The 115,343-nt window shown below is 39.9% G+C and carries 93 protein-coding genes, 10 tRNA genes, 3 rRNA genes and 8 pseudogenes (2 of these 114 cut by a window edge); 80 read left to right on the forward strand and 34 right to left on the reverse strand.

Annotated elements, in window-relative coordinates:
• The 13 genes from N1I87_RS00910 to N1I87_RS00970 all read left to right on the forward strand — a co-directional run.
• Positions 1-844, forward strand: a 16S ribosomal RNA gene (locus N1I87_RS00910) (it extends 711 nt beyond the left edge of the window).
• Positions 845-1,103: 259 nt separating this feature from the next.
• Positions 1,104-4,036 (forward strand): 23S ribosomal RNA (locus N1I87_RS00915).
• A 124-nt stretch (positions 4,037-4,160) separates the two neighbouring features.
• Positions 4,161-4,276 (forward strand): 5S ribosomal RNA (gene rrf, locus N1I87_RS00920).
• Together the 16S, 23S and 5S rRNA genes with 10 tRNA genes alongside form the textbook arrangement of a ribosomal RNA operon.
• Positions 4,277-4,284: 8 nt before the next feature.
• Positions 4,285-4,359: transfer RNA gene (locus N1I87_RS00925), tRNA-Asn, on the forward strand.
• A gap of 1 nt (position 4,360) precedes the next feature.
• Positions 4,361-4,433, forward strand: a tRNA-Thr gene (locus N1I87_RS00930).
• Between the two features lie 16 nt (positions 4,434-4,449).
• Positions 4,450-4,521, forward strand: a tRNA-Glu gene (locus tag N1I87_RS00935).
• A gap of 8 nt (positions 4,522-4,529) precedes the next feature.
• Positions 4,530-4,605: transfer RNA gene (locus tag N1I87_RS00940), tRNA-Val, on the forward strand.
• Between the two features lie 11 nt (positions 4,606-4,616).
• Positions 4,617-4,692 (forward strand) — tRNA-Thr (locus N1I87_RS00945).
• A 5-nt stretch (positions 4,693-4,697) separates the two neighbouring features.
• Positions 4,698-4,782: transfer RNA gene (locus tag N1I87_RS00950), tRNA-Tyr, on the forward strand.
• Positions 4,783-4,838: 56 nt separating this feature from the next.
• Positions 4,839-4,913 (forward strand) — tRNA-Gln (locus tag N1I87_RS00955).
• 43 nt (positions 4,914-4,956) lie between these two features.
• Positions 4,957-5,029, forward strand: a tRNA-Lys gene (locus N1I87_RS00960).
• Positions 5,030-5,042: 13 nt separating this feature from the next.
• Positions 5,043-5,114, forward strand: a tRNA-Gly gene (locus tag N1I87_RS00965).
• 18 nt (positions 5,115-5,132) lie between these two features.
• A tRNA-Ala gene (locus tag N1I87_RS00970) sits at positions 5,133-5,205 on the forward strand.
• A gap of 378 nt (positions 5,206-5,583) precedes the next feature.
• On the opposite strand, the gene N1I87_RS17960 is transcribed toward N1I87_RS00970, so the two are convergent.
• On the reverse strand, positions 5,584-5,745 hold the full coding sequence (locus tag N1I87_RS17960; RefSeq protein WP_445285674.1) for a Spo0E family sporulation regulatory protein-aspartic acid phosphatase: 162 nt from the start codon (positions 5,743-5,745) through the stop codon (positions 5,584-5,586).
• Positions 5,746-5,910: 165 nt separating this feature from the next.
• Between N1I87_RS17960 and sigW the strand changes: the two genes are divergently transcribed.
• From sigW to helD, 7 genes are all read left to right on the forward strand, one after another.
• The gene (sigW, locus tag N1I87_RS00980; protein WP_270584141.1) at positions 5,911-6,474 is read left to right on the forward strand and encodes an RNA polymerase sigma factor SigW; all 564 of its coding nucleotides are present in this window, start codon (positions 5,911-5,913) and stop codon (positions 6,472-6,474) included.
• A 19-nt stretch (positions 6,475-6,493) separates the two neighbouring features.
• The gene (locus N1I87_RS00985; protein ID WP_003355049.1) at positions 6,494-7,096 is read left to right on the forward strand and encodes an anti-sigma factor family protein; all 603 of its coding nucleotides are present in this window, start codon (positions 6,494-6,496) and stop codon (positions 7,094-7,096) included.
• 141 nt (positions 7,097-7,237) lie between these two features.
• Positions 7,238-8,080, forward strand: coding sequence for a diadenylate cyclase CdaA (cdaA, locus tag N1I87_RS00990; protein ID WP_048622394.1), 843 nt, complete (start codon positions 7,238-7,240; stop codon positions 8,078-8,080).
• Complete coding sequence (locus tag N1I87_RS00995) at positions 8,073-9,392, forward strand: CdaR family protein (RefSeq protein ID WP_341100229.1); 1,320 nt, start codon at positions 8,073-8,075, stop codon at positions 9,390-9,392. Before cdaA ends, N1I87_RS00995 begins: the two co-directional genes overlap by 8 nt.
• Positions 9,393-9,432: 40 nt before the next feature.
• Complete coding sequence (glmM, locus tag N1I87_RS01000; RefSeq protein WP_270584138.1) at positions 9,433-10,779, forward strand: phosphoglucosamine mutase; 1,347 nt, start codon at positions 9,433-9,435, stop codon at positions 10,777-10,779.
• A 475-nt stretch (positions 10,780-11,254) separates the two neighbouring features.
• A complete protein-coding gene (glmS, locus tag N1I87_RS01005) occupies positions 11,255-13,057 on the forward strand; it encodes a glutamine--fructose-6-phosphate transaminase (isomerizing) (RefSeq protein WP_341100231.1) in 1,803 nt (600 codons plus the stop codon).
• A gap of 916 nt (positions 13,058-13,973) precedes the next feature.
• Positions 13,974-16,316 (forward strand): RNA polymerase recycling motor HelD, encoded by a 2,343-nt coding sequence (gene helD, locus N1I87_RS01010; protein ID WP_341100233.1) that lies wholly within the window; start codon positions 13,974-13,976, stop codon positions 16,314-16,316.
• A 566-nt stretch (positions 16,317-16,882) separates the two neighbouring features.
• Here helD and N1I87_RS01015 read toward each other — a convergent pair.
• Entirely contained in the window at positions 16,883-18,085 is a 1,203-nt protein-coding gene (locus N1I87_RS01015) for a transposase (RefSeq protein WP_027725900.1), read from the reverse strand.
• Positions 18,086-18,492: 407 nt separating this feature from the next.
• Here N1I87_RS01015 and N1I87_RS01020 point away from each other — a divergent pair, with 407 nt between their 5' ends.
• From N1I87_RS01020 to N1I87_RS01055, 8 genes are all read left to right on the forward strand, one after another.
• On the forward strand, positions 18,493-18,882 hold the full coding sequence (locus tag N1I87_RS01020) for a VOC family protein (protein ID WP_270584681.1): 390 nt from the start codon (positions 18,493-18,495) through the stop codon (positions 18,880-18,882).
• A 416-nt stretch (positions 18,883-19,298) separates the two neighbouring features.
• Positions 19,299-20,048, forward strand: coding sequence for an SDR family NAD(P)-dependent oxidoreductase (locus N1I87_RS01025; RefSeq protein WP_341100236.1), 750 nt, complete (start codon positions 19,299-19,301; stop codon positions 20,046-20,048).
• Between the two features lie 287 nt (positions 20,049-20,335).
• Positions 20,336-22,018 carry a hypothetical protein gene (locus N1I87_RS01030; protein WP_341100238.1) on the forward strand — a complete coding sequence of 561 codons (1,683 nt, stop codon included), beginning with the start codon at positions 20,336-20,338 and terminating at the stop codon, positions 22,016-22,018.
• A gap of 421 nt (positions 22,019-22,439) precedes the next feature.
• Positions 22,440-22,766 (forward strand): DUF3870 domain-containing protein, encoded by a 327-nt coding sequence (locus N1I87_RS01035; protein WP_341100240.1) that lies wholly within the window; start codon positions 22,440-22,442, stop codon positions 22,764-22,766.
• A gap of 66 nt (positions 22,767-22,832) precedes the next feature.
• Positions 22,833-23,999 carry a DUF819 family protein gene (locus tag N1I87_RS01040; RefSeq protein ID WP_341100241.1) on the forward strand — a complete coding sequence of 389 codons (1,167 nt, stop codon included), beginning with the start codon at positions 22,833-22,835 and terminating at the stop codon, positions 23,997-23,999.
• 36 nt (positions 24,000-24,035) lie between these two features.
• Positions 24,036-25,094 carry a dipeptide epimerase gene (locus N1I87_RS01045; RefSeq protein WP_341100243.1) on the forward strand — a complete coding sequence of 353 codons (1,059 nt, stop codon included), beginning with the start codon at positions 24,036-24,038 and terminating at the stop codon, positions 25,092-25,094.
• A 19-nt stretch (positions 25,095-25,113) separates the two neighbouring features.
• Entirely contained in the window at positions 25,114-26,133 is a 1,020-nt protein-coding gene (locus N1I87_RS01050) for a C40 family peptidase (protein WP_341100245.1), read from the forward strand.
• A 236-nt stretch (positions 26,134-26,369) separates the two neighbouring features.
• On the forward strand, positions 26,370-27,122 hold the full coding sequence (locus N1I87_RS01055; RefSeq protein ID WP_341100246.1) for a MerR family transcriptional regulator: 753 nt from the start codon (positions 26,370-26,372) through the stop codon (positions 27,120-27,122).
• A gap of 395 nt (positions 27,123-27,517) precedes the next feature.
• Here N1I87_RS01055 and N1I87_RS01060 read toward each other — a convergent pair whose 3' ends face one another.
• The 3 genes from N1I87_RS01060 to N1I87_RS01070 are packed head-to-tail and all read right to left on the reverse strand — an operon-like array spanning position 27,518 to position 28,700.
• On the reverse strand, positions 27,518-28,198 hold the full coding sequence (locus tag N1I87_RS01060) for a nitrilase-related carbon-nitrogen hydrolase (RefSeq protein WP_341100248.1): 681 nt from the start codon (positions 28,196-28,198) through the stop codon (positions 27,518-27,520).
• A 20-nt stretch (positions 28,199-28,218) separates the two neighbouring features.
• The gene (locus N1I87_RS01065; protein ID WP_341100250.1) at positions 28,219-28,539 is read right to left on the reverse strand and encodes a nitrilase-related carbon-nitrogen hydrolase; all 321 of its coding nucleotides are present in this window, start codon (positions 28,537-28,539) and stop codon (positions 28,219-28,221) included.
• Positions 28,539-28,700, reverse strand: coding sequence for a hypothetical protein (locus N1I87_RS01070; protein ID WP_341100251.1), 162 nt, complete (start codon positions 28,698-28,700; stop codon positions 28,539-28,541). The genes N1I87_RS01065 and N1I87_RS01070 overlap by 1 nt, the downstream gene beginning before the upstream one ends.
• A 404-nt stretch (positions 28,701-29,104) precedes the next feature.
• On the opposite strand from N1I87_RS01070, the gene N1I87_RS01075 reads away from it, so the two are divergent.
• Positions 29,105-29,611 (forward strand): HEAT repeat domain-containing protein, encoded by a 507-nt coding sequence (locus tag N1I87_RS01075; RefSeq protein WP_327825004.1) that lies wholly within the window; start codon positions 29,105-29,107, stop codon positions 29,609-29,611.
• Between the two features lie 280 nt (positions 29,612-29,891).
• On the opposite strand, the gene N1I87_RS01080 is transcribed toward N1I87_RS01075, so the two are convergent.
• Positions 29,892-30,374: a (2Fe-2S)-binding protein gene (locus N1I87_RS01080; RefSeq protein WP_341100254.1), complete on the reverse strand. Its 483-nt coding sequence runs from the start codon at positions 30,372-30,374 to the stop codon at positions 29,892-29,894.
• 148 nt (positions 30,375-30,522) lie between these two features.
• Here N1I87_RS01080 and N1I87_RS01085 point away from each other — a divergent pair.
• Positions 30,523-30,654 (forward strand): annotated as a pseudogene (locus N1I87_RS01085) (zinc ribbon domain-containing protein); the annotation flags it as partial.
• A gap of 59 nt (positions 30,655-30,713) precedes the next feature.
• On the opposite strand, the gene N1I87_RS01090 reads toward N1I87_RS01085, so the two are convergent.
• Complete coding sequence (locus N1I87_RS01090; RefSeq protein ID WP_341100255.1) at positions 30,714-31,448, reverse strand: FAD binding domain-containing protein; 735 nt, start codon at positions 31,446-31,448, stop codon at positions 30,714-30,716.
• Positions 31,435-33,772: pseudogene (locus tag N1I87_RS01095) on the reverse strand (xanthine dehydrogenase family protein molybdopterin-binding subunit). The gene N1I87_RS01090 and the pseudogene N1I87_RS01095 overlap by 14 nt, the downstream one beginning before the upstream one ends.
• A 556-nt stretch (positions 33,773-34,328) precedes the next feature.
• Here N1I87_RS01095 and N1I87_RS01100 point away from each other — a divergent pair.
• Positions 34,329-34,589 (forward strand): hypothetical protein, encoded by a 261-nt coding sequence (locus N1I87_RS01100; RefSeq protein ID WP_341100257.1) that lies wholly within the window; start codon positions 34,329-34,331, stop codon positions 34,587-34,589.
• A 78-nt stretch (positions 34,590-34,667) separates the two neighbouring features.
• On the opposite strand, the gene N1I87_RS01105 is transcribed toward N1I87_RS01100, so the two are convergent.
• Positions 34,668-35,006, reverse strand: coding sequence for a helix-turn-helix domain-containing protein (locus tag N1I87_RS01105; RefSeq protein ID WP_340396810.1), 339 nt, complete (start codon positions 35,004-35,006; stop codon positions 34,668-34,670).
• A 722-nt stretch (positions 35,007-35,728) separates the two neighbouring features.
• Here N1I87_RS01105 and N1I87_RS01110 point away from each other — a divergent pair.
• The 9 genes from N1I87_RS01110 (at position 35,729) to N1I87_RS01150 (ending at position 48,018) form a co-directional block, all read left to right on the forward strand.
• On the forward strand, positions 35,729-36,550 hold the full coding sequence (locus N1I87_RS01110) for a GGDEF domain-containing protein (RefSeq protein WP_270584485.1): 822 nt from the start codon (positions 35,729-35,731) through the stop codon (positions 36,548-36,550).
• A 680-nt stretch (positions 36,551-37,230) separates the two neighbouring features.
• Positions 37,231-39,159 carry a sigma-54-dependent Fis family transcriptional regulator gene (locus N1I87_RS01115; protein ID WP_341100258.1) on the forward strand — a complete coding sequence of 643 codons (1,929 nt, stop codon included), beginning with the start codon at positions 37,231-37,233 and terminating at the stop codon, positions 39,157-39,159.
• A 268-nt stretch (positions 39,160-39,427) separates the two neighbouring features.
• Complete coding sequence (locus N1I87_RS01120; protein WP_040037972.1) at positions 39,428-40,609, forward strand: IS701 family transposase; 1,182 nt, start codon at positions 39,428-39,430, stop codon at positions 40,607-40,609.
• A 136-nt stretch (positions 40,610-40,745) separates the two neighbouring features.
• Positions 40,746-41,790, forward strand: a protein-coding gene (locus N1I87_RS01125) for an IS630-like element ISBs2 family transposase (protein ID WP_341100260.1) whose coding sequence is annotated in 2 segments (ribosomal slippage) — positions 40,746-41,249 and positions 41,251-41,790 — 1,044 coding nt in all. Because the reading frame shifts where the segments join, the coding sequence is not laid out codon by codon here.
• Positions 41,791-41,923: 133 nt separating this feature from the next.
• On the forward strand, positions 41,924-42,910 hold the full coding sequence (locus N1I87_RS01130) for a thiamine pyrophosphate-dependent dehydrogenase E1 component subunit alpha (RefSeq protein WP_048622434.1): 987 nt from the start codon (positions 41,924-41,926) through the stop codon (positions 42,908-42,910).
• Between the two features lie 26 nt (positions 42,911-42,936).
• Positions 42,937-43,956 carry an alpha-ketoacid dehydrogenase subunit beta gene (locus tag N1I87_RS01135; protein WP_327796749.1) on the forward strand — a complete coding sequence of 340 codons (1,020 nt, stop codon included), beginning with the start codon at positions 42,937-42,939 and terminating at the stop codon, positions 43,954-43,956.
• A gap of 27 nt (positions 43,957-43,983) precedes the next feature.
• Positions 43,984-45,339, forward strand: a complete 1,356-nt coding sequence (locus N1I87_RS01140) for a dihydrolipoamide acetyltransferase family protein (RefSeq protein WP_341100266.1) — start codon at positions 43,984-43,986, stop codon at positions 45,337-45,339.
• Positions 45,340-45,550: 211 nt separating this feature from the next.
• The gene (locus N1I87_RS01145; RefSeq protein ID WP_341100267.1) at positions 45,551-46,606 is read left to right on the forward strand and encodes an alpha/beta fold hydrolase; all 1,056 of its coding nucleotides are present in this window, start codon (positions 45,551-45,553) and stop codon (positions 46,604-46,606) included.
• 638 nt (positions 46,607-47,244) lie between these two features.
• Positions 47,245-48,018, forward strand: coding sequence for a polysaccharide deacetylase family protein (locus tag N1I87_RS01150; protein ID WP_341100269.1), 774 nt, complete (start codon positions 47,245-47,247; stop codon positions 48,016-48,018).
• 169 nt (positions 48,019-48,187) lie between these two features.
• Here N1I87_RS01150 and N1I87_RS01155 read toward each other — a convergent pair whose 3' ends face one another.
• Positions 48,188-48,649, reverse strand: a complete 462-nt coding sequence (locus tag N1I87_RS01155; RefSeq protein WP_270584067.1) for a CBO0543 family protein — start codon at positions 48,647-48,649, stop codon at positions 48,188-48,190.
• The gene (locus N1I87_RS01160; RefSeq protein ID WP_412677254.1) at positions 48,582-49,739 is read right to left on the reverse strand and encodes a DUF2515 domain-containing protein; all 1,158 of its coding nucleotides are present in this window, start codon (positions 49,737-49,739) and stop codon (positions 48,582-48,584) included. The genes N1I87_RS01155 and N1I87_RS01160 overlap by 68 nt, the downstream gene beginning before the upstream one ends.
• A 594-nt stretch (positions 49,740-50,333) precedes the next feature.
• On the opposite strand from N1I87_RS01160, the gene N1I87_RS01165 reads away from it, so the two are divergent.
• Positions 50,334-50,423, forward strand: a complete 90-nt coding sequence (locus N1I87_RS01165) for a putative holin-like toxin (protein ID WP_244878026.1) — start codon at positions 50,334-50,336, stop codon at positions 50,421-50,423.
• Positions 50,424-50,933: 510 nt separating this feature from the next.
• Here N1I87_RS01165 and N1I87_RS01170 read toward each other — a convergent pair.
• Entirely contained in the window at positions 50,934-51,812 is an 879-nt protein-coding gene (locus tag N1I87_RS01170) for an IS982 family transposase (RefSeq protein WP_011230510.1), read from the reverse strand.
• A 126-nt stretch (positions 51,813-51,938) separates the two neighbouring features.
• Here N1I87_RS01170 and N1I87_RS01175 point away from each other — a divergent pair, with 126 nt between their 5' ends.
• From N1I87_RS01175 to N1I87_RS01195, 5 genes are all read left to right on the forward strand, one after another.
• Positions 51,939-52,685: an ABC transporter permease gene (locus tag N1I87_RS01175; protein ID WP_341100274.1), complete on the forward strand. Its 747-nt coding sequence runs from the start codon at positions 51,939-51,941 to the stop codon at positions 52,683-52,685.
• 3 nt (positions 52,686-52,688) lie between these two features.
• A complete protein-coding gene (locus tag N1I87_RS01180) occupies positions 52,689-53,768 on the forward strand; it encodes a taurine ABC transporter substrate-binding protein (protein WP_445285675.1) in 1,080 nt (359 codons plus the stop codon).
• A gap of 21 nt (positions 53,769-53,789) precedes the next feature.
• The gene (locus N1I87_RS01185; protein WP_341100279.1) at positions 53,790-54,629 is read left to right on the forward strand and encodes an ABC transporter ATP-binding protein; all 840 of its coding nucleotides are present in this window, start codon (positions 53,790-53,792) and stop codon (positions 54,627-54,629) included.
• Between the two features lie 72 nt (positions 54,630-54,701).
• Positions 54,702-55,634, forward strand: coding sequence for a TauD/TfdA dioxygenase family protein (locus N1I87_RS01190; RefSeq protein ID WP_341100282.1), 933 nt, complete (start codon positions 54,702-54,704; stop codon positions 55,632-55,634).
• A 264-nt stretch (positions 55,635-55,898) separates the two neighbouring features.
• On the forward strand, positions 55,899-56,267 hold the full coding sequence (locus N1I87_RS01195; RefSeq protein ID WP_270584776.1) for a DMT family transporter: 369 nt from the start codon (positions 55,899-55,901) through the stop codon (positions 56,265-56,267).
• Between the two features lie 47 nt (positions 56,268-56,314).
• Here N1I87_RS01195 and N1I87_RS01200 read toward each other — a convergent pair whose 3' ends face one another.
• From N1I87_RS01200 to N1I87_RS01230, 7 genes and pseudogenes are all read right to left on the reverse strand, one after another.
• Positions 56,315-57,190: a fructosamine kinase family protein gene (locus tag N1I87_RS01200; protein WP_341100284.1), complete on the reverse strand. Its 876-nt coding sequence runs from the start codon at positions 57,188-57,190 to the stop codon at positions 56,315-56,317.
• Positions 57,191-57,668: 478 nt separating this feature from the next.
• Entirely contained in the window at positions 57,669-58,787 is a 1,119-nt protein-coding gene (locus N1I87_RS01205; protein ID WP_003353042.1) for an RNA-guided endonuclease InsQ/TnpB family protein, read from the reverse strand.
• 105 nt (positions 58,788-58,892) lie between these two features.
• A pseudogene (locus N1I87_RS01210) lies at positions 58,893-59,078 on the reverse strand (ATP-binding protein); the annotation flags it as partial.
• A gap of 284 nt (positions 59,079-59,362) precedes the next feature.
• Positions 59,363-60,895 (reverse strand): MDR family MFS transporter, encoded by a 1,533-nt coding sequence (locus N1I87_RS01215; protein ID WP_341100288.1) that lies wholly within the window; start codon positions 60,893-60,895, stop codon positions 59,363-59,365.
• Between the two features lie 36 nt (positions 60,896-60,931).
• Positions 60,932-61,663, reverse strand: a complete 732-nt coding sequence (locus tag N1I87_RS01220; RefSeq protein ID WP_341100292.1) for a polymer-forming cytoskeletal protein — start codon at positions 61,661-61,663, stop codon at positions 60,932-60,934.
• Positions 61,664-61,679: 16 nt separating this feature from the next.
• Positions 61,680-62,384: a polymer-forming cytoskeletal protein gene (locus tag N1I87_RS01225; protein WP_341100294.1), complete on the reverse strand. Its 705-nt coding sequence runs from the start codon at positions 62,382-62,384 to the stop codon at positions 61,680-61,682.
• Between the two features lie 3 nt (positions 62,385-62,387).
• A complete protein-coding gene (locus N1I87_RS01230) occupies positions 62,388-63,017 on the reverse strand; it encodes a YhbD family protein (protein ID WP_341100295.1) in 630 nt (209 codons plus the stop codon).
• A gap of 341 nt (positions 63,018-63,358) precedes the next feature.
• On the opposite strand from N1I87_RS01230, the gene N1I87_RS01235 reads away from it, so the two are divergent.
• On the forward strand, positions 63,359-63,964 hold the full coding sequence (locus N1I87_RS01235; RefSeq protein ID WP_341100297.1) for a HipA domain-containing protein: 606 nt from the start codon (positions 63,359-63,361) through the stop codon (positions 63,962-63,964).
• 196 nt (positions 63,965-64,160) lie between these two features.
• The gene (locus N1I87_RS01240; RefSeq protein ID WP_341100300.1) at positions 64,161-64,910 is read left to right on the forward strand and encodes an HIRAN domain-containing protein; all 750 of its coding nucleotides are present in this window, start codon (positions 64,161-64,163) and stop codon (positions 64,908-64,910) included.
• Positions 64,911-65,385: 475 nt separating this feature from the next.
• Here N1I87_RS01240 and N1I87_RS01245 read toward each other — a convergent pair whose 3' ends face one another.
• Positions 65,386-65,712: a thioredoxin family protein gene (locus tag N1I87_RS01245; protein ID WP_341103240.1), complete on the reverse strand. Its 327-nt coding sequence runs from the start codon at positions 65,710-65,712 to the stop codon at positions 65,386-65,388.
• Between the two features lie 632 nt (positions 65,713-66,344).
• Between N1I87_RS01245 and N1I87_RS01250 the strand changes: the two genes are divergently transcribed.
• The 7 genes from N1I87_RS01250 to N1I87_RS01280 all read left to right on the forward strand — a co-directional run bounded on the left by N1I87_RS01250 (position 66,345) and on the right by N1I87_RS01280 (position 76,563).
• Positions 66,345-66,494: a hypothetical protein gene (locus N1I87_RS01250; RefSeq protein WP_341100301.1), complete on the forward strand. Its 150-nt coding sequence runs from the start codon at positions 66,345-66,347 to the stop codon at positions 66,492-66,494.
• Between the two features lie 218 nt (positions 66,495-66,712).
• Positions 66,713-67,990, forward strand: a complete 1,278-nt coding sequence (locus N1I87_RS01255) for a DEAD/DEAH box helicase (protein ID WP_341100303.1) — start codon at positions 66,713-66,715, stop codon at positions 67,988-67,990.
• A 99-nt stretch (positions 67,991-68,089) separates the two neighbouring features.
• Positions 68,090-69,133, forward strand: a complete 1,044-nt coding sequence (locus N1I87_RS01260; protein ID WP_048622401.1) for an IS30 family transposase — start codon at positions 68,090-68,092, stop codon at positions 69,131-69,133.
• A 251-nt stretch (positions 69,134-69,384) separates the two neighbouring features.
• The gene (locus tag N1I87_RS01265) at positions 69,385-70,968 is read left to right on the forward strand and encodes a C-terminal helicase domain-containing protein (RefSeq protein WP_341100306.1); all 1,584 of its coding nucleotides are present in this window, start codon (positions 69,385-69,387) and stop codon (positions 70,966-70,968) included.
• Positions 70,969-70,973: 5 nt separating this feature from the next.
• Positions 70,974-71,747, forward strand: a complete 774-nt coding sequence (locus N1I87_RS01270; protein WP_341100308.1) for a DUF4391 domain-containing protein — start codon at positions 70,974-70,976, stop codon at positions 71,745-71,747.
• 13 nt (positions 71,748-71,760) lie between these two features.
• Positions 71,761-73,599, forward strand: a complete 1,839-nt coding sequence (locus tag N1I87_RS01275; protein WP_341100310.1) for a site-specific DNA-methyltransferase — start codon at positions 71,761-71,763, stop codon at positions 73,597-73,599.
• A 3-nt stretch (positions 73,600-73,602) separates the two neighbouring features.
• Positions 73,603-76,563 (forward strand): type III restriction-modification system endonuclease, encoded by a 2,961-nt coding sequence (locus tag N1I87_RS01280; RefSeq protein WP_341100312.1) that lies wholly within the window; start codon positions 73,603-73,605, stop codon positions 76,561-76,563.
• Between the two features lie 214 nt (positions 76,564-76,777).
• Here the strand turns inward: N1I87_RS01280 and N1I87_RS01285 are convergent, their stop codons facing one another.
• The gene (locus N1I87_RS01285; RefSeq protein WP_445285676.1) at positions 76,778-77,113 is read right to left on the reverse strand and encodes a thioredoxin family protein; all 336 of its coding nucleotides are present in this window, start codon (positions 77,111-77,113) and stop codon (positions 76,778-76,780) included.
• Positions 77,114-77,302: 189 nt separating this feature from the next.
• Between N1I87_RS01285 and N1I87_RS01290 the strand changes: the two genes are divergently transcribed.
• Positions 77,303-77,668 carry a nucleotide pyrophosphohydrolase gene (locus N1I87_RS01290; RefSeq protein ID WP_445285677.1) on the forward strand — a complete coding sequence of 122 codons (366 nt, stop codon included), beginning with the start codon at positions 77,303-77,305 and terminating at the stop codon, positions 77,666-77,668.
• 289 nt (positions 77,669-77,957) lie between these two features.
• Here N1I87_RS01290 and N1I87_RS01295 read toward each other — a convergent pair whose 3' ends face one another.
• Positions 77,958-78,938, reverse strand: coding sequence for a DMT family transporter (locus N1I87_RS01295; protein WP_341100313.1), 981 nt, complete (start codon positions 78,936-78,938; stop codon positions 77,958-77,960).
• A gap of 381 nt (positions 78,939-79,319) precedes the next feature.
• Between N1I87_RS01295 and N1I87_RS01300 the strand changes: the two genes are divergently transcribed.
• The 6 genes and pseudogenes from N1I87_RS01300 (at position 79,320) to N1I87_RS01325 (ending at position 84,424) form a co-directional block, all read left to right on the forward strand.
• On the forward strand, positions 79,320-80,501 hold the full coding sequence (locus tag N1I87_RS01300; protein ID WP_341100314.1) for an IS701 family transposase: 1,182 nt from the start codon (positions 79,320-79,322) through the stop codon (positions 80,499-80,501).
• A 243-nt stretch (positions 80,502-80,744) separates the two neighbouring features.
• On the forward strand, positions 80,745-81,347 hold the full coding sequence (locus N1I87_RS01305) for a lysophospholipid acyltransferase family protein (protein ID WP_341100316.1): 603 nt from the start codon (positions 80,745-80,747) through the stop codon (positions 81,345-81,347).
• 268 nt (positions 81,348-81,615) lie between these two features.
• A complete protein-coding gene (locus N1I87_RS01310; RefSeq protein ID WP_341100318.1) occupies positions 81,616-81,804 on the forward strand; it encodes a hypothetical protein in 189 nt (62 codons plus the stop codon).
• Positions 81,805-82,016: 212 nt separating this feature from the next.
• Positions 82,017-82,469, forward strand: a complete 453-nt coding sequence (locus N1I87_RS01315; RefSeq protein ID WP_341103246.1) for a MerR family transcriptional regulator — start codon at positions 82,017-82,019, stop codon at positions 82,467-82,469.
• Between the two features lie 364 nt (positions 82,470-82,833).
• Positions 82,834-83,416, forward strand: a pseudogene (locus N1I87_RS01320) (DUF421 domain-containing protein).
• A gap of 363 nt (positions 83,417-83,779) precedes the next feature.
• Entirely contained in the window at positions 83,780-84,424 is a 645-nt protein-coding gene (locus N1I87_RS01325; RefSeq protein WP_341100320.1) for an SDR family oxidoreductase, read from the forward strand.
• Between the two features lie 73 nt (positions 84,425-84,497).
• On the opposite strand, the gene N1I87_RS01330 is transcribed toward N1I87_RS01325, so the two are convergent.
• The 3 genes from N1I87_RS01330 to N1I87_RS01340 all read right to left on the reverse strand — a co-directional run bounded on the left by N1I87_RS01330 (position 84,498) and on the right by N1I87_RS01340 (position 87,980).
• Complete coding sequence (locus N1I87_RS01330; protein ID WP_341100322.1) at positions 84,498-84,839, reverse strand: VOC family protein; 342 nt, start codon at positions 84,837-84,839, stop codon at positions 84,498-84,500.
• 463 nt (positions 84,840-85,302) lie between these two features.
• The gene (locus N1I87_RS01335) at positions 85,303-86,586 is read right to left on the reverse strand and encodes an IS110 family transposase (RefSeq protein WP_270584767.1); all 1,284 of its coding nucleotides are present in this window, start codon (positions 86,584-86,586) and stop codon (positions 85,303-85,305) included.
• A 308-nt stretch (positions 86,587-86,894) separates the two neighbouring features.
• Entirely contained in the window at positions 86,895-87,980 is a 1,086-nt protein-coding gene (locus tag N1I87_RS01340) for an S-layer homology domain-containing protein (protein ID WP_341100325.1), read from the reverse strand.
• Positions 87,981-88,553: 573 nt separating this feature from the next.
• Between N1I87_RS01340 and N1I87_RS01345 the strand changes: the two genes are divergently transcribed.
• Positions 88,554-90,221 (forward strand): S8 family peptidase, encoded by a 1,668-nt coding sequence (locus tag N1I87_RS01345; RefSeq protein WP_341100327.1) that lies wholly within the window; start codon positions 88,554-88,556, stop codon positions 90,219-90,221.
• Positions 90,222-90,437: 216 nt separating this feature from the next.
• On the opposite strand, the pseudogene N1I87_RS01350 reads toward N1I87_RS01345, so the two are convergent.
• A pseudogene (locus N1I87_RS01350) lies at positions 90,438-90,667 on the reverse strand (transposase); the annotation flags it as partial.
• Between N1I87_RS01350 and tnpA the strand changes: the two are divergent.
• A pseudogene (gene tnpA / locus N1I87_RS01355) lies at positions 90,648-90,836 on the forward strand (IS200/IS605 family transposase); the annotation flags it as partial. The pseudogenes N1I87_RS01350 and tnpA overlap by 20 nt on opposite strands.
• 17 nt (positions 90,837-90,853) lie before the next feature.
• Positions 90,854-91,969: pseudogene (locus N1I87_RS01360) on the forward strand (RNA-guided endonuclease TnpB family protein); the annotation flags it as partial.
• Positions 91,970-92,071: 102 nt separating this feature from the next.
• Here N1I87_RS01360 and N1I87_RS01365 read toward each other — a convergent pair.
• Positions 92,072-92,233: a hypothetical protein gene (locus N1I87_RS01365; RefSeq protein WP_341100328.1), complete on the reverse strand. Its 162-nt coding sequence runs from the start codon at positions 92,231-92,233 to the stop codon at positions 92,072-92,074.
• A gap of 90 nt (positions 92,234-92,323) precedes the next feature.
• Positions 92,324-92,785: a MarR family winged helix-turn-helix transcriptional regulator gene (locus N1I87_RS01370; protein WP_341100329.1), complete on the reverse strand. Its 462-nt coding sequence runs from the start codon at positions 92,783-92,785 to the stop codon at positions 92,324-92,326.
• Between the two features lie 228 nt (positions 92,786-93,013).
• Here N1I87_RS01370 and N1I87_RS17965 point away from each other — a divergent pair, with 228 nt between their 5' ends.
• Positions 93,014-93,181, forward strand: a complete 168-nt coding sequence (locus tag N1I87_RS17965) for an Ig-like domain-containing protein (protein ID WP_445285678.1) — start codon at positions 93,014-93,016, stop codon at positions 93,179-93,181.
• Between the two features lie 218 nt (positions 93,182-93,399).
• Positions 93,400-94,565: pseudogene (locus N1I87_RS01375) on the forward strand (IS256 family transposase).
• Between the two features lie 312 nt (positions 94,566-94,877).
• Here the strand turns inward: N1I87_RS01375 and N1I87_RS01380 are convergent.
• Positions 94,878-95,762, reverse strand: a complete 885-nt coding sequence (locus N1I87_RS01380) for a LysR family transcriptional regulator (protein WP_341100330.1) — start codon at positions 95,760-95,762, stop codon at positions 94,878-94,880.
• Positions 95,763-95,886: 124 nt separating this feature from the next.
• On the opposite strand from N1I87_RS01380, the gene N1I87_RS01385 reads away from it, so the two are divergent.
• Entirely contained in the window at positions 95,887-97,161 is a 1,275-nt protein-coding gene (locus tag N1I87_RS01385; protein WP_341100331.1) for a hypothetical protein, read from the forward strand.
• Positions 97,162-97,175: 14 nt separating this feature from the next.
• Positions 97,176-98,138, forward strand: a complete 963-nt coding sequence (locus N1I87_RS01390; RefSeq protein WP_340397626.1) for an AEC family transporter — start codon at positions 97,176-97,178, stop codon at positions 98,136-98,138.
• A gap of 360 nt (positions 98,139-98,498) precedes the next feature.
• Here N1I87_RS01390 and N1I87_RS01395 read toward each other — a convergent pair whose 3' ends face one another.
• Positions 98,499-99,665 (reverse strand): IS256 family transposase, encoded by a 1,167-nt coding sequence (locus tag N1I87_RS01395; protein WP_341100333.1) that lies wholly within the window; start codon positions 99,663-99,665, stop codon positions 98,499-98,501.
• Positions 99,666-99,959: 294 nt separating this feature from the next.
• Here N1I87_RS01395 and N1I87_RS01400 point away from each other — a divergent pair, with 294 nt between their 5' ends.
• The 6 genes from N1I87_RS01400 (at position 99,960) to N1I87_RS01425 (ending at position 107,553) form a co-directional block, all read left to right on the forward strand.
• On the forward strand, positions 99,960-100,592 hold the full coding sequence (locus tag N1I87_RS01400) for a thermonuclease family protein (protein WP_341100335.1): 633 nt from the start codon (positions 99,960-99,962) through the stop codon (positions 100,590-100,592).
• Positions 100,593-100,687: 95 nt separating this feature from the next.
• Entirely contained in the window at positions 100,688-100,921 is a 234-nt protein-coding gene (locus N1I87_RS01405; protein ID WP_341100336.1) for a zinc-finger domain-containing protein, read from the forward strand.
• 599 nt (positions 100,922-101,520) lie between these two features.
• Entirely contained in the window at positions 101,521-102,678 is a 1,158-nt protein-coding gene (locus tag N1I87_RS01410; RefSeq protein WP_270584523.1) for a cation:proton antiporter, read from the forward strand.
• A gap of 271 nt (positions 102,679-102,949) precedes the next feature.
• Entirely contained in the window at positions 102,950-104,311 is a 1,362-nt protein-coding gene (locus tag N1I87_RS01415) for an aspartate kinase (protein WP_341100338.1), read from the forward strand.
• A 614-nt stretch (positions 104,312-104,925) separates the two neighbouring features.
• Positions 104,926-106,137, forward strand: coding sequence for an IS256 family transposase (locus tag N1I87_RS01420; RefSeq protein WP_341100339.1), 1,212 nt, complete (start codon positions 104,926-104,928; stop codon positions 106,135-106,137).
• Positions 106,138-106,179: 42 nt separating this feature from the next.
• A complete protein-coding gene (locus tag N1I87_RS01425; protein WP_044899598.1) occupies positions 106,180-107,553 on the forward strand; it encodes an IS1380-like element ISGsp2 family transposase in 1,374 nt (457 codons plus the stop codon).
• 355 nt (positions 107,554-107,908) lie between these two features.
• Here N1I87_RS01425 and N1I87_RS17970 read toward each other — a convergent pair whose 3' ends face one another.
• Both N1I87_RS17970 and N1I87_RS01430 read right to left on the reverse strand, forming a co-directional pair.
• Positions 107,909-108,088, reverse strand: coding sequence for a hypothetical protein (locus tag N1I87_RS17970; RefSeq protein WP_445285704.1), 180 nt, complete (start codon positions 108,086-108,088; stop codon positions 107,909-107,911).
• Between the two features lie 54 nt (positions 108,089-108,142).
• Entirely contained in the window at positions 108,143-108,277 is a 135-nt protein-coding gene (locus N1I87_RS01430) for a hypothetical protein (RefSeq protein WP_341100340.1), read from the reverse strand.
• Between the two features lie 517 nt (positions 108,278-108,794).
• Here N1I87_RS01430 and N1I87_RS01435 point away from each other — a divergent pair.
• The 3 genes from N1I87_RS01435 to N1I87_RS01445 all read left to right on the forward strand — a co-directional run bounded on the left by N1I87_RS01435 (position 108,795) and on the right by N1I87_RS01445 (position 111,229).
• Entirely contained in the window at positions 108,795-109,844 is a 1,050-nt protein-coding gene (locus tag N1I87_RS01435; RefSeq protein ID WP_341100341.1) for an amidohydrolase family protein, read from the forward strand.
• Positions 109,845-109,880: 36 nt separating this feature from the next.
• Positions 109,881-110,588, forward strand: coding sequence for a metal-sulfur cluster assembly factor (locus N1I87_RS01440; RefSeq protein ID WP_341100343.1), 708 nt, complete (start codon positions 109,881-109,883; stop codon positions 110,586-110,588).
• Positions 110,589-110,656: 68 nt separating this feature from the next.
• Complete coding sequence (locus tag N1I87_RS01445; RefSeq protein ID WP_341100345.1) at positions 110,657-111,229, forward strand: DJ-1/PfpI family protein; 573 nt, start codon at positions 110,657-110,659, stop codon at positions 111,227-111,229.
• Between the two features lie 116 nt (positions 111,230-111,345).
• Here the strand turns inward: N1I87_RS01445 and N1I87_RS01450 are convergent, their stop codons facing one another.
• Entirely contained in the window at positions 111,346-111,753 is a 408-nt protein-coding gene (locus N1I87_RS01450) for a PucR family transcriptional regulator (protein WP_341100347.1), read from the reverse strand.
• 55 nt (positions 111,754-111,808) lie between these two features.
• Positions 111,809-112,507 carry a CdaR family transcriptional regulator gene (locus tag N1I87_RS01455; RefSeq protein ID WP_341100349.1) on the reverse strand — a complete coding sequence of 233 codons (699 nt, stop codon included), beginning with the start codon at positions 112,505-112,507 and terminating at the stop codon, positions 111,809-111,811.
• A gap of 139 nt (positions 112,508-112,646) precedes the next feature.
• On the opposite strand from N1I87_RS01455, the gene glcD reads away from it, so the two are divergent.
• Both glcD and N1I87_RS01465 read left to right on the forward strand, forming a co-directional pair.
• Entirely contained in the window at positions 112,647-114,059 is a 1,413-nt protein-coding gene (gene glcD / locus N1I87_RS01460) for a glycolate oxidase subunit GlcD (RefSeq protein ID WP_341100350.1), read from the forward strand.
• A protein-coding gene (locus tag N1I87_RS01465) for a (Fe-S)-binding protein (protein ID WP_445285679.1) crosses the window boundary here: on the forward strand, positions 114,056-115,343 show its 5' portion. The gene runs 35 nt beyond the window's last position; only the first 1,288 of its 1,323 coding nucleotides appear in the window; the start codon lies at positions 114,056-114,058; the stop codon falls past the right edge of the window. The genes glcD and N1I87_RS01465 overlap by 4 nt, the downstream gene beginning before the upstream one ends.

The following is a 115,343-nucleotide window of genomic DNA, read 5'->3' on the forward strand; positions in this document are numbered from 1 at the left end:
GAGATGTGGAGGAACACCAGTGGCGAAGGCGGCTCTCTGGTCTGTAACTGACGCTGAGGCGCGAAAGCGTGGGGAGCGAACAGGATTAGATACCCTGGTAGTCCACGCCGTAAACGATGAGTGCTAAGTGTTAGAGGGCTTCCACCCTTTAGTGCTGCAGCTAACGCATTAAGCACTCCGCCTGGGGAGTACGGCCGCAAGGCTGAAACTCAAAGGAATTGACGGGGGCCCGCACAAGCGGTGGAGCATGTGGTTTAATTCGAAGCAACGCGAAGAACCTTACCAGGTCTTGACATCCTTCGCTACCTCTAGAGATAGAGGGTTCCCCTTCGGGGGACGGAGTGACAGGTGGTGCATGGTTGTCGTCAGCTCGTGTCGTGAGATGTTGGGTTAAGTCCCGCAACGAGCGCAACCCTTGACCTTAGTTGCCAGCATTCAGTTGGGCACTCTAAGGTGACTGCCGGTGACAAACCGGAGGAAGGTGGGGATGACGTCAAATCATCATGCCCCTTATGACCTGGGCTACACACGTGCTACAATGGATGGTACAAAGGGTCGCGAAACCGCGAGGTGGAGCCAATCCCAAAAAACCATTCTCAGTTCGGATTGCAGGCTGCAACTCGCCTGCATGAAGCCGGAATCGCTAGTAATCGCGGATCAGCATGCCGCGGTGAATACGTTCCCGGGCCTTGTACACACCGCCCGTCACACCACGAGAGTTTGCAACACCCGAAGTCGGTGAGGTAACCCTTACGGGAGCCAGCCGCCGAAGGTGGGGCAGATGATTGGGGTGAAGTCGTAACAAGGTAGCCGTATCGGAAGGTGCGGCTGGATCACCTCCTTTCTAAGGAAGAAGAAAAGCAGAGGCGACTGTTCAGGTGCGACAAGCACAAGACAGCTTGCGAGGAGGTAGTATTTCAACCACCGCAGCAAGATGGATTGTGACCTCGAGCACCTAGGAGCCGGAGCTGGACAGATATGAATGAGCGCTTTCGTTTTGTTCAGTTTTGAAGGATTTCATCCTTCCAAGTTGTTCCTTGAAAACTAGATAGAAGAAAGAAGCAGCATAAACCGAGTATCGCCATCTAGGATAAAACCAACATGGTTAAGTTAGAAAGGGCGCACGGTGGATGCCTTGGCACTAGGAGCCGATGAAGGACGGGACTAACTCCGAAAAGCTCCGGGGAGCTGTACGTAAGCGTTGATCCGGAGATTTCCGAATGGGGAAACCCGCTGCCCGTAATGGGGCAGCATCCTTGCCTGAATCCATAGGGTAAGGAAGGCAACCCGGGGAACTGAAACATCTAAGTACCCGGAGGAAGAGAAAGCAACAGCGATTCCCTGAGTAGCGGCGAGCGAAACGGGAACAGCCCAAACCAGAAGGCTTGCCTTCTGGGGTTGTAGGACACCAATTGTGGAGTCACAAAGGAACGAGGTAGACGAAGAGGTCTGGAAAGGCCCGTCAGAGAAGGTAACAACCCTGTAGTCGAAACTTCGTTCCCTCCCTGGTGGATCCTGAGTACGGCGGGACACGAGGAATCCCGTCGGAAGCTGGGAGGACCATCTCCCAAGGCTAAATACTCCCTAGTGACCGATAGTGAACCAGTACCGTGAGGGAAAGGTGAAAAGCACCCCGGGAGGGGAGTGAAAGAGAACCTGAAACCGTGTGCCTACAAGTAGTCAGAGCCCGTTTACGGGTGATGGCGTGCCTTTTGTAGAATGAACCGGCGAGTTGCGATCTCATGCGAGGTTAAGTCGAAAAGACGGAGCCGCAGCGAAAGCGAGTCTGAACAGGGCGCATGAGTATGGGGTCGCAGACCCGAAACCAGGTGATCTACCCATGTCCAGGGTGAAGGTGAGGTAACACTTACTGGAGGCCCGAACCCACGCACGTTGAAAAGTGCGGGGATGAGGTGTGGGTAGGGGTGAAATTCCAATCGAACTTGGAGATAGCTGGTTCTCTCCGAAATAGCTTTAGGGCTAGCCTCAAGGGAAGAGTCTTGGAGGTAGAGCACTGTTTGGACTAGGGGCCCTCATCGGGTTACCGAATTCAGACAAACTCCGAATGCCAGTGACTTATCCTTGGGAGTCAGACTGCGAGTGATAAGATCCGTGGTCAAAAGGGAAACAGCCCAGACCGCCAGCTAAGGTCCCAAAGTATACGTTAAGTGGAAAAGGATGTGGAATTGCTTAGACAACCAGGATGTTGGCTTAGAAGCAGCCACCATTTAAAGAGTGCGTAATAGCTCACTGGTCGAGTGATTCTGCGCCGAAAATGTACCGGGGCTAAACGTATCACCGAAGCTGCGGGTGGACACCTTCGGGTGTCCGCGGTAGGAGAGCGTTCTAAGGGCAGAGAAGCCAGACCGGAAGGACTGGTGGAGCGCTTAGAAGTGAGAATGCCGGTATGAGTAGCGAAAGAAGGGTGAGAATCCCTTCCACCGAATGCCTAAGGTTTCCTGAGGAAGGCTCGTCCTCTCAGGGTTAGTCGGGACCTAAGCCGAGGCCGACAGGCGTAGGCGATGGACAACAGGTTGATATTCCTGTACCACCTCTTTTCCGTTTGAGCGATGGGGGGACGCAGGAGGATAGGGTAAGCGCACGGTTGGATGTGCGTCCAAGCAGTGAGAGGGGTAGCGAGGCAAATCCCGTTGCCACTAACCTCAAGCTGTGACGGCGAGGGAAATATAGTACCGAAGTTCCTGATTCCACACTGCCAAGAAAAGCCTCTAGCGAGGAAAAAGGTGCCCGTACCGCAAACCGACACAGGTAGGCGAGGAGAGAATCCTAAGGTGTGCGAGAGAACTCTCGTTAAGGAACTCGGCAAAATGACCCCGTAACTTCGGGAGAAGGGGTGCTTTTTGGGGTGCATAGCCCCGAGAAGCCGCAGTGAATAGGCCCAGGCGACTGTTTAGCAAAAACACAGGTCTCTGCGAAGCCGTAAGGCGAAGTATAGGGGCTGACGCCTGCCCGGTGCTGGAAGGTTAAGGGGAGCGCTTAAAGCTTTGCTTGAAGGTGCGAACCGAAGCCCCAGTAAACGGCGGCCGTAACTATAACGGTCCTAAGGTAGCGAAATTCCTTGTCAGGTAAGTTCTGACCCGCACGAAAGGCGTAACGATCTGGGCACTGTCTCAACGAGAGACTCGGTGAAATTATAGTACCTGTGAAGATGCAGGTTACCCGCGACAGGACGGAAAGACCCCGTGGAGCTTTACTGCAGCCTGATATTGAATTTTGGTACAGCTTGTACAGGATAGGTAGGAGCCTGAGAGACATGAGCGCCAGCTTGTGTGGAGGCGCCGGTGGGATACTACCCTGGCTGTACTGAAATTCTAACCCGCACCCCTGATCGGGGTGGGAGACAGTGTCAGGTGGGCAGTTTGACTGGGGCGGTCGCCTCCTAAAAGGTAACGGAGGCGCCCAAAGGTTCCCTCAGAATGGTTGGAAATCATTCGCAGAGTGCAAAGGCAGAAGGGAGCTTGACTGCGAGACCTACAAGTCGAGCAGGGACGAAAGTCGGGCTTAGTGATCCGGTGGTTCCGTATGGAAGGGCCATCGCTCAACGGATAAAAGCTACCCCGGGGATAACAGGCTTATCTCCCCCAAGAGTCCACATCGACGGGGAGGTTTGGCACCTCGATGTCGGCTCATCGCATCCTGGGGCTGTAGTCGGTCCCAAGGGTTGGGCTGTTCGCCCATTAAAGCGGTACGCGAGCTGGGTTCAGAACGTCGTGAGACAGTTCGGTCCCTATCCGTCGCGGGCGCAGGAAATTTGAGAGGAGCTGTCCTTAGTACGAGAGGACCGGGATGGACGCACCGCTGGTGTACCAGTTGTCTCGCCAGAGGCATCGCTGGGTAGCTATGTGCGGAAGGGATAAGTGCTGAAAGCATCTAAGCATGAAGCCCCCCTCAAGATGAGATTTCCCATTTCTTCGGAAAGTAAGATCCCTGAAAGATGATCAGGTAGATAGGTCCGAGGTGGAAGCGTGGTGACACGTGGAGCTGACGGATACTAATCGATCGAGGACTTAACCAAATGAAAGGGCGAGATCGGTGAAACTGCTTCTTCTATCTAGTTTTGAAGGAATAATTTTTTCCTAAATATCCATTTTTTATTGCAATCTGCATAATTTATGTTATAATATTACCTGTCTTGATCGTCTGGTGACAATGGCGAAGAGGTCACACCCGTTCCCATACCGAACACGGAAGTTAAGCTCTTCAGCGCCGATGGTAGTGAGGGGATTCCCCTTGCGAGAGTAGGACGTTGCCAGGCGATATCGTTCCGCAGTAGCTCAGTGGTAGAGCAATCGGCTGTTAACCGATCGGTCGTAGGTTCGAATCCTACCTGCGGAGCCATGCTTCCATAGCTCAGCAGGTAGAGCACTTCCATGGTAAGGAAGAGGTCACCGGTTCGAGCCCGGTTGGAAGCTTTTCTGTGATTTTTTTGGCCCGTTGGTCAAGTGGTTAAGACACCGCCCTTTCACGGCGGTAACACGGGTTCGAATCCCGTACGGGTCATCCTCAATGGAGGTTTAGCTCAGCTGGGAGAGCACTTGCCTTACAAGCAAGGGGTCGGCGGTTCGATCCCGTCAACCTCCACCATACTTAAACAAGCCGGCTTAGCTCAATTGGTAGAGCAACTGACTTGTAATCAGTAGGTTGTGGGTTCAAGTCCTACAGCCGGCACCAGTAGCGGAGGGGTAGCGAAGTGGCTAAACGCGGCGGACTGTAAATCCGCTCCCTCAGGGTTCGGCGGTTCGAATCCGTCCCCCTCCACCATTTAATTTTGAATAGTTTTTGTATCGTTGGATATCCTAATAATGTTCATTCATCATTGGGCTATAGCCAAGCGGTAAGGCAACGGACTTTGACTCCGTCATGCGCTGGTTCGAATCCAGCTAGCCCAGCCATTATTGTTGATCCTTTTGAAGGATTTTTTTATTGTTTTTTGATGAGCCATTAGCTCAGTAGGTAGAGCATCTGACTTTTAATCAGAGGGTCGGAGGTTCGAATCCTCCATGGCTCATTTTTTTGTATTTGCGGAAGTAGTTTAGTGGTAGAACACCACCTTCCCAAGGTGGGGGTCGCGGGTTCGAGTCCCGTCTTCCGCTCTATTTGCCGGAAGATATGGGGCCTTAGCTCAGCTGGGAGAGTGCCTGCATCGCACGCAGGAGGTCAGCGGTTCGATCCCGCTAGGCTCCATTTTCAGTTCAGATAGGAAGCTTACGTTTTTTGCCTTAAACCGTTAGGTTTGAGGCTTTTTCTATTTGGATTAGCTCTAGATACATTATCATTTGATTCTTAATTTAAGTAGGAAGAAAATGTTTCTAATTTTAAGACAAAATAATGATATTCTCGATTTTAATCTAATAGACTTTCGTTTGGACGAACTTTCGCATTGCGGATGTTGTTTACAAACAAAATTGTTCGAAGAGTGGGAAAGATTCTGCTGTACTTGAAATTCAAAAAATCTCTTCCAAATATAAAGCGGCCATAGCAGCGGTTGCATTTATGTCCATTTCATAGGGGCGAATATTTATACATTAGGACAGCAACCTCCTGCATACGAGGTTGCTGCGTTTATTTTGGACATTGAGATTCATACAGATTCAAAAGCTGATCCAGCTTTACACTTAATGCAAGCACTTCATCATTTGCAAAAGAAGTTTTCATTGCCTGGGAAATCATTTCAACTCGGCAGTTTTCAATTTGAAGAAGCAAGTCATGTTCTGTTTTTGACATTGTCTATCACCGCTTTTGCTGATTTTTATTATTATCATATCCGTTTTCAAAAATGTGCAAACTTGATTAGGTCAATATTTGTTATGATGGAAGAGAAGATTTTTGAAACTTTCTTTTTCGTTGATTCGTATTTATATATTGCCGCTGGAGCGGGGGTACAAGTGAATGGATGTTTTTATTAGAAAAAAAATAAGGCAAGTGCTTAAGGGCGATCAGAACGCATTTGGAGAGATTGTGGAAATTTATAAAGATAAAGTGTATCAGCTTTGTTATCGGATGCTGGGAAATCGGCATGAGGCAGAAGATGTAGCACAAGAAGCGTTTTTACGTGCTTATCTCAACATTCGACGGTATGATGAAAATCGAAAATTTTCAACCTGGCTGTATCGAATTACGACCAATCTTTGCATTGATCGAATAAGAAAGAAAAAACCGGACTACCATTTAGATGCAGATATAGAAGGATCTGAAAATTTAACGCTGTATTCGCAAATTGCTTCATCCAGCCACCTGCCGGAGCAAGAAGTAGAACATATGGAATTACAAGAGTCGATTCAGCAAGCGATTTTAAAGCTTCCTGAAAAATACAGAGCGGTCATAATATTAAAATACATGGAAGAATTATCTGTCGAAGAAATCGCAGGAATATTAGATATGCCGGTTGGGACGGTAAAAACAAGATTACATAGGGGCCGAGAAGCTCTTCGAAAACATTTGCGCAAATTATAGCGAGGGGATGAGCTACAAGATGAACGCAGACTGCCAAAAAGAAATAACGCGCTATATGCATGAGTATTTAGATGGTGAACTGCCAAAAGAACAAGTTGTCAAACTAAGGGAACATTTGGAGCAATGCCAAGATTGTCATCAGCATTTTCAAGAATTGAAACAGTCTATTATGTTTGTGAGGGGTCTTTCCAATAGCGTGAAAGCTCCTGAGCATTTTACCGAAAATGTTTTATCTCTGTTGCCAAAAGAAAAAAGAACGATAAAACTGCAGAGATGGTTCCATCTCCATCCATTTTTGACTGCTTGCGCTATATTTTTTGTGTTTATGATGGGGTCGTTTGTCGCTTTATGGGAGCAAGATCAACAGTTTTCATTTACGAAGCAGCCCAATCTTGTTGTGAAAGGAAATACGGTCATTGTTCCAAAAGGGAAAACAGTGAAGGGAGATCTTGTTGTTCGGAACGGAGACATCCGAATTGAGGGAGAAGTGGATGGGGATGTTACGGTCATTAATGGTGAAAAATATATGGCGTCTGCCGGAAAAGTGACCGGGAATATACAAGAGATTCATCAGATGTTTGAATGGCTTTGGTTTCATATGAAAGAATTGGTAGCGCAGTGAAAGGCATCTTAAGCTCTTAAAATAATTCCAATCTTGTCCCATTGTTTGATTTAAGTTCGATGTCTGAAGTATGATATAATAAATTCATTGGAAAGAGGCCCCTATACGGCTATTTTTCATTACATTATTGGAGGATGTAATATGCCGTTTTTAAGGAATTTTGATAATTTTTCAATACTGGATTATTTATCCAATATTATAGATATTTTGCTTGTTTGGTTTGTCATTTACAAAATCCTGACCCTTATACGTGGAACAAAAGCTGTTCAGCTGCTGAAAGGAATTTTCGTCATCATCATTGTTCGAGGTTTCAGCGGCGTCCTTGGTTTTCATACTTTAAGTTGGATGATGGAACAGGCTTTGACATGGGGTTTTTTAGCCGTCATCATCATTTTTCAACCGGAACTCAGGCGAGCGCTGGAACAGCTGGGGCGGGGAAGATTCTTTTCGCGCCGCAGTTTAGCACAAGAAGATGAAGAGCAAATGCATCTCATTGAATCCATGGCCAAAGCGGTGAACTATATGGCTAAGCGTAGAATTGGCGCGCTCATTTCCATAGAAAGGGAAACGGGGATGACCGATTATATTGAAACGGGGATCCCTTTAAATTCTAAAGTATCCTCCGAATTATTGATTAACATTTTTATCCCTAATACACCACTACATGACGGGGCGGTCATTATCCAAAAAAATCAAATTGCAGCTGCTGCTTGTTACCTGCCGTTGTCTGAAAGTCCCTTTATCTCTAAAGAGTTAGGAACTAGACACAGGGCTGCCCTCGGTATCAGCGAAGTGACCGATAGTTTAACCATCGTGGTATCAGAGGAGACAGGCTCCGTTTCAGTCACGAAAAATGGAGAGCTGCATCGAGATCTATCTGCAGAAGACTTCCAACAACTTTTGGAAAAAGAACTGCTCCTGGGAAAATCGAAACATGGATCCTCGACTCTGTGGAGCTGGAGGGGAAAACGAAAAAATGGATAGATGGATTGAAAGCCCTTGGGTATTGAGAATTTTAGCGCTGTTTTTGGCAATATTATTATATATGTCTGTTAACGTGGAAGAAGTGGATTTGAAGAAAAAAACGGAAAATGTTCCTAACGATAATGTTGCGACGATAGAAGATGTGCCGGTGGATGTATATTACGATTCGGATAATCTTGTGGTATCCGGAGTCCCACAAACAGTAAGCGTAACGATCGAGGGTCCAAAAAGCATTGTACAGTCCACAAAAGCGCTGAAAGATTTTAAAGTGTATGTGGATCTATCCAATCTAGGGGTAGGGACTCATGATGTTCCCATAAAATATGACAATATATCGAATCAATTAAAAGTGAAAATTGAACCTGCTTATGCAGAGGTTTCCATTCAGGAAAAAGTGACAAAAGAATTTAAAGTGGGAGCGGAAATCAGCGATGGCATGCTGGGGAACGGCTACCAAGTGGATAGTTTGTCCGTCAGTCCTAAAACAGTGGAAATCACCGGGGCTAAAGACGTAATTAATCAAATTGCGTATGTGAAAGCAACCCTTGACAGCGATGAGCTGATCGATGGTGAATTTACAGGAAAAGCAAGGGTGCGTGTACTGGACAACGAGTTGAATAAATTGGATGTAGCTGTCGATCCCGAGACGGTGGAAGTAACAGTAAAAGTCAAAAATCCAAATAAAAAAGTGCCTGTGTCTGTAAAAGAAATAGGGAATCCTCCGGAAGGCGTGAGCATTAAGGATATTGACATAGATCCAAAAGAAGTAACCGTCTACGGCAAAGAATCGGCATTGGATAAATTAAATAATGTGGAAATCAATATAGATTTAAGTAAAATAAAAAGGGATACGGTAAAAGAGGTTCCAATTCATTTGAAAGAAGGCTTGAATTATGTTTCGCCTCAAAAAGTAAAAGTTGTCGTTTCAGTGGATAAAAGAACCAAGCCAAAAGAGGACGAGAACGGAACTGCTGAGATTACGCCTGATGACAATCAAACTCAAACAAACGACACAAATTCACCGAATTCCGTCATAACGAAAACGATTGCTGATATCCCGATCGAAACTCGAGGGTTAAGCGATGATTACGTTCTTGATTCGATGTCTCCCTCAACTGTAAATGCGGAGGTGACCGGGGAAGAGAGCGTCGTCGACAAATTGAGCAAAGACGATTTTTCCCTGTACATAGATCTTTCCGGTTTGACAGAGGGGGAACATCAGCTAAAGATTGAAGGAGACGGACCCAACAATACAGATTGGAAACTATCGGATGATCAAGTAAACGTTCAATTATCGGTAAAAAAACGTTAGTATACCTGGATGGATAGTTTATAAAGGAGCGATGAAGATAATGGGAAAATACTTCGGTACGGATGGAGTTAGAGGGGTGGCTAATTCGGAGTTGACGCCTGAGTTAGCTTTCAAATTAGGGCGTTTTGGCGGCTATGTGCTCACGAAAAACGCGAAACGACCTAAAGTATTAATTGGGCGAGACACTCGTATTTCCGGCCACATGCTGGAAGGAGCGCTCGTAGCAGGTCTGTTATCGATTGGAGCGGAAGTGATGCGTTTAGGTGTTATCTCCACTCCGGGTGTTGCTTTCTTGACAAAAGTAATGGGAGCTCAAGCGGGTGTCATGATTTCCGCTTCTCATAATCCGGTGGCTGATAATGGCATCAAATTTTTTGGTCCGGACGGATTTAAACTTTCTGATGAAGAGGAATTGGAAATTGAAAAGCTTTTAGATGCGAATGAAGACAATCTTCCTCGCCCGATTGGAAAAGAACTTGGACAAGTAACGGATTATTTTGAAGGCGTGCAAAAATATATTCAGTATTTAAAACAGACTGTGGATGAAGATTTTGAAGGAATACATATTGCGTTGGATTGTGCTCACGGCGCAACCTCCTCGCTGGCCACTCATTTGTTTGCGGATCTTGAAGCCGATCTGTCGACAATGGGTGCGTCTCCAAACGGATTAAATATCAATGACGGAGTAGGGTCTACTCATCCGGAAGCGCTGGCGCAATTCGTAAAAGAAAAAGGCGCGGATGTAGGTTTGGCCTTTGACGGTGACGGCGATCGTCTTATTGCAGTGGATGAGAACGGCCAAATCGTCGATGGCGATCAAATCATGTACATCTGTGCAAAGTATTTACAACAAGAAGGCCGTTTAAAGCAGTCGACCGTTGTGTCAACCGTTATGAGCAACCTTGGGTTCCATAAAGGACTGGAAGAGTTAGGAATCAAGAGTGTGCAGACGGCTGTCGGCGACCGCTACGTTGTGGAAGAAATGAAGAAAAACAACTACAACCTAGGGGGCGAACAGTCGGGACATATCATTTTCCTTGATTATAATACAACGGGCGATGGCCTTTTGACCGGGCTGCAGCTGGTGAACATTATGAAATTAACCAAAAAACCGTTATCCGAGTTAGCTGCAGAAATGAAAAAATTTCCTCAAAAACTTGTAAACGTCCGTGTTACCGATAAACATAAAGTGTTGGAAAATGAAAAGGTGAAAAAAGCGATTCAAGAAGCGGAAGAAGAAATGAAAGGAAATGGCCGTATCCTTGTCCGGCCGTCGGGAACGGAACCTCTTGTCAGAGTGATGGCGGAAGCTCCTACAGAAGAAGAATGTAATCGCTATGTTGAAAAGATCGTCAATGTGGTAAAAGAAGAAATGGGGTTAGATTAATTTAATATATAGATATATGATATGCATAAGGAAACATTTTGATTCCTTATGCATATTTTTTATAAAGAATGTGTATTTCTTCGTAATCTTTGATGTTTTTAGTTGACGAAATCCAAAAAAATAGTGTATGATTAACGTGTTTTGAATAAGTTTCCAAAAAGGAAAGGGGGATCAAGGTTTAGCACGTTGATTTGATAATAATAGCGCCCGAACTAAGCCCAGAGCGGAGAAAACAGGCTTAGTTGACGAGGAGGAGGTTTATCGAGTTTTCGGCGGATGCCTCCCGGTTGAACGCACAGCCGTGAATTCTCTTCTTAAAACATCAGGGCGACCTGGTGGACAAAGGAAGGGAAATGCGATTTCAAGATAGCAGTCGGATGTACTGACGAATGTTGATAAAATTGAAAACGGAGATAAGGGGGCAGAAACGCCCCCGCGATTTCTTGCCCCCTTGTCTAAAGGGAGGAAGAACACCATGTGCGGAATTGTTGGTTATATTGGTAATCAAGATGCGAAAGAAATTTTGTTAAAAGGTCTAGAAAAACTTGAATATAGAGGCTATGATTCTGCTGGAATTGCTGTGAATAATGGCGAAGGCGTTCATGTGTTCAAAGAAAAAGGCCGTATTGCCGATCTGCGCAACAGTGTGGATAATAGTGTGAAAGCGAATATCGGAATTGGGCACACTCGCTGGGCTACACACGGAGTGCCAAGCAAAAGGAACGCCCATCCACATCAAAGTGCTTCAGGCCGTTTTACGATCGTTCATAACGGTGTAATCGAAAATTATGAAGAATTGAAACAACAATATTTGCAAGATGTTCCTTTGCAAAGCGATACGGATACGGAAGTCGTTGTTCAATTAATTGAACTGTTCGTCAACGAAGGAATGGAAGTCGAAGAAGCCATTAGAAAAACATTGAAACAAATTAAAGGTTCCTATGCAATTGCAGTGTTGGATGAACAAAATGGGGATACGATTTTTGTGGCGAAAAATAAAAGCCCGCTTCTTGTCGGCATCGGCGAATCCTTTAATGTAGTCGCTTCTGATGCGATGGCAATGCTTCAAGTAACGAATCAATTTAAAGAATTGATGGACCAAGAAATGGTCATTGTAACAAAAGATCGTGCAGTGATCAAAAATCTTGATGGAGAAATAATCGAACGCGCTCCATTTACAGCTGAACTTGATGCAAGCGACATTGAAAAAGGTACTTACCCTCATTATATGTTGAAAGAAATTGACGAACAGCCGCTAGTTATCCGCAAATTGATTCAAGCTTACCAAAACGAAAACGGAGAATTAGAAATTGATCCTAAAATCGTAGAAGCCTTGAATCAATCGGACCGTCTCTATATTATAGCGGCCGGTACGAGCTACCATGCTGGTCTTGTTGGAAAACAGTTGATTGAAAAAATGGCAAAAATTCCTGTGGAAGTTCATGTTGCCAGCGAATTTAGCTACAATATGCCGCTTTTATCTGAAAAACCGATGTTTATTTTCATTTCCCAAAGCGGTGAAACAGCAGACAGCCGTGCCGTTTTAGTTGAAACGAAAAAATTGGGCTATCCGGCGTTGACGATTACCAACGTACCGGGTTCGACATTGTCACGGGAAGCTGATTATACATTGCTTCTCCATGCCGGTCCGGAAATCGCCGTAGCATCGACAAAAGCGTACACAGCACAAATTGCTGTACTTGCTATCTTGGCGAACGTAACAGCGAAAGCACGCAATATTGCAGTTGATTTTGATCTAGTGAAAGAGCTGGGAATCGCAGCCAATGCAATGGAAATTCTTTGCGATGCCAAAGATGAAATGGAACGAATCGCTCGGGAATATTTGGCAACTACACGCAATTGCTTCTTTATCGGCCGTTCTATCGACTATTTTGTCTGCTTGGAAGGTGCCTTAAAGTTAAAAGAAATTTCTTATATCCAAGCAGAAGGTTTTGCCGGCGGTGAACTGAAGCACGGTACGATTGCCTTAATTGAGGAAGGAACGCCTGTTATCGCACTGGCTACACAAGAAAACGTGAACTTAAGTATACGCGGAAATGTCAAGGAAGTAGTTGCTCGCGGCGCTAACCCTTGCGTGATTTCCATGAAAGGACTGGAAATGGAATCAGACCGTTTCGTCATTCCGCAAATTCACGACTTGTTAACACCTCTTATCTCTGTTGTTCCGTTACAGCTTATTGCTTACTACGCAGCTCTGCATCGCGACTGCGATGTCGATAAACCGCGCAACCTGGCAAAAAGCGTAACGGTGGAATAAAATAAGTTTTGTTCGTTGTGACCTAGTGTCTAGAAAAATTGGAACCTGAAATAAAATAACGTTTCGAAACCGAAGGTATTCTACCTTCGGTTTTTTATGTCCGAAAAAGAGCAAGGAAAAGCCCGAATAAGCACCTGAAAACAAGTATAGCAAGGCATAAAGAGGATTAATTGGAAAGTGGAGAAGGAGGAAAAGAAAGACCTGAATTCCTTGACCTTTTTCCTAATGAGGAACATAGTTAAATTCAGTGCAAATTCTTTATACCAATGAGGAAAAAGCGGGTACGATTTTAGTAATGTCATGCCTCTAACGTTTTAACGAAAGAGGCTATATTTTTTAGGAGAAAGGTCTAAATCGAATATAGAAAAGTTTTTTAATTCGCTGTCAAGATGAGTAAGTAGATAATTTGTTAGAAAGGATAGCGTTAATACGAGAAGTTATTAGGATGATAATGGAAAATTGTAGTAACATGTACAGGATGAACTTATTATTTGGTTAAGATTTTTACTGCGAAATAAATGGCTAAAAAGAAAGTAAAAGAATATTCTATTGTCCCACCAAAATAAAAAGGGAAGCTATCCAACTTATTTGCATTAGCTTCCCTTTTATTAGGCTCTGTTATGGGGTGATAACGGTATTATGCTTGATATGTTCTTTGACGGATTTCTCAATAAATATGATTCGTCCAACTTTACTTTCACTGATTGAATATATGGATATCATTTTTAAAGTCAATTTTGTTACATCATAGAGGCGGTAGTGTTAAATACATTGATAAAATTGAGAAATTATGATAAATTAAGTTAGAAATACATTTCGTTTATTTTATATAATTAAAATATCCCATTTTAATTATATATCATATAATTCCTTTAGTCAATCCCCATTTTTCATTTTTTTAAAGGAGTGATTGATATTGAAAACAGAACTTCGGCGGGAGCAAGAACGATTGGACAGCATAATGGAGATCATTGCAGAGCAAATCGGCATGCTGGAAGATGAAACCCTTAGGCGCAGGAAAGAAGTGATTGATACGCGCAAACATTTTTGGGATGACGTCAAGGTGAATACAGATACTTTCGACGATTATCTTGAGACGATCATCGCCTTGAGACAACAGGCTCAGAACCTGTCTGTCAGCCAAAGCACCCACAGACAATCCTTCAAGAGGTTGGCCACGCTGCGCCGCATGCAGAAGGTGCCTTATTTCGGACGGATCGATTTCACTGAAGAAGGGGATTCCGTCGCCGAACGAATCTATATCGGTATTTCCACGCTCACGGATACAAGCGGAGAGAACATCCTTATCTACGACTGGCGGGCGCCGGTCTCGAGTGTCTACTACGATTACGCACCCGGTCCGGCCGAATATGCTACACCTGGAGGCGTAATTCGCGGCACGCTGGAGAAAAAATGGCAATATATCATCCGCAACGGCGTTATCCAATCGATGTTCGATACCAGTCTCACCATTGGAGACGAGATTTTACAGCAGGTGCTTGGCAGAGTCACGGACAAACATATGCACAATATCGTGGCTACTATTCAAATGGAACAAAACCGGATTATCCGGCATGATCGCGGGAGGATGCTCATTGTGCAAGGCCCCGCTGGCAGCGGCAAGACATCGGCCGCCCTTCAGCGGATCGCTTACTTGCTCTACAAGTACCGGGACAGGCTGAAGGCCGATCAAATCATTTTATTTTCACCGAATTCGATGTTTAATAGCTACGTGTCCAATGTGTTGCCCGAACTCGGCGAAGAGAATATGCAACAGGTCACATTCCAGGAATACTTGGACCATCGGCTGAGCAAAGCATTTCAAGTCGAGGGTCCATACGAGCAACTGGAATATGTGTTGACTGCAGCAAATGACCCTTCATACCGGACCAGGATGGCGAACATCCGATTCAAGGCATCAACCCGTTTTTTCGAGGCGATTAAAGGATACTGGAAGTCGCTGGCGTCCTCCGGCATGCTATTCAAAGATATTCTATTTAGAGGAAAAGCGATCGTCACCGCTAAACAAATCGCGGAAAGGTTTTACAGAAGCGACACCTCGCTCCGCTTTCACAACAGACTTGAAAAGCTGACGGAATGGCTAAACAAGCAAATCGATGAAGCGGAGAAAATTGAACGGACCAAGCCATGGGTACAAGAAGAAATCGAGCTGCTTAGCAACGAGGATTACCATAAAGCTTACACTCATTTACGGAAAAAACGTCGCTTTAAAGGAGATTCGTTAGACAATTATGAGATTGAGACCGAAGCGATTGGCGAATTGATCGTCCGCAAAAAATTGAAGCCGTTGCGCAAACGGATCCGGGCGCTTCGTTTCATCGACTTTAAAGGGATATACAAGCAGCTTTTCGCCGATCCGACGCAGATCAAACTGTGGTTGGAGGGGGAAACCCCTGGGGAGTGGGAGGATATTTGCCGATTGACGGTGAAAATGCTAGACGAAGGCAAACTGTTTTATGAAGATGCAACTCCGTTTTTATTCTTGAAAGATCTGATTCAAGGCTTTCAGACGAACATCTCGATCAAACACGTGCTTGTAGACGAAGCACAAGATTATTCTTCGTTTCAATTCGAGTATTTGAAATGTTTGTTTCCCTCGGCAAGGATGACCGTGCTCGGCGACTTTAACCAGGCGATCTACGCCCATGCCAGCGAAACGGCCGATTTTCAAACACTGACCGACTTATACGGAACGGATGAAACGGATGTGATCACCTTGAATCGCAGCTACAGATCCACAAGACAGATCGTCGAATTTACGCGCGGACTCGTGCCCGACGGCGAACGGATTATTGCTTTTGAGCGCGACGGTGATAAGCCTATGCTGACGAGAGTTTCTGATCATGCAGAACTGCACCGCTGTATTGCTTCCAAAGTCGCAGAATTGCGGAATCGGGGGTATAATACGATCGCGATCATATGCAAATCTGCTGCGGAAAGCACCGCCGCATACGAAGCACTGAAGAACGTTGAAGAAGTGAAGCTCGTGAAGAGCGGCTCTGCCGAATATGAACAAGGCGTTGTCGTCATACCGGCGTATTTGGCCAAGGGCATCGAATTCGACGCCGTCATCATTTATGACGCATCGGCGCAAGTATACGGTGATGAGAGCCTGCGCAGATTGTTCTACACCGCCTGTACACGGGCTATGCATCATTTGGAGCTTTATAGTGTAGGCGAACCGAGCCCCTTTTTGAGCAATGTTGCGCCGGAAAGTTTACTTCTTATCCAAGGTTAACACGAGACGGGTCGGGGCTGGTCATTTCAAACCCGGACTGGACCTCCCATGTGGGGCCAGTCCACTTTTATCTAATATCATCAAAGATCTTTTCCATGTCCATGCCATTCGGTATATCAACGATCACTTCTTAAACGAAAAGAGAATATCTTTTTTCTAGGTCCACCAGGGAATTCTGTAATGTCCGATCCGGTAACGAAAAAGGGCGTATTGAAGGACAAGCCAAATCTTAAAACAGCTAGATAAGAATCCATTTTGATTAATCTTTTTTTAAAATGGATTCTTCTTTATTTATTATAAATACAGGTTTGTGAGATATTTTTGATTAAACTTTATTTCAAAGCACCACTTGAGATCTTCTTATGCCAAGAGGTGGTGTTTTTTATTATTTATTTTGGATTATCTTAATCCACCATTTTTATGAGCATTTTGCAAAATTAGATTTTTATTAAAAAGAGTTTTAAAAGAAACCCAAATAAATTGGGGTATTTTGTATCTTTGGTTTACAAATATTCTGTTTGTCCTTTTTTGGGCGTACTTGCAGAATTTTTCGCTTTAAAAATTTTTTAAGCGGTTTGTTGCTTTTTACTCTCTTTTGCCATTGCGAGAGCTGAAACCAGTAATACGATGGCGTTCAAGTAAATATGAGTTTTTACTTTATCGATTCCCCACACATGCAGGGAGTTCGCTGTAAGATAACTTTTCATTCTTGAATTGCACCGTTCTACACTGGTTCGCTCATTGTAAAGTTCTTTCCAACGTTTGGAATCGCGGTGTGGATTAGAGTACCGGCGAAGATCCTTATTCACGTTAATTTTTACTACCATTCCATAGTTGGAGGATGAACAGGCTGCCATTCCTAATGGGCAATCCACTTTTCCGGTTGCGTGTGGACATCTGAATTTGAGCTGATCCTTATTGGCTCCCCAATAAGTCATTTCGTACCCCATCGAACAGCGTGGGGTTCCATTGGAGGCAATTCCTTCGGGAGGCTCCTTTTCATTACGCAAATTGAGTGGAATAATAGCTTGAGCCCCAATGTTCTTGGCGGATTCGTAGTTTTTAAGCTGGTCGTACCCACCATCCATTATCAGGAAATCAATTTTAGAGTTTGTACAACTCTTTACTTGTTCAATTAATTGTGGTGCGACATCCCCATCGTTGATATGAGCAGGGGTTACTTCAATCGCCATTGGTAATTCACTTTTGGTGTCAACGGAAAGATGCATCTTATAGCCAAACCAAGTAATTTTATTACCGAAGGAATCAAACTTTGCCCCCCAATTGGCGTTGCCTGTTTGTTCACTTCGCTTCTTAGGCTGCTTCTTTTCGTAAGCATCAATGGCGGCACTGTCGATAGCCTGATGTTTTCCATCAATTACTCCTTCCTCTTGAGCTAACTGGACGAGATCTTGAAAGATTCTTTTCACAAGTCCAGTTTTGGTTAGTGAAGAAAATACTCGGCTAAGAGTAGAGATGGATGGTGCAGGCCTGCTAATATCTAAACCACATTGGTAACGAAAACGCAGGTCATTTTTCAATCGATTGTGAAGAGAAGTAAAAGTATCAATACCTTCTAATGGGGCAGCGATAAGAGCCCTTAATATCCCTTCTTTGGAATGTCCTTCAGCCCCTTGGGGTGAAGAACTTTTCAATTGTTTAGCATAAGGACGCAAATCTAGAGCACTAAAAAAGATCGGTAATTTCTCTTTTGACTCTAAAATTTGCAATTCTTCAAAGGAAAATAGACTTTCTTGTAGAATATACAAAGTGACTTCCTCCTTGTGGATTTTTGTGGTTTGGTCACTTCAAAATTCTACAAATAAGGGGTGAAGTCCTTTTTTATGCTTTAGAAAACCTTATGGCTCTTGGGTTGAAAAATGTGCAAAATGCTCTTATAAAAAATAAATTCAAATCTGTAAGAGAAAAATCCATTTTTAATCAAATTAAAAGATAGGAAAGCAAGCGGGCCGAGTGAAAAGGGTGAAAGACTAGACTCAGTTTTCCACATGTATTGTTAAAATTAGGGAGAAGGTTAGAAGGAAAATTTTTTTGTGCGGCACTTGCATTTGGTATAATGTTAAGCAGTTATATGATTGAAATGGAAAGTATAATGGAATACACAATAGAAAAACATATGAATATGAATTGAACTGGCAGAAATGGAGAGAAGCAAATGATTCATCAAGTCGGTCAGATTATGCTGTATGTCAATAATCAAGATGAGGCATTGAAATTTTGGACAGAAAAAATTGGGTTTTGCGTAGTTTCTGAAGAAAATAATGGCCAAGGACTGAGATCGATCGAAATTGCTCCAACAAAGGAAGCTGAAACGAGTATTGTTCTCCACAATAAGGAATTAATTGCTAAGATGCATCCGGAAGTAAATCTTCATACACCTTCGCTCCTGTTTTACTCAGAAAATCTCGATCAATTATATAAAGACTTTTCGGATAAAGGTATCACAGTTGGAGAAATTGTAAGCATGCCCGGCGGCAGAGTTTTTAATTTTGCGGATAATGAAGGAAATTACTTTGCCATCATGGAAAAAAAGAAAATCAAATAAAAGAAACAAAATCCACATGACTAGGATAAACATTAACGTTCCTGATCCAAAGGTTTTGCTGAATCCAATTTCAGCCGGCCTTTGGTATTTTTTTGCTTGAAAATGGGCCAGTGTCATTCACATTGTGAGTATCAATAATATGGTGTAAATGGAATACCATCTTCAACTGTTTTACAATTTTTCGCTAATTCCTGAATCAATGTGGCCTTTTCGCTTTGCATCAATGGTCATCTTATTAATGGTAAGTTTCAGTTACACAAAACTTCTTATATCCTCACGCCTTTGGGTGTTTCCATTTTTTAAAAAAAACGAAACTGAATGTCCGGAATATATGGACAAAAAACCGATATTAGTGACATATTTTGCAATGGGGAAAACAGGGTCATTAATTGAATACGAAAAAGGAGTGAGATTCCATGAACTTTCAAGATCAAGTGGTGGTTGTAACGGGAGCGGGGAGCGGAATTGGCAAATCCGTCGCAGAACAATATGCGAAAAAAGGGGCAAAAGTGGTCATCGCTGAGCTGAATGCAGAGACAGGAAATGAAGTTGCTAGACAAATCAAAACGCAAGGCGGAGAAGCGGTTTTTATTCAAACCGATGTGCGTGAGCCGAATGATATTATTCATTTATTTAAGAAAGCAAATGAACTCTTTGGGAAAGTGAATATTTTAATCAACAATGCAGGAGTTTCTCGGTGGAAAGACCCGCTGGAGCTCACGGTGGAAGAATGGGAAGATATCATCCATACGAATTTGCGGAGTGTCTTTCTTTGTTCACGGGAAGCGGCAAAATATATGAAAAAGAATGAAAATGGCGGTGCGATTGTGAATATGGCTTCGACTCGTGCCTTTATGTCGGAGCCTCATTCGGAAGCTTATGCGGCGACGAAAGGTGGAATCGTTGCATTATCTCATGCGTTGGCTGTTTCATTTAGCCCTTATCGTATTCGTGTCAATTCTATAAGCCCGGGTTGGATTGAAACGAAAAATTACGAGAATTTGAACGAAATCGATCACTCTCAACATCCTGCGGGGCGAGTGGGCCGTCCTATTGATATCGCGAAAGGATGTCTTTATTTAACCGATCCTGAGAATGATTTTATTACTGGACAAAACATTGTCATAGACGGCGGCATGACGATTAAAATGATCTATGAAGAATGAAGTGTGAGTTTTATTTAGAATATAGGTGCTTATGGACATAGCAATAGAATATGGGGAGGAGGGCGCCCTGAAAGTGGAAAGATGGGGCACCCTCTTCATTTTTAGATCAATTATTTTGCAGAATAATTGGCCTTTACGAGATAAGCACAAACCCGCATTTTATCCGCCCTCACAGTTCTTTTGTTCAATCAAACTGTAAAATATTCACTTTTATAACTTCAATCGGGTAAAATGAAACCATTTTCCAGTATATTCGTAGAAATACAAGAAGAGAAAGGAGAATGGAAATGGGATCAATCATATTGTTATCCATTATCATTGCTTTTGGTACAGCGGTGCTTGTTGTACCGATGACGGGGGGAAATAAAAAAGGAAAGGCATACATAACGGGGAAAGGGAAGTTCTTTATAAGCATCGTCGCGGTTGTTTTTATCGTGGCCGTTATCGTGTATTATGTGACGAACATCGACCGCAACTGGACGGCTTTATGGCCATTGTTCATGATAACGACTTTATTCGGGTTTTTCTTGGCGGATGGGAAAGAACGGCTCATCAAAGGGGTTCTTTTTTTAGGAAGTTTAATCGTGGCTGTCTATATGCTTTCAGCGCCATTATGGAATGCGAATGAAAAATATAAAGTTGCCAAAATGGATCAAAAAGTAGATATAGAACCGTTTGATGAAAAAGAGAAGCCAGCCAGTGTTCCGCCTAAATTTGCGCGGAATAAAATGAAAAAAGCGTTTGGGCAAGTTCCGAATGCGAGCTATTATGAGCTGGGAAATTTGCAAATTCAAAAAGTAAAGGGCGAATATGTATATATCGCACCGGTAGAGTTTTCCGGATTTTTTAAATGGTGGAAAGGGAAAGTGACCCCCGGCTACTTTATGATGAGTGCGACAAATGCAGACGATAATCCGAAATTTGTGAAAAGAGAAATGGCGTACACACCATCTTCTTTCTTCCAAAAAAATGTAGAACGGCATATGCGCTTAAAATACCCGACGAAAATTTTTTATGGTGAACCGCAGTTAGAAATTGACGATGAGGGAAAACCTTATTACATTCGTACGTACGGGCATTTTATCTCGGCACGGAATGGTTTTCAAACAACAGGAGTCGTTGTCGTCGATCCGGCAACGGGTGATACAAAATCTTATTCTTTGAAGAAAGTGCCGGCTTTTATAGATGGCGCAGTATCTCCTGAGGCTGTCAGTTTGCAAAATCGTTATTTTGGTAAATACGTTCATGGTTTTTGGAACAGTATTTTCGGAAAAAGAGATGTCAAATTACCAACTGATGAAGGAACCGAAGCCAATGTAAGTCCTGTTTTTGATGATCATGGAAATATGTACTACTTTACCGATTTCACGAGTCCTAAAAAAGATGTTGACTCCATGCTCGGCTATTCATTGACCAATGGCAGAACGGGAAAAGCGACGTATTATACAGGGAACTTACAGGAATCGTATATGGATTCACAAGGAGATTTGCAAATTATCGAGAAAAAATTTATTGAGAAAAAATGGAAAGGTTCGATGCCGATTCTTTATAATTTTTACGGTGAAGCAAGTTGGTTAACACCTGTGCTAGATTCGAACGGCTTTTTGCAAAAATATTTCATCGTCTCTGCTGCCAACCCTGAAGTATCTGTATACGCAGACACACCAAATGAAGCACTAAAAATGTACAAAACGGCTCTTCAACGCAGCGACAGCACCGTAAACGGCAGTTCAAAAGCAGATGCTAAAACCGTTGCTGGCACGGTTGTGCGTGTATTTAAAGAAAGAGTGGGTGATTATACGAACGTATCATTCTTATTGAACAATAAAGAAAATTTTGTTGTCAGCTCAGAACTCGTACCGCTCGCTATTTACTTGCAGCCGGGAGATCGAGTAAATGTGAAATATTTAAATACGGGAGAACTATTTTTGCCGGTAAAAGAGATGACGATTAAAGGTCTCGAAAAATAAGGAAAAGTGTTTTTGCTCTTTGAAAGATAGAGTTACATCTTGCCGCTTCCTTTTGATAGATTAGATGTTTGTGGGGTTCAAACATATCAGTCTGAAATCGAGGGAGCGGCAAGTTTTTATTTATGTTAGTGGTGATGCTTAAACTACTTTCGCTTTAGAGATTCATCGGCATATGGAAGTGGGTTTTTAACGGGGAAATCACTTAGAAAATGGAATAAGTAGAAAGAAGTTTTTTGCTCGATTTATTATTGGAAATTTCGGAAAATATAAAATTTTTCTATTGATAAATAAATTGTTTCATGATATATTTCAATATAAATCTACTAATCCTAGAAAAGCGGATACTCGATACAAAATTCTCCAAGTGACCGCTTGTGAGTCATTTGTATTGCCTGTATTGCGCTTTAAGGAGAAGAATCCAATGCATTATGATTCTGATACCATTTACATTATCGGGGATGCTAAGGCACCTCTAAATAACCCCATTACGAAACATTTTAATCAATATTTTATAGGATTAGTGGTAGATCGTACGAGTGGAAAAATTGTGGATGTAGAATGTTCTGCTACCATTCAATTAACCGTGCAATTCCTTAAATCTATTTTTGTAGGAAGAAATATAGAAGATCCTGTATTAATACATGAAATTAGTCAACGTTATTTTGGTTCCTCACAAAAGGCGCTTATCGTTGCTTTTCAAGATGCGCAGAAAAAATATAAACAAATTGTAGCTGCTTTGTCTACATAAACCTAGACAAAATCCAGCCTGACGAAAAGTTGGGCTGGTTTTTATTTTGTTAAGGAGGCGAAATGGGTGATCAAAGACGGCTTTATGTATTTAAGTGTGTTGGTTGCATTTGCGGCTCTTATGGTTGGTATTGAAAGAAGATTCAAAGGGAATCGTATTTTGAAATTTATTCCGGGAATTGTACTGATTTATATTGGAGCAGCACTCATGCAAACGTTTGGTTTGTTTGCTAATAATGAGTCGATTGATGGAGTCTACAATCAAGTCAAAGGGGCATTATTGCCCGCGATGCTTATGCTCATGCTGTTAAAATGTGATATTCGAAGTATAGCAAAATTAGGCCCTAGAATGTTAGGAGGTTTCGTCGTTGCCGTTATCAGTATTTTTTTAGGTTTCGTCATCGTATATGCACTCTTTAAGCCATTTTATGTGGCTGATACTTGGAAAGCATTTGGCGCTTTGTCGGGTAGTTGGACGGGTGGTTCAGCCAATATGGTGGCCCTTCAAGGAATTCTCAATGTTCCTGAAAATATTTTTGGATACGCATTAATGATGGATACGATTAATTATGCGGTGTGGGTGATGTTTATGTTTTGGCTTGTTCCATTTGCTGATTCTTTTAACAGATGGACAAAGGCTGATGTGAGTTTTATTCAAAAAGGTTTTAATGAAGTCGCTGCTACTGACGAAAAAGACGCGCAAGGAACGCAATTTCATCATTTATTGTATTTATTAGGAATTGGCTTGCTTGTTTCGGCTTTATCCACTTATTTAGGCAATCTCTTGCCGGAAGTGGGAGCGGTGATCAATGCCACTAGCTGGACCATTATGATCGCTTCTGTTGTTGGTCTCGTATTAGCTGTCACTCCTGTTGCCAAAATGCCTGGAATTTTGGATGTTTCGAATGTGATGCTTTATATAGTTGTGGCATTGATCGCATCACGTTCCGATTTTTCAAACTTAACACAAGCTCCTATTTATATCATTTCAGGATTTTTCATTATGTTGATCCATCTTATGATCATGCTTTTATTAGGTAAATTATTTAAATATGACTTATTTACTTTGGGAGTCGCAAGCTTAGCCAATATTGGGGGGATGGCTTCTGCCCCGATGCTAGCCGCGGCATACAATCGAGCGTTAATTCCTATAGGGGTGATTATGGCTTTATTGGGTGCTTTTATAGGAACGTATTTTGGAATGTTGGTAGCGAAAGTTTTGGCCATGATCTAATGGAGCCATAAGTGCATATAGAAAGGGAGAGATTTTGTGCGGATTGATAGTTTGAAGATTAGTCGCGAAAAAACCAGATTACACACCCCTTTTAAAACCGCTTTAAGAACAGCTGTTGAGATAGATTGTATTCAAGTAGAAATTACGCTCCATAACGGAATAAAGGGGAGAGGGGAAGCATCTCCGACGTACGTGATTACGGGTGATTCTACTGAAAGCATCGAAGCCGCTTTAAATGGACCTATTCGTGAGGCACTCATTGGATCGAATATTTTCCATTTTCAAGAGGCGCTAAAGCGAATACAAACATGCTGCGTTGGAAATACAAGCGCAAAAGCGGCAGCCGATATAGCTTTATTTGATGCTTATTGCAAATTATGGAATATACCATTGTTTTCGTTCCTTGGTGATCAAAAGCCTATTCAGACGTGTATGACCATCGGTGTTGATGAACCAGAGGCCATGGCAGCAACAGCGCTAGAGAAGGTGAAAGAAGGATTCCGTATTTTAAAATTGAAAGTCGGGGAAGATCCAAAGCTGGATATGGCAAGAATCGAAACCATTATAAAGACTGTTCCAGATGATATTAAGTTAAGATTAGACGCCAATCAAGGATGGACGCCAAAACAAGCAGTAAAGCTTATTCGCGAATTACAACAAGAAAACTTTCCTATCGAATTTATCGAACAACCCGTAAAGGCGCAGGATTTAGAAGGACTAAAGTTTGTAACGGAGCGGGTAGATATTCCGATTATGGCGGATGAAAGTGTTTTTTCTGCAAGAGATGCTCTAAAAATTGTATCCGGACATTATGCAGATTTATTGAACATAAAATTAATGAAATGTGGCGGGATCAGTGAGGCGATCAAAATAGCCAGTATGGCCGAAGCAGCAGGAGTAGCCTGTATGATTGGGAGTATGATAGAGTCGCCTCAATCAGTAGGAGCAGCAGCTCATTTAGCGGCTGCTCATCCAAATATTCAATATTTTGATTTAGATGCTCCGCTTTGGTTATCCACAGAACCTCAATATTTAATATACGAGGGGGAAAATATTACACTACCAAATAAACCTGGCATTGGAACCGTTTCCTAGTGAAAAGGGGGTAGGAGAAATGAAAAGAGCCGTTATTTATTTGGTCACTTTATTTGTATTAGCGGTTGGATTTAGTCAAACTGTACAGGCGAAAGAAAAAGACCCGGTTGTTGGAAATTCTGCCTATATTGATGTGTCAGTCGCCACTTTATGGACGGCGCCCAACAGTTTACGGCCAGTGGATTTCCCTTCTGCCACTAATCCTGTTGACATGCGAAAATGGACATCTTCTATGACTTTAGAAGAGCAGCTGCAATTATCAGATGATGGTATGCTGGAGACCCAAGCTTTGTACGGAAATAAAGTGACGATTCTTGAAAGAAACGGAGACTGGGTGAAAGTGGCTGTCGAAGGACAACCAACCCCTCGAAATGAACTTGGATATCCGGGATGGATGCCTGTTCATCAATTAACTTATAACAAGAAATTTGCAAGAAGTGAACAAAAACCGTTTGTGATGGTAGAATCGCCAACGACCTTTCTCTATCAAAATGCTTCCTTGAAAAAGAAAGGAATGGAAATTAGTTTTAATACAAGATTGCCTTATGTCTCGGAAACAAAGAAAGCCTTTAAAGTTCTGCAGCCTAATGGAAAATATGCATGGATTTCTAAGGCTGATAGTCATTTTTATCAATCTGAAAAAGCCATACCAAAGCCTACGGGTGAAGATTTAGTGAATACAGGGAAGAAATTTCTTGACCTCCATTATTTATGGGCAGGCATGAGTGGGTTTGGATTTGATTGTTCAGGATTTACTTTTACCATTTATCAATCTCATGGCATTACAATACCTAGAGATTCAAGCGTACAAGCACAATATGGTCAATCAGTGCCATTAAACGAATTACAACCGGGTGATTTGCTATTCTTCGCATACGATGAGGGGAAAGGGAAAGTTCATCATGTGGCGATGTATGCCGGAAATGGTATGATGATTCATTCTCCCAATTCTAAAAAGAACGTAGAAATAATTCCTGTCCATACACCAGGCTATTATGAAGAATTGTCTGGAGCAAAAAGATATATTCCGGAGCCATAAAAATCGTTCAAAATTTAGAATGGAAGTGTTGAATGGAGTAAAAAAGCTTCCATTCTTTTTTTATGATTTTATCTTTTTGTAAATGATGGCATAATAGCCATTCAATTTATTTTATCAATTGGTTTACATTGGAAAAAGATTCATAAACGGAAAAACAAATCATGTTGGAGTATTGAAGTTTTGGTTGACTCTCCCGTTGCGTGATACTTTATATTGAGTAGCAAGGAGGCAAGGCGATGGGAATGAAAGTGAAAGAAGTAGCGGATTTAGTGGGGATTAGTGTTCGTACGCTGCATTATTATGATGAAATCGGATTATTAGTTCCAGAGGAGACAACCGAATCAGGATATCGCTTGTACTCGGATGAAAATCTTGAAACACTGCAGCAAATTTTATTTTTTAAAGAACTAGGATTTCCATTAAAAAAAATTAAGGACATCATTTATAATCCTTCTTTTGATCGGCAAGAAGCGTTGGAGCTGCAACGACAAATGTTGATGGAGAAACGAGAGCGGCTTGATCAAATGATCGCCACAATTGAGAAAACGATTAAACATATGAAAGGAGAAATACAAATGTCCAACAAAGAAAAATTTGAAGGATTTGACTTTCGTCATCATCCATACGAAGAGGAAGCGCGGAAACGTTGGGGCGATGAAGCGGTGGATAGAGCGAATGCGAAAGTGCGGAACATGACTAAAGAAGAACAAAAAGCGTTGTCGCAAGAAATGGAATCGATTTATCAAAAACTTGCGGCTCTCCGTCATCAGTCGCCAGAATCCGAAGAAGCACAAGCGGCCATTAAAGAATGGTATGATTTTTTGAACAACCACTTCAATCAATATTATACACTTGATGTATTTAAAGGATTAGGTCAGCTGTATGTCGAGGATGAAAGATTTACGAAAAATATTGATCAGTATGGTGAAGGCCTAGCGGAATTTATGCGTGATGCCATGGCTGTCTTTGCGGATAAAAACAAAAAGTAATGTGGGGTCTGTATTTCTGTCTTTAGATTTCATACAATGGAGTTCATCACATACACTATTTTTTAAAACCAGTTTTGTTAGAAAGAAAAAATGGTGAAACAAGAGATCTCTTGTTCAGATGACAATCTTTTTTGGGGAAACTTAATGAGTTTATCCTTCACCTTTACAAAAAAAGAATGATCGAACGGATTATATATAAGAAAAGAATATTTCTGGGCAATGAATGGAGAAAAGTGTCTATGATCATCTTGGATGACCTCCATTCCATCACCACAGAAGTATTCTTGAAAAGAATGACTTTACTATCTTGTTTCTCTTTACTGTAAACGTTCAAATAAAACAGAATATTTGGATCTTTTCACTCGCAGATTAGGTTGCTTATTTTTTGGAACGATTTAAACAGTTACTTTTGTTTTCGGTTTACTTAATGTGGATTCAATCTTTTCAAGAACTTTTTCTAGTTTTTCAAGCGGTACTTCTGTGCTTTCTGAAATATTTTTTAAATTTTGATAGGTAAGTCCTCTTGAGCTGCGGAGAAGATTGTTTTGTTCATTGTCATGCAGCAATATTTGAACCGCATCTGGTCTTGAATAGTGGCCTAATCCGTCAAATACTACTTTTGCTGCCTTAATTTCATTCGCGTGGCAATCGGCGTAAACAATCGTATCGTCGTTATAAACGGGTCCAGCGATATATTCACCAAATGGATTGACAATCGCAGCTCCGCCCACAGCCCAACTAAAATCCATCTCTGGACTATCAATAAAATGTCTATGTTCAGGTTCGAAATCTTGTTCTCTTAACAAACCAGCTACGCTAATAACAAAACTTCCCGATTCAAAAGCGTATTCTCGAATGGCAAACTGCAAATCACATGGATCTCCAGGTTCCGTTGTAGTATGGAAAATTCGGCCTTTTCTTTCACCGCTGCTTGTCTTTTGTCCAAACGTCCAAGTTCCAGGCCAATTGGCGATATGGAACTCTTCCCCCATCAACATTTGGGCTGCTCTTACTAAAATAGTGTGATGTTCCCAGCAAATAAGAGAACCGATTCGTCCAATATCCGTTTGATACACATTGAGATCACTGCCGTCTCCTAGACCGTGGTATAGACGTTCATTAAAGTAGGCATTAATTTACGGTGACGTCCTAATATGGAACCGTCAGGACCAAAAAGGATTTGACAATTATATAATGTGCGTGCTCCATCCGTGTCATCTATTTCGTTCACTCCCATTACACAATAGACTCCTGCTTCGCGACAAGCTCTTCCGATTATTTCAGTGTCTTCACTTGGTATGGCGACAGAGTTGTTTTGAAGTGCAATATTCCACTCAGCCCATTCATCTATTTGGCTGGCGTAACCGGCTTTGTAATAGGCGGGAAAGACGGGAATATAAGTTTCTGAGAACGCCACTAATTTCGCTCCATTTCCTCCCGCTTCTTTGATTCTTTGACAAGCCACTTCAATAGATTTTTTGTTGAATACAATTTGGGGGCTTGTACTGCCGCTACACGCACTGTTTCATGGCCTCCGAAAACGGATTTGTTCAACTTTTCGTTTCTAATTTTTCCCATAATTGTCTCCTCCTTCAAATATTAGGATCAATTTAAGTTTATTGCGAAAATTAAGAATAGTAAATACAAAAAACCAAATATTTACAATATATTAACAAAAAATACAAAAAGAAGCTGTGCAGCTCCCTCTTTATTTAGCTTAGCAATGAACCGGATTTATCTATGAGTGCGGTACTTTTCACATGAGATTGCCAATTTTTAATAGGATATTTTTACAATAAAAAAGCTGCGTCTTTCAATACTGTTAATCAAATATGGTTTGTACATCCTTTAATGAATTGTTTTCCTCAAAGAAGATAAACAATTAAAAGGTATTGCGTTACTGATGTCAAAATTAATCATAAGCCTGAATTTTTTTATTGAAACTTATTACAATGCGAAAAAGTACAATGGGAGGTTGATCGATGGTACCTGAAGATCAGAACAAACAAATGATTGAACAATTAGGAAGCAAAAACGTTGCGGAGGCCTTTGGTGCCATTAAAAATTTGAAGCGAAAAGGAAAGGAAGCTCTTCCCTATTTGATGAAAGCTATTGAGGAGAGCGAAGAATCCATTCGTGTGATGGCAGTCGTAGTATTGGGGGAAATGGAAAAGGAGGCTGTACAGGCGATCCCTGTATTGCTGGAGTTGTTGAATGAACAAAATGAGCAGATGCGCATGGCTGCCGCCTTAGCATTAGTGAGAATTGGCGATGATAGCATCCAACCGTTAATGGATTATTTAAAGTCCTCTGATAAGAGGGGCTCCTTTTGGGCAAGCTGGTCGTTGGCTTTATTGAATGCTTCTTTATTGGAAGAAAAATCTATTAAGGTACTTTATGAAATACAACAAACTTCAAGCAATCCTGTAGAAAAAATGGCAGCCGAAGAAGCATTGGGAAAAATCATTGGAGATCATCTGAAATCATAAAAGCAGACGTTGCATAAAGCATAAGGGTCTTTTTCGTGCTGTATCATTCAATGAATCTATTTGGCTATATTAGGATGGAAGGTGGGGCAATTAAACAAACAGATAAATTTTGTAAAATCGGCTGGCTTACTGTTTTTTTCATGCTTATCATGAAAAAGTGAGAATGAAATGATAAGGGAATAGACTTTTTCATCGAATAAAAACATGTATCGTGTTTTGGATACATGTTTTTTATGGAGGAATTTAGTGTGGGTCGATTTCAGCCGGATAGACTTTTTCATTATGAACCGCTTCGATAACTGGCCAAAACGGACTTCACGGCTTCTTCTATTTCTTGATAGCCTGTACATCTGCATATATTGGATTCAAGCCATTCTTTTATCATTTCATCGGTTGCATCTGGGTGCTGCTTTATTAACGCATGACAATTCATAATAAATCCTGGTGTACAGTATCCGCATTGAAAAGCAAATTTTTCAATAAATGCCTTTTGTATAGGCGTGCCGTCTAATCCTTCAATCGTTGTCATTTTTTTGCCAACAGCCTCAATGGCCAGCATAAGACAAGATTTCATTGGCATATCATCTACATTAATCGTACAAGCCCCGCAATCTCCGTTTAGACATCCAGGTTTTGCACCGGTTAATCCTAATCGGCTTCGAAGAACATATAGCAGTGTATCCGCGGGTCTAAAAGTGGCCATTCTTTTTTCTCCATTCACATCTAAAGTAGCGCTTATTTGAAACATATGATCATTGTGCATGCTCCTCCCCCTCCAGCGCGGTGAATATTTCTTGAAGTGTATTTTTGAAAACGAATATCCGATATTCCGATGACCCCTCTGTATCATTAAGAATGGGGGTTGGCAGATGATGAATGGCATGCTCGATTCTTGTTTCGAGAGGTAGTTGTGTTTGAATGAAAAAGAAATGCCATTATCTGAACGTGTATATAAATGTACTTGCGGCATTGTATTAGATCGTGATCACAATTCAGCAATCAATATCAAAAATGAAGGATTGCGCTTGTTAGAATTAGCATGAAAATACAAACTCCCGGAACAGGAGGGTTAGCTCGGTCAATTTCCTGTCATGAGACAGGATTACCCGAGAAGCCCCCACTTCAAGCAACCCGAAAGGGTGGTAAGTGGAGGGTAGTTCACATCATCCTCTATTTGTTTAGATCGAAAAGGAAAGGGACATAATCCGCTAAAAGCTGTCCGTATACCTTCTTTCGTTTTCATCGCTGCAATGGTCACAAGTGGATAGCCGGTATCCCATTGCCTTCGTTTTTTTATACTGACAGATGGTACAGAAAGATCATTCCGGTTGGTGACGATTTGCACTAAGAACTCTCCTGTTTGCAAGCGAAGTTGTTTGTAAAAAACATCTTGTATAGGAACACGCTTTATTCCGGATGGACCTGCAATCACTACTTGGCTATTCGTTAGCAGAAAAGGCAAAACCGCTTCACGATAAAAAATTTTCCCGCAAATATTTCCTCCTAAAGTAATCTTGTTTCGTGCTGTATGATCAGCCACTTCACTGGCTGTTTTGCTCAACAATGGAAACACATTCGCTTTTTCTATTTCGGTTAAAGTGAGTGCAGCTCCCATCACAAGATGGTGTTTGTCCACCTGCAGCACCTTGCATTCAGGAATGTCATGAATGTCGATCACTGCTCCGGGAGTGACGAGATTCAATCTGCCGAGGGTAATAATCTCCGTTCCCCCTGAAAAGTAGATCGGCCTCTTTTTTTGAATTTGTAATGTATAAAATAATTGAACCGCTTCGTTAAGCGTGGAGGGCTTATAGTATTCAAAGTCAAACGAAATCATTTTGTACCCCTTTCTTTCTTCTCCAAATGAATTCAGGGACAAGCGGCAATTGATTGAGCTGGACTCCAGCGGCAACGGATAAACTGTTGGCTAGCACTGCCGGCATACCTAATATTCCATGTTCCCCAATGCCGCGTGCACCATATGGAGCATCAAGCTGAGGAGTTTCTACAAAATCCACTATATATTCCGGATTTTCGCTGTAATGAATCGGTGTCTATATGTTCGAAGCTGAGAATTTTGAATTCTTCCATAGCGGTCAAAAATAAATGTTTCTCTGCCGGCAAAAGATAGTCCCATGCTCATGGCGCCCATCACTTGGCCTTTGGCTGCTTTTTCATTTAATACTTTTCCGATATCAATCACGGAAATCGCTTTGATCACTCGATAGGTAAAATCTTTTTTATCAAATTCAATTTCTACTCCTTGTGCCCCTACCGTCCATTCAGGACCTGGCTGACCTGCACCCGTATCAGGATCCAGATGAGTCATATGTCTTAAAATGTAATTTCCTCTTCCGATCACTTGTCCTCCGATTGCATTTCCGTTCGGATATTGATAGCCGTACGCCACGTCTTTTATATCAATGCCCACTTTTGGATCATCTCTTAAAAATATTCTTCCAAACCCAACCTCAAGATCTTCAGCAGAACATCTCAAAACACAGGAAGCGATCTCTTTTAGCTGTCGGATGGCATCGTCAGCCGCTGCCAAAACTGCCCGCCCTGCCATAAATGTCCCCCGGCTGGCAACCGTTTTCCAATGTTCGGGAGTCGTTTGTGTATTGACTTTCATTTGAACATGAATTTGATCTATGTTCATTTTCATGCGTTCAGCAAGAATTTGAGCCAAGATCGTCTTTGTGCCTGTTCCAATCTCCACCACACCAGAAATGAGGTTTATGCTTCCATCTCGATTGAACGTTAAAATAACGCCCGAACTGGCATCGGGGTCGATGGTAGACGTTTTCCAAATACAGCTGACACCTTTCACGCGAACTTTTCGTTCATCGATTTCTACTATTGATCCTTCGTCCCAATTTATTAATTCTTTTAGGCGGTGAATGCATTTTGGCAAATTTCCTAGATTACTGTTATTAAGAAGGACTTGAGTGGGTGTTGTATGTCCGGGAAGTATAGCGTTTTTTAGACGCAACTCAAGCGGGTCCATCCCGAGTTTCTCCGCCAGAATGTCCATGGTTCGTTCAAAAGCAAATAATACCTCGGAATGGCTAAATCCTCTGAAGGCTGTGGCGTAAGGATGATTGGTATACATGCACAAAGAGTCGCACCATACATTTTCAATATGATAAGAACCTGTACAGTCAACGGCACCGGCCCTGCTGATATCCGTTGATTTATCAGAATAAGCACCGCCATCAAATAAATAAACAATCTCCGCGGCTTTCAGTAATCCGTCTCGGGTACAGCCAAGCTTTACCCGGGCATCGAGCCCTATATATGGCATGGGGCCGTTAATATGTCTTCTTCTCGTGAATAAATGAGTTTTACCCGCCTGCCTCCTGTGGCTTTAGAAGCTAGAAATGCCAGGATCTCCCATTGAACAGAGGCTTTTCCGCCATAGGCCCCTCCTACTAATGGAGTATTTACAACAATTTTGCCGAGGTCTATATTGAAATATCGGCTGATCCATTTTTTAATCATAAAGGGAGCTTGAGAGGAAGAAGTGATATGCACATAGCCGTCACGGTGAATTTCAGCGATGGCACATCTCGTTTCCATCGCCGCATGATCGGATGGAGAAAATGAAAAATTTTCTTCAACGATCAAATCGCTTTCCAGCCAGCCTTTTTCCATGTTACCTTTGCGTATTTTGGTTCGGTTGGCGATATTCGTATTTGGTTCCGGATAAACACCTTGTGTTCGCTGATAAGTATCGAGTTTTTCGTGTACAAGGGGCGCATCGCTTTTCAGTGCCTCGGATGGGGAATTAACTACTGGAAGAGGTTTATAGGTTATTTTTATTAAATCCGCTGCTCGCTTGGCCAAAACCGGATGATCGGCAACGACGAGGGCTACCGGTTCTCCGTAGTAACGGACTTTTCCAACAGCAATGGGAGGACGGTCTTGTATCTCTTCACCAATAAGCGGAAGTTCGGGAGATCCGGTTAGAATGGCTCGAACACCTGGCACTTTTTGAGCTTCTGACGTATCAATTTTTTCTATTTTTGCGTGGCCATAAGGACTGATCACCATTTTGACATGCAACATGTCCGTTGATTGTTCATCCGCTGTATATTTTGCTTTTCCTGAAACTTTATCCAGGGCTTCTTTTCGGTAAATGCTTTTACCGATGATATTCAATTTACTTTTCCACCTTTCTTCTAAATGTTAACGGTCATTGAATTTCTGAATATATGAACCTGTTTTGATAATCGTCCGATCAATCTTTTTTTATTGCAGGAAAATGGGGAAGGGGAATAGAATAAAAGGTTTAACTCATCCCATTTTTGTAAGGGAATCGTTTATATACTTAAACATATATTTTAGACGATTATTCTTTATTCCAAATGCTTCATTAAATGACGGTTTAGTTGCAATAAAATGGATTATTTACACTGTTTTGTTGTATAAAGGGAATTTTGAATAAATTGGTCTGGGAGAAAGGAACAGGATGTTTAAATAAGAGCAACAGAATGAATGCAGAATTTTTTTAAACAAGTTTTGGGCGGGGAAGAGGGTGGAAGAAAGCAAAATGATAGAAAGATGGAAAAAGAGTGCGAGACGGATAAGGAGAGAACTTCGTGTGCTGTATTAGCTATTTGATACCTGATATTCATTCCGATTTTAGTATACAGATGATCTGATCATCGTTCCTATTGGAATCGTTCCTGCGTTAAAAATGATTGCAAGCGGTGCGTTGGAAGATGGTAAGTGGCAGGAGGAACGAGAATCCATCGAAAAAAACATCCAACTGGTTTGTCGGTGGGGTGTTTGTTCTTATATGGATGATGTTGGCTGTTTGGGGTTCGATCAAGTTTTGTCGAATGTTTCCGTTGATGCTAAAACAGTTATCATCATGAAAAATACCGGCATGGTCAAAGTGGGTTGTGCGGCAAATTATAGCGTCCACATTTTCATGGGAACGTTATACGTAACGAGCATGCCTCGTGAAATGTAAATAGTCATTTTTGAAATAAAAAAGGGCGGAATGGAAACTTCCGCCATCATCAAGAATACTTATGAATTGAATGACTTTTCATCGATTTTTCCATTCAAGCAATACTTCCAGCAAATGGAGAAAGATTTTTTGATTTTCAATGCTCTGTGTTTGTAAGCGAGTGATGATTTGGGACAGTGTGTATTCTTGAGAGTTAGGATTTGGGTGGATTGAACGAAAGAGGTCTTCTAAAGAAATCTCCAGAGCCCTAGCAACCTTTTCGATGCTTTCCAGAGTGGCATTCTTTTCACCTCTTTCCAATTGTCCTATATATGTAGCATGTAGATTGGCTATATCAGCTAATTCTTCCTGGCTCAATCCTTTTTCTTTTCGAAAAGTTCGAATCCGCTCTCCAATAATCCTTGGCAATTCACTCATATTTTACCACCTCTTAGGTAACTGTAGCTTTAATCATTAAGCTCCCCAAGATACCATAGATATTCAAAATAAATTATGATATACTATAAATAGTATTTTCTGGGAAGGGACGAGATGCCTATTTTATGTAAAAGCCATGTCGAATGACGTCGAAATGATTAGAATTTAGGCATATCCGCCCATGATTTTGTTCTTAAATATCTTGATCAAAAATGGAATTTCAAATGATGGTATGGGTGCAATTTATTTTGGTCCCAAAACAATCAGAATTCTTTTAAGGACAGCATAGAGATGATGTAAGAGAAGAATGTCGGAATGATGTCTAATGAATGGGCAAGTGTAAGGATATGAAGTTGAATTTGATGGGCGGGAAAATGACGGCGCCAATGAAAAGACGGTTATAGTTGTTCTGTGATCGTGACTTCATTAAGTCACGGGTAAAATGATGGATGAATTTTTTCTTCTTTTGCCTCCCTTCTTTTTAATTTTCGCTAAAACTCAAGAGAATTTTTCTTTTCTTATCGAAGCAATAGGTTTAAAATGATCAAAGTATAAAAAATAATTTCTGGAATAATAAAGTAATTACTAATGGAATGAACCATTTTACAAAATCATTGAAAGTTCATTACGGACAGTCACTATTGTAAGACGATGCCAAACAGTCAAAAATTTTAATAAAAGAAAGGGTAAGGGCTTAAAATAATTGGATTAAAGGAAGAACAATGATAAAACGAAAGTTCATGTATGCATTTATTTTGTTGTCTTTGTCAATCGTTTTGGTGGTGAATTACTATTCGTCTTTGGAATCGTTATGGATGCTTATCTTGATCCCTGCTGTTACGACCGTCATCTTATGCCCAACGTGGAAAGCAGCCATAACGGTTGGATTTTCAAGCTTCATTTTGATGGTGATAACCGAATTTGTATTTCATCGGGTACAACCTTCATTTCGGGATGCGGTTCATCTTATGATCACAGGAGCAGTGGAATGGATTATATTCATGACGGCTTCTTTTTTTCAAATCAGAACTGCAAAGATGATCGCGGAATTGGGAAATCTTGCATTAACAGACCCGCTCACTAAAATTTATAATCGCAGATATTTAGATTTGAATTTGGAAAAGAGCAGTTTGTTTCAAAGCAAAGAACAGTCGATGACGTTGATCTTGTTTGATATCGACTATTTCAAAGCCATTAACGACACATTTGGCCACAATGCAGGAGATATGGTCTTAAAAAAAGTATGTAGAGTCGTTAAGGAAATCATTCGTGAATCTGACATATTTGTTCGAACGGGTGGAGAAGAGTTTCTGATTTTTTTGCAGGATTGTTCATTAGAACAAGGCATTAAACTCGCCGAGCGTATTCGAAAGACAGTGGAAGAGACGGATTTTGTATATAAAGACAAACGGATATATGTAACGATCAGTGTGGGGGTCTCAGAATACAGCAAAGAGAAAGACTTGAAAGAGTTTACGGAGAAAGCGGATCAGGCTTTGTATCAAGCAAAAGAAACGGGACGCAACAAAGTGGTTGTCATTTAAAAAAGAATGATTTTGAAAAAATGTTGAGATTGGGATCTTTGGAAGGGTAGTCAAATGATCTCCCATCTTTTTTTTCTGTAAAAAGACGGGTCAGAAGGTAGACCGAAGTGGATAGTCTTACTTCTCGAAATTTCTTTGAGAATACGTTAGAAGTATGGGCAAAACGTGAGAATCGTGTTTTCTGAATGAGAAAGTATTAGGAAATGGCTTTTTCTTTTCATTTGGTCGAAAAACATTTCCGGAGAATAAGCATCCTGTATTTTTGAAATATTCGATTATTATGTAATCTACAAAGACATGTTGCCTTTTTAAAAATATGGCAAATAAATTATAACAGTATATGGAAGAAAATAAAAAGAGAAAGTACTCGTTCATTTGTGCAGTCTACTGCTAAAAAGATCTCGAATATGGTCGAAAAGGCTGGCTCCAACCGAGTCAGCTTTTTTCTAAGTGTTGGTATTGGCAGTTTTTTACTGATCTTTTCTGAAGATGATGCTTCTTTTTGTTGTTTTTTCGAAAAATTCTAACGAAATATGTTTTCAATGGTACAATATAAAAAACAAATGATTTACACGGCACGTTCGAAACGCTGACAGGAATTTTGATTAAAGAAGTAAAAGAAATCGTCAGATGGTTCATGGACAGTCCCCATTCTTTAAAAGTTTCGGAGGTGTTTTCGGGTGAAGATACGGCGGGAAGGGGTCAAAGAAATATGGAAGCGCTTTATTTTTGAAAATGCATTAGATGAAGAACTTTCCCCCATAGTGAAAGAGTCATGGATTCGATCAAAAAAATGGAAAGTCAACCCTTTTCAACCGTTCGGTCCTATCAAAAAAATCGAAATCGAACGATATCAATCTCTTATTGATTGGGCCATGCCGTTAATGGAAGGGCTTTATTCCATCGTAAAGGGTTCCGGCTTTTTAGTCATCCTTTGCAACGAAAAAGGTCAGCTGTTAAAATCGATCGGTGACCCGGACACGTTGTTAATGGCTGAACAAATCGGTTTTGTGGAAGGAGCCGATTGGAGCGAACAATCCGTCGGCACCAATGCGATTGGCACATCCATTGTCATGGATCAGCCCATTCAAATTGTTGCAGAGGAACATTATTCCGAAATTTGTCAATCTTGGACTTGTTCCGCTGCGCCGATCCATGATTCGAAAGGCAATATTATCGGCGTATTAAATGTATCCGGTCCTTATGAAAAAGTGCATCCTCACACATTGGGAATGGTCGTTTCAGCGGTTAAAGCGATAGAGTATCAAATGGCATTGAATGAAAATGCGGAAAAAAATATTATGATGCAGAGATTTCTTGAAGCGACCACCAACAATATGAAAGAAAGCATTCTTATCACCGACACGGAAGGAAACATTATTAAAGCGAACGAACAACTGAAGAAACTGTTGAATCTTGACCCATCCGGTTTGGAAGGAAAAAAGATCCAAGAACTTTTTACAAATCAAACGATCGTTTCCAATGGTCCCATCTATCTTCAAAATGAAGAACTGCATGTTGCAGTCCGGCCATCAAGAAAAAACTATCATGTTATGGTTGATAAAATCCCCATTTATAAAGACAAACAATGGATCGGTTCGATGATCATGATGAAAGAAATTCATAAAGTGCGTCAATTTGTGAATCATTTATCCGGAAATCAAGCCAAAATTACATTCGATGATATTATTGGGCAGCATCCCCTTTTTATTCAAAAAGTTCAAGAAGCGAAATTAGCGGCAAGGACGGATTCAAACGTTTTAATATTGGGAGAAAGCGGAACGGGGAAAGAAATGTTCGCACAAGCCATTCATCATGAAAGTGATCGAAGAAACAAACCGTTCATTGCCATCAACTGTGGCGGAATTCCCCGTGATCTTCTGGGCAGTGAATTATTTGGCTATGTCGACGGTGCTTTTACCGGGGCCAAAAAAGGAGGAAGTGCGGGGAAGTTTGAACTGGCCGACGGCGGCACTCTGTTTTTAGATGAAATAGGAGAAATGTCTTTGGAAATGCAGGTTCTTCTTTTACGGGTTATCCAAGAAAAAGAAGTGATGCGGATCGGCGGCCATAAAGTCATACCGGTAGATGTCCGAATTATCGCCGCTACGAACAAAAATCTTCGCGAGGAAGTCCAAAAGGGGAGCTTTAGAGAAGATTTATTTTTTCGGCTCCATGTCATGCCCATCACCTTGCCGCCTTTACGAGAAAGAAAAGAGGACATCCCGCTTCTGATCCGCCATTTTATTGATAAACTGAGCAAAAAATTAAACAAGCCGTTTCCGGACATCAGACCGGATTTTTTGCAAGCACTACTTCAATACGATTGGCCGGGGAACATACGAGAATTGCAAAATATTATAGAAAGAACGTTAAATCGACAGACAAAGCCGGTTTTATCGGCAAAAGATTTGCCGGAGGAAGTATTCCATCTGTTTTCCGGGCAAAAAGAAGAAAAGTCGTTCATGCATAAAGAGGATATAAAAAAACAGGCCATTCTTCAGGCGTTATGCCTATTTCATGGAAATGTCACAAAAGCAGCCAAGCATTTAGGCATTTCCAGAAGCACGTTTTACAGACAAATGAAAAAATTTCACATTACTTATTAAAGCAACTGTTTCATTTTGTATCAAATTGTTTCAATATGTTGCAACAAAGTGTTCCATTTTGGAACACTTTTTTTTGAAAAACAAGAGTGAAAACGAATATCAAGGAAAAATCGTTTCCACTTATTTTAGGAAAAATATATAAATTGAACTATAGATGAGCAAATTCGCTAACATAAATTTACAACCAAACAAAAAAAGAGACATGAACCCGATTCCTTGATTAGAATAGATGTGTCACCAAAACTATTCACAAGGAGGTTCATGTCTCATGAATAGATTAGCACATCATCAAGGAATCCACAAGTTTTTCACGATGTTGGGGTTGGCACTTTATTTTTCAAAACCTGTCATGAAGCATCTCGTTCATATCGTGGATGCGCTGACCACCAAAGGATTTGCGGGAACATTGACCGATCTTCATCATTGGAGCTTTCATCCGAACCACCGCACGACACTCAGCCATTTTTTCACGAAAAGCCCTTGGGATGAAGAGACGCTGCTTCGCAAACTTCAACAGTGGATGCTTCGTCGTGTCGAACGCATCGCCAAACAGGAGAATCAACCCCTTTTTGTTTCGATCGATGATACGATTTGCCAAAAAACCAAGCCTTCGTCACAGGCAACGCACGCCATTCAAGGGTGTGATTGGCACTATTCTCACACAGAGAAAAAGTCGATCTGGGGACATTCTCTCGTTTGGCTCATGGTTCATACGATGACCCAGGCTTTTCCCTTTGCGTTCCGCCTCTACGACAAGGCGGCTGGGAAAAGCAAGGGGGAACTCGCGATCGAGATGCTTTCTTCTTTGGATGTACACCGTCCTGTTTATGTGCTGATGGACTCTTGGTATCCATCGCAAACGCTCGTGGAAGCTTGTCTGAAAAAGGGATTCCACGTAATCGCAATGCTCAAGGCCAATCGGCTTCTTTATCCAAAAGGCATTGCGGTTCAGGTGAGGGAGTTTGCCCGCTACATCGAACCGAAAGACACTCACCTCGTCACGGTGGGAGAAGAGCGTTATCGGGTTTATCGCTACGAAGGCTCTCTCAAAGGTCTCGATGATGCCGTGGTGCTGCTCGCTTGGAAAGCCGATCAGCCGATGACATCGGAACATCTTCACTGCGTCTTGAGCACCGACCGGGATCTAAGCGATGAAGAGATCTTGCGCTACTATGCCCAGCGTTGGTCGATCGAATGTTTTTTCCGTCAAGCGAAAGACCAGCTGAAACTCGATGGATACCGCGTTCGCGGACGTCGGGCGGTGAAACGCTACTGGATCTTGGTGCAGCTTGCTTACGTGTACAGCATGTTCGAGTCGAACAGCGATTTTTCTGATGGGCTCGATCTTCTGCGCAAGAGAAAAGGACATAGCCTCGTGGAGTTCATTTACCGTGCAGCGAAACAAAATATTCCCATTGATACCGTGAAAAAACAGCTCCACGTGGCATAAGGGGTACCCTGTTTGTCTCTTTTACATGGTAATTATTGTAATTAAAATTGCTCAACTACAGTAAATTGAAATAAAGGTTTTCTCCCGTTCCACGGCGAATAAATACAAAGAGAAAATAGGGGAACGGAGAGAAAATATGATGCCAAATCACAAAGACGAGATCGAAAAGTTGTCCACTGCCATGAAAGAAGCAAAAAGTAAACGAGCATATGAACGCTACCAAGCGATTTATCTTCATTTGCAGGGATATACCAAAGGAGAAATCGCAACGATTATTGGTCGATCCAAGAAAACTATTTATAACTATATTCATGCCTACGCCCAGCGCGGTCTTGATGGACTGGAGATGAAATACTCACCTGGCGCCCCACGTCGATTGACCCCTGAGCAGGAAAAAGAGCTGGCTTTGATCATTGAACATCAGCTCCCCGTAGATGTGGGATTCGAAGCAAAATATAATTGGACGCTTGCGATAATCGCTGAACTCATTCAACAAAAGTGGGGGCCAACATACACGCTTCGCGGAACAATTGACATTCTGCATCGGTTAGGGCTAAGCTATACGAAACCGACCTATACACTAGCCAATGCCGATGAAGAGAAACAAAAAGAATTCGTCGAAATCACCTTCCCTGAAGTAAAAAAAACTGGTAGATGGGAACATCGCCCATGTCCTCTTTCAAGATGAGTCGATGATTCGTGATTACCAAGCGATTCAAAAAACATGGTTTGTCAAAGGAAAACAACGAATCATTCCGACGTTTGGAAAACATCAAGGGCTGAAGCTGATTGGCACGTTGAACTACGAAACAGGGGAAGTGTTTTGCATCGAAGAAGAACGCTATGACGCGGAAACATTTCTTCGATTTCTTCAACTTGTGTTAGAACGCTATCCCACAGGCAAAATAGTGATGATTTTAGATAACGCTCGAATTCACCATGCCAAACTCATTCAGCCATTTTTAAAAGAACACGAAGATTGGTTAGAGCTCGTCTTTTTGCCACCATACAGTCCGCAATTGAACTTGATTGAAGGGCTATGGAAATGGCTGAAATCAGACGTGATTTACAACGTGTTCTATTCGAGTGTGCAAGAAATTAGAAAGAATGTCCAAGCCTTTATTCAGCGAATCAACCAGAAACCAGAACAAACGATCGATCGTTTGTGTGTTCAGTTGTAAATCTTTAATTCAACTTATATAATAAAATAATTCTGATTTTTCGACAATATGCGGTTTTTTTCTTATTTTTTGGCACATTTATTGCACTATCAACCAATGAAAGCGTTTTATTTCCGCAAAGGAGGAGAGCAAGTTGACGATTTCCAGGGAACATCTTATTTGGATGTATGAAACGATGTACAAGATTCGTTATTACGAGGACAAAATGGCAGAAGCTTATGCCGAAGGAAAAAATCCTGTCTTTAATATCGGTGCAGGGCCTGTACCGGGTGAAATGCATCTGGCAACAGGGCAGGAACCGGCCGCAGTTGGTATATGTATTCATTTAACAAAAGAAGACACTGTTTCGTCTCCACATCGTCCGCATCATCATGCCATCGCAAAAGGGGTTGATTTGAACAGAATGACAGCTGAAATTTTTGGAAAAGCGACTGGGCTCGGAAAAGGCAAAGGCGGACACATGCATTTATTTGATCCGAATGTGAAATTTTCTTGCGGAGGAATTGTAGGCGCCGGCATTCCACATGCATTGGGGGCGGCCCTTGCAGCGAAGAAAAAAGGAACGGATTCCGTAGCGGTGGCTTTTATTGGGGAAGGAGCTGCCAACCAAGGGGCTTTTCATGAGTCATTAAATATGGCGGCATTGTGGAATTTGCCTCTTATTGTTGTCATTGAAAACAATCAATACGGAATTTCTGTTCCAAAGTCATCATCCACATCCGTCTCCTCCAACGCTATAAGAGCCGCCGCTTATGGAATTCAGGGATATTATGTGGAAGAGAATGATCCGATCGAAATGTATAAAGTGTCAAAAGAGGTGGTAGAAAAAGCAAGAAAAAATGGAGAACCAGCCATCATTGAAATTGAAACGTACCGTTATTTAGGACATTTCCAAGGAGATCCTGAAGTTTACAGAGATAAAAACGAAGTGACTTTACTGAGGGAAAAAGATCCGATTGTCCGAATGCGCTCCATCTTATTGACAGAACACGGAATAGAAGACATGCAGCTGGCGGAATTGGAACAAAGAGCGAAGCAAGAAGTCGATGCTGCTTATCAGTTCGCGCGTGAAAGTAAATATCCTGAACCGGAAGATGCTTTAAAAGACTTATTTGTCTAATGATGAAAAGAAAGGAGCGGTCCAAAATGCAAAAAACAAAACAGCGTTTGTTATCAGGAAATAAAGCAGTGGCAGAAGCGATTCGGTTAGAGTTGGAAAGAGATCCGAACGTGTTTGTGATGGGAGAGGACGTGGGCGCATACGGAGGGATATTTGGAGCAACGGAAGGATTATTTCAAAAGTTTGGTCCTGAAAGAATCATGGATACACCGATTTCTGAAACCGCTTTTATCGGAGCGGCCGTTGGAGCTGCTGCAGATGGAATGCGGCCGATCGTTGAATTAATGTTCGTCGATTTCTTTGGTGTTTGTATGGACCAAATTTATAACCATATGGCCAAAATTCCGTATATGTCAGGCGGTCGAATCAAGCTTCCGATGGTGCTGATGACCGGTGTCGGCGGAGGATACAACGATGCTGCTCAGCATTCCCAAACATTATACGCCACTTTTGCCCATCTGCCGGGAATGAAAGTGGTGGCGCCTTCGACTCCGTATGACTTGAAAGGCTTGATGATTTCCGCCATCCGGGACGATAATCCGGTCGTCTTTATGTTTCATAAAACATTGCAAGGACTGGGCTGGATGGATCAATTGGACGCATCCGTCGGACATGTCCCGGAAGAAGCGTATACAGTTCCGATCGGCAAAGCCAAAGTGGTAAGAGAAGGAACCGACATCACAATTGTGGGCATTCAAATGACGGTTCATCACGCTTTAGAAGCAGCGAAAAAGTTGGAGCAGCAAGGAATTCAGGCAGAAGTCATCGATTTGCGTTCGCTCGTACCTTTAGATCGCGAAACGATTCTTCAGTCGATTAAAAAGACACATCGCTTATTGGTCGTTGATGAAGATTATTTATCATACGGCATGACTTCAGAAATTGCAGCCATTGCGGCAGAAGACGGTTTATATGATTTGGATGCACCTGTCAAAAGATTGGCCGTTCCGGATGTGCCGATTCCATACAGCCGTCCACTTGAACAATTTGTTTTGCCGAATGCCGATAAAATTTTTCACGAAGCCATCAAGCTAGTAAATGAATAAAATGGATTTTCCATACAGGAGGTAACCATGTCAATCTCAGTTCAATTGCCTCGACTATCCGATACTCATGATGAAAGTTTGATCACCTTTTGGCATGTTTCAGAAGGGGATGAAGTCAAAAAAGACGATACGATCGTGGAAGTTCAAACCGAAAAAGCCGTTTCGGAAATTCAAGCTCCGGAGTCGGGGATCATAAAAGAAATCAGGAAAAAAAGAGGAGACACTGCCGCCATCGGGGATATATTGGCCATCATTGAAACCGTCGAGGAAACGGTTCAGTCTGATGATTCAACAGAGGAACAGCAAAAGTCTCTACAAGACGTTCATGTAGAGAAAAAAGCGACCCCGCGCGTCAAAAAGTTGGCGAAAGAACTTGGGGTGGATTGGCGTCTTGTCACGCCCACCGGTCCGAACGGTAAAGTCACGGAAGAAGATATTAGGAACGCAGTACAAAAAAGCACCGATGAAAAGCCGTCCAACCGATTCTTTATCGCGGCTCCGTCTGTACGCAAATTTGCCAGAGAACACAATGTGAACCTTGAGGAAGTGACTCCGAGCGGGCCAAACGGAAGAATCATAAAAAGTGATATTGAAGCGGTCTTAGCCAATCGAAAATTACAACAGGCAGAGGCGGAACAGGAAGCGGCGGCCGGCAAGGAAACAACGAAAGAGGAAGCCATCCCGCAAGGCCAGCAAAGAATACCGCTTTCCGGCATACGAAAAGTGATCGCAAAAGCCATGGTTCATTCGAAATCCGTCATCCCGCATGTTACTCATTTCGACGAGGCCGATGTCACAAAGCTTGTGTCTCACCGCCAAAGGGTAAAACCGTTTGCGGAAGAAGAAGGCATCAAATTGACGTATTTAGCTTACACAGTTAAAGCATTAACGGCCGTTCTTAAAAAATATCCGATGCTTAATGCTTCGTTGGACGATGAACGCGATGAAATCATTTTGAAGGATGAATACCATATCGGTTTTGCAGCGGACACCGATCATGGTCTTGTCGTTCCGGTCATTCGACATGCAGACAAAAAGTCGTTGTTTCAAATCGCCAAAGAGATCCAAGAACTTGCGAAAAAAGCAAGAGATGGATCGATCAAAGCCGATGAAATGACAGGAGCCACTTGCACAATATCCAATATCGGATCGGTAGACGGTTCTTGGTTTACTCCAATTATCAATCATCCGGAATCATGTATTTTAGGCATTGGCAGAATGGAGAAAAAACCGATCGTAGTTCATGATTCGATTGACATTGCTTCGATGATGGCTTTGTCCCTCAGCTACGACCATCGACTGATCGACGGCGTTTTAGCTCAAAAAGCTTTAAATGAACTGAAAAAATATTTAAGCGAACCGGATTTGTTATTTGTTCAGTAAATACTTCATTTGTAGTTCCGGAAAACTGAAGTTTCATCAATGAAAATAGAAACAGTAGAATGACATCTTCACAAAGGTTTAGTGGGCTGTTGTTCTTCATGCTCATTGAAAGGGAGACATATATCTTTTCATCTATGAAACAACTAAAATTTTTCACGGTTTTCCAGCAACATTTCTTGTTTATATTGAATAAACAAAGGGGGCGTTACTTTTGAAAACGATTGAAAACGCTTATTATACTCATGAAGTTCACGGTGATTATGAAATCTTTGAACTGGGAGACTTTCAGTTGGAAGAAGGAGGCACTATTCGAGACTGTAAATTGGCCTACAAAACGTTCGGCAAGCTGAATGAAGCGAAGGATAATGCGATCCTGTTTCCCCACATGTATTCCGGAACCCACAAGGCGATGGAAATTTATATCGGAGAGGGGATGGCGTTAGATCCAAGCAAATACTTCATTATTCTACCGAATCAGCTTGGCAATGGTTTATCCAGTTCACCTCACAATACTCCGTTTCCATTTGGCCGAGGGGCTTTTCCCAAGGTGAGGATCAGCGATGATGTCCGGGCTCAACATAAACTGGTCACCGAAAAATTCGGAATCAACACTTTGCAGTTGGTGGTCGGTTGGTCCATGGGGGCTCAGCAGACCTATGAATGGGCGGTGCGGTATCCGGAAATGGTGAAGCGAGCGGCTCCGATTGGCGGGACGGCTAAAAATACACCTCACGATTTTCTTTTTACCGAAACTTTAATCGAGGCAATCACTTCTGACCCTGCATTTCAAGACGGATGGTATGAAGATCATCAACAAGTCCACCGTGGTTTGCGCCGCCACTCCCGAATTTGGGCAGTGATGGGGCTATGTACCGAGTTTTACAAGCAGGAACAGTGGCGTCGTCTCGGCTTCTCCTCTTTGGACGACTTTTTGGTGGGATACTGGGATAATTGGTTTTTGCCGATGGATCCAAACAACTTGCTGTGTATGGCATGGAAATGGCAGCGGGGAGATGTGAGCCGCAACACCGGCGGAGACTTGAAAGCGGCTTTGGAACGGATTCAAGCGAAAGTATATGTTATGCCGTTTGAAGAAGACATGTTCTTCCCTGTCCGAGACTGCAAAGCCGAACAAGAGATGATTCCTAACAGCGAACTGCGAGTCATTCCCAGCTTGTGGGGACACTTCACCATGATGGGATTTTTTGAAGAAGACAAAAATTACATCGATGCCCAGCTGAAGGATCTCTTGTCTACACCCGTTTGAGAAGGGATGCAGAGCGGATTTTAACAAGATTATATAAGATGGATGAAAGTCGAAGAACCAGAGCAAAACCGGCTCTGGTTCTTTCTGATGTAAAGGTCAGGGGAAACCACCTCTCTCTCAAAAAAAACTGTTTGAATAAAGGAATGGAATAAAAATGACTCATTAATGAAATGCACTTCTGTCAATGTAGTCAACAATGTTTGTCCAGTTGCTTTGGCATAATCTGTTTTCGATAAAAATTAATCATCTGGACAAAATAAGGGAGACGAAAAATGAGTAAAAGATGCGTGATGTGAATAGCGAACGAAAGAACGTTTCTATTATCTAAAAGTGTAAAACCTGATATCATCCCTTTTGTTTTCCATGAAACGTATGTTGCTGTCCGATGTTATTTCGTTTGTTTTAACTCCCTTCTGTTCAACGTTTCTTGTTGAAGGGTCCATAGATATTGCTCCGCTTTTGACAGATGTGAATTGGGAGAGAGTTCCATTCTTTGTTGGCATCGTATGTAAACGGCGCTTGAATTTTTTCCATTTGAATGGATGTGAAAAATAACAATGGAAGAATCATTCTTGCAGACATGATTTTGAAACATCCTAACCTAAACAACGAATTTACACAAAAGGTGTTGTTGCTTGATGATCAACAAAAAGTTCGTCCTATGGTGTATCTTGATCATAGGTTGTTCGGTTGCTCTGTCGTTTATTTGTACAGTTTTCGTAAAAGCGAACGATTTGAATAGAGGCCGAAAGTTTTATGAAGAACACGGAAAAGCCATTTGGGAAATACCGACCAAACAGAAAGTCATTGCATTGACATTCGATGATGGACCTAGTTCAAAATATACTCCGCAAATTCTGGATATTTTAAAACAATATCATGCTAAAGCAACCTTTTTTGTGGTGGGGACCTGTGTAAAAGCTCATCCTGATGTAGTGAAACGAGAAATTTTGGAAGGACATGAATTAGCGAACCATACATACCATCATTCCGTTTCTAGGGGGCTGAACGAGGAAGAAATTAGAAATGAATTAAGAAAAACAAAACAAACGATTACGCAACTGACTGGATATTCTCCTAAATTGTTTCGCCCGCCAGGAGGTTATTATAATGAAACCATTATTAATGTTTCGAACCAAGAAGGTTATACGGTTGTGATGTGGTCATGGCATCAAGATACGTATGATTGGAAAAAACCGGGCGTTCATAATATTGTAAAAAAGGTTTTATCTAACGCCCGAAATGGGGATATTGTCTTATTTCATGATAACGGCGGAGACCGTCGTCAAACGATTGAAGCACTAAAAAAAATTTTACCGGAACTTCAAAAAAGAGGATATAAATTTGTGACCGTATCAGAATTACTACAAATGCATCCAAAGTATAGATATCTTGACTGGACGCCAGGATAAAGAATGAGTCGGAGGACGGAAACGTCGCTAATCCGCACTCAAATTTTATTAAAGCAAAATTCATGTCCACGGCTCTCGACTGCAAACCTTTTCTAATAGTGTACTGTTATAAAGATTACATGCGGAAGAGAGCCACAAAACCATTATTCTTGAAAAGACATTTTATTATTTAACTCATGATTGAATTCATCCATCGAAAGAACTTCCATACGATGATCATAAAAAGACCATATCCAAAAAAAGAATAGGAATGTTTCCATTGATTATGATGAACAAACCACCCGAATGCTTCTGATTGTTTTTCAACAAATGACATTGCTAGACTTGCCATGATGATAAAAGCCCCTTTTTTCCAAATGTTTAACTTTTCCATAAAATATAGAAAACAAAAGGTGAAAATGGGCAAGCCGATAAGAGTAAATACAATGTTGATGGTGAAAATGGCTGAATAGGGTCTTAACGGAAAGCTGTACCACTCGTTTCCGACAAAATAAAGATCCAAATAAGTTCCTATCCATGAGGCGAACAAAGCGGTCAAAATATAGGCAGCAATGGTTTTGCTTTTAACGGAAAATGGCTTTTTTCGCGATAACCGCAAGTTCCATTTTTTCGATCGTTTCACAATATTCATCGGCAATCTCCCCGTTTATTTCTTCATCTAGCTTGTTGAAATAATCCGTAATCGTCCAGTCATGGAACCAATCTCCAATGTCTGCTTTCTCATGTGAAACGTTTTTCCATGCGTACTCTAATCTTGGACTATAGATTCGAGGGACCCCTTTTTGTATTTGGCCGTTTTTCATACGGCGTCGATAGGGCCGGCCCGGAATCGATTCACGAACGTCATGAAATAGGTGGGGCCAGTAATCTTTGCGAGATCCAGTGTGAGGGCAAGAAACGGCCCAACGAATGAATGTGTCTACCCCCTCTTTATTATAAAAAAGCAAGGAATATAACCGTTTTCCTAATAAAATCCGTTCATGAAGGGAATCGAAACGTTGCAATGTTTGCCCCATAAGACCGATACTTCGTTTCTCATTTTCTTTATAGTAAGGAAACAAAATATGGTTTAATCGAAGAAAATCTTGAAGCTTAAACTCTATTGTATGAAAGACGTTTTTTTGAAAAAGAGCATTTTGAATGACTCGCTTTTCTAAGTAGCTTTGTTCATTTATGACAAGAGCAATGGCGAGAATATAAGGGTCACGATATTTCCAAAAGTGGTTCCAGATCGTTTCCATAAAAGTAGAGACATGAAAAAAAGGGAGAAGGGAAAAAAGCGGTTTTTTTCTTTTTATGCTTTCTTCATAAAGCAAAAACTGCGGGTATATATCTTGAAAAATAAGCCAATTTCCACGTTCCAAAAAGGAAAAGAAAAATTGTTGTTCCTGTTCCGTTAATAAATGGGACAAGAGATCACCTTTTAAGTCAGTCATATTCCAACCGCCGTTTCTGGAAACCATATGTCCCAAAAACGCCCAATGAATTTCCGGATGACGCAAATAAACATCCAAGTAGCTTTTCGTTCTGGTGATATTGTTTTGATTTTTGATTTCGGTTTGGATGAGTATTTGTTGGATGAGTTTTCTTTCCTCTATCGTTAAATCAGATTCATTTACCGCGGCCATTTTGAAACCTTTGCCCTTTTTCTTTAACTCCTCATTGATTTCAAGAAGAAATGGGGGTGTATTCCGTTTTTTCTTTTTCTTTATCAGCCCCAAAATGTCTCCCCCTCCCTCAACAAAACATTTTGTTAAATGAAAGGGATGGCAAGTGTGACGTTTAGTGTTCCAAACGAAGTCCACTGAGTCTTGAAAACATGGAAAATAGATAATCTTGAGAGGTCATACCAATGGAAACGAGATGTGTATATGATCATCTTATTACGTGCTTTGAAAATAAATGATGAAGACTTTATGAAAGCACTGCCGGCAAAATTCGAAAATAAAGAAATAAGGCAAACAGGAATTAAGAAACGTAACTGAGTGGGCAGAAGGGTAGGAAGCGTAGATCAGGCGAAAAACGTTCATCGCAAAATGGGAGGGCAGGACCAAAACAAGAACGAAGATCATTTTTTAAGTCATCGTTGTCAATAAATGGATAAGGATGTTTAGCTTTCCCGTGAAAGGGTATTTGAAATGCAGTTCTTAGTGATTTAGGTTAGAGCGTTTTTATTGTTTTTCCAGCCACGGTGAAAGTTTACATCATTTGGATTAAAAATAAAAAATTGGAAATTATGTAAGATATAATAAACTTGCACAGCTGCATGCAGGGTGGGCAGTGATTACTCCCTTGAAGAAAGGGGGGTATCACTGATGATGACGGTTTCCGATGCGTTGACGTTAATGATTTCGTTTGCGGCCTTAATCGTTGCCGTCATTTCTGTGTCGAAAGACAAAAAGTAACCCACCCTGCCGAGCCTAAGTAAGGGTGGGTCATATTCGCAAATACGAGGGCCACTGCACTTCTTGCAGTAAGCTGTGTATGTTAGGGCATTGGTGACCGCCAATGTCCTTTTTTATTTTATGCTATTCCATTTTATTATAATCATAAAACAGGAAAGATGACAAGAAATGACGCAGGTAAGGATGAATCCGTTTGTGTAGAAATTTTCGCTGTAAAAATAAAGGAATTTTCAACTTTTGAAGGATTTTAATTAAATCGCGATAAATAAAAAACCGAGTAGAAGGAATTTTTTTCGTTATATATCGCTTTGTGGTGCTGTTGATCGTGATAATTGAAAAAACAATATTCAAAAAAGATTGACAAATAAAAAAACGCTTGTTACCATATTTCCAAGTAATCATATGAGAATTTAATAATTTCCGGCCAGCTACAATTCATGGTGAGAGGGATGTGAGATGGTGCCAAAATTTGTATTTAAAAATCATATAACCCGTGGTGCTAGTTGAGCTTTAGCGCTCAACTAGCCCAAGTGTAACCAGGGAATAAGCTAACAATATACCGTCTAGTGCCACTTCAAATCCGATAATCGAATTGGCTCGGATCCCCGTGATGCGATAGTGGTCAACCAGAACCGAGAACACCGTCTCGATCACTTTGCGTTTTTGTTGGATCCACTGCTCCCATGTCTCAGACGCACGATGTTTCTGGTTTTTTCGAGACGGAGTCCAAAGCGCCATTTGGTATTCTTCGTACAGCCTTTTTTGCAAGTCACGGCTAATGAATCCTTTGTCCCCAAAGTTATAGGGATGAGGAATTTGAGTCATCACGCTTTCGGCTGCGATTCGATCGTGGCAAGATGCTTCCGTCACCACATACCCCATTGGCAGCCCTTGATCGGTCACTTGAAGGTGCAGCTTCAACCCGTAGTACCATTGCTTTTTGGAAGCGCAATACCCGATGTCGGCGATCTCTTGAAACCGTTTGACGCGATGCATTCTTGCCGTATGGCACAACGGGAGCGGCAAGCTGTCAACGACGGCATAGGCATGATGTTGACCGCGTTTTGCCAGCTCATGACGGATCCATTTGATGGCGAAACCAAGCGCCCGGCAACGGCGGTTGTATCGGGAGCGTTCAAGAAACGAGCCGTTTGTGAACAAATTTCCCGTGACAAAACGATGCCACGCCCGTTCAGAAGTAAAACCGAGCAGCTTTCCTAAAAGATGAATGGCGATGATGACAGCGTCCTCTTGCTTGACCAAATGGCGATTTCGACGATGAAGATGCACCTGAATGCATGAAAGTTGAGCAGAAACAAAAACGAAAATGGCGGCATATTGCTTTTGAATCTTGGCCCGATCTGTAGTAAAATGAAAGTGCTCTTGCATGGGGATTCTCCTTTCGAATGGTAGGTCGCACTTTCATTCTACAGGAGATTCGCCAGCAAGGGCTATTTTTATGCTTGCTCAAGTTTATCTAGCACCACGGGTCATATATTCACTAGAGGGATTTCATTGATCTGCGTGATCCTGCTGTTCATCCTTTGGACCGTGAGTACAAACTTAAAATGGATCGATCCGTTGCTTCTTCCGACTCCTCAATCCGTTTGGACGGCATTTGTGGAATTAATAAGAGATGGATATAAAGGGACTCCATTAAGTACGCACATTCTAGATAGTATGTACCGATTATTATTCGCTTTAATTTTAGCTTTTTTCACTGCCGTCCCATTAGGAATGCTATGTGGCATGTCAAGATACATACTCGCCGTATTTGATCCTATTATTGAATTTTATAGACCGCTTCCTCCTTTAGCCTATTATGCCTTGCTTGTTTTATGGCTCGGTATCGATGATCGATCGAAAATCGCCTTATTGTTTTTAAGTGCGTTTGCACCTTTATTTATTGCGACAGTATCGGGCGTAAGACGTATTCCGCAAGATCGGATCAACGGTGCATTATCTTTAGGAGCTTCCAAACTGAAAGTCTTTTTCTATATCATTCTTCCATCTAGTTTGCCGGACATCATTACGGGTCTTCGCACAGCTATCGGTGTGACTTACGGTACATTAGTGGCTGCCGAAATGGTAGCGGCTACCTCGGGGATTGGATGGATGGTATTGGACGCAAGTAAATACTTAAGAAGCGATATCGTTTTTGTAGGAATTTTTATAATGGGATTCATCGCCATTTTTATAGATAGCCTCATTCGATTGTATTGGCATTTTCGATTCTCTTGGGTTGGAAAACAAGACTCATGAAGTATGATAAAGGAGGAAAATTGCGTGGCGCTGAAGAGAAACATAAACAGCATTATTATTATCTTACTATTTAGTATATTTAGTCTTTTGAGCGGATGTTCTAGTCAAAGCGCTTCTTCCCAAAAGGAGGGATCATCGGCTTCCGCTTCTAATAGTAGTGTGCCAAAAGAGATCCGATTGGGATACCAGGTTTCTCCAAATGGAGAACTTTTAGCCAAGGCATTAGGTTTGCTGGAGAAAAAATACCCGAACATTCACATTAGATGGATTAAATTTGATTCGGGCAGAGATATCAATAATGCCATGGCAAGTGGGAGCATTGATTTTGGACTCGTTGGAACTCCGCCCGGATCCATTGGCATTGCCAGTGGATTGCCTTATAAAATTTATTATTTGCACGATATTATCGGCGAAAGCGAGGCGCTGGTCGTTAAAAAAGATTCCGGAATTTCTTCTTTAAAAGATTTGAAAAATAAGAAAATTTCCACGACATTCAGTTCAACATCCCATTATAGTTTACTGGGAGCTTTGAAAGAAGAGAAGATTGACATTAAGAAAAATAATATCACTCTACTTGATATGCAGCCTCCTGACATTTATGCAGCTTGGAAACGCGGGGATATCGATGGAGCATATATTTGGCAGCCGGTACAAACGAAGTTGATCGATGATGGAGGAAAAGTCATCATTTCATCAAAAGATTTGGCGAAAAAAGGAATTGTCACGGGAGAATTTGGCATTGTAAGTAAAGATTTTGCAGAAAAATATCCTGAAATTGTAAAAGGATATATCTCTGTTTTAAATCAGGCGGTCCATTATTATCGGAGCAAACCAGTAGAGTCGTCGAAAGTGCTTTCGAAAGAATTGGGGTTATCGCCTGAGGAAAGCTTAAAAACCATGAGACAAATTATATGGTTAGATGCTTCGCAGCAAAAGGAATATTTCGGTGATGCCAAGAAGCCGGGCAAATTAGCCAAAATCTTAAAAGACACGGGAGATTTTATGGTAAAACAGAAAAATATACCATCTTCCCCGAGCCTAGCTACCTATCAAAAAGGTCTACTAAGCAATTTATACAAATAACAGGAATGGAGAAGGGATAACATGGCAATTGCTTCGATCAAAGAGGATTCAGAGAGAGCTCAACACCGTCCGCTAATTGAATTGAGAAACATTAGCTTGCAATATGCCAACGGGAAAAACGATCTTCCTGTATTGGACCAAATAAATCTTCGATTGGATGCCAATGATTTTGTTTGTTTATTAGGCCCGTCGGGATGTGGAAAATCTTCTTTATTAAATATATTAGCTGGTTACCAGAAACCAACTGCCGGTGAAGTCATGATCAACGATAAACCCCATACTCGTCCGAGTTCCGATGTGGGAGTCGTCTTTCAGCACCATAACCTTTTTCCGTGGATGACCATCGAAAAAAATGTTGAATTTGGTTTAAAAATGAAATCTGTCCCAAAATCAGAAAGAAAAAAACTCGTTTCCTATTATTTGCATCTCGTAGGATTGGAGGCTTCTGCCAAAATGTTGCCTTATCAGCTATCAGGAGGAATGAAACAAAGAGCCTCCATCGCCAGAACATTAGCTGCGGATCCACAAGCCATTTTAATGGATGAACCTTTTAGCGCATTAGATGCCTTAACTCGAGAAAACATGCAAATTCATCTTCTTGATATTTGGAAAAAAACAAAGAAATGCATCATTTTTATTACTCATGACGTCGAAGAAGCTATTTTGTTAGGAAAAAGGATTTTAGTGATGAACTCTCAACCGGGAAGAATCGTAGTCGATTTGCCGAATCCATTGTCAAAACAGAATCAATCAGTCGATGAAATCAAACATTTAAAGGAATTTAATGATCTGCGGCATTATTTAATTTCCGCTATAAGAGGTCATTTCAAAGCAAAAAACGCCTTGAATGAAATATATTAGCTTGTTTGAAAGGCGCAAGCCAACAGCGCTTTTCAACACTCTCTATCTATTCATTATGAAAGGAGAATGTAAATGTCTGAAATTCACACGAATTTTTCACGACCACTCAAATTTGAAAATCGCGATAATTATGTAGGTCCACGAATTTTACGCCGTCTGCCTGAAGGTGTAGAGGAGCGGCCGTACTCGTTATTTGAAGTCAAGCCATTAACTCCTATCATAGGTGCTGAGATCATCGGAATTGATTTGAGAGAGCCAATTTCTCCAGAGTTGCAGGCGGAGTTGAACCGGGCATTATTGGAATGGAAGGTTCTTTTCTTTCGCAACCAAAAAATCACGAGTGAACAGCAGCGGGCGTTTGCTCGGCTGTGGGGTGAATTAGAAGTTCATCCATTTTATCCTGTTGAAGAAGATCAATCTGAGGAAATTGTTCGCTTTTCCAAGGGGAAGAAAGAAACTGGAAAAGAAAATATTTGGCATACGGATGTCACTTTTCGCCCCAATCCTGCGAAAGCAGCGATATTAAGATTAATAGAAGTTCCTCCTGTCGGGGGCGACACGTTATGGGCAGATATGGCTGCTGCATATGATAATTTACCTGACGAAGTGAAGGAGCGTATTGATCACCTTACTGCCATTCACGATTTTACTCCTGCTTTCAGCGATTTACTGACACCGGAAGAGTTAGCGGTTCAACAAGAAAAATTTCCGCCTGTTGAACATCCGATCGTTCGAACCCATCCGGAAACTGGACGGAAGACTTTGTTTGTGAATCCATCGTTTACGACTCGAATCGTAGGTCTGGACCCTGATGAGAGTGAAGAGCTGCTTCAGTACTTGTTCCGTCAAGCTCACATTCCTGAGTATCAGGTGCGTTTTCGTTGGGAAAAGGACTCCATCGCTTTCTGGGATAATCGTGCAACCCAACATTATGCGGTATCGGACTATTATCCAAATCCGCGTAAGGCTGAACGCGTTGCAATCGTTGGGGATCGTCCATATTAAGCAATATCATTGGAACAACGAATGGAACCTTTGTAGGTTCCATTCGTTGTGTTCTGATCATCATTTCCATCATGTACGGATCATTTATTTTCAACAAAGTTTGACCAGGCCAGATTTTCAAGTTCAAACCGAAGCGCCAAGAACAAGATTTATCGCGATTGCACATGTATTATGGTACCCTTCTTTGTAAAGGCATCAATGTGATGAAAATTTCATAATATCCTTTCATGATATGTACTTCTGAAAAAGGGAGGTGAAACGTTTATGAGTTGGATTTTGCTTTTATTAGGAATTCTTTCGGAGGTTTTAGGCACAACTTCAATGAAAATGTCAGCAGGATTTACGAAGCTCATTCCTTCTGTACTCATGTTTGTATTTTATGGAGCCAGCCTTACGTTAGTTACATTAGCACTGAAAAAGATAGATGTAAGCATCGCTTATTCCATATGGTCCGGACTTGGTACTGCGATTATCGCCATCATAGGCATTTTATACTTCAAAGAGCACTTTTCTTTCTTAAAAATGGTGGCCATCTTGATGATTATTGCCGGTGTGATTATCTTAAATGTCAGTGGAGAAGCGCATGGAAAAGAAGTTTCTTCAGTCTCTGTATCGGATCTACATATCAAATAAAAAGCAATGAAAATGGCGAACAGGAATGGTCACTGTTCGCCTTTAAATTATCCAACATACCTTTGCAAGATTCGATCGACGGAAGCTCCGTATGTTTCCCCGAACAGATTCAGGTGAACGAGCAAGTAAAACAGTTGATACAGCTCTTTTCGATTCTCATATTCCGGAGAAAGTGGCTGAATTTCGTTGTACGCGCGATAAAAAGCATTTGGAAATCCGCCAAACAGTTCCGTAAACGCAATATCCATTTCTGAATGCCCATAAAATACTGAAGGGTCAATGAGATAAGGAATTCCATGTTCGCCTGCCATCCAGTTTCCGCCCCAAAGGTCGCCGTGCAATAAAGATGGCTTACATGTAGGTGGGAGCCATTGATCAAGCGACTCTAACAATGTTTCCAATTTCTTTAGTCTGTACGTTGGCATTCTTCCTTTTTGTTCTGCCAATTGAACTTGCGGAAGAAGCCGACGTTCCCGAAAATAATCGATCCAGTTTTCATATTGTCCGTTTTTTTGCGGAAGACGGCCAATGAAGCTATCTTCGGCTAATCCGAAATACTGACCGTAACATTGATGAAGGCGAGCTACTGCCTGACCTAGCAAAACCGGAGTTTGATCCGTTTCTTCTCCTTCAATCCATTCAAGTAACAGCAAACCATAAGATCCGTCTTCTGCTTCCACACAATGATATACTTTTGGAACATGAACCGCATTCGTTTGTCTCAGCAATTCAAGACCGGCTGCTTCACTTTGAAAAAAGCGAGGAGGAATACGCTCATTGATTTTGGCAAAATAAGAACGTCGTTCACTTCTTACATAATAGGCAGCATTGATATCGCCGCCAGATACGCTTTTGTATTGGACGATCGCTGTTTTGTCACTGATTTTATCAAGTGCTTCTCGTAAAACAGCCGAAAGGTTCATACTACTATCTCCTTTCATTGTGGCAAACTAGTGAAACGAATCATAGGGGGTGTATGGATCGAAAGGGTATAAGAGATTGAATTTTCGATACTCGTTAGAAGCAAAGGTGTTGAGAACGAAACAAGCAGTTTGTAATTTATTATATATCAGAAAATCTTTTTATAGAGTTGTCATAGGAACAAATGCTTGTCAGAGGCAATCATATATTGAAACATTTACAGCATTGGGACAGATTTAAGAAAATACAGTTGTGGGAAGCATCTTTATCCAAAGAGGCTGATACGAATCAGAATCATCCAACAAAATCCGAACTCGAAATTAGAGTTCGGAGTTTTCAATCCGTCAACTGCTCCCACTTAACTTCTGACGAAGTTTGAAGTGGGAGCTTGCGACTACCCAGTAGTACCAACGTGTTAAGCACTCCTACCTTCAATTGGTGTCGCATCAGGGCAGGTTGACGACTACCCAACCACCCAAGTCATGCTTGGATGGTTTCTTCAACGATGTATTCAATTCCTTTTCGTTGAAGATTCATAGCACCCACTCGATCATCATTGGATTGGTAGTGACAATTTTTACAACAAAATGTATGTGTTTGTTTATTTCGATTGACTTTTTCGGTATGTCCGCATTTTGGACAAGTTTGTGAGGTATATTTAGGATTAACTGTAATGACTTTTGCTCGATGTTTTAAGGCTTTATATTCAATTTTTTGGCGTAAATCATAAAAAGCCCAAGACACCATGGCATATCGATCTTCCTTGCGGACTTTTTCTGTTGCTTGACGAATACCTGTTAAATCTTCTAAAACAAACAACGTGTTTGCTCCATATCGTTCAACGAGTGCCTTGCTAATGCAGTGGTTAACATCCTGCATCCAACGGTTTTCTCGTTGACCGATAGCTTTTAATCTTCTGCGAGCAGAAGGAGTTCGTTTCTGTTGCAACTGTTTACGCAATCGTTTGTATTTTTCACGTTGATGTTTGATTCGTCGTCCATTCCAAAAGAATGTTTTTCCATTGGAATCATAGGTGGTGATGACAAAATTAACTCCAAAATCTACTCCAACTACTTGATTAATGTTTTTTAGATCACATTCTTCTATCTCTTTGGACATTGGAATGCACAAAAACCATTTTCCGTGCTTGTACACAAGTTTCGCTGTGCCAAATGTCCAAGTGCCATCAAAATATTCTTCAAATCCTTTAATTTCAAAAGGTACTTTGATTCGTCCTTCTAATGTGTTAACAGAAAACAAACCTTTATTTAAAGAATAATCTCGGTTGAAAACTAAGTCATATTGAGGTTTTTTAAAACATATCAATGTCCAAGAGTGACCATTGCTTTTTATGGTTCTATATTTAGCAATAACCGTTTTGATGACGGATTGAGCCATTTGTGAACGCAAACCAAATTGAGAACGCAAGTCTCTGTAAGTCATATTGTGTAATTTAGCTTGCGTTAAAATTTTAGAGTGAAAAATAATTTCAGATACAAAATTACAGGCTTTTCGATAAGCATTCATAGTTTCTTTTAAAATAATTGCTTGTTCATTCGTAGGATTTATTTTGATTTTAGCAGTCAGTGTTAAATTCATCATTACACCCCCTTTCACTAATATACAGTATAACATAAAATTAGTGAAAATTAAATTTTATGTAGAAAGGAGAGAAGGCGATTCCTCTCCAACTTTCGCTAACGCTTAGAAGTTGGAGTCTCCTCGCCAAGTTGTGATGAAAGTGGTGCCTTCGCCTGGTTGGCTTTCTGCTTCTATTGTGCCGCCATGGGCTAATATGAATTCCTTGGCGATAGCGAGCCCCAATCCCATACCGCCCCTGTTGCGTGTTCGCGCTTCATCTATACGGTAAAACCGATTGAAAAGTAGAGGACGTTTTATCTTTTTACTCATTATTCCTACGTGAATTTGGCCTAAAAATCATGGAAAGAAAGCATATATAAATTTATCCCCCTAACCATCACGATGACGAAGGGGGAATGGAACACCAAGTTTTCTTTCTTAAGTTTATACTCTATTATTTTGCTGGCAAAGTGTCTTAATAATGCTGGACACCAAAAGTGTTGCCAATTGTCTTGTTGAAAAATGATAGATCTAAAACATCTGTTGTAACATTCATGAAGAGAATATCGGCTTTGTTGCCCCAGAATACAACCTTATTTTCCTTCATTGATTTTAACTGGTTGTGCTCTGAAATTGGTGGATAGTTGATCATTCGTCATAAACATTACAAATAATAATGTCAGCAGCGCTGGAATAAGACTCCACACAAAGGTATGGGCAATGGAAGATGACAACGCTGATGTGATTTTATCAAGCACTGGTTCTGGAATGTGGGAGCGCGTGTCCGGCGATAGTATCGCTCTTGGATCTTTGAAATTCAAGTTTTGTGGTGCTTGCGACATGCCACTGAATGTGTCCGTTAAATTATGTTTAAAAAGATTTCTTTGAATGATTCCAAACACCGTGACCCCGATCGTCATTCCAAGCGAACGCAAAAAGGAATTGGTTGAACTGGCCGCCCCACGATCTTTATGCTGAAAATGGTGGATAGCCGCCATACCTAAAACGGAAAAAGAAGCGCCTACCCCTAATCCGGTTATAATCATATAAAAGGTAATCATAAGGCGAGAAGTATGGACTGTTATTGTGCTTAATAGAAACATGCCGATAATGAAAATCGATGTAAAGATGATCATGACGTTTCGATAACTCATTTTATTGGCTAAAAAACCGCCTAATTGAGCGGATACCGTCGTCGCCAACATCATCGGCAGTAAAACCAGCCCTGAATTCGTTGCTGAACCGCCGATCACTCCTTGGATAAAAATTGGAATGTACACGGTGGCAACTATATAGGTAGCTCCGGAAAAGAACCCTACAAGATTGCTTGCTGCAAACAAACGTTTTCTAAACATATGATAGGAAATAATGGGTTCTTTTGCCTTTGTCTCCACATAAAGAAACAGCAAAAATAATACAGCGAAAGCAGAAAATAAACCGATGATGACTTTGGAGCTCCATTCAAATTGGTTTCCGCCCAGTTCAAGAGCAAACATTAGGCAAATGATCGCAGGAACGAGTGTAACGACTCCCCACCAATCAATTTTTTGCTTCGCATGAACAGGCGATTCGTGATAAAAAAAGGTAACGAAAAAGAACGATAGAAGACCAATAGGGATGTTAATATAAAATACCCAGCGCCAATCGAAGTAATCCGTGATATAAGCGCCAAGCAATGGTCCGAATATGCTCGACAAACCAAATACCGCTCCAAAAAAACCTCCCATTTTTCCGCGTTTTTCAGGCGGAAAAAGATCAAACATAATGGCAAAGGCAATAGGAACTAACGCACCGCCGCCAATTCCTTGAATCGCTCGAAAAAGGCTGAGCTGAACAATGTTTTGGGCAACGCCGCATAACATCGAACCGGTTAAAAACACGATTAGCCCAAAAATGAAAAACCGTTTTCGGCCATACATATCCGAAAGTTTTCCAAAAATCGGCATACCAGCCATCTCGGCCACCATATAAGCGGATGTTACCCAAACAAATTTGTCCAGTCCTCCAAGATCCGCTACAATGGTCGCCATAGCCGTTGCCACAATGGTGTTATCGATTGCCGCAACGAAAATTCCTAATAATAAACCTGCCACAACCCACGCTATGTTCGTTTCTTTCTTTTTCACCGAAAGCCACCTCCCCTTAAATGGAACGATTCGATTCTATACTTTTTTACTATCTATTACAATCGCTTTTTCATCTTGTTGAAAGCTGGTTTGATATTCTACGAGGTCAATCTCACAACCTGGACCAATCGTTACTTCTTTTCCTCTGACGACTTTTGCTTTCGTGTATTCTAAATAAATGTCATCTCCTTCAATGCTTTCTGCAACGAGCTTGGCGGAATCCTGTCTAAATCGTTTTAGAAAATTGATGACATTAAATGCTTTGCTCTTTGTGACGCGAATGACTTCTCCGCCAATTTCCGCAATGCGGCTATCCTCAAAATGAAGATAGAGAGATACTTTTTCTGCATTTAACGTTCTGCCAATGGCAACGGCTCCTTTTAAGGAAATAGAATCCGCTTCACAATCGTTTTCAATCTTCAATTCGCCATAACCATGAATATGTCCTCCGACTAAACGTTCTTTTATATGAACGGCTCCGCGAAGGTTTAAATCTTTCATCGTGGCATGACCTTGTATATCGGCTTCTCCAAAAATCTTGATGGACTCTGCCTCTACATTTCCCTTCATATTTGCCTGACCGAAAATGTCAATCGTTTTTGCCTTGACGAACCCGTTCGCATCGGCGGTTCCAAACACTTTCCATTGAACGCAATCCAAGTCTCCATTAATGGTGCCTTCTCCGCGAATTTTTACTTTGTTGAAAGTTCCCCCGGAAGTAATACCAGTACCGGTCACCGTTAAATGACGCAGCGTATCATTTTCCACTGTCGGTCTCCCTCCTCTATAATTTTTTGCTGGTTTTGACTTTTGATCTTTTATCGCATTGAAAATGATTTTTATATTCCACAAATTCTATGTCGCATCCGGGGCCAAGTAACACTCGATTTCCTCTCACTACTTTGGCTTTTGTATTCTCCAAATAAATCTCGTCTCCTTCAATGCTTTCAGCGTTTAATACAGCATTGAAAAACCACTTTTTAAAAAATATCCTTTTTTGTTTTTTCACTTCAATGTTTTCGCCGCCAATTTCTTTTGCCTGACAATGTCCTAACAACTGAATTTGAATTTTTCCCGCATTTAACAATCCACCGACACGGAAACTCCCGTTTGTTTCAAATACTTCTGATGAACAACCCCCAGCAATGGTCGCTCCGCCGTGAATGTGCAATTCTTCCGCCGTTATATTCCCTTTCACCTTTCCGCTTCCGTGAAAACGAACTTCTTTGCACTCCACATTGCCGTCAATGCTAGCACTGCCATGGATTTTCATCGTCTCTGAATGCAGTGTTCCGTTCATTTTGGCTGTACCCGAAACATAGGTTGCTTCCGATTTGACATTGCCCAAAATCTTGGCATTTCCTTGAATGTTCAATTCGATACAATCAAGATCGCCTTGCAATTCACCATTTCCGGAAATTTTTACTAGGTTGTAATTTCCGCCGGAAGAATTCCCGAACCCAGCGATCACTAAATCCTGTCTTTCCACCCGTTATCCCTCCAGTATTTTCATTTTTAATTCCTCCACACAGCTTGGTAAATGAAGACGGGCCACCACTTTTATTTCCTCTTCAAAATACACATCGTTTCCGTTTGCCACTATCATACAGGTCGATATCCCCATTTTTCGTATCAAAATCAATTCACCACTCCGACCTTGAAGTTTTGGATAATGGGTCTCTAATACATTCAAGATGATTTTGCCCTCTTCTAAACTGATGTCTCCGGATTGGAGAAGCTTTTCCAGCGCATAGAGTTGAAACAGTTGAGCAAATGAAAATGTATCATGTTCCCCTTTTTGTTCTTTATAAAAACGCAATGTCATTAACGAAATAATGTTTCGATTAAGAAGTTCGTCTTTTTTGAGTGTGATGTCTGCGGGGTTAGGAGAAAACATACTCGCCAATTCATCTAACGATAAATCGTCTTTCATATTTTTAATGTTTTCTATTCTTGTTAATATTTTTTCTTTCGGAAAAAACGTTTCTTGTCCGGTAAAAGTCGATTTTCGAATGAACCATTCTTCGGGAATTAACTTTTTTCGTTTCCAACGATACAGCTGTCCGTAAGAAATTCCTGTTAATTCGAGCAACTCTTTTTTAGAAATCAACTCTTGTTCCACCGCTTGGCACCTCCTTCACACGAAAAAGTGTAACATAACAATGTTACGTTGTAAATAAAAGATGCAAAGAGCTACGAAATGAGCCAAGAAGTCTCTATCTGATACAAAGTACATCCGAAAAATATGGGGTATTTCTTAATGAGTTATAGTGAGTCTGGACATGCTATAATGTTTGTAAAAGCTAACGGTAAATATATTTTGATCATGTTAGGAATTCAATGATAGTGGTTAAGAAACTTGTGACTAAGCCACCAAATATAGGATTGGTTGATAGTGCGTTGTCTTCTGATTTTAGTCAAATTAAGGTATTGGATTAAAAATAAAGAAAGAGGATTTCGCTCATGAGTCTGATTGATGTTAGTCGGTGGGAAAAGGATGATGAAAAACAAGCTTCAGGAACTAGGCAGAAGTTTTGGTTGATTAATCCGATGAACAGACGTACTTATTTGTTTAAAATACCTAAGGAGAGTACAGGAGAAGCTTGGGCAGAGGTAATTGCGTCGAAAATTGGACAAAAAATAGGTTTAAAAACAATGAAAGCTGATTTAGCGATGTATAACGGTGTATTAGGTGTTTTATCGGAAAACTTCATCCGTGATGGGGAAGAGTTTTATGAAGGCGGTGATTTATTTTTTGCCATTGCGGAGGATTTTGATAGATATAGTTTAAAATATTACGATTTTCCGAATATAATAAAAGTATTATCTGAATTTAGCCTCGAAAGAGATTTTATACAAATTCCAGTATTCGATGCGTTCATTGCTAATCAAGATCGACATTGCGATAATTGGGGACTCATTGTTGATCAATCAAATTATCAGCTTGCTCCTATATACGATAATGGGGCATCATTAGGATATCAATTAAGGGAAGAGCGTATTTTGAAAATGTTTCGAGATCAAAGAATGTTTGAAGCTTTCACAAACCGAAGTATAGAGAATTGTTAACTTTTATTAACGAATTATTCCCGTGCGAAATGAAAGAAATGATTGAACGAATGAGTCAAATAAATAAAAACGAAATATCTGATATTTTAAGTTCGATTTCAGACAAGGTAATGAATAGAGTTTATAAAGAATGGGTATTACAATTATTAAAATATCGGAAAGAATGGTTAATGAATTGGTATACGGAGGTGAAATAATGTTTCGTCCTTTTGTGCTTTGGCTCATTTGGCAAAATGAACGTACTCGACAACGTTATCATATCGGGAATTTAGTACACAATGAAGATAAATATGTTTTTTATTATAATAAGATTAGACGAAGAAGAGGGTTATTAGAAGCGATAGAGAACGGATATCAACCGCATCTGGCATTTCGAGATATTGATAAAACATATATTTCTGATAAGTTATTCGGTCCTTTTGCACGTCGTTTGCCGGATCATCGGCGACCAGATTTCCAGGAAATTCTACGAACACACGGTTTGTCCAACGATTATACGGAAATGGATTTATTGAGAGTTACCGGCGGAAGGCTTGCAACTGATTCATATGAGTTTGTTGCCCCTATTTATGTATACGGAAATTACTTTGACTTTAATTTTTACATCGCTGGATGGAAATATTATGAAGGAGAACAGATCGTTGGACAACTGAAAATCGGAGAAAAGGTACAGTTTCAACTAGAGCCAGATAATGTACATGATTCAAAAGCAGTAATTGTATTAACTAGTGAAGGGCGGAAATTGGGTTATATCCCAGCCTTTTATAGTGAATTTATGTTTCAACTTATTAAGAAACGTGGTGATTATGAGGCAAAAATTCACTCCATTCAGTTAGAAGCACTTCCGCAATTAAAAGTGAATGTAAGCGTCTGTGGAATTCTTCCCCCTTTTCTTAGAAATATAAATTTGGATATAGTCCATGATATACCGTTGGAAACGGTATAAAGCAATAAATGGTGAACCGTCCCTATTACGTGGGGTAGTTGTTTTTGAAAAAAATAAATTTCGGTCTATGTCAATTGCTGGGGGACACTTATCGAAGTGCCCCTTTTTGTCTGTCACTAGATGGATGAATAGAGAGCTTTATTTCTAAAATTTCGACTGCCGTATGACATTCGTTTGATAATGAAGAAGAAAAATTATCTATAGAAGTGTTTGAGGATGATTATGAACGATATCATGAATATGTTTTATGAGTGTAAAAAGTATTTCATCTTTGGAAAAGGGTAAAGAAAAAAGAGCATCAGAAAAAAGCTGTTGTGAACCGGCGCATTCCAATTTGTGACAGTATCCTTCGGACCATACTCTGAAACGGAAGGACAAAATACAAACTTATTTAAAATTGTTATTCATTTTTGGAATGATGCGTATGCAATTGGCGCTTTCACTAAATAAAAGGCAGCCATTTCAAGATGGCTGCTTATTCTTGTATTATACTGTAGATTTTGTTCGCTTTTTCCCGAAACGGCTCGACATGAACAAATCGCACTTCCCGAAGTACTTCTTTCCCATCTACAAATAACAACAAAACGGGGGCGGTGAAAATGGTAAAACGCCCTGCAATTTCCGGAACGTGATCGGCATTGACAAGAGCCGGTTGAATATTGGGGAAATCAGCCATGACATTTTGAATTTTTGGCAATAAATCATGGCACACACTACAACGATCTCTGGATATATATAAAAACGCTAACTCGTGACGGTCAACAAAATCATCGACTTCTTTGACAGAAATTAGTTCCTTCATGATATTCAAAAGTGATCTCCTTCCGTAAAGGGATAAAACCATAAGGTATAGTGATTATAACACGGCAAACAAGATGAACGTATCGACGGTGTTCATATGTATATATGATCTGAATTTGAAGAAAAAACAGAATCTTGTTCTTTTGGTATCAACAATAAGTCTTTTCCCAACCTACTGATGTTTTTGATCAATTTTTGTAACGGACGAGGTGTCCCATTTACTTCAATATAATATGAAACCTTAATATTATTTCTATTCTTCTCTATGATTAATGCTTGCTAGTATAAAAAAGTAGGAGATTAGGAACTTGGAATATCCGTTATCTTTGATCGAACTAATTTCCTATAAACATCAGAATAAACTCCAGATCGAAAAAAGAGTCGAGGCTTTTGTTTTTTTGTGAGGTAACTATATGGAGCTAGAGTTAATTCTTATGTCATCAAGACTAGTAAAAAGATTTCATTACAGTGGAGAATTTTAGAAAGTTTTTTATAACTCTTGTACATTTTCGACATTATTCGACAATTTGTTGGTTATTATTTTAGTACAATATAATTATTCTATGCAATATAAGGGCTTTTTACGAGTTGGTATATTGGAGTTGAGCGTTCAAATAAAGGAGTAATTATAAAATGGCAAGAGGAATTATTGATAATAAACAAAGTGGTCTTGTAGGAGATGTTTTAAAAGATTGTATTACAAAGGGCAGTAAGCTATCAATTGCTGCTGCTCACTTAACTTTATACGCATTTGTCGAATTAAAAAAGAACTTTCACTATTAGATGAATTTCGCTTTATTTTTACAGAACCTGCTTTTATTGAAGGAGAAAATATTTTAAAAGAACAAATTGAAAAAAATGAAGCATTCTTATACGGCGTCGAAGAAGAGCAAAAATATAAAATTGAACTAAACCAGGCTTATATAGCCAAACAGTTTGCAAAATGGTTAAAGAGAAAAGCACAAATCAAATCCGTTACAAGCCAACGTATTCAAGGGGGATTGTATCATGTTAAAAATGAAGATGGTACCCAAATTGGGCTAGTTGGTGGAGCGCCCTTTTCAAGTCCGGGATTAGGATATAGCAACTCCTCAAGCATGTACATTAACAATATCGTTGACGATTTAGAAACGAATACGCAATTAATTCGTAATTTTGATGACATTTGGCAAAATGAATATGTATTACAAGATGTGAAAGAACAAATACTACGGCGTTTAAAAGTGCTATATAAAGAAAATTCGCCCGAGTTTATTTACTTTGTCACTCTCTACAATCTTTTTAAAGATTTTTTACAGGATACAAAAAATTATGAGGTATTGCAAACAAAAACGGGATTTGAAAATACAGTAATTTGGAATAAACTATACGACTTTCAGCGTGATGGCGTAATTGGTGCCATTAATAAAATTGAAACGTACGGAGGTTGCATCATTGCTGATAGCGTTGGTCTTGGGAAAACGTTTGAAGCGTTAGCCATCATTAAATATTATGAATTACGAAATCATCGTGTCCTTGTACTGGCACCAAAAAAATTAAGGGAAAATTGGGAAGTCTACCGTTTAAATGATAAAAGAAATATCTTAGTAGATGACCGCTTTTCGTATGATCTTTTAAACCATACAGACTTATCGCGAGAACGTGGATACAGTGGTGCGATTAATTTAGAACATGTTAATTGGGGAAATTACGATTTGGTGGTCATTGACGAATCACATAATTTTCGCAATAATGACTCACGCAAGAGCCACATTACTCGCTATGCTCGGTTAATGAATGATATTATAAAATCCGGTGTTAAGACTAAAGTTCTTATGCTCTCTGCCACTCCAGTCAACAATAAGCTTGATTATTTAAAAAATCAAATTGCCTTTATTACAGAAGGTAATGACAAAGCATTAGCAGAAACAGCCAATATTAAACTCATTAGCCAAACGATTCGACGTGCGCAATCGCAATTCAACAAATGGAGCAATCTTCCGGAAAATGAGCGAACTACAGAGAGACTGCTAGATATGTTAAGTTGGGATTATTTTACATTGCTTGATTCGCTCACTATTGCTCGCTCTCGTCGTCACATTGAAAAGTACTATAACATTAAAGACATCGGAAAATTTCCACAGCGATTAAAGCCAATGAATATTAAAAAGACGATCGACGTTAAAAATGAATTTCCTCCTCTTTCAGTGATTAATAATGATATTTTGCGGTTGCATTTTGCGATCTATTCACCGATGAAATATATTTTACCACATAGGAAATCGTTTTATTATGGCTAGTTGTATAATCAAATGCAACAAGCATAAAAAATGAAAAACCATAGATAAACCACGTATGATTAAGTCGACTAAAACAATATCGATACGGAGGATTTATCTATGGCAATTACTAATTCTACCATAGGAGCTCGGCATTTCAAACACTTAACGGCTTATGACCGTGGGAAAATTGCGGCCTTACACGCTGCTGGTAAGACTCAACAGGAGATTGCAGATTATGTTGGTTGTCACAAAAGCACCATCTCCCGTGAGTTAAGAAGAGGTACAGTGCCACAAAGAAAAAGCAACGGGAAAATTGTTCATGTCTATTTTCCAGACACAGGTCAACTTCTCTATGAGAGAAACAGGAAAGCCTGTGGCCGCAAGCTAAAACTAGACGATGCCATCGAGTTTATTAAGTATGCCGAAACTCAGATCCTTGATAAGAAATGGTCTCCTGATGCGGTATGTGGGAGAGCCAAACGTGATGGGAAATTCAAAGACAAAATGGTTTGCACCAAGACCCTTTATAACTATATTGATCTAGGACTTATAGGCGTTAAAAACATTGACCTACCTATGAAAATTACCCTGAACACCAAGAAAAAACGTAACCGGAAGAATAAGAAGATCTTAGGACGCAGTATCGATGAGCGACCAATTGAAGTCAATGAACGCCAAGAGTTTGGTCACTGGGAAATTGATACGGTTATAGGCAAGAAGACTAAAGATCAGGCCTTATTGACTCTTACTGAGCGCAAAACCCGTAAAGAAATAATTTTGAGAGTGACAGCCAAGGATAGTCTATCCGTTTCAGAAGTCATATCTCAGTTGAAAGTGTCTTATGGTAATCGGTTCTCTAAAGTGTTTAAAACCATTACGGCTGATAACGGTTCTGAATTTGCTGACCTCGGCCTTAGTGTTGAAAAAGATCTAACAGAGGTTTATTTTACACACCCTTACACATCCTGTGAACGAGGAACCAACGAGCGTCATAATGGCCTTATTAGGCGCTTCATACCAAAGGGGAGACCCATTTCCTCTGTGGCAGACGAAACCATTACCTATGTTGAAAATTGGTGTAACCATCTTCCAAGGAAGATCCTCAATTATCGTACACCTGAGGAGTGTTTCCAAATAGAGTTAGCTGGCTTAGCTTCTTAACCTTAAGCCAGCTAACCCAAAGGGTTGGTTTTTAGCAACTTGACAAAGAGCCTCTGCGGGCATGGCTACCAGCCATGAAGCCAGGTATACGGTACTGGCTGGGCCAACCAGGCTACCATGCCCACCACTCCACGTCAAGTCGCGCAGAGTGTCCCGATTCTACTTAATCATGGGTTATCTGGTCTTTCAATACTTGTTGCATTTAATATTGCAATTTAAGATCGTTTTATTATGAGAAGTACGATACAAAAGTGTCAAACGGGCGAGTTTTGAAACAAACCGACCGTGAAAACAACCTCGTTTACTTAATGAAAACGAATTTGCTGAAACGGCTCGAGAGCAGTATTCATTCTTTTTCGTTAACATTAGAAAGCATTATCAAGAAAATTGATTTACATATCCGTAAAATCGAAAATTATCATTCATCCTTTGAACCCATTGAAAACGATGATGATATTGATTTGGACGATCCTGAACTTGAAGATGCTTTAATTGGATCAAAAGTAAAAATTTTGCTTCAAGATATTGATTTAATTCGTTGGAAAGAAGATTTATTGTATGATCGAGACATTTTAGTAAAGCTGTTAAAACGTGCTAAGCGAATCACTCCTGATCGTGATCAAAAATTATTGGCTCTCAAAGAAATTATTCAAACGAAAATTGAGAATCCAATTAATGGTCAAAATAAGAAATTATTAATTTTTACAGCGTTTGCTGATACAGCAAAATATTTATATGAGAATTTACATCAGTGGATTTTACATAATTTCGGGCTGCACTCTGCTGTTGTTACAGGTTCTGATCATCCAAAGACAACATTGAAGATGAAAAAAGTCGATTTCAATAGCGTATTAACGAACTTTTCGCCTATTTCTAAAGAGAGAGAAAAAGTCATGCCGAATATGACGGAAGAGATTGATATTCTCATTGCAACTGATTGTATTTCGGAAGGGCAAAACTTGCAGGATTGCGATTATCTCGTCAACTATGATATCCACTGGAACCCAGTGCGTATCATTCAACGATTTGGACGCATTGACCGGCTAGGAAGTAAAAATGAACGTATTCAATTAGTGAACTTTTGGCCATCGATGGAGTTAGATGAATACATTAATCTAGTCGGCAGGGTCAAAGACCGAATGACCATTCTTGATATTTCTTCCACCGGTGAAGAAAACGTTATCGCCGACAACAGCAACGAAATGAAAGATCTCGAATATCGCCGTAAACAACTAGAAAAATTACAAAACGAAGTCATTGATTTAGAAGATATTTCTGGGAATATTTCATTAACGGATTTCACTATGGATGATTTTCGAATGGATTTATTAAATTTCATGAAGAAAAACAAAGATGTAATCGAGAATGCCCCTCTAGGTTTATTTAGCATTACAACGAATAAAAATGAAAAACTGCGAGAAGAAATTAAGCCCGGGATTATTTTCTGCTTGAAACAAATCAATAATTTCACAGCGTCTAGTGAGCAAAATGCGCTTCATCCATATTATTTGGTTTATGTGAAAGAAGACGGTGAAGTGTTATATAACCAAGTCCATATCAAGAAAATTCTCGATATCTATCGTTCGTTATGTAATGGACAAAAGGAAGTGGAAGAAGACTTATATGCTACGTTTTATGAAGAAACAAACAACGGAAAAGAAATGGGAAAATACAAAGCATTATTAGAAAAAGCGGTTGAAGATATTGTGGGAAAAATTGATCAGCAATTGACACTGAATATTTTTAGCTTAGGAAACTTAGATGGCCTTGTGACAAATGCGAATACAAGTTTGCAGGATTTTGAAATCATTTCTTATCTTATTATAAAAGGGTGAGAGTGATGGCTGGATTAATGTTTTACCGTATGATTGGGCTGGACGATAAAGTTCGTCCGCTCTATAAAAAATTAGATAAAAAGATGTTTTATGATTTCGCCGATTTAAACAAGAAAGAAAAAAACTTCATTACAAAATATATTGAACGAATCGAATTAACTTATTTATTAACCCCTAGTATGATCAATATCCAGCCATTTATCAACGAAGAATACCATTATGAAGGGGTTATGTTTATTACGATTCAACTGAGGGAGGAAGCGAAAGACAATCATCTGCCGGTCATCGGTGAAATCATCCAAGGGGCGCTTCCGAACCCTGTGGTGATTGTCTTTGAAAAGCAAGATCATATTCAAGTCGGTACCTGCTTAAAACGGTTAAATAAAGTGGATTCATCGCAAGTCGTATTAGAACAGTTTCATTATACTCCTTGGATGGATCTAGACAATCATGATGAGACGGTCGAGCAGTTTATAAAGGCAATCCATGTAACGAACATATCGTTCTACAATTTCTTTGAGTTTTATAAAGAAATCGATTTAGCTGTGCAAGCATTTCAGAATACAGCCATTACAGGTCAATTTCATGTGATTAAGGATGAAGAGCAGCATGAAAAGCAACAACAATTCATTCAGCAAATCACAGAGCTAGAAAATGAAATTACTAAATGGAAAAATAAAATGAAAAAGGAAACCCAGTTTAATCGAAAAGTTGAATATAACATTAAGATTCAACAATTGATAAAACAAATTGAGCAGATGAAACAACAATTGTTGTGAAAGGGGAACAACTATGAATAGACTGGATGGGAAATCATTGGATTTAGTTAAAACGAACATTGAATCATTAAAGAAGCTATTCCCGGAAGTTGTCACAGAAGGAAAAATTGATTTTGAAAAGTTAAAACTAGTGCTTGGAGAAGAAATCGAAAAACGGAACGAAAGATATGAATTCACATGGCACGGCAAAACGCAGGCAATGAAACTTGCACAAACGCCGTCAACGGGAACACTTAGACCAGACAAAGAATCAAGTAAAAACTGGGATACAACGGAAAACCTTTATATTGAAGGAGACAACCTCGAAGTACTAAAGTTGTTGCAAAAATCGTACTTTGGGAAGATAAAGATGATTTATATTGACCCACCGTATAATACGGGGAAAGACTTTGTATACAAAGATGACTTCCGTGATAATATTAAAAATTACAAAGAAATGACTCAGCAAACAACGAAAGCAAATACGGAAACAAACGGAAGATATCATACTGATTGGTTGAATATGATATATCCCCGTTTGAAATTAGCTAGAAATTTGTTAACAGATGATGGTGTTATCTTTATAAGTATTGATGACAAAGAGTTATTTAACTTAAAGAAAATTTGTGATGAGATTTTCGGAGAAGATAATTTTTTAGGAAATGTTGTTAGAGCAACTGGTACAACTACTGGACAAGATAGTGGAGGTTTTGGAAGTTCTTTTGATTATATTTTGGTTTATTCAAAGGATATTGACTTTGAAATTGGTGGAATTCCGTTATCAGAGGAAGATGAGAGTCGCTTTAATTTAGAAGACGAAAAGGGGAAATTTTCAATTTTACAGCTTAGAAAAACAGGAAGTGCAGACAGAAGAATAGACAGACCTAACATGTATTATGAGATTTTGGCACCAGACGGTACTAAGGTAGTTCCAATAGGACCCGGTGGATACGAGAGTCGGTGGAGAGTTGGAAAGGATACTTATAAAAAATTAGAAAGTGAAAATATGATTTATTGGAAAAAAATAGATGATAAAGGATGGGTACCGTATGTAAAATATTATCTTGAAGGGAGAACAAAACGTCCTTCTCCTTTATGGGATGATATTGAAGGAAATAAGAAAGCTTCCTTGCAAGTGAAAAGTTTGTTGGGGAATAAAGGATTTGACACACCTAAACCATTAGAATTAATAAAAAGATGCATTCAGGTAGCGAATGCTGACAATAATAGTATTATTTTAGACTTTTTTTCAGGCTCAGCAACAACCGCACATGCCGTTATGCAGTTAAATGCGGAAGACGGCGGTAATCGTAAGTTTATTATGGTGCAATTGCCTGAGTTAACTGATGAAAAATCAGAGGCGTATAAAGCGGGATATAAAAACATTTGTGAAATCGGGAAAGAACGCATTCGCCGCGCTGGTGAAAAAATTGTTCAAGAAACAGGAAAAACGGATTTAGATATTGGTTTTAAAGTGTTTAAGCTTGATTCTTCTAACGTCAAAACTTGGGACCCTGATTTTGAGAACTTGGAGCAAACCCTTTTCGACCTGCAGGATAACATAAAAGAAGACCGTACAAAAGAAGACTTATTATATGAAATTTTACTAAAAATCGGTTTGCCGATCACTACGCCAATTGAAGAGATTGACTATAATGGTAAAACTATTTATAACGTCGGTTTTGGTTCTGTTTTATTATGCCTGGAAAATGAAATTGATTTAGATATAGTGAATGAGATGATGAAACATCGGTCAGAGCACATGCAGCCAAAAGTCATTTTCAAAGAATCTGGTTTCATCAACGATTCAGTAAAAACAAACGCCATTCAAACTTTGAAAAAGAACGGAATCACAGATGTTAGGAGTGTATAAGACATGAAATTAAAGTTCATTTCTGATTTAGACTATCAAAGACAGGCGATTGATTCCGTTGTGCAAATATTTAATGGACAAAAAATGAAACAGTCCAATTTTACCGTTTATTATGGAAATCAAGAAGAAGCTGGTATGATTCAAACGGCATTAGGCATAGGGAACCGTTTAGATCTTACGTCTTATGAAATCTTAAAAAATGTGCAAGAAATCCAAATGAAAAACGGCTTACCGCGTAGTGAGACGCTCGATGGAATGAATTTTACTGTCGAAATGGAGACAGGGACAGGAAAAACGTATGTGTATTTACGGACGATTTACGAATTAAATAAACATTATGGTTTTACGAAGTTTGTCATTGTTGTGCCTTCTGTGGCGATTCGGGAAGGAGTATATAAGTCACTTCAAATTACAAAAGAGCATTTTAACGAATTGTATGATCATACTCCGTTAGAGTATTTTATTTATGATTCACAAAAGCTAGATCAAGTTCGAAACTTTGCTACTGCGACAACCATTCAAGTGATGATTATTAATATTGATGCGTTTCGCAAGAGTTTTGAAGACCCAGATAAAGAGGATAAAGCGAATGTTATTCACCGAACCAACGATCGTTTAAACGGTTATAAACCTATTGAATTTATTCAACAAACGAATCCGATTGTTATCATTGATGAACCACAAAGTGTCGATACGACACCAAAGTCGAAAATGGCGATAAAGTCGTTAAATCCGTTATGTACGTTGCGTTATTCCGCTACCCATGTTGATAAATATAATATGATTTATCGTCTTGATGCGGTTGATGCGTATAATCAAAAACTTGTGAAGAAAATTGAAGTAATGTCTATCCGTTCGGAACCGTCCTATAATTTACCTTATATTAAATTACTCGAAGTAAAAGAAGGAAAAGCAAAAATTGAGATTGATGTTGAATCACGTGGAAAAGTAAAGCGGAAAACCAGAACAGTCAAATATGGAGATGACTTATACGATATTTCGGGAGAACGCGAATTATACCGTGGTTATATTGTTGAACAAATTGATTGGACTAAAGGTAATGAATCTATTGAAGTAAACGGTCATTATTTGCGGATAGGCGATGTCATTGGTGATATTGATGATGATGAAATAAAACGATATCAAATACGCAAAACGATTGAAGAACATTTAGACAAAGAATTACGTCTTATTCCACGTGGAATAAAAGTATTAAGTCTTTTCTTCATTGATAAAGTGGCAAACTATCGAGATTATGACAAAGATGGTAATCCTGTAAAAGGAAAATATGCCATTATGTTTGAAGAAGAGTACAATAAATTAATTCAAAAACCAAAATATCATACATTATTTAATGATATCGATGTCAATATGGACGTAGAAAAAGTACATAACGGGTATTTTGCCCAAGATAAAAAAGGAAAATTAAAAGATACAAAGGGAAATACGCAAGCCGATAGCGATGTTTATAATTTGATTATGAAACATAAAGAGCGATTATTAAGTTTAGATAATCCACTAAGATTTATTTTCTCACACTCTGCACTTCGCGAGGGTTGGGATAATCCGAATGTGTTTCAAATTTGTACGTTAAAAGATTCGTCAGGAACATATGTGTCAAGACGACAAGAGATTGGACGCGGCTTACGCTTAGCGGTTGATCAAAACGGTGAACGTGTTCAAGATTATAACATCAATACGTTAACGGTTATGGCTAATGAATCGTACGAAGAATTTGTAGCCAATTTACAAAAAGAGATGGAAGAAGAGACAGGAGTCACATTTGGTAAATTCGAAAAACATGTCTTTGCTAAATTAGTTTATTTTGATGAGAATACTGAAGAACCTGTACAGATGGGGTATGATTTATCAACTAAACTATATGAAGAATTAAAACAAAAGAATTACATCGATCATCATGGAAAGGCAACTCAACAATTAAAAGAAGACCTTGAAAACTATAATTTAAATCTAAGTGATGAATTTCAACCTTGGCAGCCGTCCATATATAAAGAAATTAATCATTATTTAAAACAATTGCCAATAAAGGACGGAACTAAAAAGAGAAAAGTACAGTTGAATAAAGCGATATTAGATAGTAAAGAATTCCTTGAGTTATGGGATAAAATTAAATACAAAACAGTTTATTCTGTGGAATTCGATAGCGAATCATTAATCAAGAGAAGCATTGAAAGCATTAAAAAAATGCCGGATATTGGAAAAATTCGTATTTTAAGTCGCAAAGAACAAGTGACTATGGACAAAGTAGAGGGGATTCAGGGGCAAATAGTTAGTCAAAGAGTTGAAGACTATGTTACCACTCATCATACATTGCCAGATGTTATTACGGAATTGCAAAATCGGACAAATTTAACGCGAAAAACGATAGTGAAAATTTTGGTTGGCTGCAAGCGATTAGAAGATTTTAAAAACAATCCTCAAAAGTTTATTGAAGAAGTGACAAATATCATCCAACGTGAAATGAAGCTACTTTTAAAAGACGGAGTAAAATATTACAAAATTGGAGAGGATTCGTATTATGCGGTGGAGTTGTTCCAAAGCGAAGAACTGATTGCGTATCTAAATGATAATGCCATCCAAAGTGAAAAATCACCTTATGACCATATCGTTTATGATTCGGATATTGAAGCGAGTTTCGCTCAGCGTTTTGAAAACGATGAAAACGTCAAAGTATATGTTAAACTGCCAAGCTGGTTTAAAATCGACACTCCTATAGGCTCTTACAATCCTGACTGGGCCCTTGTCGTGGACAAAGATGGTGAAGAAAAACTATACTTCGTACTCGAAACGAAAGGAACGCAAATCGAGGAATTCTTACGTCCAAAAGAAAGAGCAAAAATTGAATTTGCCCGCAAACATTTTGAAGCAATCGGTACAAATATTGAATTCATCGGTCCTGAAAAAGATGTTGATGATTTTATGCTACGGGCATTAAGCCGTTAATAGTTCTATTTTATGACAGAAGCTTGTTGGGGCTTCTGTTTTTTGTGTGGAGAGACACATCTTTTATTGTTTGTTTAATATCTTTAAATTCTGGCCATTTTAGACAACGCTTAGATACCTCTTTACAAAATAATTATCCAACAAAACTAAGTTTCATAGTAGAAAAAGAGGATGGCTAGAGAAGGTCATTTTTTAATGACCTTTTGAGTCATCCTCATTCTTGTGTTAACCAATAAATTTTTTCCACTTTTTCCCGAAACGGCTCGACATGAACAAATCGCACTTCCCGAAGTACTTCTTTCCCATCTACAAATAACAACAAAACGGGGGCGGTGAAAATGGTAAAACGCCCTGCAATTTCCGGAACGTGATCGGCATTGACAAGAGCCAGTTGAATATTGGGGAAATCAGCCATGACATTTTGAATTTTTGGCAATAAATCATGGCACACACTACAACGATCTCTGGATATATATAAAAACGCTAAATGGTGATTGTTGACAAAATCATCGACTTCTTTGATTGAAAATAGTTCCTTCATGACATTCAAAAGTAAGTCCCCTTTCGCAACGATTTGGAACAAAAGCGTAAAATGATTATAACACGCCAAACAAGAGAACCGGATCATCGGTGCTCAGATGCAATCGAATAATGTCGAAAAAACTTTTCATTAAGTGGCTGAGATGAAATCCCTACAAGAAAAGCAAAAGAGCTGTCTAAGTTTTTGATACAATTCATAATGAAATCATTTTATTATTCAGAGGTGACCACGTTGAAACATTTACAGCAAAAAATCATTGAATTCCGCGATGCTCGTAATTGGAGTCAGTTTCATAATCCAAAAGATTTAGCGATTTCATTGAGTTTAGAAGCAGGGGAATTGCTAGAGAATTTTCAATGGAAAAGCAGCGAGGAAGCTGTGGAAGTGAACTTTGAAAATATAAAAGACGAAATCGCCGACGTAGTCATTTATGCACTGTTGCTTTCGCATGAATTAGAGATTGATTTAGAGGAAGCCATTAAAGAGAAAATAAAGAAAAACGAACAAAAATATCCAATAGAAAAATCTTTTGGATCGAAAAAGAAATATACGGAATTAAAGTAGTAAGGCTGGATCCATAAGAGGCTAACAACAACAGGAAAATCGAATGTCTAAAAAATCTGCCAATGCTTGATGAAACGCTGCCAATTTGGCGGATTTCTTACGGGATGGAAAGCAACTATTTTCGTTGCGATGGCTAGCAGGATCTATTATAGCCGCCACAAGGGCCCAAACAATAAAAAATGCTAAAAAATGGTGCAAAATGTAGGTGTCCAAACAGATCAATCAAATAAAATAGTATAAAAATGAAAAAAGAGCCCAATTTTGATGAAGAAACAGGGCTCTTTTTTAATCAATTTGACCGTACTTGAGATTGAACTTTTGGATTGGCGCTAAGTTTTGCTGGTTTTTTGTCTGCAAATAAAATCAGACATGAACCAATCATAATGAAAACAATTCCGGCTGCTGTATTGGCAGAAATAGCTTCATTCAAGAGAAAGAAGGCTAAGATCGGAGCTAATGCCGGTTTGATAAAGAACACCGTAGAGGTTGTAGAAGCGGATGTGACGTCCATTGCTAAAAAGTAGAAAGCAAATCCAAGTCCCGTCACAAAAATACCAATATAAATTAAGCTAGGCAATGTACTCCATGTAATTCCTTGGGTGACAGGCACATTCGCAAACACATCCAGTCCAATGCTTGTAAGCCAATTAGATACAGCATTTATTTTTGAAATAAGAATGAGAGCAAGAATCTCTAAACTGCCTGTTACAAAACTGAAACAAGTTAAGATAACGCCATCGCATTTATATTGTTGAATTCCTTTTTTGCCTACAACGCTATAGAGGGCAAATGAAACGGCTGATAATAGTGCATAAACAATGCCTGCTGGATTAGAAATTTCGAATGGATTTACAATGCTTAAAATGCCGATCAAGCTAATGATTAATGCCCATATGGTTCGCTTAGTCAGTTTCTCTTTTAATAGAAAATGGGCAAGCGGAACGACAAAAAGTGGATTGCAGCTGAATAGTATTGCTACGGTTGATGCCTTTGTATAAACAATCGCTAATTGATAAAACGTCATACTAACGACAACGCATAAAAAACCTGTGATGATGAAAAAGAATAGATGTTCTTTTTTTAAAGTAAACCCACTTTTTCTCATATGTTGAATAGCAAGAGGAGCTAAAATCATCGCTCCAATAAAGAAACGTATAAGATTCAGTTGAATAGGATGAAAGTCAAAGTCACTAGACATGACTTTAATCACAATCTCCATCGTACTAAAAAGAACAGCAGATAGAATGATATATAGAAAACCTTTTTTCATCTTGATTACCTCGATTTTTTAGAATCGTGCAGTCGTCTGAGTATTAAATGTAGACAACTATTCATTATTCCCTTTGACACAAGCATCATTATAGTTCAGTATTTCACAAATGAAAAAGAGCAGTTATGTGAATTACTGAACAATATATCCGCTTTGAATAAAATGAAAACGATTGTTTAAAAGATATCTTAAGAATGCTCTGTTTTTTGAGCACTTTTATGGTTTTGGCATTAAAAACATATATTGGCATTTTTTCTGTATTTACTGTAGATGAGCAAATTCGCTAACATAAATTTACAACCAAACAAAAAAGAAGACATGAACCCGATTCCTTGGTTAGAATAGATGTGCCACAACTACTCACAAGGGGGTTCATGTCTCATGAATAGATTAGCACATCACCTAGGAATCCACAAGTTTTTGACGATGTTGGGGTTGGCACTTTATTTCTCAAAACCTGTCATGAAGCATCTCGTTCATATCGTGGATGCGATGATTACAAAGGGCTTTTCGGGAACACTGACCGATCTACATCACGGGAGTTTTCATCCGAACCATCGCACGACACTCAGCCATTTTTTCACGAAAAGCCCATGGGAAGAAGAGACGTTGCTTCGCAAACTCCAGCAGTGGGTGCTTCATCGTGTCGAACGCAGCTCGAAACGAGAGAATCAACCCATTTTTGTTTCGATCGATGATACGATTTGCCAAAAAACGAAGCCCTCGTCACGGGCAACACACGCCATTCAAGGGTGTGATTGGCACTATTCTCACGCAGAGAAAAAGTCGATCTGGGGACATTCTCTCGTTTGGCTCATGGTTCATACGATGACCCAAGCGTTTCCTTTTGCCTTTCGCCTCTACGACAAGACGGCGGGGAAAAGCAAAGGGGAACTCGCGATCGAGATGCTTTCTTCGTTGGATGTGAGTCGACCCGTTTATGTGCTCATGGACTCTTGGTACCCATCGAAAACACTCGTGGAAGCCTGCCTGAAAAAAGGATTCCACGTCATTGCGATGCTCAAGACGAATCGGGTTCTTTATCCAAAAGGCATCGCCATCCAAGCCAAACAGTTTGCCCGCTATATCGAACCGAACGACACCCATCTCGTCACGGTGGGAGAAGAGCGTTATCGCGTGTATCGCTACGAGGGAGCGCTGAAAGGTCTCGATGATGCCGTTGTGTTGTTGGCTTGGAAAGCCGATCAGCCGATGACACCTGAACATCTTCACTGCGTCTTGAGCACCGACCGGGAGCTAAGCGATGAAGAGATCTTGCGCTACTATGCCCAGCGTTGGTCGATCGAATGCTTTTTTCGACAAGCGAAAGACCAGCTGAAGCTCGATGGGTACCGCGTTCGCGGGCGTCGGGCGGTGAAACGGTATTGGATCTTGGTGCAACTCGCTTATGTGTACAGTATGGTCGAATCCAACAGCGATTTCTCTACCGGGCTTGACTTCCTTCGAAAGAAGAAAGGACATAGCCTCGTGGAGTTTATTTACGATGCAGCGAAACAAGATATTCCCATTGATGTCGTTAAAAAACAGCTTCATGTGGCATAAGGGGTACTCCGTTTGTCTCTTTTTACATGGTAATTATTGTAATGAAAATTGCTCAACTACAGTATTTATAACACTTGGAATGAAGGTCAAAAAAGGTTTATGAAAATTTATAAATATTTTAGAACTTAGGAATTTTTCATCCTAAGAGTATGTTAAAATGAAGAGAAGGCAGAAAAGAGAATCTTCTGCCTCTTATTCTTTGCCTCTCCATATCATGATGTTGTGAAAGATTGGAGGAAATTCATGTATCGACTGATCAGTACGATCTTATTGTTGTTAGTGAAAATGTTTCGCCTTTTAAAGGTGAAGGGGAAAGAGCATATTCCATCCGATGAAAGATTTGTGGTGACGTGTTCTCATAGGGGATGGGTCGATGTCATTATGTTGGCTCTCGCTCTTTATCCGATATCTGTCCATTATATGGCGAAGCAAGAGCTCTTTAAGGGAAAATGGAGAGATCGTTTTTTTCGCTCTATTAACGCATTTCCTGTCAATAGGGAAAATCCGGGGCCGAGTGCTTTAAAAATTCCTATGCAGATCTTGAAAAAGAACCAATGTGTAGGCATATTTCCGAGCGGGACACGAACAAGTGAAGATGTTCCTTTAAAAAGAGGGGCTGTGACTGTCGCATTAAAATCGAATGCCCCTATATTGCCTGCTGCTTATAAAGGTCCAACCAATTTCAGCGGATTATGGAAGGGAGAAAAATCGCACGTTCTATTCGGTGAACCCCTTATCTTTGATAAAGAAAAACAAGAAATGAACCGAGATGAATTAATCGAGTTTGCCTTAAAACGATTAGAGACCCGAATAAAAGAGTTGGAAAATGATTTAGAAAAAGAATAAAGGCACGATACCCATCGATTGGATGATGGGTATTTTTATTGAATTGCAATTATATAAATGGTATAATTTACATCGACAAAAATCCGATTGTTTAAGCGCACGCGTGCCCTAACAGGTAAGTGCTTAAGTCATGTAATAATGAAGACTATATTATTAAAGACGGGTGATTCTCAAAGGATTCTTGTGTTATTACTAAGTGAGTATCGGTAGGTCAAGATGGATACTTTGTCAAAAAGCCTAGTGAAGATAAAAAGAAAGAGGCGATGAAATGGTGAAAGATGCAGAGCGATCTCTTTCAAAAAACATCGTTTTAGCCATTTTGGATACAATCACATTGGGCATTCCCATTTATGCTGTCAATTTTATAAAGCGGCCAAAAAAGACATTAAAAATTTCTTTCATTGTCATTCCCGTTGTTTCGATTATTGCTTGGTTGCTTGCGTCATGGAGTGAATGAAGCCCTGGAAGTAAGGGCTTTTTATTTTGTCTTTTTCGTTGGTAAAGATGAGCAATCTGTATGGAAGAGAGATAGAACAATTCTGTGAACTTGGTTTTGGACAGGGGAGAGCGCTCATATCGGTTCCCGTTTTTCATGTATAATAAATAGAAGAACGGATTTCATCCCCTTCATCGAGGAGATGCAGTCAGAAGGAGATTTAGGTGAGGAACATGGATGAATTAAAAATAGATGACGTGGCCAAGCAAAGCGGTTTAACGAAACGAACGATTCGATACTATGAACAAATTGGGCTTCTGCCTTCTCCTCCGAGAAGCAAAGGGGGAATTAGACTTTATTCACAACAGCATGTTGAGTTTTTAAAGAAAATTACGAACGCAAAAGAAGTGTTGGGATTTACTCTTCAAGAGCTGCAACATTTTATTTCTTTAAGCAATACATTGGAACAGCAGAGAGTGAAATACAGACAGGTAAAAGGAACAAGCGAACAAAAAGACAAAGCGGAGGATTTAATTCAAGCTTTAACCGATCTTTTAAATACAGTCGATGCGCAATTATTGCTCATTGAACAGAAAAAGGAAAAGATTTTAAAAGTGGAGTCGGAATTGATGGACTTAAAAAGCAGGGCGGAAAAGGCCATTGAACGATTGGAAAAGGAGAAATAAGATAAGATGGCCATCGGCAAGGGGTCAACTCCCGCAAATGGTTGGCTGGAGATAACGAGCTGTTCGGGGCAGTTTCTCCGCAGCCTGGATTTCGTTTGACCTTTGTGTCTCGAAGGGTAGAGAATTTCTGATCATTGATGCAAGATCCTTTTCAAGCATAGTTGAAATCGGTGGAAAACCTGAGTCAACTGTGCTTTTTTATTTAGGATGAGAAATTAAATGCTTTCAAGAAAGTGAATGGAAGAAGAACTTGGTTCATATCGGAAGCAGCACACTCATAGCACCTTTGGGCATCTGGATTCATACATGCATGTTCTAAGCGCAGCCTACACATATTAATGAATAATGGAAGGAGAAGGGAGTTATGGTGTTGCTTAGGACTATTGGAAAAGCTTTATTTCTTATCTTTGCTGGCATACTGCTCCTTCGGATTGCAGGAAGAAAAACTATTTCACAAATGACGTTGCCGGAAACGATTATCATTATCTCGATAGGAACTATTATTGTAGAGCCGGTGGCGCAAGAAAGCCTCTTAGGCACCATTTTGGCGTCTTCCACGTTTATCGTGGCATTGGTCGTGACCGAATTTTTGCAGATGAAGTCGAATCGATTAGAAACATTTATATCCGGAAAAGCAATGGTCGTCATTCAAAATGGACAAATTCAAACGGATGCGCTGCGTAAACTTCGATTAACAGTGGATCAAGCTGGAATTGCGTCTTCGTCAGCAAGGCATTGCCAATTTTTCTGATATAAAAACAGCTACGATTGAACCAAGCGGACAATTAGGATATGAGTTGACAGAGGATGCCAAGCCTTTAACCGTGGGGGAGTTTAAAAAGTTGATGCAAGCCTATATAAAGAATGAAGAATCTAAAGAAAGCTCCCAAATAAATATTTTTGATGAAATTACAGAGAAAAAGTCTACTCCTGATTCATTGAAATAAAAGAACGGCTCAGACATTTAGGCGCCGGAGGGAAAAAGCTGTTTCTTACCATTCATTTTAGTAATAAAAAGTTGAACGTGGGAAGCGTGATTCATTTGCCGATGATATAAAATTTTGTACAGAATGATTAGAAATCAGCAAAGGGCGCCTATTGTAAATTTTTTGTTTAAGCTGATGTGGACATTGCAAGTGATCAAACGATGCATGATATAATAAATTGAAACGTAAATGGGGAGTATGTCCCATAAAGTGGATGGAATATATCGGTTTGTTTCGTTTGCATAGCTCGGGCTAAGAGAGATAAAAAGGAATGAAACATCAGGTTTTGTTTAAGAAGGATAAGAATGGGAGGAGTTGGGAATCTTGAAAGTTTTGGTTGTTGGAGCGAATGGCCAAGTTGGGCAGCATGTTGTTCGGTTATTAAAAGAAAGCAATGAACATACAGTGCGAGCGATGGTCAGAAAAGAAGAACAGGCTCAATCTTTCGAAAAATTGGGTGTAGAAACAGCGATTGCCGATTTGGAAGACAGCGTGGACAAAATTGCGGAAGCGGCGGAAGGCTGTGAAGCCATTGTCTTTACTGCCGGCTCCGGTGGGCATACAGGAGCAGACAAAACGCTGTTGGTGGATTTGGATGGAGCTGTGAAAACAATGGACGCTGCCGAAAAATTGTGGATCAAGCGGTTTATTATGGTGAGCGCCATTCAGGCCCACAATCGAAAAAACTGGAGCGAGGCCATCAAGCCGTACTATGTGGCTAAACACTATGCGGATATTATGCTGGAACAAAGCAGTTTAGCCTATACCATTATCCGGCCGGGAGGATTGTTGAACGAACCGGGAACAGGAAAGATTTTTGCGGCTGAAAATTTAAATAGAGGGACGATTTCGCGGGAGGATGTCGCGAAAACGATTGTAGCCTCTCTGGATGAGGAAAATACGTATTATCGCTCCTTTGATCTTATTTCCGGTGAAATTCCGATTGCGGATGCTTTGAAAAACCTATAGTCTTTTTTAAAAAAGCCCTCCATCCGTATTTCAGCATCTCTTTGATACGGATCAAGGGCTTCTTTTTTTGCCATTATTTTTGATAATTCAAAAGCCAGCCTATGCCGTACTTGTCTATTACATTGGCATGGAGAGCGCCCCAAAACGTATCTTGCAGTTCCAAAATCGCTTGGCCGTCGGCAACCAATGATTGATATACTTTACGAATTTCTTCTTCACTGTCAAATTCGATCGTGATTTTGACATGATCTCCTTTTTCCACACGGCCGAAAGGATCGGAGAAATGGATGATGCTGTTTCCAAGATGCAGCTCGGCATGCAAACATTTGCCTTCATGGCCTTTAAACATTTCGACATCGTCTGCTAATTGAACATTTTTAATTTCTCCGCCCAATACTTCTTGATAATAATTCAATCCTCTTGACAATTTTCCACAATGATATAAGGATTGACGCTTTTCATATTTTATCCTCCCTCAATAAAGTTTATTTTTCTCCCGAATACTCGCTTTTTCTCAAAATTTCATAGACACTTAATAGAATACACACCTCATTTAATGGATATATGTTGAATTTTTTTAAATAATTTACATGGTAGGGGGCATCCTATCAACCAAATTGTATTTATTTGGTAAAAATAAGGTATAACCGTGCTTCATCATCTCCACATCACTCACGGTCGCTAACCCTCCCACATCTCTCCGGATTGAATTCCATACATTCCTTCGTCCTGCGTATCCATGAGGTGGAGGTTGGATATGCTCCTTTGCTGGGTCACATGCCCGTATGGAATAAATAAGCTCCAACTCTGCACTATTGGTGTTTGTCATTTGAGATAATTACGGTATTCTGAAATGATTTCATGAACTTAATAAAGCCTTAAGCTGCCTGTAATGAATCGATTTGAGGCAAACCTCTCAATAACTTTGAACCATCAAATTCACACTGTTTTTGACCAATGACAAATAAGACACGTAGTAATTTACAACACAAGGCAATCAGTGACTGCTGTTTCTTCAAAGGTCGATCAGGACGCTTTGTGTAGTATTGATGCAGGGCTTTAAACGTTGGATTATGGGCAACGAGTGGACGAATGGCCAAGTATAAAGCTCTTCGCAATCGACTTCGTCCTCGTTTTGTGATCTTGGTTTGCCCCTTAAACTTCCCGGAACTATGTTCACGTAATGACAGCCCTGCCAGATTTACTAATTGCTGGGGATGACTATACTTTGTTATATCCCCGACCTCAGCGAAGAATAGCGCGACTGTTGTAGGACCTAAGCCTTGAATATTGATCATTTCCTTCGCTCCAGGTATCGTTACTACAAGTGCTTCCAGATCCTTATCTAACTGTCCTAATTGCTCTTTGTATAGCTCATATTGATCGAGTAAATAATCCAATTCACGTTTAGCAAACTTGATACCAATTTGGATACCAATGCTCTTTTTCGCTGCTTCTATTAACTTTGTAGCTCGTTTGATTCCTACACCACGGTTTACTTCTTGTTTCCATTTCGCAAGAACTTCTTCTGATGTCATTTCTTTAATCTGAGAGGGGAATGGAAAGTTTCTTAATGTACAAAGAGCTGCCTTTCCTTCCCAGTCTTTAAATACATCGAAAAACTCCGGAAAGTAACGCTGGATGTGATTTTGAATACGACCTTCTGTGATCATAAGCTGCTGGATGAGCTGATCTCTTAATTTGACGCCTTCTCTTAGCTCTGCATAGATGCCATCTAAGAGATTTGGTACGGAGTATCGCCCATCTTTAATCAGCTGTGCAATCACACGTGCATCTTTCGTATCGTTTTTAGTTGGAGAGTTATCATCCAGCTCTTTAGTTTTTTTGACATGCATAGGATTGACCAAGACAAAGTCATAACCTTTAGCAGTCAAGAAATAGGCCAGACTCAGCCAGAAATGACCGGTCGGCTCAACACCAAAAATGACATGTGTTTTTTGGTGTTCCTTTTGATGCCTCGAAACCCAATCAAGCAGTTTTTGATAGCCATGTATGCGATTTTCAAAGATCAGTCTTTTTCCAAATTCGATTCCTCGATCATCCTGAGCTCGAGCGACGTGTTTGTCTTTGGCGATATCAATGCCTACAATTAATGTTGATGGTGTAATTTGCGAGATTTTACGATTTTGCGTATAATTCATCTTGAGTCCTCCTTGGTAATTATTAATTCGGGGTCAATGCATTGACACCCTGTACTATACCAAGAGGGCTCTTTTTGTTTCAAACCTCAAATTTCTTCATTACAGGAATAGCTCCTTTGCCATTCAGAAGCGATAGTTTCAGTATAGCAACTTCCTATCTGATTTAAACTTTTGGCTTTTTTATATTTCTTCTGCCAAATGGATGAGATGAAGTAACTCAATCAGAGTTACAGAATAACGTTGGTAAATAAGGATTATTTAAAAACCCCCTGTTCACAAGAAACAGGAGGCTTTAAGAAAAAATCATATCAGAGTCCGAAAAGCGGAAGCTCGTCCGGATCTGTGCTATATGCTTGGAAATCATAGATTTTCCATTTTTGACTCTTTGAATCTAGCTTTAAAAAGAATAGACCAGATAGATCTTCGGTTACATCAAAATTAAAGTCTGGAGATTTTAATGTGATTTTGACTTTTGCATTGGTTAATTCTACTGTTGCATAACGATTATTTAAAGTTTTTACGTTATAAGTAGGATCCCCGATAGGTTCAATCGTGATTTGAGCATTTTCATTCTTCAACGATTGATAAAAGTCAATTGATTCTAAACCTGATGCTCGGTAATAGCCGATTGTATTGTCTTTATACAATTGAGTTAAAGCATCAAAATTCTGATCTTTTATATATTGGCTTTCATTTGATTCAAATTGCTTTACAAAATCGATCAATTGCTGCTGGTCGGGAAGTGCTGTTGTCTCTTGGTGCAAAGCACGATAAATCATAACAATGGCTTGTGCTCGGGTTGCCAAATCATTCGGTTTAAAAGTAGTTCCATAGCCTTGGATGATTCCGTTGGCCGCATTTTTATGAATGGCCTCATAAGCAAAGCTTGATTTTGGCACATCGCTAAAAGTTTTACGAATGGGGTTAAACTGAATGGTGTTTTGGAAAGCATTGTACACCATTTTAGCAATTTCACTGCGTTTAATTTTGTCTCCCGGATGGAATGTTCCATCGTTTCGTCCACTAATAATGCCGTTACTGCTTGCAATTTGAACATATGGATAATACCAAGCGCCGGATTTTACGTCAGCAAAAGACTTGGCTTTTCCTTTTAACTGCAGTCCCATTGCATTGACAATCATTTTCGTAAATTCGGCTCTCGTAATATTTTCATTTGGCTTTACATAGACGGAAGGGAATCCATCTTCATCATACTGTATCTTTCCATCAATAATATCAGCAGATAAAAAGTCCTGTATCTCGTCATGTGCCCAATAATCATCGTCCACATCTTCAGGATAGTACATGTCTGATGTCTTTTCAGCGGCCGACACCATTTTGAAAGGCACAAGAAGCACCAACAGCAAGGCTAGAATAGGAATAACTTTTTTCATATAATCCCCCCTTTTTTTGTAAAAAGTGCTTGTTGTTCTATTTTAAGAGAAAAAGCTCTAAATAGTCACTATTAATTTTGAAAAATAAGATTAAATCAGCCCAAAGACCTGATATTTTGTCAAAATTAACATATTATAAGGATTTTACTCCTGGCGAAAAAGATGTAATATTTATGCTGGATTTCCAATGAATAGTTTTTTGAAATTGAACAGCAGTATGAACACGTTCAACATGAGATTCTGCTCCACTTATATTTTGACAACGATTAATGTTTTCCGAAATCTCTTTGAGGAGGTAGTGAAGAGAACATCATGATCAAAATAACACCAATTATGGAGATGTTACTGTAACCTGAAAAATTTAAGGAAGCGATCGAGAAATAAATAGAGATAGATTGTACATGGAGAATCGCCAGCCACTTTCTCCGCCGATGATGCAAAAGATTCCATTTATACCGTTTTGTAGAGCAGATGTAAGGTGATATAATGAGGATAAAAGATTGTAATATCTTTCTAATTTGGTCTTTACATAGAATAATAGAATAAAACTGTGTGCCTCTGGGGGAATATAAGATGAAGAAAAAAACGGCATTTTATGCTTTATCACTGTCGGTTTCTTTGGCTTTAGGGTTGAATGTTGGATCGGGGATTGCCTCGGCAAATGACCAGCCCTCTTCTCAAAAAGGCGAAAAAGAAGTGGTCGTCGTTTATAAAAACATGAAAGGAAAAGAGGCCGCTATTGAAAACAGCCATGATGTAGAACATCAATTTAAAAGCATTCCGGCCGTTTCTGTTACGGCGGACAAACAAGACGTTCGTCAATTAGAGTCGAATCCAAATATTGCCTATGTGGAAGAGAATGTTCCGTTTCAATTGGCTGATTCGAGTTTTCAAACGTTAAGTACAAAACGTGCCGTTTCTTCCAACGAAAAAACTTGGGACATGCAGGCGATTAATGCATCCAAAGCTTGGGAAAACGGGGTGACCGGAAAAGGCGTCAAAATCGCCGTGATTGATACGGGGATTGCCCCTCATTCGGATTTGAATATTGCAGGCGGAGTTTCCACTGTCGATTATACCTCTTCCTATAAAGATGATAATGGACATGGTACTCATGTGGCCGGGATCATTGGCGCTAAACGTAATGGCATAGGGATCGCCGGTGTCGCACCGGATGCTCAGATTTATGCCGTAAAAGCGTTGGATAAGAACGGAAACGGAAACTTGCAAGATATTGCAGAAGCTCTGGATTGGGCGATTGCAAATAAGATGGACATTATTAACATGAGTTTTGGGACAAGCACCGACTCCAAAATCCTTCATGATTTAGTCGATAAGGCATATAAAAGCGGCATCTTGCTTGTCGCAGCAGGAGGAAATAACGGGAATTCATCCGGTACAGGAGATACGGTGGAATATCCGGCCAAATACAGCAGTGTTGTAGCGGTATCTTCATTAAATTCAAATAAAAATCGTTCTGTTTTTTCCGCAACTGGTCCGGAAATTGAAGTATCTGCACCGGGTGAAAATATCGTCAGCACTTATTTGAATGGAGAGTATGCAGTCGGAAGCGGCACCTCGATGGCGACTCCTCACGTGGCCGGCATGTTGGCTCTATTAAAACAAATGCATCCTAATGAATTGAATAGCCAGCTGCGGGCAGAGGCGGAGAAGGAAGCAATGGATCTTGGAAAAAAAGGAAAAGATGACTGGTACGGCTACGGAATGGTCTTTTATCACCCATTGAATGTATCTTCCAAGAGTGCGAGTGAAACCGTACAAGTTAAGTTAAAGATCGCTCAGCAAGCAGTGGAATCGGCAGAGAAAAACCGTACGAAGAAATATGTGGATGCTACGCAGCAAGCGATCAATAGCTTGGACAATGGGGCGGACAAAACGCAGCTGCAAAAAAGGCTTGATGCCGTTAAAAAAAGCTTGTCTGATCAGGCTCAAAAACTAGTTTCGTATGTCGAACATCATCGTTCTCATGCCAATGTCGAAAAAGCGCTCCAAGCGATCTCCAACCTGCCGGCAGGCGCGGAAAAAAACAATTTGCTAACGAGAATCAATAAAGTGCAATACTTGATCAACTTGCAGCAAGCTCAAAAATATGTGAATTTAACTCAAAAATATAAGACAAAATCTTACAAATCAGTAGCGCAATCTTATATTAACAAACTTCCAAAGGGGTCAGAAAAAACAAGGCTTCAAAAACGGCTCAATTCAATGCAGGTTCGGTAATAGAAAAACGAGGCTGACTCAAAAGCAAAATGACTTTTGAGATCAAGCCTCGTTTTTGTTGGAAATTCTCTTTATTTGATTTGAACTAACTGTTCAATTGAGAAAGTTCTCTCTTTTTAGAGGGTCTTTTAACTTCCCTCCGAAAGAAGTCTCCTACTTCTAAACGTGAAAGTGCGGAGGCACCAGTGAAAGTGGGAGATGAATTTCGGTTAGGCGTAGCCTAAAGTTGTCTCTTTTTTGTGCTATGATATAAACAGTGTTATATAAATGGAAGGCATTCGGATGTGCTTTGAACAAATATGCACATGGTCAATATCGTGATTCCATTCGACCGAGGAAATATTGTAATTTTCACCAAGTCGAATAAACATATCTTTTGCATAGTCAGATATGGTATCATCAATCACTTGTCTGCGATATTTTACGAGTGAACTATCAAAGTTCATCAATGCCTATAAAAGTGCAAGTTCTCGACTTATCAAAAAGCATTATCCACAAGTGAAAAGAAAACTTTGGAAAGAGTATTTTTGGTCAAGAAGCTTTTGCTTACTTACAACAGGTGGTGCGCCCATTGAAGTGATAAAGCAGTATATAGAAAATCAAGGGAGGAAGTGAGGTGATTCGATACGGCAAACAAAGCATATAAATTTCGTCTGTACCCAACACAAGAACAAGAGCAACTTCTTACAAAAACCTTCGGCTGCGTTCGTTTCGTCTACAACAAAATGTTGGCTGAACGAATGGAAACGTATGAACCATTCAAGGACGACAAAGAAGCTTTGAAAAAGCAAAAAAAATTCCCGACTCCTGCAAAGTACAAAAAGGAATTTCCATGGCTCAAAGAAGTAGACAGCCTTGCGTTGGCAAACGCTCAACTGAATTTGCAGAAGGCATACCAAAACTTCTTCTCTGGTCGTGCTGAATTTCCGAAGTTCAAAAGCCGAAAGGCGAGACAGTCCTACACAACCAACGTGGTCAACGGAAACATTATGCTTTTGGATGGTTATATCAAATTACCGAAACTGAAACTTGTAAAAATCAAACAACATCGAGAAATTCCGTCACATCCTATCATCAAGTCTTGTACGGTTTCTCGAACAAAAACAGGAAAATACTATGTTTCTATTCTCACTGAATACGAACATCAACCTGTACAAAAAGAAGTACAAGCTGTTGTTGGCTTAGATTTTTCCATGAACGGTTTATTTGTCGATAGTGAAGAAGGTAAGACAGCCAATTACCCTCGTTTCTATCGCCAAGCCTTGGGAAAATTAGCGAAAGAACAGCACGTTCTATCACGCAGAAAGAAAGGTTCTAATCGTTGGCACAAGCAACGACTAAAAGTGGCGAAGCTACATGAAAGAATTGCGAACCAACGAAAAGACTTTCTACATAAGGAATCGCACAAATTAGCGAAACTATATGATTGCGTGGTTATCGAAGACCTCAACATGAAGGGAATGTCCCAAGCACTCAATTTCGGCAAAAGCGTTGCTGATCATGCATGGGGCATGTTCACGAAATTTCTCCAATACAAGTTAGAGGAGCAAGGGAAAAAGCTTATCAAAATAGATAAGTGGTTTCCATCATCCAAAACTTGTTCATGTTGCGGTCGAGTAAAGGAGTCTCTATCTCTTTCTGAGCGCATATTCCATTGTGATTGTGGTTTTGTAGCAGATAGAGATTGGAATGCTTCTATCAATATCAAGCGTGAAGGATTGCGACTGTTGGCATTAGCATCATCATAAATAGAGCATGGAACAGGCTCGATAGCTAAGTAAATTTCGTACCGTTAGGTGCGATTACCTTAGAAGCCCCCACCTCTAAGCGAAGAGTAGGTGGCGGGTAGTTCACTTCTGTTTCTTTCTATTGATCATATGAAAAACAGCCCCCATTGCCACTCCAATCGCAACGGCAGTAACTATGTGACCTAGTACAACACCAATGACGGCGCCAATGATTGCACCAAAGGATATCAAGTGGATATTCCGTTCACCGTTTTTCTTAGACATCGTCCATACTCCTTTAATCATCATGTTTTTGGATACTTCCATCCCCAAAAGGGAAGGATGAAAAATGGCATTTATTTTACTTCAGCTCATTCAATCGAGCTTTTCTAGGATTCGAATGATTTTATGGATCGCATAGTCAAAATCAATCAAATCCTCTTCGTCAAGTTGACCTATTTTCTCGCAGAATAGATAATAGAAGTCTTCCCAGCGCTTTTTTACTGTTTCTTTTCCTTTTTCGGTTAACATCAGTTTGACAAATCGCCGATCGCGATCGTTCTTCGTTTTTTCCACATAGTTGTTTTCCGCCAACTTAGCGATCAGAGGGGTCAACTGCTGCTTTGAAATGTTGATGTTTTGCGCTAGTTGGGTCATGGAGATACCCTCCTTAGTATGAAACAATTCCTCCAGTATATGAAATTGCAAATGGGTCAAATCAGACGTTTTGGGTGCGGCCTTATGATTTGCGACAGGTTTGTTCATCTTGTTGTAAATCAGCGGAAGAAGTCGAATAAAGCTCTCCGCGATTTTGTCTGTTTTCGAAGTCAATCCCATGCATCCCTTTCTTGATTTTAATAGACCTTCAAAATTTATTATTAAGGTAGCAAAAGAACCTACTGGAACGCCTATATCCCCTGAACAACTCAAAAAGTATAAAGAGCTGTTCAAACCAATTCCTAATGTAAGACCAAACCAAGCCTTTTCAATTAGTTTTACAACGGAATTAGACCGTTCTACTGTTAACAAGGAAACGGTTTTTGTTCTTAACAAAAAAATGAAAAAGTGGATATAGATCTTCAACTAGCTAGTGATAATAAAACTCTTATTGTAAAACCAGTGAATGCATATGTATCTAGGGAATCTTATACCTTATATATTGACGATGCCATTAAATCAAAAAATGGTAAGAATTTGTTGCAGGCAGTAAAGGTGACTTTTAGCATTCGTTAAAAGTTAAAAGAATTTCTTCGATACAAAATAAAGCGGTGATATAATAGTGTAGTAAATATTCTATCTTCTTGTATTGAATTTAATAAATAAAAGTGGTACAACGACCTCTTGGGTGATGATGCATAAAATTTTGTGTCAAGCATTTGGTTAGACCAAAAGAAAAAGGTAGGGTATTCTCTGATTTGGCCAAAAATCTTAGAGAAAGGAGTACCCTACCTATGTCTAAAAGTATATCGAATATAGATTGGATGAATCAACTGGAAAACGTTATTCGTGAGTTTGTAAAGGAAAAATTAGAGCTGATCATGAAGGAAGAAATCCAGACTTTCCTCGAAATGGAACAAGAGGGAACGTCGAATAGAAGAAACGGCTATTACCATCGAAACCTAGACACGCAGTATGGTCGTATCGAAGGACTTTCTGTTCCAAGAGACCGAAACGGGGAATTTCAAACGCAGCTGTTTGCCCCTTACCAACGCCATACCGGCTGGCTCGAGGAAGCCGTCATCAAGATGTATCAAAGTGGGATGAGTACGCGTGAAATTGGCAAGTTTATCGAACGAATTTTAGGAAATGCCTACTCACCAACAACGATTAGCCATATCACGGATGTGGTAAGGGAAGACATCGAGAAATGGCATAATCGCCCCCTACCCAAGCGTTATTCGGTCTTATATTTGGATGGGTTGTACGTGAAACTTCGTCGAGATACGGTAGAAAAAGAGGTCATTTATGTCGTGTTAGGTGTAAACGAAGAAGGGTATCGTGAAATTCTCGACTTCTTCGTAGGAGGACAAGAAAGTGCCTATGGGTGGCAAGAGATTCTCCACAATCTCTACAAGAGAGGATTACAGGAAGTACTTCTTGGTGTATTCGATGGCCTTCCGGGACTGGAGGAAGCCTTTAAGGCTGTTTATCCGAAAGCCGATGTGCAGCGCTGTGTCGTTCACAAAGTACGTAATACCTTAAATCGTGTTCGGAAAAAAGATCAATTTGAAGTGGCAGAGGATCTCAAACTGATTTATCGCGCACCGAATAAGGAGATGGCGTTACAGATGTTTCAACAGTTTGAGTCGAAATGGTCGAACAAGTATCCGAGAGAAGTTCAATCTTGGGCCAATGAGTTGGATGTCCTCCTTACATTTATGGATTATCCAAGCAGTATTCGAAGTGTGATTTACACGACCAATGCCATTGAACGAACGATCAAAGAGATTCGGAAACGTCTAAAGCCGATGAACAGTTTGAGTAGTTTAGAAGCCGCTGAAAAAGTCATGTATTTGTCCATCCAAGATTTTAATGAGAATGGGCAGGGCGAAAGTTGCGAGGATTTGCCGAAGCCTATGAAGCCCTTCAACGAATGTTTGAAGAACGTTATAACTAACCAAATATTGTAAACGAACAAAATTAAGGGATTCTCCCTTTCCACAGTAGAGACTGAATATTCTGTCTCCTGTTTAGAGGAAATCGAACCCCTATCCATTCCAAATTCATTTCAGAGATACCCTATCTATCTTACATTACACAAAATTCTTGGTACCTCTTTTATGATTTAGAATTAAAGAAAATAGAAGATTAAATATAATTTATTGCTACATAAAACCTTGCGAACCAAGGTTTTATGTTTTTTCTAGCGAAATTCTAATGATGAAAACAAAACAGAAAAAAACTTGGTTCTTATAAACCAAGTTTTAATTTAAAATCTGCCTTCCTTATTCACAACATTTTTTGCACTTTTCAAAAAATTCTTTAGAGCTAAAAACTCATGTACATTCTTACGCCTTATAAAAACGGTTTGTACTTTTGAATATTTTTCCGGTAGTGGACAGCAAAAAATTTGTTTTTCATCCTTTAATTGCTGATAAATGATTTCAGGCACTACAGTTGCTCCCAATCCAGCTTTAACACATCCCAACATTCCTTCAATTGTTCCAAACTCAATTTTATTCGAAGGAATGATACCATTTTCTTGCAGGCAGTTTTCAAGCATCAAACGATAGGTGCATCCATGTCCAAATACTAGTAATGTTTTCCCGCAAAGATCAGAAATGCTCTTCATTTGTTCTTTAAACGAATGTATTAAAACTACTTTTTCATCTACCATAACTTCAGAAAAAATTTCGGGATGATCTATAGGACCAGTAATAAAAGCTCCATCAATTTCATACTTTAAAACCGAGTCAACCAGTTTTTTTGTATATCCAGTTTTTAGGGATAAATGGACATCCGGATAATGATCATGAAAATCAGATATGATCGATGGTATTCTTACAGCAGTTGTGATATCAGTTGCGCCAATTGACAAACTACCGCTTGTATTTTCCTCATCTTGAATCATTCTTTGTGCTTCATTAAGCAAATTGAGTATTTGCCCTACATAAGAAAGTAAGGTCTTTCCTGTTGAGGTTAATATTACTCCCCGACCATGTCGATGAAAAAGAGTTGTTTTGAATTGCTCTTCTAATTTATGAATTCTCCCGGTTATATTCGATTGGACATAGCATAGTTCTTGAGCAGCTTTGGAAAAACTCCCCGTTCGTGCAACCGTTTGAAAAATGAGAAGGTCCTTAGTATCGATCATTTGGCATGATCCTCCTTTCCTATTATTTTTAATGATATCTAAATTCTTTAACACTCATTTCAAATTATATCAAATAGATTGTATGATGGAAATATAAACCAAACCTTATAGGAGGGTGATATTTATGGCGATGCAGTTACCAAAGAACCATAAAAAAAGGGAGAATAACTTTCAGATCGATGGCTTTCTTGATGAAACACTTCGAGAAGGTGCGGAACGTTGTCTATTCGCCGTAGATGAAGATAAGAAATATGAATTGATTAAAAAGATGGTGGATTCTGGAATTAGGGATATTATAATTGGATCAGGTCCAAAGGATCCATCTCTAATATTTAAATGTTTATCTGCAAAACATGATTTCGGTAAATTACCTGAAGATGTAAATTTTGCTTTTATTCTTCTTCTCAACTCTTGGGAACCGTTATATGAAACCTTCAAATCTTTCCCAAAAGAATTTCTAAATGATTTAACGATTAGCTTTGGAATGGTGGAATATCAACAAGAGCATCAACTTTTCGAAAGAGTTGTCGAAAAATTTAGGAAAATAGGGGTTGCGAAATTTAGAGCTAGTTTACTAAACAATTTTTCAAACGGTGTAGACGAAGATAAGTACGCACAAATTACTCATCACATTAACCGTTGTTTCGATGAAGGATTTGACACAGTACGAATTAATGTTTCCCTTGGTACTATTTATCCAGAGGCTATGGACGTTTTGTCAGCGAATCTCGTATATGATTATCCTAACTTGAATTTCTGTTTACACGCTCATAACGATAGAGGGTTAGGTCTACAGAATGCCTTGATATCCATTTATAACGGTTTTAACATGATTGAAGGTGCTGTGGCGGGTTACGGAAACCGTTCTGGACTTCCAGCTATTGAAACACTCGTTAGAATTTTCTCAGAAAAAAATATTACCATTAAAAATACAAATTTAGATCTGGAAAAGTTAAAGGAAGCAGCCATCCGAACGGATGAAATTTTCATGACTGTCCCCAATATTTACAGACCTGAAAGTGGTTTAGTTGTGAATAAAGAAAATTTAGGTGTGCTTAATATACCTGATTATCTGGGTGTTGAGCGAAAAACAGATTATTTCCTTAATAAAGTTGGATTGCATTTGGGAACTGTGCAAAAAGCACTTAAGTCTGGTGGCTTTAGCGAATCGCTAGTTAATAATTCTGATTTTATTAAAGAGGTAAGAGAAAAAGTCGAAGAGAAGATGATGCTTATTGCCGCCGAAAAACAAAGTAAGTTTGAAGGAATCGTCTCGGAAATCTATGAATTTTATTCAACTGGAGTGCTGGGTGCTAAAGATATACAAGAAATAGCTGAACAATGCGCTTTAGAGAAACGTACTTTAGAGCAGAAAGTATTTCAATATTCAGAAAGGTAAAAAGGTGCGTTCATATGCAAGTTCTTTTTAATGTCATATTGCCAGTATTTGCGATTATTCTCTGTGGATATCTATCAGGTTTATTTGGAGTTATTTCTAAAGATGGAGCTAAAAGTCTGAACAATTATGTTTTCTATGTGACTCTACCGGCCTTGCTTTTTTATTCAGTCGCAAAGGCGCCTATTGAGCAACTGACTAATGTGGCGTTTATAAGCGCTAACCTTATTGGTATCCTAGCGAGTTTTTTGCTTTCAATGTTCATTGCAAAACTGGTTTTTAAAAAAAGTTTTCCGGTTCTTGCGATTCACGGAATGAATGCTTCATATGGAACTACTGGTTATATGGGAATCCCATTGTTAATTGCGGCGTTTGGTCAGAAGGCGGCTCTTCCAGCCGCTCTTGCAACATTAATTCATAATATCCCTGTCATAACGCTAGTAATGCTTATATTTGAAACTTCTAGGGTTATTCAGAAAGACGAAAAAACAAATTTTATTAAAATTGTAAGGGATATCGCAAAGCCAGTATTAATTAGCCCATTGACCATTTCTGTAGTTTTAGGGGCTGTTATTGCATTTTTAGGTATTCAGCTACCTACTTCAGTAGATGTTTTTGCTCGTTTTCTTGCGGATGCTTCCGGACCAACGGCTTTATTCGCAATTGGATTAAGTTTTGTTAATCAAAAAGATATATTTAATAAATCAAACATTATAAGCCCGGAAGTAAGTCTACTAGTAGGGCTAAAGTTAATTTTTCAACCACTTTTGACCATTTTGTTAGTCTTATATGTATTCCAGCTGGATCCACTTTGGAGGACAGTCACGATCATAATGTCTGCATTACCTGTAGGCGCTGGTGTCTATGTCTTTGCTCAAAAATATGATCAACTGGTTAAACAGACATCTTTGGCTATTGTTGTATCGATGATATTTTCCCTCATAACCTTATCAACATTGTTTATTGTATTTGTTCGCTAAATAACGAACTACAAAAAATAATAACCAAAATGTGATCTTATAGAGCAACAGTTGATTTTTAGTCAACTGTTTTTTCTTGTTTTAAAGTAAAAATTGTTTTTAACAGTATCCAATCGTTCTTTTGCTATCATGATATTTTCACAATAAATTATAAGATTTTATTTTAAAAAAATTCTTTACAGTTTTACAGGTACCGTCAAGAATTTTGTGTAATGTAAGATAGATAGGGTATCTCTGAAATAGATTTAGAATAGAGGGGAAGACTGGTTTCCTCCATACAGGAGACTGAATATTCAGTCTCCTGTATGGAAAGAGAGAATCCCCCTTATAAAATCAACCTCATTGATTTACATTATTTGGTTAATTATAACGTTCTTCAAACATTCGTTGAAGGGCTTCATGTGCTTCGGCAAATCCTCGCAATTTTCGTCCTGCCCATTTCTCATTAAAATCTTGGATGGTCAAATACACGACTTTTTCAGCGGCTTCTAAACTACTCAAACTGTTCATCGGCTTTAGACGTTTCCGAATCTCTTTGATCGTTCGTTCAATGGCATTGGTCGTGTAAATCACACTTCGAATACTGCTTGGATAATCCATAAATGTAAGGAGGACATCCAACTCATTGGCCCAAGATTGAACTTCTCTCGGATACTTGTTCGACCATTTCGACTCAAACTGTTGAAACATCTGTAACGCCATCTCCTTATTCGGTGCGCGATAAATCAGTTTGAGATCCTCTGCCACTTCAAATTGATCTTTTTTCCGAACACGATTTAAGGTATTACGTACTTTGTGAACGACACAGCGCTGCACATCGGCTTTCGGATAAACGGCTTTAAAGGCTTCCTCCAGTCCCGGAAGGCCATCGAATGCACCAAGAAGTACTTCCTGTAATCCTCTCTTGTAGAGATTGTGGAGAATCTCTTGCCACCCATAGGCACTTTCTTGTCCTCCTACGAAGAAGTCGAGAATTTCACGATACCCTTCTTCGTTTACACCTAACACGACATAAATGACCTCTTTTTCTACCGTATCTCGACGAAGTTTCACGTACAACCCATCCAAATATAAGACCGAATAACGCTTGGGTAGGGGGCGATTATGCCATTTCTCGATGTCTTCCCTTACCACATCCGTGATATGGCTAATCGTTGTTGGTGAGTAGGCATTTCCTAAAATTCGTTCGATAAACTTGCCAATTTCACGCGTACTCATCCCACTTTGATACATCTTGATGACGGCTTCCTCGAGCCAGCCGGTATGGCGTTGGTAAGGGGCAAACAGCTGCGTTTGAAATTCCCCGTTTCGGTCTCTTGGAACAGAAAGTCCTTCGATACGACCATACTGCGTGTCTAGGTTTCGATGGTAATAGCCGTTTCTTCTATTCGACGTTCCCTCTTGTTCCATTTCGAGGAAAGTCTGGATTTCTTCCTTCATGATCAGCTCTAATTTTTCCTTTACAAACTCACGAATAACGTTTTCCAGTTGATTCATCCAATCTATATTCGATATACTTTTAGACATAGGTAGGGTACTCCTTTCTCTAAGATTTTTGCCAAATCAGAGAATACCCTACCTTTTTCTTTTGGTCTAGCCAAATGCTTGACACAAAATTTTATACATCATCGTTTTACAAGACATGTTATAATGTCTAGGAATTAATGAAAAAAATAAAAATGATTAATTAAAAAGGGAAAACCCCAATAAGTGTATGAATGTTTGCTGCATATTATTTTGTGCAGACCGATTTATTCATACGTTTATTGGGGTTTTTGTGTTTTATATATTTTACATGAAATAAGAAAGGAGTTGAATTAAGTGAATAAACAGCTAAGTGTATTTTTTTTAAGTTCTATCATTTTATTAAGTGGTTGTTCTGCTGGGGAATTATCGACTACAAATGATGATCAGTTTGATCAGAAACTAAATAACATAACCGGACAAACAAAAACACTAATGGACAATACCAAACAGAAGGAACCTAAAAAGGTTGAAAATGTAAAAACATCGTTTTGGCCAACAAATCCTCAATTTAAAATGAAATCAGCAACCGTTACAAAGGTAAATGATGATGGAACTGATGTAATCAACCAAAATGAAAAAGTTAAACTATTAGGCGTTCGTACTACGGAAGAAGAAAAACATACCCGCACTTATCAGAAAATGACTCCTCATAAAGCAGAAGCATTTATAAAAAAAAATTTATTATACAAAAAGGTTTATCTGGAAATAAACCCTACTTTTGAAACCAACGATAAAGGTGAAACACTCGCATATATTTGGATAGGTGACAATAAAGAATTAAAAAATTTTAATGCCTTACTTTTAAAAGAGGGTTTAGGCGTTACCGAAAGACAAAAAAACATTACTGTTTACGATGCAGTGTTCAAAAAAATTGAAAATAAAGCGTTACTAGACAAGAAAGGTATATGGAAAAACACAGAAAGTTAAAAGCAAACTCTTATTTGACCGCCTTTGAAAGTCAACTTATAGTTTACTTACAAAGGCCATGTAAAAAAATAATAATGATAGGAGATAAGAAAAACATGGCTAATACGACAACCCCTCTTACAATAGAAGAACAAAAAGAACTACGAATTAAAGCAGGACGCATTATCGATGAAACTTGCGGTAATTGCAAATTAATTCTTGAAAACCGTAAAAAATTGGGCAATAAAGGTGCATACAACTATTGCTGCAGGGAGTGTTCAGTAGGAAAAGAACTTCAAGAAATCGGCGAACTCCTTCTTTCTTCAAGAAGAAAACGCAAAAAGTATTAAAGAAGCGTTTTAATTCGGCGGTAAAAGACTTTGGTAGCTGGTTTAGTAAGGAAACCTTCTCTTTAAAATCCCAATATTAAAGGATATGCAGTATAATCGCTAATCACCTATGCATACTTTTCATTCTCCAAGAATATGTCTTTTGGTAATCTGTAAATTATCAGTTGCAATTCCTGCTATCTCCACTAATTTTTAGAATGAAAAATTTGGTGAGGACAGAGTCTTTTAAATCATCACCGTACGGGTCTAACTACCTTGTAAATATCACTTACTACCTATAAATTGAGAATCAGGAGCGATAATTATGCTGAATAACGAACTATTTTTGCGGAGTCAGAAAACATATATGAATTCATTTTTCACCGGGTTTTTCCTTTTTTGAATGAGAGTTGTATGATAAAACTGGTTTCTTTTTCTGATCATTTGGATCGAAAAAAGAGTCCTTTCAAGCGGGAAAATATGTTATAATGTTTTTTACAACAGAATAACTTTTGACGAGGAGGAGTCTGTCACCAAGGGATCATTGTGTCCTTTTGTCACAGGCTCTTTTTTATTTTTTCATTTTTGGGGAAAAACAAAGAAGGAAAGGTGGTAAGGGGATGCTTGTTTTGCAATTAGCGTTGATTCTGGCAGCTTCCAAATTGGCAGGCAATATAAGTGTTAGGCTCGGTCAGCCATCTGTTTTAGGTGAACTGTTGGTTGGAATCATTCTTGGGCCTTCGGTACTGGGGGTGATTCATGATACAGACATTTTAAAGGAGATGAGCGAGATCGGTGTTATTTTGCTCATGTTTATAGCCGGGTTGGAAACTGATCTAAAAGAGTTTCTGCGCTCCGGAAAATCTTCCACGTTGGTGGCTGTCGGCGGCATCTTGGTTCCGCTTTTAGGAGGATATTTTCTCGGAGAAGCATTGGGCTTTTCATCCGAACAATCATGGTTTATGGGATTATTGCTTTCAGCAACCAGCGTCAGCATTTCAGTTCAAGCGTTAAAAGAAATGGACCGATTAAAATCACCCGAAGGTACTGCAATTTTAGGGGCGGCAGTGCTCGATGACATTTTAGTGATGATCGCTTTAGCCTTTTTTATGAGTATGATAGGAGGAGAAGTTCATTTTGGAACCATGCTTTTAACAAAGGGATTGTTTTTTGCGGGAGCGATATTCGCTGCATGGAAAGTTGTTCCGTGGATTTTAGAAAAACTGGCGCTCTTAAAGGTGGATCAATCTGTCCTTTCTGCAGCTCTCATCATTTGTTTTCTATATGCTTATTTAGCCGATTTGTCGGGAGTATCCGCTATTATCGGCGCATACATGGCCGGAGTTGCGATAAGTGTAACAGAATTTAAACATGAAATATTTGAAAAGACAGAAACCATTAGCTATTCCTTATTTGTTCCTGTATTTTTCACTTCGGTCGGAGTGGCAGCTCATTTTCATGGTATTGGTGAAAGTTTCTGGCTATTGGTCATTTTGAGCATTTTAGCGGTTTTCACCAAATTAATCGGCGCATCATGGGGAGCAAAAGCGGCCGGATTTTCTTGGGGTAGTTCATTGGGAATTGGCGCCGCCATGGTGTCTCGCGGAGAAGTGGCTTTAATTTTAGCCAATATTGGTTTGGAACATCAATTGGTCAGTCAGGAGTTGTTTACCGTTTTGGTTGTTGTGGTTCTGATCACCACGATTGCAACGCCGCCGATGATGAAATGGTTTTTCACAGTCGGATCGAAAGGAAAGACTTTAAAAAATACAGGATGAGATCGATGGAATACAGGAGTGTTGAAGTTTTTAGGATTTTGGTCACAGTTCTTTTTGTAAGAAGACTATGATTATTGGGCGAATGGGAAATAAAACGGATTAAGCAACCGAAATTTTCCATTCGCCCTGTCAAGTTGTATGTAGGATTTGTCTTTTCTATAAAAACATTTGTCTCTATATTATAGAAAATCCTTGATTCCTATATGGAAAGAGTTCATAATGGAAATTAATCATTTAACTGAAAATTCTAAAATGAGCAGGGGTTGTCTTTATGAAAGTGGTCAAATTTGGCGGAACATCGCTTGCATCAGGAAAACAAATTCAAAAAGTACTGAACATTGTCATTTCTGATCCGAAAAGAAAGATTGTGGTGGTTTCAGCACCGGGAAAACGGTTTGCGGATGACACGAAAGTAACCGATTTGCTGATTGCGTGCGCCCACAAGAAATTACGCGGCGAGGATGCGACAGATTGGCTGGAAGCGGTAGTGGAAAGATTCGCAAGCATTGCAATGGATTTGGAGATGTCAAACGATATCGTAAAGGAAATCCGTGCTGATTTAGAGGAGCGGCTACGAGGATACAAAGGGGATCCGGAGCGCTTTTTAGATCATATGAAAGCGGCAGGGGAGGATAATAATGCGAAGCTGATTGCCGCTTATTTTCAAGAGAGAGGAATAGAGGCTAGATATGTTAGTCCGAAAGAAGCGGGATTAATTGTCACTGACGAACCGGGGAATGCACGGGTATTGCCGGAAGCCTACAAGCGATTGTATTCGTTGCGGGAGCAAAGCGGAATCATTATTTTTCCCGGATTTTTCGGCTTCAGTAAAAACGGGGATGTGGTGACATTCTCCCGCGGCGGTTCGGATATTACAGGCTCTATTTTAGCCAATGGGGTGAAGGCGGAGCTTTATGAAAATTTTACGGATGTCGATGCTGTGTATGCCGTGAATCCGAATTTTGTTTCTCACCCGACGGAAATTCAAGAACTGACTTATCGGGAAATGAGGGAGTTGTCCTACGCCGGATTTTCTGTTTTTCATGATGAAGCCTTGATTCCGGCTTTCCGCGCCGGAATACCGGTCAACATCAAAAATACGAACAATCCTTCCGCGCCGGGGACCAAAATTGTCAATGAACGGGAAACGAAAAACGGACCGGTAGTGGGCATTGCGAGCGACGAAGGATTTTGCAGTATTTATATTCAAAAATATTTAATGAACAAGGAAATCGGATTCGGTCGAAAACTGCTGCAAATTTTAGAAGATTTCGGTCTTTCCTATGAACATATTCCTTCCGGTATTGACGATGTGACGGTTATTTTACGGGAAAATCAACTCAATCAGGAGCTAGAACAAGTGATATTGCACCAAATAAAAGAGAAACTAGATGCTGACGAAGTGAAAATTCAACATCGTCTTGCTTTGATTATGTTAGTGGGCGAGGGAATGCGCCGCAATATTGGAACAACGGCCCGAGCCGCGAGCGCTTTAGCAAAAGCGGGAGTGAATATTGAAATGGTGAACCAGGGATCTTCCGAAGTCAGTATGATGTTTGGTGTAAAGGAAGAAGTGGAAAGACGGGCGGTCCAAGCTTTATATGAAGAATTTTTTGTCAGCGTCCCGGTTTGAATCATAGAGCAATAGCAACGCAAAGCCCTTAAGCCATTCTAAGCTGCAATCGTTCGCCTTCTCGTTGTTGAAACCCGTGAGGCGGACGAGTCTCTCTTCCGACGGAAAACAATGATGGCACATTTGAGGAAAACAACCTTTGAGATTGCTTGGGAATTTTTAAGCGCCGCTTCGTTTTTCCGTAGGAGAACGAACATGAGATCTGATCAAAGCCCCGAAAAGCACACTCGATCATATCTTTTATCAGAATGCGTGTAACCCCTTTATGCAATTATAAAATCTTTCTTTTTCGTTTTGTATGAAATCGCTATCAAATCAACTCGCTTTTCATTATTTAAGATCCGCAAAGCTCGGGTGGAAAAACCACAACAACAAGGCGATAACGGGGACCGTTAGTATGATAGCTTTGACATTATTTCGATAGTGAAGGCGAAGCATGGTAAATAAGACAATATTGAAAATAAAAGACCACATCGCATTCCATCCGTTATGATATAAAAACAGCCCTTTTGATGATGTATAAAATTTTGTGTCAAGCATTTGGCTAGACCAAAAGAAAAAGGTAGGGTATTCTCTGATTTGGCAAAAATCTTAGAGAAAGGAGTATCCTACCTATGTCTAAAAGTATATCGAATATAGATTGGATGAATCAACTGGAAAACGTTATTCGTGAGTTTGTAAAGGAAAAATTAGAGCTGATCATGAAGGAAGAAATCCAGACTTTCCTCGAAATGGAACAAGAGGGAACGTCGAATAGAAGAAACGGCTATTACCATCGAAACCTAGACACGCAGTATGGTCGTATCGAAGGACTTTCTGTTCCAAGAGACCGAAACGGGGAATTTCAAACGCAGCTGTTTGCCCCTTACCAACGCCATACCGGCTGGCTCGAGGAAGCCGTCATCAAGATGTATCAAAGTGGGATGAGTACGCGTGAAATTGGCAAGTTTATCGAACGAATTTTAGGAAATGCCTACTCACCAACAACGATTAGCCATATCACGGATGTGGTAAGGGAAGACATCGAGAAATGGCATAATCGCCCCCTACCCAAGCGTTATTCGGTCTTATATTTGGATGGGTTGTACGTGAAACTTCGTCGAGATACGGTAGAAAAAGAGGTCATTTATGTCGTGTTAGGTGTAAACGAAGAAGGGTATCGTGAAATTCTCGACTTCTTCGTAGGAGGACAAGAAAGTGCCTATGGGTGGCAAGAGATTCTCCACAATCTCTACAAGAGAGGATTACAGGAAGTACTTCTTGGTGTATTCGATGGCCTTCCGGGACTGGAGGAAGCCTTTAAAGCCGTTTATCCGAAAGCCGATGTGCAGCGCTGTGTCGTTCACAAAGTACGTAATACCTTAAATCGTGTTCGGAAAAAAGATCAATTTGAAGTGGCAGAGGATCTCAAACTGATTTATCGCGCACCGAATAAGGAGATGGCGTTACAGATGTTTCAACAGTTTGAGTCGAAATGGTCGAACAAGTATCCGAGAGAAGTTCAATCTTGGGCCAATGAGTTGGATGTCCTCCTTACATTTATGGATTATCCAAGCAGTATTCGAAGTGTGATTTACACGACCAATGCCATTGAACGAACGATCAAAGAGATTCGGAAACGTCTAAAGCCGATGAACAGTTTGAGTAGTTTAGAAGCCGCTGAAAAAGTCGTGTATTTGACCATCCAAGATTTTAATGAGAAATGGGCAGGGCGAAAGTTGCGAGGATTTGCCGAAGCACATGAAGCCCTTCAACGAATGTTTGAAGAACGTCCTGAATCCGTGACAAAACATCTTTACAATGGTCGCAAACCGTTGATACGATAAGGAAAAACGACGTTGACGATTCTTCATCAAGTAGGTGATGTGATGAAAGATTTCCCGATTCGGTTTGTATTGACAGATGAAGCGATTACCCCAAGTGCTGGGCTTGCTCTCGTTGGCTACTTACTCCATCGAACGAAACTGGATAAACGGGTAAACGCACTTCGGCTTCCAACGGTTCGTCGAGAAGTGCACATTTCCCATAGCGATGTCATTCGCTCGATGATTGGCTTGCTTGCCACAGGAAAAACGGATTTCGATCATATCGAAGCGTATCGTCAGGACGATATCTTTTCGGCATCGATGGGGATTCAGCACGTGCCTTCCTCTCCAACCTTGCGACAACGACTCGATCAGCTCGCTTGTCTTCCGATGACCGAAACGATTCTTTGGGAGGAGTCCATACGTCTGTTGATTCAACGACATGCCACTTTGTCCCCTTGTTGGACCAAAGGAAAGACGACATGGCTTCCCCTTGATATAGATGGTTCCCCATTTGACAACTCCGATACGAAAAAAGAAGGAGTCAGTCGAACGTATAAAGGATTTGACGGTTTTACACCGTTGTTTGCGTATGCAGGGAAGGAAGGGTATCTCGTTCATGCCGAGTTGCGTCCAGGGAAACAACATGTGCAAGACAACATGCCCTCGTTTTTAGTCACCGCTATCCGTCGAGCTCGTCAACTGACTTCATCTCGTCTGCTTGTTCGCATGGATGCAGGAAACGATGCAGAAGCGAATGTGCACGTATGCCTAAAGGAAGACGTGGACTTTGTCATCAAGCGAAACTTACGCCGAGAATCGAAAGCGCTTTGGTTCCAGATCGCTTCGCAAAAGGGCAAACGTGTCGATGATGGACAAAGCGAAGGAGTACAAACCTATGAGCTATGCCTTCCACAGAAGGCAGCGATCGATGGAAACACGTATACGTACGTTCAAGTCACCCAAGTAACGGAACGGACGATGGAACGCAATGGACAGCTGATGCTCGTTCCTGATTATGAAGTGGAAAGCTATTGGGTGCGGCTCAAAGGATACGAGCATGTTCGAATGAGCGATGTGCTCGCGTTGTATCATGACCATGCGACATGCGAACAGTTTCATAGCGAACTGAAGAGCGACTTAGATTTAGAGCGGCTTCCATCTGGGAAGATGAAAACGAATGCGCTCGTGTTGGTCATGGGAGCCTTCGTTTACAATCTTCTTCGTCTGATTGGACAAGATCTATTAAGCGATCCGAGACATCCGTTGCACCACAAAGTGAAACGCCGCCGCATCAAGACGATTATTCAGACGGTGATCACGATGGCAGGGCGACTCGTCCGTCGATCACGACAGATCTGGATGAAACTGACGCGAAGGAGTGGTTATAGCGAGCCCCTACTGAACGTCTATCAGAAATGGAGAGAGGCAAGATAACGAACGAATGTTCGGGCACTAATGTCCAACGTCACTCCCTGTGCTTTTTTGTCTATTTTTTTGGTTCGTATACCTAAAAAAGAGATTTGTTCCATTTTCGGAAATAGAGATGACATAGGTCATAAGCATAAAAAGGGTTTTATGGATTATCAATCCATCAAAATTACAACAAAATCAAAGTCGATTTCAATTCATCACGGATTCAGGGAACGTTATAATTAACCAAATAATGTAAATCAATGAGATAAGGGGGATTCTCTCTTTCCATACAGGAGACTGAATATTCAGTCTCCTGTATGGAGGAAACCAGTCTTCCCCTCTATTCTAAATCTATTTCAGAGATACCCTATCTATCTTACATTACACAAAATTCTTGACGGTACCGCCCTTTTTGGTGGAAAAAGAATTCGATTATTTCAAATAGTATAACCCATCCCGTAATGTACACAAACATTTTTTTCCCTTCAGGCAAAAAAGATAAATAAAAATAAATGGCAACCGGTATGATCAAAAATGTAAAGATTAGATCAATGATTGTGTGGTTTAACCATTCTGTTTCTACAGAACGGTATTCCCATAACGTATGGTCTTAAAAAAGAAAATTATAAAGCAAATCGCAAATCACATAATACTGGATCGTTGTATAATATTTTTTCCATTTTGTCCATTCCGTCATCGGGATGGCAATAAGTAGATAAATTACGGTAAAAAGCAGCAAATACATAAAGAATACCTCTTTTGATAGTGGTAATATATATTATTCCATTTGTATGGATAGAGCATTCATGGGAAAGCAGAACAAATATTTCTAGTGAACAAAGATCGATATTCTGGTGCCATTCATTCACCAAATGAATAAAGTTTCTATTCTAGTTGAACAGGTACTTTCACTCTATAACCTAAGATACGATATAGAACGGAAAATAAATGAATGTTGCAATAAAATATTTCATTCAAGAATTTTGTGGAATCATCAATTTAAATGAGAAAACACGCGAATCAGAACGGACTGTCTTTCTTTTTTTGGAGAATAGTTGAAATTAAGGTTTTGTTATATCATCCAAAAAATCAAGAACGGAATCAAGAACGGAATCCGTTCTTTTTTGTTTAAGTGTATATTTTCATTCATGGAGCCTCTCAGTATAATTTAATCAGAATTTTCTAAAAATAATCACTTGAATCAAAATGTTACCGCTTTCATTATTTGGCACTGAAAATGAACAAATTAAGGGGGGATGGAAATGATTCGGACAGCTAACGGAGAAGAGATTTTTGTTATTGATGCTCATATAGCCTTGTGGGATGGCAGTAAGGAGAATCAACTGAATATTCATGGAGAGCAATTTATCAGCTGTTTTTATGATTATCACAAAAATCTGAGCCCTAAAGAATATTATTGGCCCTGGGATAAGTTTGTGAAGTATGATCCGGAAACGCTGGTTAACGACGTATTGGTTAAAGGATATGCAGATATGGCCATTTTTCAACCTGTCTATTTAAAAGAGTTTTACAAAAATGGTTTTGGTGATTTTGACGCAAATGACGCCCTTTCCAAACGGTACCCTAATCGCTTTATTTGCAACGGGACAATGGACCCGCGGCATGGCGAACGAGGATTGGAAAATTTGGAAAAAATGAAAGAAAAGTACAACTGGCAAGGGATTAAGTTGTATACAGCGGATTGGTATGGAAATTCAAAGGGATATAAACTTTCAGACGACTGGTCCAAAAGATATCTTGAAAAGTGCCAAGAATTAGGGATTAAAAATATTCACATTCATAAAGGACCCACGGTCACTCCTTTGAATCGGGATGCATTTGACGTAGCAGATGTGGATGATGCAGCAAGCTGTTTTCCGGAATTAAACTTTATCGTAGAACATGTAGGACTGCCGAGATTAGAAGATTTTTGCTGGATTGCGACACAGGAAAAAAATGTGTACGGAGGATTGGCGGTAGCTATTTCTTTAATCCATACTCGTCCTCGTTATTTTGCTGAAATCATAAGTGAATTGTTGTACTGGCTGGATGAAGACCGTATCATTTTTGGAAGCGATTATGCTATTTGGGAGCCAAAGTGGATTATTGAAAAGTTCCTTGAATTTGAACTTCCGGAAGATATCCAAGAAGAAACAGGTGTGACGTTGGATTTGAATGTGAAGAAGAAAATTTTAGGTGAGAACGTAGCGAGATTATACAACATAGATATCGAAGCGCAAAAAGAAAAGTTGAAAAATTGCGAATTAAACGAACAAAAAGCGAAACTTAATGAAATCAAAGCTAATTTCTAAAGGATCTTCACGAACAAAGGAGGTGGATCAAAGATTATGGAAAAAGAAGATCAAGTATATAGAATGCTTGAAAAAGTTTATGATCCTGAACTGGATCAACCTTTAACAGATCTAGGGTTTATTGATCACGTCGCTATTCAAGACCATCATGTAGAAGTTGTTTTTCGCTTACCGACTTATTGGTGCTCGCCGAACTTTGCCTATATCATGGCCGAAGATATACGCAAATATGTATCCGAACTGGAATGGGTGCATTCAGTGAAAGTCCATTTATTGGATCATTGTGCTTCCGATGAAATCAATCGCGGAGCAACGAAAGGCAAGTCGTTTAACGAAGTCTTTCGTGACTTATCGGATGGAGACCTTGACGAATTGCGCAAAACGTTTGAGATAAAAGCTTACTATGCAAGGCAAGAAAAACTGATGAAATATCTCTTAAAAAATGGGATGACAAAGAAAGAGATGATAGGTTTGTCTCTGCAACAATTGAATGAATTGCCTCTGTCGGAAGAAGGTCATCTGCTGAGAGACAAATATTTGGAGAAAAAAAGGGCCTTGAATCACTCCAATACATTGGCCTTCACAACTCCGGATGATAAACAGCTGTCTGAAGAAGAATTTTCGTTTTACTTGCAAGGCGCCAAGCGTACGCGGATGAGCATGGAATTTAATGCCCATTATTGTCGAGGTTTGTTAGAAACACGATACAATTTGCCCTCTAACGATCAAATGAGCATGACGTAATGAAAAGAGATGTTAAGAAGTGTGTCCAAAACGAAAATATTTTTTAAAGAAGGAACGGTGATGAAAAAATGAGTAAAAAAGTTCTCATTGTAACGGGTGATGCGGTAGAAGCTTTAGAAGTATTTTATCCGTATTATCGTTGTATCGAAGAAAATATTCAATGCACGATTGCGTCTCCTGTGAAGAAAAAGCTTCAAACGGTTGTCCATGATTTCCTCCCTGAAATGGAGACCGTTACAGAAAAGTGGGGATATAAAATCGAATCTCACGCATCCGTAGATGAAATTGATCCTGCTGACTATGATGGACTGATTATTCCCGGAGGACGCGCACCTGAATATATACGTCTAAATAAAAAAGTTCAAGAAATCGTCGCTCACTTTTTAAAAGAAAATAAACCGCTTGGAGCCATCTGCCATGGACAACAAGTTTTAACGACTGTAAGAGAATATATCAATGGCAGGGAAATGACGGCATTTTCCGCTTGTCGGCCGGAAGTGGAAGCGGCAGGAGCTGTTTACGTGGAAAAATTGCTTCATGTGGACGGAAATTTGGTGTCAGGGCATGCTTGGCCGGATTTGCCGGGATTTATGAAAGAATTCTTTGCATTATTAAATGTAAAAAAAGAAGCTTCTGTTTAAAGAATAGCTAAAAAGGGCTGAATCAAAAACGTTTGATTCAGCCTTTTTCTCTTTTTATTTGTAAAAACAATCAAAGAATCGCTCGTTTAATGCATTAAGAGAGATTCTTTGTTTGACTACAGTTTTCTTTTATCCATCTCATGATGGGAATGAGAATTCAATAACATGAGTGATATATAAAATATGACAATTCCTTCCGTGGTTTTCGGATTGATTCCGGTTAGCTCTTCGATTTTATTTAAACGATAATGCAGAGTATTAATATGTATATTCATTTCTTCTGAAGTTTTTTTGATCGATTGATTATTATGCAAATAGTGCTGCAAGGTATCGATGAGTATTGGATCTTCTTTCAAAACGTCAATCGTTCTTCTTTGAAAATCCTTTTGTATTTCGATGGGAATGTCTTCTAAGATAATTTCTAATATGAGATCTTCATAAAATACAATTCCAAGATGTTTTTGAGCCACTTTTAATGCTTTCATTGCCTCTTTAAATGATCTATGGATAATCTGTCTGCACATTGTCTTTCCTACACCAATTGCTAAATGGTGGTGATATTTCCTTTCGAATCTTTCTTTAAAGTTTAAAGTTTTTTAATTGACTATGGAAATGATTCTTGTTAAAAGTAGAGCCAATCTTTTTTAATAGCAAGAAACGTTCTTGCCCCCAGCGAATGAGGAAATAATTTTCTTTCCCGAATACAGAATAGAACAATTCCATGATTTCTTTTTGAATTCTGGGAATGTCATAGTGATCGAGTGTTTGTATTTCGGATTGTATGAGGGCGCAAATATGCGTGTCGTAAACGGGGATTCCCAGCATGACACCTCGCTCTAAAAATTCTTTATCAACCGATGTAGAGTTGATCCATTCATACAAATAAGATTCTATACCGCGTATTTCCCATTCGTTTCTCTCGGTATAATAAGCTTCTTGTATAATGAGTTCTGTCATTCTTCTAATTAATTCCGCAAACGGTTCCACTTTTTTAGGGTCTCCTGTTATACCGATGACGCCGATTACTTGCTTATTAAACATAATGGGCATGTTGATGCCTGCTTTTACTCCTTTTAGAATTTTTGCTTTGTCCTGATCAATATAAAGTACTTTTTTTGTTTTAATGACAATGGTCGCTCCTTCATGAAAGGTGCCAATTCTGCTTTTTTCAGTGGAAGAAATGATGATTCCTTTTGTATCCACTAATATAATATCTTCTTTCATTACTTGCTGAACTTCTGAAATAATTTTAGAAGCTAAATTGGTTGATAAATGCATGGGGCATCGACCGCCTTCTTTTGGATTAAAAAACAATAAAAACGGTATATTTCACATTTTAATCATATGATCATACATAGATTAAATACCCAACTTTCTTTATAATAAAACGAAAATTAGAAAAGCGAGGGTTTTCAATATGATTCCTTCTCATGTGAAGAAGCGTTTTGTGGATATCGTAGGAAGGGAAAATTTCGAAGATTCTGAAGTAGAGCGGTTAGTTTATTCATACGATGCCACCCCTAATTTTCAATCTATTCCTGACGCGGTGGTTTCACCCAGAAATACGGAGGAAGTATCCGAAATATTAAAACTGTGCAATGAATGGGAAATACCGATTGTTCCGAGAGGATCGGGAACGAACTTGTGTGCCGGCACTTGTCCTGTTGAAGGAGGAGTTGTTCTTCTGTTTAAACATATGAACAAAATTTTAGAAATCGATGAAGAAAATTTAACCGTGACTTGTCAACCGGGAGTTATAACACTTGATTTAATCAATGCGGTTGAACAAAAAGGTTTATTTTATCCTCCTGATCCAAGTTCTATAAAAATATCGACGATCGGTGGGAATTTAAACGAAAACTCCGGGGGATTAAGAGGACTGAAATATGGAGTAACCCGTGATTATGTATTGGGATTGGAGGCAGTTCTTCCTAACGGAGATATCATCCGGACAGGAGGAAAATTAGCAAAAGATGTAGCGGGGTATGATTTAACTCGATTATTGGTAGGTTCAGAAGGCACACTGGGTGTGATTACAGAGGCGACGTTAAAATTGATTCCGCTTCCTGAAACAAAAAAGACAATGCTTGCTTTATATCAAGATTTAGAGGCTGCAGCTCGTTCCGTTTCCAAAATTATTGCGAATAAAGTTATTCCAGCGACTTTGGAGTTTTTAGATCAACCTACATTACAAGCGGTGGAAGACTATGCACAAATCGGTTTGCCGACGGATGTTCAAGCAGTGTTGCTAATCGAACAAGATGGAATCGCTGACAATGTAAACAAAGATATGAAGATAATGGAAGAAATATGCAGAAGCGAAAATGCTGTCTCTGTACAGATTGCACAGTCTGAAGAAGAAGCGGAGGCGCTGCGTGCGGCCAGACGTACGGCTTTGTCAGCTTTAGCTCGACTGCAGCCGACGACTATTTTAGAAGATGCCACCGTTCCCAGATCAGAAATAGCCAAAATGGTGAAAGCCATCAATGACATAGCGCACAAATATAACGTCAATATATGTACATTTGGCCATGCCGGAGACGGGAATCTTCATCCTACATGCACAACCGATATTCGTAATAAAGAAGAGATGGAGAGAGTGGAAAAAGCTTTTGCTGAAATCTTTGAAAAAGCGATTGAATTGGGCGGAACCATTACGGGGGAACATGGAGTGGGAGCTATGAAAGCGCCTTATTTAGAATGGAAACTGGGAGTATCAGGCATCCAAGTGATGAAATCGATCAAAGAAGCATTAGATCCCCATAATATTATGAATCCAGGGAAATTATTCGCAAAAGATACACGAAAACGGGTGGTGATATCAAAATGATGTCGGAATCCGAAAAGAAAAGTATTCAAATAGCCTTCAAGGAACGTATGAATGAAGATGAGTTATTAAACTGTATGAGATGCGGTTTTTGCTTGCCTTCATGTCCGACATACTTGGTATCTGGTTACAAAGAAAGCCAATCACCACGCGGAAGAATCGCTTTAATGAAGGCAGTTTATGACGGAGTGATACAACCGGATGATGAGTTTGTGAACTCATTGAACTTATGTTTAGGCTGCCGTGCGTGTGAGCCGGTCTGTCCGTCAGATGTTCATTACGGCCATTTATTGGAAGAAGCCAGAGACATCATAAACCAAAATAAAAAACATTCTTTACCCGTTCGAACGGTTCGTAAAGTAGTCTTTGAAAAATTATTTCCCAAAAAAAGCAATCTAATAAATGTCACTAGCTTGGTTGGATATTACCAAAGATCAGGTCTTCAAAAAGTGGCGCGTAAAATAGGATTTATGAAATTATTTCCTGATAACCTGAGAGAGATGGAAAAAATTCTGCCGGATATTCCTAAGAAAAAAGAAATGATCGATAGGGATGAACATTTTGCGCCCGCAGGTTCGAAAAAGGCGACTGTAGCTTTTTTTTCTGGATGTTTAATGGATACGATGTTTCTGGAAACCAATTATGCTACGATTCAATTATTGCAAAAAGCCGGATGTGAAATTGTGATTCCTAAAACGCAATCATGTTGTGGTGCTCTGCACGGTCATGGCGGAGAGAAAGAAATCGCAAAAGAACTGGCGAAGCAAAATATTGAGGCATTTGAAAAACACGACGTCGATTACATTATTACAAACGCAGGCGGGTGCGGAGCTTTCTTGATTGAATACGACCATTTGTTGAAAGATGAACCGGAATGGTTAGAGCGGGCCAAAGCATTCGTGGCTAAGATAAAAGATATTACGGAAATTTTATATGAACTGGATTTTCACAAGAAATACAGCCTCTCTCTTCCGGAACAAATAGTAACCTATCAAGATTCTTGTCACTTAAGAAACGTCATGAAAACTTCCAAGGCTCCCAGAGAATTGCTTCGTTCCATTAAAGGAATTACGTTCAAAGAAATGGAAAACGCAGATAGTTGCTGCGGATCTGCCGGTATCTACAACATCGTAGAACCGAAGACATCCATGGAAATTTTGGATCAAAAAATGGTAAAAATCAAGAAAACAAAAGCAACAACGATCGTTACAGCGAATCCAGGATGTTTGATGCAAATGATGCTGGGAATAGAAAGAGAGAAGTTAAAGGATGTAAAAGCTGTTCATA

The sequence above is a fragment of the Bacillus sp. FSL W8-0102 genome (assembly GCF_038007225.1).
Taxonomy (GTDB): Bacteria; Bacillota; Bacilli; order Bacillales; family DSM-4216; genus Bacillus_O; species Bacillus_O smithii.

Excerpts from the sequence above, each read along its gene's own strand:
- N1I87_RS17960 (WP_445285674.1), bottom strand. The coding sequence starts at position 5,745 with ATGTCAAAAACAGAACATGACTTGCTTCTTCAAATTGAAAACTGCCGA.
- sigW (WP_270584141.1), top strand. The coding sequence starts at position 5,911 with ATGGATGTTTTTATTAGAAAAAAAATAAGGCAAGTGCTTAAGGGCGAT.
- N1I87_RS00985 (WP_003355049.1), top strand. The coding sequence starts at position 6,494 with ATGAACGCAGACTGCCAAAAAGAAATAACGCGCTATATGCATGAGTAT.
- cdaA (WP_048622394.1), top strand. The coding sequence starts at position 7,238 with ATGCCGTTTTTAAGGAATTTTGATAATTTTTCAATACTGGATTATTTA.
- N1I87_RS00995 (WP_341100229.1), top strand. The coding sequence starts at position 8,073 with ATGGATAGATGGATTGAAAGCCCTTGGGTATTGAGAATTTTAGCGCTG.
- glmM (WP_270584138.1), top strand. The coding sequence starts at position 9,433 with ATGGGAAAATACTTCGGTACGGATGGAGTTAGAGGGGTGGCTAATTCG.
- glmS (WP_341100231.1), top strand. The coding sequence starts at position 11,255 with ATGTGCGGAATTGTTGGTTATATTGGTAATCAAGATGCGAAAGAAATT.
- N1I87_RS01020 (WP_270584681.1), top strand. The coding sequence starts at position 18,493 with ATGATTCATCAAGTCGGTCAGATTATGCTGTATGTCAATAATCAAGAT.
- N1I87_RS01025 (WP_341100236.1), top strand. The coding sequence starts at position 19,299 with ATGAACTTTCAAGATCAAGTGGTGGTTGTAACGGGAGCGGGGAGCGGA.
- N1I87_RS01030 (WP_341100238.1), top strand. The coding sequence starts at position 20,336 with ATGGGATCAATCATATTGTTATCCATTATCATTGCTTTTGGTACAGCG.
- N1I87_RS01035 (WP_341100240.1), top strand. The coding sequence starts at position 22,440 with ATGCATTATGATTCTGATACCATTTACATTATCGGGGATGCTAAGGCA.
- N1I87_RS01050 (WP_341100245.1), top strand. The coding sequence starts at position 25,114 with ATGAAAAGAGCCGTTATTTATTTGGTCACTTTATTTGTATTAGCGGTT.
- N1I87_RS01055 (WP_341100246.1), top strand. The coding sequence starts at position 26,370 with ATGGGAATGAAAGTGAAAGAAGTAGCGGATTTAGTGGGGATTAGTGTT.
- N1I87_RS01070 (WP_341100251.1), bottom strand. The coding sequence starts at position 28,700 with ATGGGAAAAATTAGAAACGAAAAGTTGAACAAATCCGTTTTCGGAGGC.
- N1I87_RS01075 (WP_327825004.1), top strand. The coding sequence starts at position 29,105 with ATGGTACCTGAAGATCAGAACAAACAAATGATTGAACAATTAGGAAGC.
- N1I87_RS01080 (WP_341100254.1), bottom strand. The coding sequence starts at position 30,374 with ATGCACAATGATCATATGTTTCAAATAAGCGCTACTTTAGATGTGAAT.
- N1I87_RS01090 (WP_341100255.1), bottom strand. The coding sequence starts at position 31,448 with ATGATTTCGTTTGACTTTGAATACTATAAGCCCTCCACGCTTAACGAA.
- N1I87_RS01105 (WP_340396810.1), bottom strand. The coding sequence starts at position 35,006 with ATGAGTGAATTGCCAAGGATTATTGGAGAGCGGATTCGAACTTTTCGA.
- N1I87_RS01110 (WP_270584485.1), top strand. The coding sequence starts at position 35,729 with ATGATAAAACGAAAGTTCATGTATGCATTTATTTTGTTGTCTTTGTCA.
- N1I87_RS01120 (WP_040037972.1), top strand. The coding sequence starts at position 39,428 with ATGAATAGATTAGCACATCATCAAGGAATCCACAAGTTTTTCACGATG.
- N1I87_RS01135 (WP_327796749.1), top strand. The coding sequence starts at position 42,937 with ATGCAAAAAACAAAACAGCGTTTGTTATCAGGAAATAAAGCAGTGGCA.
- N1I87_RS01140 (WP_341100266.1), top strand. The coding sequence starts at position 43,984 with ATGTCAATCTCAGTTCAATTGCCTCGACTATCCGATACTCATGATGAA.
- N1I87_RS01150 (WP_341100269.1), top strand. The coding sequence starts at position 47,245 with ATGATCAACAAAAAGTTCGTCCTATGGTGTATCTTGATCATAGGTTGT.
- N1I87_RS01155 (WP_270584067.1), bottom strand. The coding sequence starts at position 48,649 with ATGAATATTGTGAAACGATCGAAAAAATGGAACTTGCGGTTATCGCGA.
- N1I87_RS01165 (WP_244878026.1), top strand. The coding sequence starts at position 50,334 with ATGATGACGGTTTCCGATGCGTTGACGTTAATGATTTCGTTTGCGGCC.
- N1I87_RS01170 (WP_011230510.1), bottom strand. The coding sequence starts at position 51,812 with ATGCAAGAGCACTTTCATTTTACTACAGATCGGGCCAAGATTCAAAAG.
- N1I87_RS01180 (WP_445285675.1), top strand. The coding sequence starts at position 52,689 with ATGATAAAGGAGGAAAATTGCGTGGCGCTGAAGAGAAACATAAACAGC.
- N1I87_RS01185 (WP_341100279.1), top strand. The coding sequence starts at position 53,790 with ATGGCAATTGCTTCGATCAAAGAGGATTCAGAGAGAGCTCAACACCGT.
- N1I87_RS01190 (WP_341100282.1), top strand. The coding sequence starts at position 54,702 with ATGTCTGAAATTCACACGAATTTTTCACGACCACTCAAATTTGAAAAT.
- N1I87_RS01195 (WP_270584776.1), top strand. The coding sequence starts at position 55,899 with ATGAGTTGGATTTTGCTTTTATTAGGAATTCTTTCGGAGGTTTTAGGC.
- N1I87_RS01200 (WP_341100284.1), bottom strand. The coding sequence starts at position 57,190 with ATGAACCTTTCGGCTGTTTTACGAGAAGCACTTGATAAAATCAGTGAC.
- N1I87_RS01205 (WP_003353042.1), bottom strand. The coding sequence starts at position 58,787 with ATGAATTTAACACTGACTGCTAAAATCAAAATAAATCCTACGAATGAA.
- N1I87_RS01235 (WP_341100297.1), top strand. The coding sequence starts at position 63,359 with ATGAGTCTGATTGATGTTAGTCGGTGGGAAAAGGATGATGAAAAACAA.
- N1I87_RS01240 (WP_341100300.1), top strand. The coding sequence starts at position 64,161 with ATGTTTCGTCCTTTTGTGCTTTGGCTCATTTGGCAAAATGAACGTACT.
- N1I87_RS01245 (WP_341103240.1), bottom strand. The coding sequence starts at position 65,712 with ATGAAGGAACTAATTTCTGTCAAAGAAGTCGATGATTTTGTTGACCGT.
- N1I87_RS01250 (WP_341100301.1), top strand. The coding sequence starts at position 66,345 with ATGGCAAGAGGAATTATTGATAATAAACAAAGTGGTCTTGTAGGAGAT.
- N1I87_RS01260 (WP_048622401.1), top strand. The coding sequence starts at position 68,090 with ATGGCAATTACTAATTCTACCATAGGAGCTCGGCATTTCAAACACTTA.
- N1I87_RS01270 (WP_341100308.1), top strand. The coding sequence starts at position 70,974 with ATGGCTGGATTAATGTTTTACCGTATGATTGGGCTGGACGATAAAGTT.
- N1I87_RS01275 (WP_341100310.1), top strand. The coding sequence starts at position 71,761 with ATGAATAGACTGGATGGGAAATCATTGGATTTAGTTAAAACGAACATT.
- N1I87_RS01280 (WP_341100312.1), top strand. The coding sequence starts at position 73,603 with ATGAAATTAAAGTTCATTTCTGATTTAGACTATCAAAGACAGGCGATT.
- N1I87_RS01290 (WP_445285677.1), top strand. The coding sequence starts at position 77,303 with ATGAAATCATTTTATTATTCAGAGGTGACCACGTTGAAACATTTACAG.
- N1I87_RS01295 (WP_341100313.1), bottom strand. The coding sequence starts at position 78,938 with ATGAAAAAAGGTTTTCTATATATCATTCTATCTGCTGTTCTTTTTAGT.
- N1I87_RS01300 (WP_341100314.1), top strand. The coding sequence starts at position 79,320 with ATGAATAGATTAGCACATCACCTAGGAATCCACAAGTTTTTGACGATG.
- N1I87_RS01305 (WP_341100316.1), top strand. The coding sequence starts at position 80,745 with ATGTATCGACTGATCAGTACGATCTTATTGTTGTTAGTGAAAATGTTT.
- N1I87_RS01310 (WP_341100318.1), top strand. The coding sequence starts at position 81,616 with ATGGTGAAAGATGCAGAGCGATCTCTTTCAAAAAACATCGTTTTAGCC.
- N1I87_RS01315 (WP_341103246.1), top strand. The coding sequence starts at position 82,017 with ATGGATGAATTAAAAATAGATGACGTGGCCAAGCAAAGCGGTTTAACG.
- N1I87_RS01335 (WP_270584767.1), bottom strand. The coding sequence starts at position 86,586 with ATGAATTATACGCAAAATCGTAAAATCTCGCAAATTACACCATCAACA.
- N1I87_RS01340 (WP_341100325.1), bottom strand. The coding sequence starts at position 87,980 with ATGAAAAAAGTTATTCCTATTCTAGCCTTGCTGTTGGTGCTTCTTGTG.
- N1I87_RS01345 (WP_341100327.1), top strand. The coding sequence starts at position 88,554 with ATGAAGAAAAAAACGGCATTTTATGCTTTATCACTGTCGGTTTCTTTG.
- N1I87_RS01365 (WP_341100328.1), bottom strand. The coding sequence starts at position 92,233 with ATGTCTAAGAAAAACGGTGAACGGAATATCCACTTGATATCCTTTGGT.
- N1I87_RS01370 (WP_341100329.1), bottom strand. The coding sequence starts at position 92,785 with ATGGGATTGACTTCGAAAACAGACAAAATCGCGGAGAGCTTTATTCGA.
- N1I87_RS01380 (WP_341100330.1), bottom strand. The coding sequence starts at position 95,762 with ATGATCGATACTAAGGACCTTCTCATTTTTCAAACGGTTGCACGAACG.
- N1I87_RS01385 (WP_341100331.1), top strand. The coding sequence starts at position 95,887 with ATGGCGATGCAGTTACCAAAGAACCATAAAAAAAGGGAGAATAACTTT.
- N1I87_RS01390 (WP_340397626.1), top strand. The coding sequence starts at position 97,176 with ATGCAAGTTCTTTTTAATGTCATATTGCCAGTATTTGCGATTATTCTC.
- N1I87_RS01395 (WP_341100333.1), bottom strand. The coding sequence starts at position 99,665 with ATGTCTAAAAGTATATCGAATATAGATTGGATGAATCAACTGGAAAAC.
- N1I87_RS01405 (WP_341100336.1), top strand. The coding sequence starts at position 100,688 with ATGGCTAATACGACAACCCCTCTTACAATAGAAGAACAAAAAGAACTA.
- N1I87_RS01410 (WP_270584523.1), top strand. The coding sequence starts at position 101,521 with ATGCTTGTTTTGCAATTAGCGTTGATTCTGGCAGCTTCCAAATTGGCA.
- N1I87_RS01415 (WP_341100338.1), top strand. The coding sequence starts at position 102,950 with ATGAAAGTGGTCAAATTTGGCGGAACATCGCTTGCATCAGGAAAACAA.
- N1I87_RS01420 (WP_341100339.1), top strand. The coding sequence starts at position 104,926 with ATGTCTAAAAGTATATCGAATATAGATTGGATGAATCAACTGGAAAAC.
- N1I87_RS01425 (WP_044899598.1), top strand. The coding sequence starts at position 106,180 with ATGAAAGATTTCCCGATTCGGTTTGTATTGACAGATGAAGCGATTACC.
- N1I87_RS01430 (WP_341100340.1), bottom strand. The coding sequence starts at position 108,277 with ATGTATTTGCTGCTTTTTACCGTAATTTATCTACTTATTGCCATCCCG.
- N1I87_RS01435 (WP_341100341.1), top strand. The coding sequence starts at position 108,795 with ATGATTCGGACAGCTAACGGAGAAGAGATTTTTGTTATTGATGCTCAT.
- N1I87_RS01440 (WP_341100343.1), top strand. The coding sequence starts at position 109,881 with ATGGAAAAAGAAGATCAAGTATATAGAATGCTTGAAAAAGTTTATGAT.
- N1I87_RS01445 (WP_341100345.1), top strand. The coding sequence starts at position 110,657 with ATGAGTAAAAAAGTTCTCATTGTAACGGGTGATGCGGTAGAAGCTTTA.
- N1I87_RS01450 (WP_341100347.1), bottom strand. The coding sequence starts at position 111,753 with ATGTGCAGACAGATTATCCATAGATCATTTAAAGAGGCAATGAAAGCA.
- N1I87_RS01455 (WP_341100349.1), bottom strand. The coding sequence starts at position 112,507 with ATGCATTTATCAACCAATTTAGCTTCTAAAATTATTTCAGAAGTTCAG.
- glcD (WP_341100350.1), top strand. The coding sequence starts at position 112,647 with ATGATTCCTTCTCATGTGAAGAAGCGTTTTGTGGATATCGTAGGAAGG.